Below are 106,559 nucleotides of genomic sequence, written 5' to 3'. Positions count from 1 at the left end.
TAAAACTAAATATATTCATCTTAAACAATTGACTATACGCAAATTTACTAAATTTAGGTGAAATTACGGATATTCAAAAAAGTAAATGTAGAATTTGAAAAGCTACTCCAACAATTGATTAAAATACAACCAAAATAAAGCCCCTTAATTGGGACTTTATTATTTAAAATTTTACAAAATAGTAGATAATATATAAGAAAAAAATCAAATAGATCATCAAATTATTGATGAAGTACTTAAAATCAAAAATAGTCTAAATACGATATTAAAATTAACAAATTATCAAGATCTTGAATTAAGAATTGGCTCAATTAAAGAAGAAGAAAATATGAATAAAAAGATTGAAAATATTTTTAATAAAGTATCTGAAATTATTACAAAAGATGATTAATTCCTTTTTCAAATAAGGAAACATAATATTCGTCTTCATTAATAAAATCCCTTATGTATTTCTTAAATAATAATGGTTTTTCTTTTTGTGCTTCTTTTGCTCTTTCATTTGTAATGTTCTCGGAACATTCATCATAAAACACATTAAAACTATCAAGCAACTCCTTTATGAGATTGTCTTTTTTGATTTTAATTAATTCAAGTAAATCATTTTTACTTAATGTTTCACTTTCCTTTTTTATTAAAGATATATAGTTATTAACAATTACATGATTCTTGAGTCTGTACTTTTCATAAGCCTCATGGAAAATAAAAAGAGGTTGTTCCATAGTTAATTTTTTTTCTAAATATACACATTTTCTCTATATTTGTAGAAGTTAAAATATAATAAAAGAACGCATTAGCTTTTATTCTGCCTGTAGGAATCTGGTAAATTCAAAATGAGGTGTAGAATAAGTAAGTTGAATGCTCATGCTCTATATGGGCATGGGTTTCGCTTATTTATACCTCATGGTTTACCAGAGCCTCTACAGATTAAATAAGACTACGAACCCATGCCTTTCTTAATTTAAAATCAAAACTTCTACTTAGGGTTCGGTAGGTTTATAAAAATCTATCTTATGAAAAAGACTTTATTAACAGTGGCTTTTACATGTATTTCCCTGTATGGTTATTCCCAATACAGACAACCTACACAGTACAGAGATCCGCAACAATTGGATATTTCAGGTTTAGGAAATGCAATGACAACTAAACAGAACAGATACAATAGTAATGTATCAAAGATTCAAAACGCTATAAATAAAATTGCAGACCATTTAAGGAACTTAGATATATCAGATGAAAGAAAACAAAATCTTTTTAATTCATTTGATGCAAAATGTATGAAACAAATGCCAGAGATAAATTATAGTTCAGATTTACAGTCAGACCAATTAGTTAAATTTTTATATGACTGTGTAAATAATCAGCTTAAAAACAACTAAATTTAAAGAGAGCAATCGCTGCTCTCTTTTTTATTGTGTAACATTGTATGTTAGTGCCATTATTTTCATGAAGATCATTTTCTTGTATTCAAAGAACATGAACGGAACAAACCAAATTCCTTATCTTTGCATTATGATACGTATTACAAAAATTTTTACATTCGAAACCGCTCACGTTTTATACAATTACGACGGGAAATGTAAAAATATGCACGGACATTCCTACAAGCTGTTTGTAACAGTGAAAGGAAAGCCTGTTAATGATTTGGAAAACCCTAAGAATGGGATGGTGGTGGATTTTGGTGATATTAAAAGTATCGTTAAGTCTGAAATTGTAGATGTTTGGGATCATGCCGTTCTCATCAACGGACTTTCGCCGCACAGAGAACTCGGGGAAGATCTTGAGGAAAAAGGGCATAAAGTGATCTATTGTACATTTCAGCCGACCTGCGAGAATATGTTGTATGCTATCGCAGCAAAAATAAAATCGAAACTTCCGGAAGGAATTTCCTTGGCTTATCTTAAACTTCATGAAACCGAAAACTCTTACGGAGAGTGGTTTGCGGAAGATAATCAGTAATTTTTTATTCAGAAAAACTCAGAACGGTGTTAAAAACAACCATTAATTTAGAACCCGGTAAAAAAGTATATTTCGCTTCAGACCAGCATTTTGGCGCACCGAATCCAAAGGAAAGTAAACTGCGCGAAGAGCGGTTTATCCGTTGGATGGACGAGATAAAGCATGATGCACAGGTTCTTTTTTTAATGGGAGATCTGTTTGATTTCTGGCATGAGTGGAAACACGTAATTCCGAAAGGATACGTTCGTGTTCTGGGAAAAATCGCCGAACTGAAAGACCGTGGAATCCACATTTACTTCTTTGTGGGAAACCATGACCTTTGGATGAAAGATTATCTTGAAGAAGAAATCGGATGCACGGTTTTCTATAAAAAGCAGTATTTTGAGATGGGCGGAAAGCAGTTTTTACTGGCTCATGGTGATGGATTAGGACCGGGAGATAAAGGATATAAAAGAATGAAAAAAGTCTTTACCAATCCTGTCGCGCAATGGTTCTTCAAATGGCTGCATCCCGATATTGCGATGAAGATTGCATTGTATATGTCTCAGAAAAATAAAATGATTTCAGGAGATGAGGATAAAGAATTTCTGGGAGAGGATAAGGAATTTCTGATCATTTATTCAAAAGAAAAACTTAAAACTCAGCCAATCGATTATTTTATTTACGGACACCGTCATCTTCCGATGATTCTGGATCTTGAAGGAAAAGCAAAATACATCAATCTGGGAGACTGGATCTCTTATTTTACCTATGGTGTTTTTGAGCATGATTTTGAATTGAAAACCTTTGGAGACAGTACAAAAAAAATTACCCCAAAAGCTGAGGTAATTTCCGAATGAACCGAAATTCATTCATGTTTTTAATCCATATTCCGCATTACTCATTGCAATAATCTGACCATTTTTTAATTTTAAGATTAAAAATGATTAAAAAATAATCTTTTTTATGATAAGTAATTGTAAATGAGGTTGAAAGAATAAAAATATTTTTAGAAGTGAAAAATATATTCGGCATACAGACAGAGCAGGATTTTTTGGCTGCATCACTGGAAACCTTCCGTTATCAGTATGAAAATATTGAAGTTTACAGACGTTTTGTAGATTATCTCAACATCAAGCCAGATCATGTAAATCAGCTTTCAAAAATTCCTTTTCTGCCCATTGAAATGTTTAAAAATCATCAGGTTTTAGATAAAAATACAGCCACTGACCTTTTTTTTCAGAGTTCTGGAACCACACAGATGAATTTATCAAAACATTTCATTGCCAATCCTCAACTGTACGAAGAAAGCATCTATAAAAGCTTTGAACAGTTTATCGGAAAACCGGAAGACTTCATTTTCCTCGGACTTCTGCCAAGTTATCTGGAGAGACAAAACTCTTCGCTGATTTACATGGTAGATTACCTGATGAAAAAATCCGGAAAACCTGAAAACGGATATTTCCTGTACAATCATGAAGATTTATTTACCCTTTTAAATGAATTACAAAATAAAAAAGTTATTCTGTTCGGTGTTTCTTTTGCTTTGCTGGATTTCTTAGACTTCTGTGACAGCAGCTCAAAAACGCTTCAGTTCTCCGATTCATTAACCGTAATTGAAACCGGAGGAATGAAAGGCAGAAAAGAGGAAATGACCAAAGATGAGCTGTTGAAAATTTTGCAGGAAGGTTTTAAAACCGATAAAATTTATTCAGAATATTCCATGACGGAGCTTCTTTCGCAGGCATATTCTTTGGGAAATAATGAATATGAATGTCCGAACTGGATGCGCATCATGATCAGAAATGCAGAAGATCCCTTTAATTATGAAAAAGAGGGAAGAACGGGAGCGATTAATATCATCGACTTGGCAAATTTACATTCCTGTGCATTCATCGCCACGCAGGATTTAGGAAAAATTGTCGGAGATAAATTTCAGGTTTTAGGCAGAATCGATCATTCAGATATTCGCGGATGCAGTCTGCTGGTAAGTTGATTGATTTTGTAGTTGAAGTGTTTTAACATTGTAGAATTTTCAGGCTCAAAATTTAAAATTCTGCTATCATTTGCTTAGTGAAAACGCCTTTGCGAGCGAAAATATACAGAACAAATACTAAATAAAATCTTTGCGATGCGATCTTCGCGTTGAAAACAAAAAATAAAAAAACAAAAGTGTTAAAAATAGAAGAATTGGTTCACGCATTTATTCATTCTCAATGCAATTTTGAGAAAGAAATTGTTTTGACCAATCATTTTCAGGCAGACTGGGAAGCCGATATTCTGATTGTTGATTCCGAAGGATTCAGTCATGAAATTGAAATCAAGCTCTCGAAAAGCGATTTTAAAAATGATTTTAAAAAATCTTACACCAACTCCAATACAGGCGAAAAATTTTTAAAACACGATAAAATTTCCTGCGGAGATTATGTCTGCAATGCGTTCAGTTTTCTGCTTCCGATGGGAATGGTAGATCATGAAATGATTCCCGAACATTGCGGAATTATCGAATTTTACCACAACGTAGACTCTTGGGAAACGGAATTTTATATTGTAAGAAAACCCAGAAAAGTACACGAAGATTCTTACTGGAAACTGAATGATAAAGATCTTTTCATCCGGAAAATGGCGCTGAGTCTTTTATATAAAAAAATGGAAATCAAAGGAAAACACGAAGAACTTATCTTCAAAAATCCGTTTGATCTTAAAAAATTAAAGTAGTCTTTCAAAATGTCAAACATAAAAAAATCCTGTCGGCTGACAGGATTTTGTTTTAACTATCTAATTCTTCCATGCCGTTTCGCTGCAATAGGAATCTGTAAATCAATCCTCCTGTAATTCCTCCCAAAATCGGAGCAGCCCAAAACAGCCAAAGCTGAGACATTGCGTTTCCGCCTACAAAAACTGCCTGAGAAAGTGATCTCGCAGGATTCACGGAAGTATTCGTAATCGGGATAGAAATCAAATGGATTAACGTTAATCCTAGACCAATCGCAATACCTGCAAATTTTCCGTTGGCAAACTTATCTGTTGCGCCAAGAATGATGATCAGGAAAAAAGCAGTCAGTAAAAATTCTGTTAAGAAAGCAGCACTCATCGAGTAGCTTTTTCCAAAATAGACCGCTTCACCGTAGAAATTGGTGGCAAAAGCTCCCGGTCCAGAAAAATCCGGAGTTCCGGAACCGCTCAGAATAGTAAACAATGCTCCTGCAGCTCCTATTGCTCCTAAACATTGTGCCACAACATATGGAACAAGATCTTTTGCAGAGAATCTTCCACCTGCCAGAAGTCCTACAGAAACAGCCGGGTTGAAATGACCTCCTGAAATATGTCCTACTGCATATGCCATGGTAAGAACAGTAAGCCCGAAAGCCAGCGAAACACCCAGAAGAAGAATCCCTAATTGTCCATTAGATGCCGCTGCAATCTGCGAGGCGAAGATTGCACTTCCGCAACCTCCGAAAACAAGCCAGAATGTGCCGAAAAATTCAGCAAAAAGTTTTTTTATCATATTGTTTATTTTTAAAAAGTATTTCAAATTTATCATTAATATATTGAATTAAAAAGTATAATTTTAAACTTATTGCAAATTAAATTTTGATTTTATTATTGATTTAATAATTTAAAATAAAAATAATAGTTAATTATTTTCATATATATGTTTATTAGAGTTTATATTTATTTCATAAATGATTATTTTAGTTTATAATTTTTAAAATTTCTTTCATGAAAAAGTTTTTGTGTGTGATCTTTGCTTCCTTTCTTCATGGCATATTTTCTTCACAGGCGGCTCAAAAAACATTACCATGCTATGATCTTACAGAAGTTTTAAGAGTAGAACCCACTTTTCTTTATAAGCCGCATCTGGATGCCTCAAAAAGTTTTGGGGTAAAGCTTCTAAAGGATTCAAAGACTGTTCAGAATTATATCAGCAAAGGAAAATTTCATAAAATAAAAAAATCGGGAACCGGATATCGGGTTCAGAAACTGGATTACAGCAGAGCGTACATGGTTTCTAAAGGGAAATCGATGCTCGAGAAAATAGGAGCGCGTTTCAGTAAGGAAACAAAAGGGAATGTTTTTACGGTTTCTTCCATTACCAGAACACTGGAAGACCAGTGCCGACTGAGAAGAGTAAATTCTAATGCGGCATTGGGAATCAGTTCTCATAACTACGGAAATTCTTTTGACATTTCGTATGTACGGTTTAATGGTGTTTTAAAGCATAATCCTAAGTTGGAAGCTGCTTTGGAGAAGGTTCTGAAGTATTATTATGATCTGGGAAGAATTTATTACATCAAAGAGAAACAACAGAGCTGTTATCACATTACAGTAAAGAATTATTAACTAATTTTCAATTATACGTGAGATACTTGCATAGATAATTTAGTTTCTATAATTTTATGCCTTAGAAAAACCGTGAAAATATGAATACATTCAACAGAGAACAATGCGAATTAGCATTTGCAGCGTGGGACAATTGCCGTGGAAATTACAATGCCATTAAAGATCTGATTCCTACCAATTATGTTTTTGATTTTGATGCAGAACAGATCAACTGGGTGAAGAACGAAAATACAGGAAGTGAGTTTTGTGCTCAGATCGGTATTTACGAGAATAAGATGGTTGCTGTTCTTTGCCCGATGGACGAAGGAGGACATAAAAAAGAAGTACAGGATTATCCTTACAGCTTTTTAGCTGAACTGAAGGAAGACCTTAATCTGGTGGAAACGGAAGAATATACGCTTGTGAAAAATGCGGTTCTTTCCAAAGATCTTAAAACAGTCGATAACAGTTCGGATATGTTCTGGCCGATTGCCAATAAGCCCATGATGGAGCAGGATAAAGCAATCGAAGCCATAGAATCCTGGAGAAACGAAGCAATGACGTGGTTCTACAGAGAATGCACAGAATTTCAGGGAGCAAGAATTTTCAGACAGTTTTACGTACCTGCAGAAAATCTTAATCCGCCGAAAGCAGGGCTTTCCCATATGGTTTGTTCCTTCGGACTGAAATTTTCTCAGGTGTATCAGAGAGTTTTGCCTACGCTTATTTTCATTTCTTTTTATACAAATCTGGAAGGCAGTGAAAACGGAGTAAGTGTTGAAAAAATCTCCAATACATACGATTGGTCAAATGCATGTCCGCCTATCTGCCAGTTTATGTAATTTTTAACTAAAATATATTGTGGATATTTACCAGGTAATACTTTATCTTAATAACAGTTTACTTGTTATTTGTGCTTTAATCGGAATTTTAAAGTACAAAACACTTAGAAACACAGAAAAATGGTATGTATATTATATCATTTTTCTTTTTTTGATAGAAGCGGCAGGAAGAGTTTCTATCAGTCTTTTTCATGTAAAAGGACTGGATTTTCTGTTTCCTTATTACGTAGCAGGAGAATTTCTCATCTTGGGAATTCTTTTCGTGAAAAAATTATCATTACCATGGTATTGCTACCTTCCGGTAGTAGTACTGGCGCTCTTCTTTTTGCTGGATACAGGAATGGTAACCAATGAAGTAAAGAAAGTAATTTCAAATATTATTGTGATCTGCTTTGCCGGTTATGCACTGCTTATGGAAATTAAAAACATCAAGGTAAATGACCGTTTCATGGCGGTAGACAGTCTTATTTTCCTGTATTATGGATTGTCGGTCTTTTTATTCTTCCTTCTTCGTCAGCTTGCAGATTTTGGAGTAAAACAGGCAGGAATGATATGGAGCATCAATAATGTGCTCTGCAGCTTTTTATATATATCAATCATCTATACCTTTTTAAGATTAAAGAAATAACCTTAAATATCACTTTTTTTGTCGCGTTGATTGCCGTTCTGGTAATCATCATGACATTTATTTTGCTGGCGTACAGAAGTTTCATCCAGAGAATCATTAAAGAGAAAAATGCACAGTACGAAGCAGAAGTACAGCATCAGAAAAATCTTGCTTTGGAAAATATTAAAGCGCAGGAATCCGAGCGGAAAAGAATTGCCGTTATGATCCACGACGACATCGGAAACCGTCTGAATATTCTTTCTTTATGGCTGAATAATTTAGATACCAAAGGCGATGAACTCATCAAAAAAAATATAACCACACAAATGTCTTCTCTCATAGATTCTGCCAGAAGCATTTCGCATTCATTATATCCTGTGAATCTGGAATCTGTGGGTCTTGTTCTTTATATTGAAGAGCTGATTGCCAATTTATCAGGAAGAATAAATATTTCACTGAACGTAAGTCCGAAATTTCAGAAAAAAGAAATCTTCGTGGAAGTTCAGTTGTACAGAATTATTCAGGAGTTTACCACCAATGTCCTTAAACACTCGGAAGCATCCAGAGTCTGGATCTATATTAAAGATAATAAAACAAATCTTGCAGTTATCATTTCCGATAACGGACAAAGCTTTGAGTATGATGAGGTAAAAAAGGGAATGGGTATTAAAAATATAGAATCCAGAATAAAATCTATGAACGCGGCGCACAAATGGAAAAATACCCTAGGTAAAGGCAGCCGACTAATTATAAAAATTCCATACAATGAACTCCCAGATCAAAATAGCATTAATTGATGACGAACAACTGATTCTCGAAGGCGTAAAAATGTTATTGTCTTCGGAACCCAATATCACGGTAGGATCTACCTCTACCAACGGACCGGATTTTTTAGAAACTTTAGAAGAAACCTCTGAAGAAGATTTTCCCGATATTGCCTTGGTAGACGTACAGATGCAGCCCATGAACGGCTTTGAGCTGGTAGAAATTTTAAAGGAAAAATATCCCCATCTTAAAATTATTATCCTCTCTTCCCATTACAAAACAACCATTCTGGGATACATGGTGAAGCTGGGTGTTTCAGCATTTCTGCCGAAGAACTCTAACCGAAATGCTTTTATCGAAGCCATTACCATGGTCTACAAAAACGGAATCTTCTTCACTCCGGAAGATCATCAGATGATTTTTTCGTACATGAACAGTCCGACCAAAAAAAGAACACTCTTTGAAATGGACGATGAACTTTCCGACCGCGAAAAAGATGTGGTAAGACTCATCTGTCAGGAATGCACCAATAACGAAATCGCAGAAAAATTATTCATCAGTCCCAGAACCGTAGAAAGCCACAGACAGCGAATCGTCGAAAAAATAGGAGCTAAAAATACAGTGGGAATTGTAATTTATGCCATTATCAACAATATTCATCCCTTAGAAAGAATCTGATTCCGTAGAAATACGGAATTTTTTATTTGGTACTTTCTACTCTATTATTCCGGTTTTTTTCATCGTTACTTTGGAGTGTTCATATAATAAGTACTTCATTTTTAGGAATGAAGAAAAGATAAAAACCACAAAGTGTAATGGAAAACAACATCATCTCTGTCGGAATTTTCTTCGATGGAACAGGAAACAACGGGATGAATGCCACTTCTCATAATAAACCACTTAGGAATAACGAAAGCTATTATGGTAATATTACCAATATCTATAAATTATTTAAGCTGTTTAAAAGTGATGAGAAAAAATATGTAGGAGGAATCGGAACGGTTGCAGGAAATGAAGACAGCGATTTTGCGATGGCTACGTGCAAAAATCCTGCGGGATATCACGGATATTCTTCAGATGATAAACTGGAAGAAGCTTTTTCCTTCATTAAAAATACAATTGAGGACGATACAAGAGAATACCATTTATACATCTATGGTTTCAGTCGTGGAGCCATGTTGGCAAGAACTTTTTGTAATAAAATAATACAGCATACCTCAGAATTTTCAGAAAAAAAAATTAAAATTAAATTTTTGGGAATTTTTGATACGGTAGAATCTGCTGCTTTCAACGATTACGATGTGGCGGTTTTACCCGAAACTGAAAGAGTTCTGCACATTTGTGGCGTAAACGAATGCCGTTATTTTTTTCCTCTTACAGGTATTTTCGAAGAATCAAAAGACAGAACAGACGCAAAATGGGAAAGCGGAAACTCGGTATGGAAAGAAATTTTCGTTCCGGGAGCCCATGCAGATGTAGGAGGAGGATATTTAGAAGGTTCCCAATCGGTTTACATTTCTCCGAATTTCATTAAAAATAGAGAACTCTATTACTATGTGGAAAACATTAGAGGAACGGCTTTAGATTCAGAAAAAAAGAAAATTTGGAATTCCGTTTTACAAGATTATAAAATAGATAAAGGCGATATTTTTTCTCAGGCTTACGTTACAAGAGATTTGGTGTACAGCGATCTTTCAAAAGTCTACGGAAAACTTATGCTGATGGAAACCAATTCTGAGCAGTCTGTTTTTGAGGAGGATTTTAATGAATCTACTTTTGAAATTCATCCCGAAACACATCCTTACCTTATAGAATTATCGGAGGCTCTTGAAAATTATATTAAAAACCTTTCGCCTGACCTTAAGCCGGATTACAATTATGAAAAACTGGCAGATTATACCCATATTTCGGCAAATTTCGGGTTGTATCATCCTGCTTTAATGATGGAATCCAAATCGGGAATTCCTACAGAAATCATCAATAACGGTCTGAATGTTCCGAGTAATTCGGACGATCAGTTCAATAAAAACCAATCCAGATTACAGTCGGAGATTCATCATATTGAAGATTCTGTCGTGGATTACGCCTACGGAACCAATATTCCCAATAATGATAATTGGAGCCGTACCATTTTGATCAAAGAAAATTTTTATAATAAATGTTAGTACATTTTCAGTTTTAAATTTAGGTGTTGAGCTGTCTTGGTTAGGCAGCTCAGTTTTTTTTACGTGAAACTACCTATTTTTAATTTGGTTATTTATACTGTAGTTTTTTCTTCTTATTCTTTGTTACTTTGGGTTGTTCTTACAGGAAGCTTCAATAGGAATGAAATTCACTTATAGTTAAACCTAAAGTCATTTACAAAGACTAAAAAACAGAACATAATCATGGAATACAGAGATAACGAAGTCTATTTCGATACGGCTTCCAATAATTTGGTAAAAGGATCTTTTACCGTAAACGAGTTTTCAATTACTGAAGGACAGGATCCTAAAGGACATATTTATGTAGGATTTACAGCAAGCTGCGGAAGCGATGGAAAGTTTATTTTTTCTATCGGAAGAAAAGGATCTTCAGCAGTAGCCAAATGGTTTTCTGCAAGAGTTCCCGCAAACAGAACAACTTTTAACCACGATCCGGGAGAACTTAATTTTGCTATGATCGGAACCCTGGTTCTCGAATTCAAAGGCGGAAAAACCTGTACCTTCTACAATGTTGCTTTGGCACAGGGACATAGCGGACTAAGCAATAACTGGTGGTTTGGAGGCAAACAGGGAATGTACAATGGAAGCGATACCGCGATCTATGGAGCGATAAGCAATAATATTGTAGAGTTGGCATCTTTCCTGAGAGGAGGAAACGCAGCAGATCATATCAAAGTTACTCCGAAAACATTTTAAAAAAAACAACTTAATATTAAATTTTACATCAGAAAACCACTCTTTTAAGGGTGGTTTTCTGCATATAATGCAGCATTCATTTCTTTTCCGTATTTTTGCACCCGAAAATTCATTATTCACTATTAATCATTATTTAACACATGCTTTCGGTTCAAGGTTTAGGATTACATCATTCAGGAACATATCTGTTTCAAAACGTGAATTTCACGATTAAAAAGGATGATAAAATTGGTTTGGTCGGTAAAAATGGAGCGGGGAAATCCACTTTATTGAAAATGCTTTCCGGAGAAATTAATTTCTACGAAGGAAACGTGGTTCCGGAAGGAAACATCACCATTGGTTTCTTAAAACAGGATCTCGATTTCGTAAAAGGAAGAACAGTATGGGCAGAAACCATGCAGGCTTTCGAACAGATCAACGCATGGAAAAATGAGCTTGAAGAGGTGAATCATCAGATGGCGACAAGAACCGACTATGAAAGCGATTCTTATACGGATCTGATTAATAAGATGACGGAGCTGAATGATCTTTTAATGAACCACGACGCTTACAATCTCGAAGGCGATATGGAAAAAGTATTGTTTGGTCTTGGTTTCAAAGCGGATGATTTCCAGAAAATTACCGATGAATTTTCCGGAGGCTGGAGAATGAGAATCGAGCTGGCAAAACTGTTGCTGCAAAAGAACGACATCATGCTTCTCGATGAGCCTACGAACCACCTGGATATGGAATCCATCATGTGGCTGGAAAACTTTTTGAAAGATTATCCCGGAGCAATTGTTCTGGTAAGCCACGATAAGCAGTTCATGACTGCGGTTTGTAACCGTACTTTCGATATCAACAACAAAAAAGTTGACGATTATAAAGCGAATTATTCCAAATATCTTGTGATGCGCGAAGACCGCCGCGAAAAACTGATTCAGGCTAAAAAGAATCAGGATGCGGAGATCAAGCAGATGGAAGATAACATCAATAAGTTCCGTGCAAGTGCTACAAAAGCATCTTTCGCACAGTCTTTGATTAAAAAATTAGACAAAATCGAACGTATTGAAGTAGATAATGAAGACGTTTCTAAATTCAATATACGTTTCGTACAGTCGCAGGTTCCGGGAAAAATTATCTTCGAAGCTGAAAATCTTGGAAAAGCTTACGGCGAAAAACAGATTTTTGATGATGTGGATTTTATCGTTCAGCGAGGAGACAGAATTGCGCTTCTTGGACAAAACGGACAGGGAAAAACAACGTTGGCGAAAATTCTTGCAGGAGATATCAAAGATTACTCAGGGACATGGAATCTTGGACATAATGTAAACATCGGGTATTTTGCTCAGAATCAGGAGGAAGTTTTAACCCCGAATAAAACCGTTCAGGAAGAAGCGGAAGACGCGGCAACCGAAGAAACAAGACCAAGAGTCCGTGATTTGTTAGGATCTTTCCTTTTTCAGGGTGAAGCGGTGAATAAAAAAACGAAAGTACTTTCCGGAGGGGAAAGAAACCGTTTGGCGCTTTGTAAATTGTTGCTTCGTCCTTTCAACACGCTGATTATGGACGAACCTACGAACCACTTGGATATCCAGTCTAAGGAAATCATCAAGCTGGCTCTTCAGAAATTTGAAGGAACGTTAATTGTGATTTCGCACGACAGGGAATTCTTGCAGGGACTTTGTGATAAGATCTACGAATTCCGTGATGGTAAAATGAAAGAATTCTTAGGAGACATCAACGAATATCTTGAATTCAGACAGAAAGAATCAATTCGAGAAATTTCTGCTGAAAAAGCAAAACTGCACGGAGAAGATACCAAGGTTGAGATAAAGGCAAAAAAAGAGGAAAAGCCTGCAACAGAAACTCAACAATCAACCATTGTAAGCAAAGAGCAGAAAAATATTCAGAATAAACTGAAAAAAGTAGAAGAAAAAATTACTGAGCTGGAAACAAAAGTTGAGGAATTTGAAGCTTCTTTCACCAAAGAAAATCCTTCTGAAGAAACACTGGAAAAATACAACAATACCAAAGAAGAACTGGATCTTGCTTTGCAGGAGTGGGAATATTTGGGGACACAGTTGGATTAATTTCTAAGAAATACATAAAATAAACCTTATAGGTTTTTAGAACCTATAAGGTTTGACTACAGTTTGTAACAAAATCTCATTTCTACTTACTTATCTATCAAAATATTTTAAGAAAACTTTAATCTCAATTTTTAAATTATTTTTATAATTTTGACGAATGATCTTTAAAGAAAACAGAAATCTAAAGAATTTTATTTCCAAATTATTGTTTGGGATCTATTTTCTTGCGCTGTTTTCCCAGAATTTCCACAGTCACAGTTCCGAAGATGTTTTTAAAAACTTCAGCTTCAAAAAATCGGACAATACAGTTACTAAAAATATAGCGAAGGAAAAATCAGCAGACTGTCTTGCCTGTCATTTCTTAGCTACCGGAAATACTTTAGTTCCTGAAGAATTCAGTTTTTCTTTTGCGCATTACACGCACGAAGTTAAAAGGATTATTACCGTTCAGGAAAAAATATGGTCTCAGACCAAATTTACCTTTCAGCTTCGCGGTCCGCCCGCAATTTCATAATTCATAGATTCTTTTCGGATTTTTGCTAAATAATTTTTAGATACATAATGTATTTAATTAAACTAATCTAATTTTTTTTTAACCATTAAGATGAATTTAGGAAGTAAGTTTTATTAAGAAAATCATATAGATTTTTTGTATCCCTTAAAAGAAAGGTTAAACTTAATTGCTATAAAATTTTTAAAACAAATCTTAACGGTTCAAAATAGAACATCGAGATTCGTTGTCTGAAGCTAAAAATCCAATTCAAATTTTAACGAAAAAGTACCCTGAAAAGTACACAATCAATCTATTTAACAATGAAATTGATCTATAGTTTTATGCTGATCCTTTGCGGATTTGCATTGACAAACGCACAGCAGACTTACACGGTAGAAGGAACAGTTCAGGATTTTCATGATAAAACGATGCTGGAAAATGCATCCGTGAAAATTGGAGATTTTTCTGCAAAAACCGACAAAAACGGTAAGTTTTCAATCAATAAAATTCCTGCGGGAAAATATATGCTCATTGCTAAACATCCTGATTGTAATGATTATACTGAAAATGTAGGAGTTACACAGGATTTGCATTTAACAATTACGCTTGAACATCATATTCAGGATATCGAGACGGTTACCATACACGGAAACCATAAAAACAACGGATCTCTTGTTATTAAAACACTTGATAAAGCCGAAATCGAAAAATATTCTTCTGAAAATCTGGGAAATTTATTGACGAAGATTTCGGGAGTCAGTGCTTTGAAAACAGGAAATAATATCTCAAAACCTATTATTCACGGGCTTTACGGAAGCAGAATCTCTATCTTAAACAATGGAGTGAGACTTGCCGAGCAGGAGTGGGGAGTAGAACATGCTCCGAATGTGGATATTAATAATTTCCAGCATATCGACGTTATCAAAGGAGCTTCAGCATTGAAGTACGGAAGTGATGCGATTGGCGGAGTCGTGGTGATGGAACCTGAAATTTTCCCTAAAAAGGATACTTTAAAAGGTTCAGTCGGTCTTACCGGAATATCAAACGGAAGAGGAATGGCTCTGGATGCGGATGTCGCGAAAATCTGGAAAAACGGATGGGCGGTAAAAACCGGAGGAAGCATCAAAAAACTTGGAGATCAGAACGCTCCGGATTATAACCTGATGAATACTGGAATGGATTTTTCTTCCTTTAATTTTACCGTTCAGAATAATACGTATGAAAGAGGAATTTCTTTCGATTATTATTTAACGAACCAGAATATCGGGATCTACAGAGGTTCTCATGTGGGAAACAATGAAGATTTTTACAACGCAACTACCACGAAAATTCCGATTTATACAGGAACTTTCAGTTATGATATTGATAATCCGAGACAGGTGATCGAGCATCATATCGCCAAAGTTTCGGCTTTCAAAAGATTTGAAAATATCGGAAAAGTTTCTGCAACGTACAGTTATCAATACAACCACAGACAGGAATATGACATCAGAAGAGGAGAGCTGAAAGATACGCCTTCTCTGGATCTGGAACTGATGACGCATCAGTTTAATCTTAATGATTTGCTGGAAAGAGGGAAGTTTTCTCTGGAAACAGGAATTGATGCGAGTTTTCAGAACAATTATTCGGATCCGGCGACAAAAGCGAGACGTCTGATTCCAAACTATGATAAATATGCGGCAGGTTTTTATTCCATTTTTAAATATAAAATCTCCGGCAATTTCAATGTGGAGGCAGGAGCGCGATACGATTTTACGCGTTATGATGTTACCAAATGGTACGATAAAAGCGATTGGGAGAAGAGATATGCAGATTCTTATCCTCAGTTTTATGTAAAAACAGACCAGAACAGGATTCTTACGCGTCCTCAACTGAATTATAACAATGTATCTTTCAATGCAGGTCTTGAATATCGCCCGAATTCATCTTTTGATCTGAAATTCAATTATGCAAAAGTGGGCAGAACACCGAATATTGCTGAATTGTTTTCAGACGGACTGCACCATTCTGCTTCTGTGATCGAAATCGGAGATATGGGACTAAAGAATGAACAGGGACATCAGTTTAATCTTACTGTGGATTCAAAATTCAATGTTTTAAAAGGATTGAATGTTTCTGTGAATCCGTACTTTTTTATCACCAAGAATTTCATCAACGAAGTTCCTACAGGAGTTCAGAATACGATCAGAGGAGTATTTCCGGTGTGGTCTTATCAGCAGATTGATGCCAAAATGTATGGGGTAGATCTGGATGTTAATCTTAAACTTACGGATCATCTTACTTATGTAGGAAAGGGAAGTTATGTTTACGGACAGGACGACACAAACAATGTTCCGTTGATTTTAATGATGCCTCCTAATTTTTCCAATGCATTACAGTTTAAAAAGGAAAACTGGAAGCAGTTTTATTTTACGGTAGAAAACCAGACTTTTCTTAAGCAGAACAGATTTCCGGTGTACAATGCGACCATACCAATATATATAGACGGAGATGAAGTGGAAAAAACGGTGGATCTGAGTACTCCGCCAAACGGTTATTCTCTCTGGAATATCCAGACAGGAATCAACATCAGCAAAAATCTTTCTGCGGGACTTATCGTGAACAATCTTTTCAATTTTACGTACAGAGATTATCTGAACAGGATGCGGTTTTTCTCGGATGAGGCAGGAAGAAACTTTATTCTCAACTTTAGATACAGATTCTAAAGATTTTTAAAACCATCAGACAAAATATACAACTTTAAAATTTTAAAAAAATGAAATTATTCAATACTAAAAATATCATCAAATTATTAGCAGTTTTATTCATCGCCATCACCGTAGTTTCTTGTCAGAGAGACGGATCTGCGGCAGAAGACGATCTTCCGCAGGAAGACCTTACCAACATTATTTTGAATGTGAAAGATGTTGCGGCGGGAACTACCCAAACGTATAATTATAGTATGGGAGCGGGAGGAGCTCAGGCGATTAAATTAACCGACGGAAAAACTTATCAGGTAACTGCACAGTTTAAAAACGGAAACGAAGATGCCACACAGGAAATTAAGGATGCAAAAGACGAGCATTTTTTAATATTTAATTTCCCGAATTCCGATATTACCTTAACGCGTACAGACGATGCTTCTTCTACAAGAGCAGACGGAAAACGTGTAGGATTAAAAACAGAATGGGTAGTAAACAAAGCCGTTAAAAACCCTTCTGCTACAAGCCAGCTTATCTTTACTTTATACCATGAACCGGCAAGTATAACGGAGGATTCCCAGACAACCACAAACGGAGTAATCTACGGAACGCAGGTAGGAGGAGAAACAGATGCGCAGGCAAACTATACCATTACGAATTAAAATAACCTTTTAATATCTTTAATCTTGTTAGCAAAAACCACCGTAATTTTTCCGGTGGTTTTTCTATTTAATAAGATTTGGCGTTTTAAGTTCATTTTAATTGATATTTTTTCATAAAAATTTTATATTTTTGCAACCTAAAATTTTAATCAATAATGAAGGTTACTGCAAAAAACCATGATGATGTAAGTGCATTGCTTACAGTGACATTGGAAAAATCTGACTATAAAGAAAAAGTTGATAAGCAATTGATTAATTATGCTAAAAATGCGCAAGTTCCTGGTTTCAGAAAAGGAAAAGTGCCTTTGAGTATGGTTAGAAAACAATATGAAGCAGGTATTGCTTTTGAAGAAATCAACAAGCAGGTTTCTGATGCTTTAAACAACTACGTAAACGAAAACAAACTAAGATTAGTTGGTCAGCCGGTTCCACAGCCAGTAAACGAATTCGATTACAATGCGGATCAGCTTGAAGTTGCTTTTGAAGTAGGATTTGAGCCTGAATTCACTATTGACCTGGCTAAATATGAAGCTCCACACTACAAAGTAGAGGCTTCTGAAAAAGAAATCAACAAGAGTATTGAGAACATGCAGAAGCGTTTTGCAGAGCAGGCTCCTCAAGAAAAAATCAATAAAGATTCTTACATCGCTTTAGAAATTTCTCAGGTTGTGGAAGAAGATGCAGAAGGAGAGCATCACCACCATCCAAAGAACATTACCATTACTGCTGAAAACAAAGAAGCTTTCAAACTGGTAAAATCTTTGAAAATGGACGGCTCTGTAAAAGTTTCTAAAGAAACTCTTGCTTCTGATGAAGAATTGGCTAAAGAATTAGGATTCTCTAAAGAAGAAGTTGAGCATTTACACCACAACGAAGTGGAAGTAAAAGTAAAAGATTTCTACGGTCTTAACTTGGCTGAACTTAATCAGGAATTATTCGATAAAGTGTACGGAGAAGGAAACATTAAGTCTGAAGAAGAACTTAAGGAAAAAGTAAAATCTGAATTAGACGAGTACTTCCAGCAAAATGCTGATGTTCACTTTGTGAATAAAGTATTGGAGCAGGTTTCAGAAAAAGAAGAAGTAAAGCTTCCTGAAACGTTCCTTGTAAAATGGTTAATGTTCTCTAACCAAAACATCCAGTCTGAAGAACAGGCAAAAGAAATTCTTGAATCTGAGAAAAACCAGTTGAAATATCAGATCATCGAAGGTAAATTAATGACGGATAACGACATTAAATTAGACTATGCTGATGTTTTAGGACAGGCTGAACAATTGGTAAGAAATCAATTGGCTATCTACGGAATCCACCATTTAGGAGACGAAGAGATCCAAAAATATGCTGTTGAAATGTTGAAAGACCAGGAGCAGGTAAGACAGATTTCTTCTGAAGTTGCAATGACGAAGCTGAAAGATGTAATCCTTGAAAAAGCAACGAAAAAAGAAACTGCAATTTCTCACGACGAGTTTTTGGAAGAGCTTAAAAAGTAATTTATTTTACTATAAATATTTGAAAACCACTGTTTTTGCAGTGGTTTTTTTATTGAGTAAACATCTGCATTTATTTGTTTAATATTCCTATATTTACGACACTAAACTTTATTTATGAAAAAGATCATCATTCCGTTTTTTTGCGTTGTGCTTTTTTCCACTTCGGTAGCAGCACAAAAAACTACTGCTGCTCCCGCTAAAACGGAAGCGGTAAAATCTAAACTTACTCCAAAAGAAGTTATCGATAAATATCTTACGGCACTTGGAGGAAAAGATAAACTTGAAGCGGTGAAATCCATTGTGATGGAAAATACAATTTCGGGGGCTGCGCTTCCGGGAGAAATCACGATGACGACCAAAAAAATGGGCAATAAATTCAAATCTGAACAGTTTTTTATGGGACAGAAAGCTGCTTCTCAGTATTTCGACGGCGAAAAAGGGTATATGGAGCAGATGGGCAACAAAAGCGAAATTCCGGCAGATAAACTGGGAGATTTAAAGAATGGAAAAATTATTGATGCGCTAGGATACGATTATACCAAATTCAAAGATGTTACCACAGAAAAAATCGACGGAAAAGATTATAATGTGTTAACTTCCGACAAAGGAAAATTTTATTTTGATGCTTCTACAGGTCTCTTGTATAAAGCAGATGCAAAAGAAGGAACAGCGTTTACAAAAGATTATTTAACGGTAGACGGAATTAAATTCCCTTCCTTAATTGAAGCGCAGGGTGGCGGACAGACCATGACTATTAAAACGACAAAAGTAACGATCAATTCAGGAGTTACGGATGCGGATTTTAAATAAAAAATTCGCTATTTAACATAATAAGGCCGGGCAATGCTCGGCTTTTTTGATGATACCACATTTTTAACTAAAGTTTAACTAAAAAAGAATATTCTTTAACAGTTGAATTTTTAATTTTGCCACATTATAACACAAAAACATACTGATGAGAAAAGATTACATTACTTTGGCTTGGGATTTTCCCTTTTAAAGCCGTTTTCTATCTTCTGAAATTCAATTTTTTTAGCTTAAAATTTTAACGATAATTAACTCGAATTTAACTTTAAATAATAATTTGAACATTTCCTCGTTAAGTGAATAAATCATATTTTTGAACCATAAAAATTAATAATCGAAACAACTATGAAAAAAATGTTTTCGTCGCTTGCAGTTGTCTTTCTGATGTCTGCCAATGCATTTGCACAGAATATTCCTATGGATCCTTCTGTAAAGACCGGTACACTTCCAAACGGGATGAAGTACTACATCAGAAAAAATACATTACCAGAAAAAAAAGTAGATTTCAGACTGGCAATTAATGCAGGATCTATCCTTGAGGATGAAAACCAGAGAGGTCTGGCTCACTTCATGGAGCATATGAACTTCAACGGAACAAAAAACTTTCCGGATAATAAACTTGTCGATTTTCTACAGTCAATCGGAGTAAAATTCGGACAGCACTTAAACGCTTACACCAGCTTTGACGAAACGGTTTATATGCTTCCTGTTCCTTTAGACAAGCCGGGAAATCTGGATGCAGGTCTTAAAGTGATGGAAGACTGGGCATTCAACGCTACCCTTTCTGATGAGCAGATCAATAAAGAGAGAGGAGTTGTTCTCGAAGAATTAAGACTTGGTTTGGGAGCAGACAAAAGAATGTCGGATAAATACCTTCCGAAATTACTGTATAACTCTCAGTACGCCAACAGACTTCCGATAGGGAAAAAAGACGTTTTGGAAAACTTCAAGCCGGATGTTATCAGACAGTTTCATAAAGACTGGTACAGACCGGATCTGATGGCAATTGTAGTGGTGGGAGACATTAATGTGGACGAAGTTGAAAAGAAAATTAAAGATAATTTCAGCAAATATAAAAATCCTTCAAAACCTAGAGATAGAAAGAATTTCGATCTTCCGAACCATAAGGAAACTTTGGTGGCTATCGAAACAGATCCGGATGCTACAAGATCTATGGTTCAGTTCATCATGAAAGATTCTGAATCTTACCAGCCCGATGTTACAGTAGAACAGTACAACCAGAGTCTTGTAGAACAGCTTGCTTCCACCATGTTGAATAACAGACTTGGAGAATTGGTAAATTCCAACAATCCTCCTTTCACATACGGTTACGTTTATCACGGCGGAACCTATGCGAGAAGCAAGGAAGCTTTTCAGGGAATGGCAATGGTGAAAGACGGAAACCAGCTTAATGCTTTAAAAGTTCTTCTGGAAGAAACGGAAAGAGCTAAAAGATTCGGGTTTACACAAACAGAGTTAGACAGGGCAAAATCTCAGGTAATGTCTAATATTGAAAGAACGTACAACAACAGAGATAAAACGGAAAGTGATATCCTTGTAGACGAATATGTAAGAAACTTCCTGGAGCAGGAACCAATGCCGGGAATTGCATGGGAATATGAAGACACCAAAAAATTCTTACCTTCTGTAACGCTGGCTCAGACCAATGAAGTGATTAAAAAACTGGTAAAAGACGACAGCAGGGTAGTGGTAATTACCGGTCCTAAAAAAGACAATGTTCAGATGCCGACGGAAGCGATGGTGCTGAATACTTTTGAAGGAGTGAAAATGGCAGATCTTAAGCCTTATGAAGAAAAAGCTACGATTAAAAATTTAGTGAAACCGTTTAAATCTGAAGGTACGATTGCTAAAACGGAAACCGATGTCAAATTAGGAACCACAACATGGACGCTGAGCAATGGCGCAAAAGTTACTTTCAAGAAAACAGACTTTAAAGACGATGAAATTGTTTTTGCAGCGAGAAGTTTAGGAGGAAGTTCTGTAATTAACGATGCCGATTTTATTAAAACCCAGTTTGCTTTTCCTGCGCTTTCTGAAGCCGGAGTTAATGGTTTCTCCAAAGCAGACCTTACCAATTATCTTGCAGGAAAGCAGGTTAATGTAAATACTTCAATCGGAAATGTAACGGAAGGAGTTTCCGGAAGAACTACCAGAAAAGATCTTGGAACAGCAATGGAATTAATGTATGCTTATTTTACAGGCTTAAATTACAATCCTGATGCATTTAATGCTTACAAAACAAAACAGTCTGCGATGATGGATAACCTGTTGTCCAATCCTCAGTTTTATTTCTCCAGTGAGCATGCGAAATTCATGAATCAGAAAAACCCGAGATTTGTAGGAATTATCCCGATGGAGAAAGACTGGGCAAATACAGATTATAAAAAAGCGTACGATATTTATAAAGAGAAATTCTCCAATGCCGGAAACTTCCAGTTTTATTTTGTAGGAAATATTGATGAGGCAACATTTAAAAATGAAGTGTTACAGTACATTGCAAGTCTTCCTTCAAGCGGAAAAACGTCTACTTTTAAAGATACAGGATATAGACAGATAACCGGAGATTATTCTAAGGTCTACAAAAAAGGAAAAGATCCTAAAAGTATGGTTACCATTGCGTACAGCGGAGAAGCGCCTTACAACGAAAAAGAAGCACTGGCTTTAGAGGCTCTTGGAGAAGTGGCAACCATTAAGGTGATTGAAAAACTGAGAGAAGATGAAAGCGGAATTTACGGTGGCGGAGCAAGAGGTGGAATGTACAAAGTTCCGTTCAGTAATTACAGTTTTAGCATCAATTTCCCTTGTGGACCGGAAAATGCTGAGAAATTAACGAAAAGTGCGATTGCAGAACTTCAGAAGTTAATAGATAAAGGGCCTGAGCAAAAGGATCTTGATAAATATAAGGAAGGAGAGTACAATGATGATAAAACCAATATGAAAGACAATATGTATTGGATGAATGCGCTTACTAAAAATCAGGTTGATGGAAGCGATAAATATGAAATCCTTAACTATCAGGAAAAAGTAAAAGCTTTAACGGTAAAAGATCTTCACGATGTAGCGAAGAAGTATCTTACAAAAGGCAGAATCGTGGCAACTCTGATGCCGGAAGACGGTTGGGAAAAAGCCAAAAAAGAAGAAGCCAAAGCTGAAACAGCAGTCATAAAAGCCGGAGCAGCAAAATAATTTTCGATATAAAGTTCAATTAAAAACCGTTCTGTAGATTTTACAGAACGGTTTTGCTTTATTACTGTTAAGGCTGAATGCAATTCATTTAAGTTAAAAAAATATTAAACACTAAAAACCTTACAACTCAACACCCTCAAACTCTCAAACCCTAAAAACCCGCTCACTCTCTAACCCAAAATTAAGATCCATACTCCTTCTTCCATTCATCCGCTACTTCGCTCAGAACGTCATAAAATTCTTCACCGTATTTTCGGATCAAAGGCGTTTTCAGGAATTTATACACAGGAACCTGCAATTCTTTTCCTAAAGTACAGGCATCGCTGCAAATCTTCCAGACATCATAGTTTAGTGCTTTGAAGGTAGAATATTCTTTAATACGGATCGGATAAAGATGACACGAGATCGGTTTCTGCCAGTCTACTGCGCCGTCTTCATATGCCTTTTCAATACCGCATTTCGTAATTCCTTTTTCATCAAAAGTTACGTATGCACATTCGCGGTTTTCCACCATTGGCGTTACATACATTCCGTCCATCGGATCTGTCGTCCAGGTTCCTGTTTTTTCGATGGATTTAATACCTTCTTCGGTAAGATAAGGCTTCACTTTCTCAAAAATAGAATCTAAAATTTCCAGTTCGTCCTTATCCAAAGGAGCACCTACATCTCCTTCCACACAACACGCACCTTTACATTTAGAAAGGTTACACACAAACTCTTCAGAAAAAATATCCTCAGAGATCAATTTATCGTCTATCTGAATCATAATCTTTAAAATAAGTTAAAATAAGTTCCGGCTTTAAAACCGATTAAACTGAAAATAAGCAGCCACAAACCGACTTCCTGCATCCAGTATTTCGGCAGAAACCTAAGCATTCTGCTGATAATAATAGTGGAAGGAAAGGCAAGAAGAAGTAAATATTCGTAGTTTTTATTCATGTAAAGAATAATCGTAATAAGCTGAGCCATCGAAAAAACAAGCAGAAAAGTATATTTATAGCGGCTTATCGGGCTTTTTTTGTTATAATTTCTGAAATGATCGTACACAGCGTAGATCAGCATGCCAATTACAGGGATCAAAGGCAGAAGCTCTGTGTAATCAGTCACAGGTTTCATCTTTCCGAAAGGAAAATAATCGATATTCCAGCTTTTAAAATCAATAAAAAACATTACCGAAAAATAACTGAAAACAATTAAAATAATTCCCAGTAAAAACCTGAAAATATTCAGACTTATTCTTTCGGAAGTAGCAATTACGTGAATAATCACAAAAACCGCCATTGGCCATGTTGTCGGAAGAAAAATAAAATTCAGCGCAACAATGGAGCCTACCAGAACATAAGATTTTTTTCGGATGTCCTCATTGGTACTTGTCAAAAGCAGCAAAAGAAAAGAATTGGTAAGCAGTGCGACAGCAATTCCGATGTCTAAATTTCCGGGATACAACCCGAAAACAAAAAATGTATATAAGAATAATGGGAGATGCGTCTGATAATTGAGTGCAATACTGTGAAAACAGAAATATCCCAAAGCAATTCCCAGAAAAGTAATCCCGGCAATAATCCCCTCATAAGTGTTGAAATTCAATAAATTAAAAGTTATTACTATTAAAAGAAGAAAACCAATATAAACAGGAATTGAAAAAATATTGCTTTCTTTTGAAAGTAATTTAAACATTTTTTATAAATTTGTACAAAGTTAATTTAAAAAAGGAAAATAATGACGTCTTTCTTTCTATTCTTAAGCAAAGTTTTCAAATGGTCTTTCGGTTTCTTTGATGCTTTCGGTAATGTTTTGAACTGGATTCTGTTTATCGTTTGTTGCGTACTGTTCACTTACTGGTGCTACGTTTTGGTAGTTACTCTTGGAGGTGATAAAGATAAAGACTACTATTCTCCAACGGAAGGTAAGAACCCTTACTACGATCCGAAAATCTACAAAAATGAAGGTTAATTAATTGGTTATATAGTAAAAAGCCGATCAAATTTTTATTTGGTCGGCTTTTTTATTAACGATTAAAATTTTCACTTTTTAGTCATGTATCGGAAGAACCAGAACAGGAACTTTAGAATCCTTCGTGATCCCTTTTGTTAAACTTCCTACAAAAACATCATAAATCCCGCTTCTTCCGTGAGATCCCATCACGATGAAATCGGCTTTTTTATCTTCTGCGTGTTCCAGAATAATATCTTTTGCAATTCCCTGTTTCAGAATATGTTCGCATTCTACCTCATGCGCCAGAATTCTCTGCTGAATTTTGTTCAGCTGAACAAGTTCTTCCCGGATCTCGTTTTCCTCTACTTCCGGAAAATACTGAAATCCCATATCTCCGATCGCAAAGCCGATATCCGAAGGCGCCACATGAATTAAATAAATCCTGCCGTTTATCTGCTTAGCGAATTTTACAGCTCCTTCCAGAAGCTGCTCTGTCTTGTCCCCAAAATCTACGGGTAATACAATATTTACCATAACCTTTAATTTTGTTTACTAAAGATAGGAAAATTATGCCAGAAATTATGTTAAATTACTTATAATATTCGGATGTCAAGAACTTTTTCTTCTTCCAGGTAAGCTTCCAGAATATCATTTTCTTCCACTTTTCCTACGCCTTTCGGGGTTCCTGTAAAGATAAGATCTCCCACTCTCAATGTAAAATACTGCGACACAAAAGCAATAATGTCATCAATGGTGAACATCATGTCCTTCGTATTTCCGTCCTGTACCTTTTCCTTGTTCTTCAGTAAAGAAAAATTCAGGGAATCCAGATTAAAATTATCTTTTTTAAAGAAATTTCCCACTACTGCAGAACCGTCAAAACCTTTCGCCAGTTCCCAGGGCAATCCTTTGGATTTTAATTCACTCTGAAGATCTCTTGCGGTAAAATCAATTCCCAGTCCGATTTCCTCATAATGTTTGTGTGCCGTTTCTTTCTGAATGTACTTTCCACCTTTCGAAATTTTCACAACAACTTCCAGTTCGTAATGCACATCATCTGAAAACTCAGGAATGTAAAAATCATTTCCTTTTAAAACCGCTGTATCCGGTTTCATAAAAATGACGGGTCTTTCCGGGATTTCGTTGCCCAGTTCTTTTGCGTGTTCGCTGTAATTTCTTCCTATACAGATTATTTTCATACTCTTCTATTTTGTCTTTGAGAGAATTGAATGCGAAGAAGCAATCTCAGTCTCACATTATTTAATAAATTTTTATTTTCAACGATCGTAAACTTCCATCCTCCATCTTCCTTTCTATTTTTTAGGAGCTTTTTCCCGCTTTCCGCTGTATCTTTTGTTCCGCTTCGCTTCACAAAAGGATGCCGCTGCAATCGGGGCTATGAGAAGTGAAACGGTTAATTTCTAAGAGTTAATCATGAATTTTCCAATGTATAATAATTATTTCAAAAAAAAAATTCATACCTCTTCGATTATAACGCATCACTTATCAGTCATCATTCATCACTTATCAATCATCTCTTATCAATCATAATTAAAACACCACCCCGTCAAAAATTCATTCGAATTTTTGGCACCCCTCCAGAGGAGGGGAATTGTTTTTTCAATATACTTTTTGTTATATAAATTAGGAATACAAATATACAGCTCATTTGCTGAGTAGAACGCCCTTGCGAACGGAAAATTTCCACAATACTTTCAAAAAGACATTGCGACCATTGTGTTAAAAAAATCAATTTCTAAAAGCATTAATGCGTAAACTCATTCCCGCAATAATAACAGACAAATTTATGGCTCGTTAAAATCGAAATTCCGAAAAAACTGGTTGCACTGTCGTCCCTGTAAATATGGTTAGAACCACATTTCGGACAAACGAAATCAAATTCAGGATCTGCAATGGTGTGTTCCACTTCCAGAGAAAATTCTTCGTTTTTCTTTGTAATCTTTCAATGCCTGATTGGCTTTTTCAAGATCCTCTTCAAAAACCTGAAGCTGAATTCCGCCAACTGCCTGAGAAAGCAGCCAATCCGACTGAATCAACTGTTCATTGGCGATAAAGCTATTGATGCCGCTTTCAGCCAGAATCTGTTTATCCCGGTTCGCCTGAAGCGCCGTTTCGTAAAATTTGAATTTAACAAGCTCACTCATCGTCTTTTTACTTTTTCCATGTTTTTTTATAAATATAGTTATTTTTATTTTTTTAAGTGAATGGACTTACGCAATGTAATGTAAGCGCAACAGATTCAAATTTATTTTCTTATAAAATTTTAAACAAATCATTGTAAACCAAACCATCCACCGTACGCTGAGCGGAGTCGAAGCTCACATCATTGCCATCCCATTTTAAACAGATCATTATAACACAAATCCGCCATCGGGTGCTGAGCGAAGCCGAAGCGCACATCATCGTAAATAATTATTCCTAAAGTTGTTTAAACCCGCCAAGGACGCAATATTTTTTAACACGCTCTATCTGTTTAAGGCGCAAAGATTTTATCTCCGATAAAATTTTAATGCAGATATTTTTACGCTTCGGCTCCGCTCAGCGTACTTTAGTGCGACTTAATTTTAAACAGATTATTGTAAGTCAAACCATCACCGTGCGCTGAGCGGAGCCGAAGCGCACGTTAAAATACACCCATAAAAAATATTTTTCATCATGATTTCCAACCTTTTTGAAAAAAATTGCATCCTTTAAAATAAAACGACATGTTTTGTCGTTAATGCTTTGTAATTTTGCAGAAAAGTAAAAGGGACGAGATTTTCTTTTTACCGTTCTGAACAAAAATTAATAAAGACAAGGCTGCTAAAAGCGATAAAAAAAGACTAAAAAAACCATGATTAAAACAAATAAATTTCGGACAGATTCTATTCAGAACAATTCTTTAAGAATGCGGGTTTCCTTATTTTTCTAAGCATTCCCTTTCTTAATTTCACCTTTACAATAACGTTAAAATTACACTAAGTATGAAAAAACTCGGCATGAGTATGCTCACTCTGTGCAGTATTCTGGGTGTTTCCGCCCAGGAAGTGGTCTGGCAGAAAGATATCCGGTCTTCTACGCAGGACTTTCTTTCACAGGTCACTACAACCATCGATCAGCAGTATTTAATTACCGGAAGCAGCATCCATTCTGACAACAATCAACCAGCATCTGACAACAAAAAGCAGAACAACGGTTACGATTTCCATTTGGTTAAGCTTAACCAGCAGGGCGAAGAAGTCTGGGAAAAATATTTCTCAGGAAAAAACCATGATTTTCTTTCGGCAACGGTTAACACTCAGGAAGGAGGGTTTCTTCTTGCCGGAACTTCCTACAGCGGAAAAGGACTGGATAAAAAAGAGGATTCTAGAGGCGGCAGCGATTTCTGGCTTATCAGAATCAACGAATTTGGCGATGAATTATGGCAGAAAACGATTGGCAGTACAGCGGACGAAGAAGCAAGGGCGGTGATCCAGACGACGGATATGGGGTTCTTTGTCGCGGGAAATACAACCCTTCCCTTCGGCTCCGCTCAGGGTAAACAAACTCAGGATCCGAAAATGAAGGGGTACGGTTCCAAAGATGTTTTGGTAGTACGACTGGATAAAAACGGGAAAGAACTATCCCAATTGATTTTAGGCGGGAAAGGTCTTGATGAAGTGGAAAAGATGATTCCCACCAAAGACGGTGGAGCTTTGTTAGGGATCTATTCCAGAAGCGCAGCTTTGGCAGGAAGCGGGAAGACGGAGGCCGGAAGTAGTAAAACCATCAACTATCAACCAAAAACAAGCAACAATTTTGGTGAAGGTGATTACTGGATCGTTAAGCTTTCGAAAGATGGAAAAGTAGAATGGGAAAAGAATTTCGGAGGAAAAGGCGACGATCATGTAAGAACACTGGCTCTTACTTCAACCGGCTACCTGATCGGTGGAGAATCCAGATCGGAAAGATCGGGAAATAAATCAGTCGGTATTGAAGAGGGTACCGATTTATGGTTGGTTGCTATTGATTTAAATGGAAATGAGCAGTGGCAAAAATCCTACAATTTCAAGAACCGGGATGTTCTGATGGGAATGAGCGTCATTGCCGGGAAGCAGGAAGATGGAAGCGGGAAGTCTAAAGGGATTCTCTTGGGCGGTTACACACAGGCGGAAGGCAGGATTGAAAATGATGACGAGACTTTCTGGATGCTGTATCTCGACCAGAACGGAAACGAGCAGTGGAGAAAGCACGTGAAGGGAGAATCCCGAAAAAAAGAAGAACGGTTATCTGATATTAAGCTGAACCGTGACGGATCGATTGTACTCGCAGGAACCAGCGCAGAAGAGTTAGGCAAAGAAAACTGGAAGATCGTGAAGCTGGGTGACAGACAGGTTGACCAACTGATCGAAAAACAGGATATCAGGATCTATCCGAACCCGGTAACGGATTATGTGTATGTGGAGCTTGGGTTTGAGGGCTTGAGAGAGGGAGCGTTTGAAGCTGAAATTGCAGTGTATGACATGGGTGGCAGAAAGCTTGAAACGGTAAAAACGAAAAATAAAATCACCAAAATCAACACCCAGCCTTTGATTCAGGGGGCGTATCTGGTGGTGGTGAAAACCAATGACAAAACGTCGAATGCCAAATTGATTAAGAAATAAGTAAAGAGAAGAAAAATATAGTATCTGTTATACCCGATCTCGCGGATTTGTAACCGTGAGTAACAAAAGAACCCACAACAATTAAGACTGTTACTAAAATGTTGGTCATTTTTTAAGAAGCAGTCCACAATAGTATAAATTAAATAAGTTTTGAAATATAAATATGGTTATAAATATTTTGACTATTAGGGAAATTTACCTTTAAGTTATTTTAATAATAAGATAAGCGTAGAAATTGCTTAAGAAAAAAATTATTATTCTTTTGGGATTAGATTATAAAGGGTATCATATTGTATCTGGAAATTCTCTTTATCAATATATGTAAAAGCCATGGCTTTTAAAAGGTAAGATATTTTTAATAGCAGTCTATTTACAACCGTCAAACAATTTTACTAACGATAAATTATAAAGAAATGATAAAAAAAAATTTGTGTATTGCTTTTGCTTTTTTTTATTTAGGAATTTTTGCTCAGAAAGTTTCTACCATTCCATCTCCAAATGTTGCATCATTATTGAAATATGCTGAAGTACCGGTTAATGTATATAATGGAACAACATCTTCAGAGATACCTCTCTGTAATATTGATGAGGGAGATTTAAAAATCCCTATTTCTGCAAGCTACTATACGACCGGATTAAAGGTTGAAGAAGAGGCAAGCAACATCGGATTAGGTTGGACATTAAATGCAGGAGGAGTAATACATTTAGTAGGACAAGATAATAGTGTGTATAGAAAAGACTACATTCCACTATCATCAGAACTTAATCAAACAGAAGACCCTTATGAATCAAATTTTGTTTTTAATTATGTTCGAAAGGGTTGTAACTTCATGACATCCACTGGAAATACTGAATCCAAACAGTTTCAAGTTGGTGCTGACTCCGATTTTTTAGTTTGTATTTATAATTTTAATGGATATACAGGCAAATTTATTGAGGATAAAGACCATAATTTTGTTTCCATTGACAAGAATAATATAAAATTAGAAAGAATTATAAATAGTGCAAATAATACTACAGGATTTAAAGCAATAACTACTGATGGATTGGTTTACTTTTTTGAATTAAAAGCTACGATTGATACTCATAGTTCTACTGATTGCCAAACTACACAGCATCAATATCGAGATAGTTATTATTTGACAAAAATAGTTAGTCCTCAAAATAAAATTGCAAACTTTACATACGTATCTACTCAGGTAGAATCTCTACCTCACTTGATTCAAAATTACACTAAAGAAGTTTTAGCATCAACCTCCAATCCTTTTAATGCTCCGTGGAGTAATTCCGGACCACCTTTTATGCCTTTTGAAGGATTGAATTTTGGGTATTCGGCAAGTCAGGGAATAGATTATACAATCAGTGAAATCAATACAAATAATTCAAAAATTGTTTTTCAGAATAGTAATAGAGAAGATATAAAAAACGGAAAAAAAATAGATAAAATATCTCTTTATTCTAAAAGTGATACAGAGCCCATAAAGACAATATTATTTGATTATGATTACTTTACAGGATCTCCGACTTTTGGTGATTATACAGTTGTCTCCACAGCAATGGGAACTTGCGGAGTAATGCCCAACAATATATTAGAAAGTTATAAAAGTAAGCGTCTTAAATTAAAAGCAATAAAATTTGGAGAAACGAATTCTAATGATATGATTTACAGGTTTGTTTATGATGCTACTACTTTGCCTTATAAGACATCTGCAGCTCAGGATTTGTGGGGATTTTTTAATGGTGCTACAAATTCAGGGCTTATTCCAAACGTAAATAATTTAGGATATAAAGATAATAATATACCCTTTCATTTTGTTTCAAACCCTCAACCAAATGACAGAAGTTTTAATGAAAAATTTCTTAAAGCAGGATTGCTGAAATTAATAATATATCCTACAGGAGGGCACGCATTAATGGATTATGAAAGTAACCAATTCGGATCACCAACTATTAATTCTACATTGGTGGAAACTACCCAAAGTATTTATGATTATAATAGCACAGTAGAACAATCTAAAACTTTCACTATTCCATCAATAATAAATCAATCTGTAAAACTATCAATTACTTTAACTTGTAGTTCAACTGGTCCTTGTGATTTAGGTACTTCTACTAATAACTTGTGTGCACCTTATAGTAATTCTGGTCTTGGTGTCAATTTAACAGTGCATCCAAACGATATCAGGCTGTATGGTCTACTGGAAAAGAATGTTAATGGAAATTGGCAGATTATTTCAGAGTATAGCAGAAATAATGCAGATTTAGTAAATTATGGAATCGCACATGGTGTATGTGGTGTGTATAATGTTGATATTACAAATCTTATAACACCAGGGGCCCAATATCGTATGAGAGTTAATTACCCTGACAATAAAACAGGTATTTTGGGGAGTGCATGGGTAGATATGAAAATATCATATTTTACAGAACAGGAAATTTTGTATCCTAATAAAGGTGCTGGTTTAAGAATTAAGAATGTTACATACTTTGATACAGATGGGAAAAAGGCTAGTGAAAAAAATTATTCCTACAAAAATGGTATACTTATGACTAAACCCGTTTTTTATAGAGTAAAAGACAGAACAGACAGTGATATGTTTGCTCCAATTAATAATGCCAATTGCCCTACTGTGTTTAATATGAGTGAAATTTTATGTAATGATTTACAAACAAATAGCAGCTTAATTCCTTATGTTTATTCAACTAGAACACTAATGTTAAATTCTGATCCTACTGTTCCATACAGTTATAATGCGCAAGGATCATTAGTAGGTTATTCAGAAGTAACTATTCAATATGGAAATAAAGATAATTCAAATGGGGAAGAGGTTTATACTTTTAACAATCTCTCTGATTATTCAACCTATTATGCTTCTCGACCTATAGGGTTGCCTGAAATAAGATATCTAAGAAATGGAACTCTTAAAGAAAAATCATTTTACAAAATAGCAGGTAATGGACCTTTTTCTACAAAAGAAATTGTCAAAAAAGAAATATATGACTTTATAGTAAAAGATCAAAGAAGATATTGGGCTTATATGGCAGAGTATATACCCATGAATTTTTATTGTCCTACCACTTTAAAATCTAGCTCTGTTTTGGATTATAATTCAAATTTCATGCATTTTTATCCCATTAAAACAGGTAAAATTTTGTTAAATAGTAAAAAGGAAATTAGTTATTTTAATGGAAAGGCAATTACAAGACAATATAATTATAATTATAATGATAAAAATCAATTGGCATCTGAGAAAATAACAGATGATGACGGAAAAATAACTGAAATAAAAAATTATTATCCCAATGATTTATTATTAGGAAATCAATCGTCTGAAATGCAAATGCTAATTAATTCTAACCGTATTGATATTCCTGTTAAATTTGAAAAATTTATTAATAATAAAAAAGTTTTTGAAAAGGCTATAAAGTATACTCAAGATGCATCTACCGGAAATATACTGCTACCAAAAGAAGAACACGATTTATTAATTAAAGATAATTCTCAATCATTAGACATTAACACTTTAGATAATATAAGAACAATATATGATAGATACGATTCATATGGAAATGTACTTCAGTATACCAATGATAAAAAGCCGGTAGTATTTATCTGGGGATACAATAAGATGTTACCAATTGCAAAAATAGAAGGGGGAGCAACATATCCGAATGGTATCAATTCTAACACGTCAGATATTCCACAAGATCTAATAAATTCTATTGTAGAAGCTTCAAATTTAGATGTTGATGCCGCTTCTGAAGCTGCTTTAGATAATAAATTAGATAATTTCAGAAAGGATGTTCGAATGAAAGGATATTTAATTACCACTTACACCTATGATCCGCTTATTGGTTTAAAAAATATAACGTATCCTTCAGGAATTAAAGAATTCTATTTTTATGATAATAAAAACAGACTGATTCTAATTAAAGACAATGAGAATAATATTGTGAAAAATTACAATTATCATTATATTAATTCATTAGCTTCCACAAATATATTTGTTAATGCAGAAATTAGTAAAACATTTTTAAAAAATGATTGTCCAACAGGTCAAGTAGGAACACCTGTGACATATACGATTCCTCAAGGATCTTATATATCCAATATAAGTCAGAATGATGCCGATTCTAAAGCTCAAAATAATCTCAATTCTAATGGACAAAATTACGCAAATACCTATGGGATATGCAGTCAAGGCTGCCCATTCACATTAGCATCAAATATAGACTCTACTAATAATATTAGTTCTGTAATGCAGGATGGTAATACTATCAGTATGTTTATTGAAATTTCAACAAATAATCAAAATGTAAATTTACCTTGGACACAAGGTGGGTATATAATAGGAACTGTGGGAGAAAATTGTAAACCAACTAGTACAAGGGCTGTAGATTACACGGATGAATATACAGGTATAAAATGGAAAATTATTGTTTTTCCAGTTACAGGTCAAGTACTCGCAATGGTGTTAAATGGTCAAGTTAGCATTAACAATCCTATTCAAATTAAAATTCAATATCAAAAATAGAATAAAATGAGCTAAATATTAGCGGATTTGTAATCTATGAGCCATAAAGGAACGTACAGCATTATACCATAAAGGACGGGATAGTAGCCATGATTATTGAGACTATAACCTGCTTCAGCTTATTGCTAAGATTATAGGTGTTCACTGTAAGTATTTCAAAGGCATTGATTATAGCATTGTGAATACTTCCAATACAGATATTTCCTCAGCTCCGGAGTATTATGAATCCAAATTTTAGCCCTGTTGGATATCTTCATAAAAGATCTTTCTATAGCAGGACATCAGGTAATGACTTATATATAATCATTTAATTGAGGTATGAGCTAAGAAGCATCATGCCTCCGTTGGGAATAACGTAAGTATAATCTACGATGCTGCCAACAGGCTGAAAGAAAACAGGGAGAAAAGCCAGACAGGAAATATCCTGAAAAAATTCAAATATAATTACAAAACTAACGCGTTATGAAAAAAATAATAATCCCTATAGGAACACTCTTTTTATCTGGACTGGCTTACGGCCAAAGTCAGACAAGTTCTTTAGAAAACTATATCTACAGTAAGACCTACTTGGAACCTGTAACGACAAGCAGCACTACTGCAAAGCAAATCGAAACCGTCCAGTATTTTGATGGTCTGGGAAGACCAAAGCAGGTGGTGAATGTAAAAGCCTCCCCGGGCGGAAAAGACGTGGTACAACATATCGAATATGACGGCTTCGGAAGACAGTTGAAAGATTACCTTCCCGTTCCCCAGCAGGGAACCCAGAACGGAGCGATCTATACTTCACCTTTGAGCAACGCTACCCAGCCTGCTCTTTACGGAGCTGAAAAAATCTATTCTGAAAAGATATTGGAAAACTCTCCTTTGGAACGTATTTTACAGCAGAAGCAGGTAGGTAATGCGTGGAATGATAAACCCGTTCAGTTCGGCTATGATGCCAATACCACTGCTGATGCTGTAAAAAAATACACTACGGTAACCACATGGGTAAACGGAGCTACAAGTTCTGTTTTAAGCCAGAGCAGCGAGTATGCAGCAGCACAACTGTATAAAAATACGGTAACCGATGAAGATGGGAACGTCAACATAGAGTTTAAAAATGGAGAAGGACAGGTTTTGCTGGTGAGAAAAATGAACGGGACACAAAGCGTGGATACGTATTATGTGTACAATGAATACAACCAGCTTGCGTATGTGATTCCGCCGCTGGCTTCCGTTTCAGGGGCTGTGGATGATGTTACCCTGGATAACCTTTGTTATCAGTACAAATACGATGGCAGAAACCGTCTCGTAGAAAAGAAACTCCCAGGCAAAGGATGGGAATTTATGGTATATGATAAACAGGATCGTCTGGTTCTTACCCAGGATGCCATTCTGAGAGCTCAGGGACGATGGCTGTACACAAAATATGATCAGTTTGGAAGAGTTCTTATGACAGGTCTGTCTGATGGTTCCACACGATTAACCGAACAATCCAATACAGATGCGAAAGGATCTAATAATGAAAAAAGGATGTCCGATTACTGGACAAACAGTGGAATGCCCGTTTATTACACCAATGGATTTGGATATCCAAACGGGAATATTTATAAGGTTCTGAGTATTAATTATTACGATACCTATCCTACAGGCACCCCTGCTATTCCTACCCAGATTTTGGGACAGGATGTTTTGTCTCAGGATGCTCAAAATTCATCCATAAGCACAAAAAGTCTTCCTGTTGCTTCTTATGTGAAAAATATTGAGGATGACAACTGGACAAAAAATTACACCTGGTATGATAAAAAAGGAAGAGCAATAGGAACCCACTCCATCAATCATTTGGGAGGATATACCAAAACGGAATCTTTACTCGACTTTGCAGGGACTGTACAGAAAAACAACATTTATCATCTCAGAAAGCAGGGAGAAACCGGGGTGTTTGTAACGGAAAGGTTTGTCTATGACGGACAAAACAGGCTGCTGCAGCATTATCACCAGGTAGATAACAAGCCCGAGGTTCTTTTGGCGGAAAACACCTACAATGAACTTTCCGAGCTTAGCAATAAAAAAGTAGGAAATAATCTGCAAAGCATAGATTACACCTACAATATCCGTGGATGGATGACGGACATCAACAAAAACCAAATGACGGTTCCTAATCTTGACGGAAAGCTGTTTGCCTATAAAATAAGATATAACGAAAGACTGGGGATCATAAATCCTGATCCTTCACTGTTTTCGGGAAAAGATGTAGAGGCAAAATATAATGGTAATATTGCAGAAGTGGACTGGAGAACTGTAGAAAACATTGGAAATAATCCATCTACAACTCCTAAAAGATATAGTTACGCCTACGATAAGCTCAACAGACTTACCGCAGGATATTACCAGAATCCGCAAAATCCGGGAAGTAAAGAAAATACAGAATCCATAGATTATGACCTGAACGGGAATATTACCAATCTTTACAGGACATCTGTAATAGAGTCTGGAAACACTCCTACCGTGATCGATAAGCTTGTATACACGTATGAAAATTCAAACAAAAGCAACAGGCTGGCAAAAATTATTGATGATGCACAAAATACAACAGGCTATGAAGGCGGAGGGCAAACCATCGGTTATGATGCAAACGGAAACATGACATTAATGCCGGATAAAGCCACGATTATCCAGTATAATTACCTGAACCTGCCTTCTACAGTGAATATGCTGGTGGATTTTCCATTTGATATGGAATATTTATACAGAGCAGACGGAGTAAAACTAAAGAAAAAAACCACCAATATAGTTACAGGATATTATACAACTACCATAACAATAAACAATTCTGATTATCTAGATGGATTCCAGTACAACAATAGAACTTCTACAACTCAAGGCGGCGGAGACCCCGCAGATCCTCCGATGGAAGACATGATGATGGCTCCCCAAAGCAGGGCCATGGAGATGCAGGCATTTAGTACTGATGAAGTCATAAATTTTGGACCTGTTGGTACACTTGACATCTTGAAAACTCCTGATCTGGAGTTTTTCCCAACCGCAGAAGGATTTTATGATTACAAAAAAGATCAGTATATTTACCAGTACAAAGATCATTTAGGAAATACTAGGGTAAGTTTCGGAAGAAACAGCGCAGGTGCTCTTGAAATTATAGATGTAAATGATTATTACCCTTTCGGAATGAACCACTTGAAGAGTGGAAATTCTTTCTTCGGAGCGAGTTCGTATAAAAATTACAAGTACAATGGAAAGGAGTTGCAGGAATCCGGTATGTATGATTACGGGGCAAGGTTTTATATGCCCGATATCGGAAGATGGGGAGTCGTTGATCCGCTCGCGGAAAAGATGAGACGTTGGTCGCCTTATACCTATGCATTTGATAATCCGATAAGGTTTATTGATCCGGATGGAAGACAAGGTAAAGACATAATTTATCTTATTCGTGATTCTAAAGGGAATGTTACAGAACAATGGAAGTATTCTAACGGAAGTTTTCGACGTTGGGAAAATGGAAAGTTAGGCGCTAAATATGATGGAAGGACACATACAGGTAGTCCAACTCTATTTAAATTAGCGGTTGCTTATCGAAAAATTGAAAATTCAGGAAATAAAGAACTTCAAGGAATGTTACATACTTTAGAAAATAGTGATAAAACACATTGGATCGAAAGTGGGAATAGTGGAAGTAAGGTACTTCCAGATGGTAATGGAGCTGTATTAGGTCATAGTATTGGAACCCATGCTCTTTATGACTTTAGTAAAGAAGCACAAGAACAGTTTAAAAAAGTAGAAGGTGTTCCTGATTCAGATTTGTCTGCTGTTGCTCATGAAATGAGACATCAATTTGACTATGATCAAAAAAATATGAAAGATAATCCGAGAAGTAATGATCCAAAATCGGGAACAGCAGATGATCCAACGGAGCAAAGAGCTGTTAAAGCAGAAAATGAAGCTAGAAAAATAGAGAAACTAATTATTAGAACAACTTATGGAGGAGAAAAAGTTAATCCTAATCCTCCTAACTATATACTTCCTCAATAATTTTTTATGAAAAAAAATATTAAATTTCTTTTTTTTGGTCTCTTTTTTATCATAATTTCATGTAATAAGAAAGTCGAGCTATCGGATGATTTTGTTCAAAATCTCTCAAATATTGATTCGAATATACCATCACCATATGCACAGTATAATCTTTACTTGAAAACAGCAGATAATAATATTTTTGAAACCAATGTTAAATTTTTAAATGATATATATATAAAATATTATAATAATGATTATAAAGACTTCTATGATTTTTTAAAAATCGCTTTAAAACAAGAGCTTAAAATAAAGAATTCAGTAGCTAATCATTACGAGTATGGAATTTTTAGCGAGAGTTCTAAAATTGAAAAATTATCTAATAAAGAAATAATCAAAAAATATTTTATTATAGATAAAGATGTGTTTTATTTTTATCCAAACAATATTTCAATAGAAGAAAAGAAAACGATTCTATACAAAATGTTTTTAGGAGGGTATTTAATAACATTTGATGACTATGCAGGAAAGTATATTATTAAAAAATATAATTTAAATAAATAACCTGATCTCGCGGATTTATAATCTGTGAGCAACAATAAATACCCCACCGCTTTGCGGTGGGTTTTGTGTTTTATAGCGTAGCTGCGTTTTTGGCAAAAAAATCTTTAAACTTTTTATGGGTAAGTATTTTTTCTACGAGCCGGAAAATGGTTTGCTTGTCTTCCTCTTCGAGTTGTTGTATTAATCTGATCTGTTAAGTTCCGTTTTATCTTCCAAAATTACTTCTTTAGGAATAGAACAGCCATTATTAGTTGCTCATTAAAGCATCTTTTTAACCAGTTCACGCATCATTTAAAACTTACTTGATAATTGGATTTTCGTGAAAACCTTCTTCGTGTACAATGGGAAATCAGCATTCTGAAGCCATCCGTAATAGCCCAGATCTTTCTGGAAAACAGACTTTACCGTTTGTCCCTTATATTTTCCGAAAGCAAAAATTTCCTGTCCGTTTTCGTTGAAATGAATCATTCCGGCAAGATCTGCGAATTTATTCTGAGACGAAAAATTGCTTAATTCTGCGATTTCGTTTGGTACATCATCATATTTTCCGACCTGCGCATCAAGCACTTCAAAAGTTGCCATAACATCGGCTTCCGCAGAATGGGCGTTTTCCAGTGTTTTTCCGCAATAAAACTGATAGGCAGCGCCTAAATTTCGGGGTTCTTTTTTAAAGAAAATGGTCTGTGCATCAACCAGTTTGAATTTATTCAAATCAAAATCAAACTCGGCACGAAGCAGCTCTTCCGCTAACAATGGAACATCGAATCTGTTGGAATTGAAACCTCCCAGATCCGCACCCGTAATCATTTCCATCACTTTTGGAGCAATTTCTTTAAAGGTTGGCGCATCTTTTACATCTTCATCATAAATACCGTGAATTTCGCTGCATTCTTTCGGGATCGGCATTTCAGGATTTACTCTCCATGTTTTGCTTTCTCTTGACGCATCAGGATTTACTTTTAGAATACAGATTTCAACAATACGGTTTTTGCCGATGTTGGTTCCTGTGGTTTCCAGATCAAAAATGCAGAGCGGTTTATGTAGTTTTAAATTCATTTTTTATAATTTGAAAATTTGAGAATGTGTTAATTTGAAAATGGATTTAAACGTCCATTATTCAACACATAAATTTATTTTAGTTGTTTTTGAAATATAATTGAGATTAAAATATAATAAATAATTACTAGCGGAATTCCGATAGTTTTAAAGATAGCTAAAATAATAACAGAACCGACAAGTAAAGCTATTTTCGGATAATTATCCTGTAGTTTCATCGATTTAAATTTCATCGCGATCATTTTTATCGGGGAGATTAAAAGCCATGAAGAAATAGCCGTCAGAATAAGAAGATAAATTTGATTTTCAAATAAAAATTCAAAAGTTCCCAGTTCTTTATTAGCATAAAATAATCCGAAAATTAAAATTGTGTTTGATGGGGTATTTAATCCTTTAAAATAATATTTTTGTTCTTCATCAAGATTAAAAATCGCCAGTCTAAGACAGGAAAATAAAGTGATTAAAAAACCAAGATAAGTTACCCATTGAGGTCTATTGTAGAGTAAATGTGTATAATTTATGGCTTCCAAGGGATTTCTATGATCTATTCCGAGTAATGATACAACAATCGTCAGTCCCGGAACCAGTCCGAAGCTCACCATATCTGCCAAAGAATCCAGTTGGGTTCCAAGATTGGAATTTGCCTTTAAAGCTCTTGCCGTAAAACCATCAAAGAAATCCAGAATCAGAGAAAGGACGATGCAAACCGCAGTCGTCTGATAATCTCCTGAAATTAGATGAATGGCGCCGATACATCCGGAAAGCAGGTTTCCTAACGTTATCGCGTTGGCAAGATTATTTTTAATAAAATTCATAGGCACAAAATTAATAAATTAAAGTAACAAAGCGTTAATTAAACGGTGCATCAATTATAGAAGATTGCTAAGCCGTTACAGGGAGATATTATTAAATTAATTCGAATTTAATGTAAATTTGCAGCATGAAATTGTTTAAAGAATTTAGAAAACAGGAAGTTCTGGTGCTTTTGTACAGAATTTTTTTAGCCTATTTTTTCTATCAGATCGCAAGATTTTTATTCTGGTATTTTAATAAAGACTTAATAAAAATCGATTCTGTTTCAGATTATTTCAGTCTGTCTTTCCATGGGATTGCGTTCGATACAACGGCGATTTTATATGTAAATGCCCTTTTTATTCTTCTGAGCATCATTCCTGTCATCATCAATACTAAAAAAAGTTATCAGAAATTTCTTTTCTGGCTGTATTTTATTACCAACGGAATTGCCTATGCAATGAATTTCGGAGATATGGTGTATTTCAGATTTTCGCAGATGAGACTTACTTCTGCCGCGTTGCAGGTTGCGCAGCACGAAAGCAATATTTTTAAGGTCTTTACGACTTCCGTTGCTCAGAATCCTTTTGTTCTGATCGGATTTATAGCTTTAATGATCCTTTGGATTTTTCTTTATAAAAAAGTAAAAGTTCAGGAAAACAAACCAGAAAAACTGCTTCCGTATTTTGTGTGGTCTGTGATAACGCTTTGCATAACGGCTGTTTTGGCTGTTGGCGGAATCCGTGGAGACTTTAAACACAGCACAAGACCGATCAATCTGGTGGATGCCAATCGTTTCGTAAAAATTCCGGCGCAGGGAAATGTGGTTTTGAACAGTACGTTTTCCTTTTTCCGAACTTTAAATACGAATAATTTTAAAGAAGTTCATTTTGTAGATGAAAAATTTATTGAACAGAACATTCATCCTTATAAAGAATATAACAGAGAAGTCGCAGAAAAACCAAATATCGTTATTTTTATTGTAGAATCCTTCGGAAGAGAATATTCAGGAGCATTCAATAAAGACAAAAATATCAAAGATTACGTTTCTTACACTCCATTTATCGACAGTTTGGCGGGACAGAGTCTTATTTTTCCGAACACTTTTGCCAACGGAAGACAGTCGATTCACGGGATGAGTTCCGTTCTTGCCGGAATTCCGAGTTTAACCGACGCTTTTACAAGTTCGCCCTATTCCAATCAGAAAATCCAGTCCATTGTTTCTGTCTGCAACGAAATGGGATACGATACTTCTTTCTATCACGGCGCTCCGAATGGTTCCATGGGATTTTTGGGCTTTGGAAACATCTTAGGCTTCAAACACTATTTTGGAAAGACAGAATACAATAACGATAAAGATTTCGACGGAATATGGGCAATCTGGGATGAACCTTTTTTACAGTATTTTGCGAAAAATGCAGGAAAAAAGCAGCCTTTCATGGCAACAGTCTTCACGGCATCTTCACATCATCCTTTTAAAATTCCTGAAAAATACAACGGGAAGTTTAAAAAAGGAAAAATTCAGATGCATGAACCAATTCAATATACGGATTTTGCCATTAAAAAGTATTTTGAAACGGCTAAAAAACAGCCCTGGTTCAATAATACCATCTTTGTTTTTACGGGAGATCATACCAACGAAATTTATTATCCCGAATACGATAAAACAATGAATCGTTTCGCAGTGCCTTTAATCTTTTATTCACCAAATCCTGCATACAATTTAAAAGGTGTAAATCCTGAACTGGCACAGCAGATTGATATTTATCCTACGCTTGCAGATTTAATAGGTTACCATAAAAAAATCAGAAGTTGGGGGAGAAGTCTGGTGAGCGAAAGACAGTATTCGCCGATTATTGCCAATTCAGACGGAACCGTGGAGCAGTTTATCATCGGAAATTACATCTACCGTTTTGATGGAAAAGAAATTGTGGGGATCTTTGATAAGTCTGATTTAGGATTGGAAAAAAATCTCATGGAGCAGTTGAGATCTGATCCGGAAGCGCAAAAAGGAAAACAAATAGCAAAAGCGTGGTATCAGGATTATATGGATCGGGTGATTAACAGAAAAATGAATTAAAATATAACCGTTTGATCTTCAGGATGAATTGAATGAAATTTTAATTGCTAAACTTATTAATTTATTACTGTTTCAGAAGAGTTTTTGGTATATCTCTTGTAATCTATGTGTAGGATAATAAATTTTTTTGTTGTTTTAAAATAAATTTATATTTTTAGCAATAATAGACAACGAAATTATTTTATTGAAATTAAAACTATAAGAAATATGAGAAAATTATTGTTGACCTTCGCACTTTCATTATTCGGAGTAATGTCTTTTGCACAGATTGAAGGAAAATGGAAAACCATAGACGATGAAACAAAACAGGCTAAATCTATTGTTGAGATCTATAAAAAAGGAGACCAGTACTTTGGCAAAATCTCACAGTTATTAATAAAGCCGGCTAATCCAAACTGTACAGCTTGTAAAGACGACAGAAAAAACAAGCCTATTTTGGGAATGGAAATCATCAGAGGGCTTAAAAAAGACGGTGATGAATTTACAGGAGGAACCATTACCGATCCTAAAACAGGAAAAACCTACAAATGTACGATTACAAGAAGCGGTGATAACCTGAATGTAAGAGGATATGTTGGTTTATCTTTCATCGGAAGATCACAGACTTGGCAGAAAGCTAATTAATCGGGATCAAATAAAAATTAATAAGCGGCATTTCATTAAATGAAATGTCGTTTTTGTTATGTAAATAATAAAAAAACACTACTTTTGTACTCTAAATTTTTCAAATAAATATGGCAGAATATACTTTTCGTGAGGTAATTGCACAGGCAATGAGCGAGGAAATGCGTAAAGACGAATCCATCTATTTAATGGGGGAGGAAGTTGCAGAATATAATGGTGCATATAAGGCTTCAAAAGGAATGCTGGATGAATTTGGTGCTAAAAGAGTAATCGATACACCAATTGCTGAGCTTGGTTTCGCAGGGATTTCTGTGGGAGCTGCAATGAATGGTAACAGACCGATTGTAGAATTTATGACCTTCAATTTCTCTTTGGTGGGGATTGATCAGATTATCAATAACGCTGCAAAAATCCGCCAGATGAGTGGAGGACAGTGGAACTGCCCAATCGTTTTCCGTGGTCCTACAGCTTCTGCAGGTCAGTTGGGAGCAACACACTCTCAGGCTTTCGAAAGCTGGTATGCCAACTGTCCGGGATTAAAAGTAGTCGTTCCTTCAAACCCTTACGATGCGAAAGGATTGTTGAAAACTGCGATTCAGGATAACGATCCGGTAATTTTCATGGAATCTGAGCAGATGTACGGAGACAAAATGGAAATTCCTGAAGAAGAATACTATTTACCAATCGGAAAAGCAGACATCAAAAGAGAAGGTTCTGATGTTACGCTGGTTTCTTTCGGAAAAATTATGAAGCTGGCTATTCAGGCTGCTGAAGATTTGGCTAAAGAAGGTATTTCTGTAGAAGTTATCGATCTTAGAACCGTTCGTCCTTTGGATTACGATACTGTTTTGGCGTCCGTTAAAAAGACCAACAGACTGGTTGTTTTAGAAGAAGCGTGGCCATTTGGTTCTGTGGCGTCCGAAATTACCTATATGGTTCAGCAGAAAGCATTCGATTATCTGGATGCTCCGATTAAGAGAATTACAACTCCTGATGCTCCTGCTCCTTACTCTGCGGCTTTATTTGCAGAGTGGTTCCCGAAACTTGAAAAAGTGAAAGAAGAGATTAAAAAAGCAATGTACGTTAAGTAATTATACGATTATAGAGAAAAACTTCCGAAAGGAAGTTTTTTCATTTATTATATTCATGAAGAAAAATTCATGGGGATGTAAATTTGGCTTAAATTTGCGCGTTTAAAAATTAAATTAGCTGGTATGGCAGAAGTTACAGAAGGCGGTCATCATTTTGACATAAAAAAGCTTTCTTTCATTGGAATTTTAGTGTCTCTCGGAATTGTTTTCGGAGATATCGGTACTTCACCGCTTTATGTAATGAAAGCGATTGTTAACGCAAGAGGAAAAGGAAGTACGATGCCTTTCAATGAGTACATCGAAGGGGCGTTGTCCTGTATTATCTGGACACTTACTCTTCAGACGACAATTAAATATGTAATCATTGCTCTTAGAGCAGACAACAAAGGAGAAGGGGGTATTTTAGCATTGTTTTCTCTGGTAAAAAATCTTAAAAAAGGCTGGCTGTATCTTATTGCTATTGTAGGAGCGGCTGCGCTTATTGCAGATGGGGTAATCACTCCTTCGCTTACGGTAATGTCCGCGATCGAAGGTCTTGAAATTTATAATCCGGATACTCCGGTTGTTCCTATCACGATCGCGATTCTGATTGTTATTTTCGTGGTTCAGCAGTTTGGTACGAGCTTTATCGGGAAGTTCTTCGGACCGGTAATGGTAATCTGGTTTCTTGTTTTGGGAGGTTTGGGATTGTCTCATTTAAGCGAGAATCTTGAAATTTTAAGATCTTTCAATCCTTACTATGCGTACAAGCTTATTGTCAATTCTCCGAGCGCAATTGTAATTTTAGGAGCGGTTTTCCTTTGTACCACAGGAGCGGAAGCGCTTTATTCCGACTTAGGACACTGCGGTGCCAAAAATATCCGGGTAAGCTGGGGATTCGTAAAAGTGATGTTAATCTTAAATTATTTGGGACAGGGAGCATGGCTTTTAACCAATTACGGTAAACCGGGCTTTTCGGTAGTAAACCCTTTCTTTGGTATCATGGAAGAATGGATGGTGGTTCCGGGCGTTATTTTGGCAACTGCGGCTGCAATTATTGCCAGTCAGGCTTTGATAACAGGATCATTTACCATTTTCTCTGAAGCAATGTCCTTAAATTTATGGCCTAACCAGAAAATTGATTATCCTTCCGGGGTAAAAGGACAAATGTACATCCCAAGAATTAACTGGGGGCTTTTATTGTTCTGTATTGTGGTGGTTCTTCACTTCAGAGAATCAGGAAAAATGGAAGCAGCTTACGGTTTATCCATTACGGTAACCATGTTGATGACCACGGTACTTTTGGTATACTGGCTGTTGAAACAAAGAGTCAATAAAGTTTTAATCCTTATTTTTGCATTTGTTTACATGGCAATCGAATTAGGTTTCTTTAGTGCAAACGTAATCAAATTCATGGAAGGAGGATGGATTACGGTCGTATTGGCTGGATCTATCGGAGTTTGTATGTATGCGTGGTATAACGGAAGATCTATTAAAACAAAATTCATCAAATTTATTAAGCTTGAGACCTATATCCCGATCATTAAAGATATGAAGCTTGATGAAACGATTCCTAAATATGCAACTAACTTGGCGTACTTAAGCCGTGCAAAAAGAAATGATGAGATCGAGTCGAAGATTATTTATTCAATCATCAAAAAACAGCCGAAAAGAGCCGATCATTATTTTATCTTAAGCATTACCAATCAGGAAGATCCGTATACCTTCAAATATGCGGTAGATGAAGTTCTTCCGGGAACGATCTATAAGATTAACTTCATGTTAGGATTTAAGATAGACCGAAGAATTAACGATTATTTCGATATGGTTCTCAGAGATTTAATGGCAGACGGAACAATTCCTTCAAGAAGCAGCCATCCGTCATTAAGAGCGCATAATATTCCGCCGGATCTGAAATACGTGATTATAGACAATACCTATATCAACGATATTCTTCTTACGGTTAAAGAGAAAATCATCCTTAACATCTACAATTTCGTTAAATATATCGGAAGCGACGACTTTAAAGCATGGGGAATCACTTCCCACAACGTTGTGGTAGAATCTGCGCCTATGACAGAAGACTGCGTTGGAAAATCCAAAATCGAGCAGTGCGAATTTATCCGCCACAAAGGTTAAATTCTTTAACACAGTATGACAATATTTATTTAAATAAAAATCAATAAATTTGTAGATAAATTTTTTGATGGATACGATACAAAAAGAAAAAAATATTGCGCTGATAAAGGATGTTTTAAGAAACTATTTATTGGAAAAAGGTTTCCGAAACACTCCTGAACGATATACAATACTCGAAGAAATATACGGTATGGATCATCACTTCAATGTGGATGATCTGTACCTTTTAATGTTGCAGAAAAAATACCATGTTTCCAAAGCAACAATTTACAATACAATTGAAATTTTCCTTGATGCAGGACTCATCCGTAAGCATCAGTTCGGAGAAAAAACGCTCACTTCTTCCTCTTACGAAAAATCTTATTTTGATAAACAGCACGATCATTTGGTGGTGTATAAAAAAGATTCAGATAAGGAAATCGAAGAGATCATTGAGTTTTGTGATCCGAGAATTCAAGGGATTAAAGAAGCAATTGAACAGGCATTTGGCGTAAAAATTGATTCCCATTCGCTGTATTTTTATGGCACAAAGAATGATTAATCAATTCATGAGACTATTTGCTTTAGTCCTAGTCTCTGTTTCAACGTTTTTATTTGCACAGAACCAGCCGAAAACTCTGCAAAAAGATCCTTATTTTACCAATACCACTCCCAAAAAGAATGCTCCGCCTGCTGAAAAGGTGAAGCACATCCATTCCGATGAATTAAGAAAGGACGAGAAATACGACGGGAATAATTATTTCGTGGGGAATGTACAGTTTTCGCATCAGGGTTCTTTGCTGAATGCGGATCTTGTGATTGTGTATGAAGAACAGAATTTCATTAAAGCAATCGGGAATGTAAAACTGCAGAACGCCGATGGTTCAGTAATTACAGCCGATGAAATGGAGTATGACGGAAATACACAAAAAGGAATTGCCCGAAAAAATGTAGTTCTTACCGATCCGAAAGGAACGGTGATAAAAACGGAAACCATGTATTATGATAGGCTTTCCAATCAGGCGTATTACAACACCGGAGGAACAATTAACGACGGAAAAAGTACAACGTATTCCAAAACAGCAACCTATTTTCTGACAACCAGAACGATTGACCTTTCCGGAAGAGTGAAAATAGAAGATGCTCAGTACATTCTGGAAGGAGATAATGTGGTTCAGAATCAGAATACAAACATCGTCAATATCAACGGACCGACGACAATTGTCAACAAGAAAAATCCTAAAAACCGAATCGTTACCGATAAAGGAAATTACAATACAAATACGAAAGAAGCTTTTTTATACAAAAACTCCAGAGTGTATTATAATGATAAGATTCTTACCGGAGACGAAATGTACTATAACCAGTTATCCGGATTCGGAAAGGCGACAGGAAATGTAACACTGGATGATCCGAACGAAAGAAGATTTATAAAAGGAGGTTACGGAGAAATTTATGAAAAGAAAGATTCTGCCATGATGACCAAAAACCCGTATGCAGTAAAAGCATTGGAAAAAGATTCGATGTATTTTGCGGCAGAAAAAATTATTTCTTTTCAAAAACCGGATCCTGAAGATATCAAGGTGAAGAAAAGTTTTCTAAGAGCATACAGAAAAGGACGTTTTTATAAATCCAATGCACAGGGAAGAGCAGATTCCATCGCTTTCAATGAAACGGATGGAGTTCTTCATATGTATACCAATCCAATCCTTTGGAGCAACGGAAAACAGGTAACCGGAGATAAAGTTGAAGCCTATTTCAATACCCAAAAAGAAAATATAGATTCTCTGAAGGTTCTCGGAAATGCTTTTGCCATCAGTAAAGTCGATTCTCTGAATATGAAAGATGAATTCAATCAGGTGAAAGGTAAACTCATGACGGTTTATTACGGAGAAGATAACAACATCAAAGAAGCAAAAGTAATCGGAAATGCACAGGCAATTACCTATTCCGACGATGTGAACGAGCAAACGAAGGAAAAGGAAAGAATCGGGATTTCTCTTACTTCCTGCGGTATTATTGATGCTATTTTTGAGGAAAAGATGTTGTATGTTGTTGCCTGTAATATCGGAGCGGCATCAGATACCTATCCTATGAGTATGATAGAACCCGAAAGGCGGAAATTTCCGGATTTCAACTGGAATACAAAAGACAGGATTCTGAAATGGCAGGATATTCTCGTGGATACGCCTAATTATGAAGAAGTAAAATACGAAGCCGACAATACACTTTATAATAAAGCACAGGAAGCAGTGGAAAAAGAAAAAGCCAAAGAAGAAGCCAAAAAGCCGAAACGTGTAAGGCGATAAATTCGCATTTTTTTAACAGAATTTTTTTTAATTATAAAATATTCACCATTTTCTAAATAGGAAATGGTGATTTATTTTTACAAAATCGCCCTGAAGATAGTGGCTGCCTGATAATTTTTTAATTTTTTTTCGAATTTTCAGGCGTGTTTTATTCAAAAATCTGTGAAGCGGAAACCCTTATCGTTATTCGGTTTTCTAATTGGTAAATTCTCATGGTTTGTTGAATTGATTTGCGATCTTGGTATTTAATGTAAATATTTTTTATTGAATATGTATTTTCATTAATTTTTTTCTATATATTTACCTAAGAATATATGAAACTATATTAATATTTTGTGATTTGGTGGTATTGCCCGCAGTTTTCTGCGGGCAATTTTTTTATTCTGTCCGTTTCATTTCGGAGTTTGCCGAATCTTTTATAGTTTTGCTAAAATTTTTGGAACAATGGAAATGCAAAAGGATTTTTTTATATATCAGGCTCAGACGACAAAGTTTGCCGCAGGTTTTGAAGTAGAGAAGGCGGAAGGAAGTTATATTTATGGTAAAGACGGAAGAAGATATCTGGATTTTGTAGCAGGAGTTTCTGCCAATACTTTAGGACATTCTCATCCAAAAGTGGTAGATGCAATAAAAGAGCAGGCAGAAAAATACCTTCACGTCATGGTTTATGGAGAATATGCCCAGGAAAAACCAGTCGCTTTATGTAAATTATTGGCGGAAGCTACTCCAGATCCGTTAGAAATTACTTATCTCGTAAACAGCGGCGCAGAAGCGATCGACGGAAGTCTGAAACTGGCAAAAAGATATACCGGAAGAGAAGAGATTGTCTCTTTTAAAAACTCTTACCACGGAAATACCCACGGTGCGTTAAGTGTATCTGGAAATGAGTTCCATAAAAGAGAATTTCGTCCGTTATTGCCAATGATTTCGTTCATAGAATTTAACAACGAAAAAGATTTTGATAAAATTACCGAGAAAACAGCTTGTGTAATTTTAGAAACCATTCAGGGAGCGGCAGGATTTTTAGTTCCTAATGACGATTATTTAATCAAATTAAAAAAGAGATGTGAAGAAGTCGGCGCATTATTAATTTTAGATGAAATTCAGCCGGGATTCGGAAGAACGGGAAAACTTTTTTCTTTTGAACATTTCGGCATTGTTCCGGATATTCTTGTGATGGGAAAAGGAATGGGAGGAGGAGTTCCTGTTGGTGCTTTTATGAGTTCACGGGAAATTATGGAAACACTGTCTCATTCTCCGAAATTAGGGCACATCACAACTTTCGGTGGAAATCCGCTTATTGCGGCTTCCAGTTATGCAACTTTGAAAGAAGTTCTGGAAAGCGGTCTGATGAATGAAGTGGAAGAAAAAGAGAAATTATACAGAAGTCTTCTGGTTCATCCCAAAATAAAGAACATTAACGGAAAAGGTCTCATGCTGGCTGTAAATCTCGGATCTCCCGAATATACTTTAGACGTAGCCAAAAGATGTATGGAAAAAGGACTGATTGTATTTTGGCAGCTTTACAGAAATGAATATCTGAGAATCTCTCCGCCACTTACGATTTCAAAGGAAGAAATAGAAGAAGGATGTAAAATTATCCTTGACGTATTAAATGAAAACCAATAAAAAAGCTCTTTTTCAGAGCTTTTTTTTGATACCACAAAACAAAAAGATTATGGTAAAATAATAATTAAACACCTATTTAAGAATCTCTGACAAATATCATGAAGATTATGCAAAAAAATAAATACATTTTTGTGTAATAAAAAAATTAATTTATATATTGCGGAACGATTAAAACAAAGATTATATGGCGAAACATAAAGTCCATTACGAATTCCCAATGCATTGTTTATCAGAGATTTTATATGAATATCTGGCAACAGCGGAAGGATTGTCTGAATGGTTTGCAGATGATGTGACAGAGAAAGGGGATGACTTCTTTTTCAGCTGGGGTGGAGGTCCTTCTGAGAAGGCTACTTTAATAAGATATAAGCCTGAAGGTTTCGTACGTTTCCGATGGGAAGAAGACGAAGGAACCAAGAACTTCTTTGAAATGACGATCGCAATAGACGACATTACAGAAGACCTGTCTCTTAATATTACAGATTTCTGTGAAGAAGGAGATGAGGAAGAAAACGCAATGTACTGGGAAAATCTTATCGAAAATCTTAGAATTAAATTAGGAGCAGCCTAAACGTAGGCAAGCTGAATTATAAAACTGATGAACGATTTATCGTTCATTATTTTTTTGTAAATAAATTAGATTACAGTGGAAAATCAATATTTTACATCAGACGAAATTAATGTAAAAAACAGAGCCTTTCTTTCGGGGGATGCCGTTAAAGTTTCTTTTTTCATCAGAAACGGAAAATTAATCATGGATGAAGAATGCTATTTCTTCCTAATGGCTTCCATGAGAAAAATGAGACTGAATATTCCGTTAACCTACACTCTGGAATTTTTTCAGTCATTATTTCAAAAAGAAATTATTAAAGGGAAAAATATTCAGAATGCAATCATAAATTTTCAGGTTTTCAGAAATTCAGACGGAATTACTTTGTCTAAATCCTCAGTTTCCTATTTTTATGAGATTACCGAGACTGAAGATGTACTATCGCTGCACGAAAGAAATCTTGAACTGGATCTGATTAAGGAAATAAACGTTAATAACAACCTTTTAAGCAACATAAGGGTTCACAGTCCGGAAAATATTTACGGAGGGATTTACGCACAGGAAAATGACCTTGATGACGTTATCCTTTTAAACCCGAATAAAAGAATTGCGCGTACAACTTTCGGGAATCTTTTGTTTTTGGAAGACGATGTGATCAAAATTCCGAAACAAACGGAAGGAGCTTACATTTCGCCGCTTATGGAAAATTTTGTAACGTTTTTGCATAAAAATAATCTTGCAGACATACAGGAACACGAGATCATCGCGTTTGAGTCTCAGAAAGCCGAAGAAATTTTACTGATTTCAGATGAAAAAGGGATATTTTCTGTGGGGAAAATAAGAAATAAAACTTTCGGAAATCACAAGTTTTCTGAACTGATTAAAAGCTGGAAAGAAAGTTTTTAATATGAAAATTGACAAACCCGGTAAACAACAAAGTTCCGAAAGTCCTTTACCGGGTTTTATTCTGAATGATTCAGAATTTGTATCTTTATTTAGTATTCTCTGAAAATTTCAGAAAATTTCTGAGCAATTTCTTTCTGACCTTTCTCGCTGGTCAGATATTCTCTGTCTTTTGTATTATTGATATATCCGAGTTCCATTAAAACGGTCGGAGCTTTAGATTCTCTTAAAATATGAAGATTTTTCTCTTCAATTTTTAACGTGTTGAATTTCTTTGAAATCCGGTCAGCAAGCTTTTTTGAACCCTCGGTATTCTGCGTGTAGAGTTCAGCTCCCTGTTCAGTAGATTCAGACTTCGGACTGCTGTTTACGTGAAGTGAAATAACCATTTCAGGATTCAGCTTATTGATAAGAGCTGTTCTGTCTGATAGCTGGCTGTAGGTATCATTACTTCTCGTTAAAATAACCTCGTATTGATCCTGAATATCATTGAATTTTTGAATCTCTTTTCCGATGTTCAGAACAATATTCTTTTCATAAATTCCGTTTCTGTTCGCTCCCATGTCTTCTCCGCCATGTCCTGCGTCAATAATGATGACTTTTTTATGAATTGGAGTGAAAGATAGAAATGCAGTGGAAAAAACGGAGAGAATAAATAGTTTTGTTCCTTTCATATCGTAAAGATTTTAGTTAAACAAATAACGTAAATTCTTTGCTTAAAATTGGTTAACACTTTCTTAAAGTTTGTTAAATATTAACGGAATGTTAATAATGGGATGTTTCTAATTCAGGGAAATATCTTCAGGAGAATTTGCCCATAAAAGATATTCTCCACCCAAATTCTGCATGATCGATTTCCAGAGTGTCTGATCATTGGGCAAAGTATAATCAAGGTTATAAACATCTACTACCGTCCAGAGTTTTCTCTGGATTTCCCCATCAAGCTGCAAAGCTGTCCATCCGGAATAGCCGGAAAATATTTTCACGTTATTGATGTCCAGTTCACCGTTCAGAACAGCACTGATGATGTTTTCAATGTCTTCCGTAAGATAAAATTCGGGGGTGATTTCTGTATAAATTTCGGTTACTTTTTTTCCTTTTACAATAAAGAAAACTTTGTCGTTTTCTACAGGACCGCCATCATAAACTTCAATCTTAAAATCAAAAAAATCTTTGAATTTACTGCTCATCTGGCTGTTTTTCTTATTTAATATTAAACCAAATGCACCGTTCTCATTATGTTCAATAATCAAAACAACAGATCTGGAAAAAATATCGCCGGAAATGTCGGGTGTGGAAATTAATATTTTACCTTTGTAAGAGTAATTCATACTCAAATTTAATAAAAAATATTTATGGAAAACCTGCACGACAAAAGAAAAGTGTACGAGAAATCCCAACTTATTGAAAGTGAGATAAAACAAAATCCTATCGAACAGTTTCGCGACTGGTTTCTGGAAGCCAGCGAAAATCCTAACATCTCGGAAGCCAATGCAATGGCTATTTCCACGGTAGAAGAAGATAGCTGTCCGCGTACAAGAATGGTGTTGTTAAAAGCGTATACACATGAAGGATTTATTTTTTATACGAATTATGACAGCAGAAAAGGAAAATCCATAGAAAAGACCCATAAAGCCTGTCTTCATTTCTTTTGGCCGAGTCTTGAAAAGCAGATCATTATTAAAGCAGATCTGGAACGCATCGCAGAAAATCTGAGTGACGGATATTTTCATTCCAGACCGAAAGGAAGTCAGTTAGGCGCAGTGGTTTCTCCTCAAAGTCAAGAAATTCCCAACCGTGAATTTTTAGAAAAAAAGCTTAAAGAGCTTGAAGAAAAGTATGAAAATGCAGAAGTTCCAAGACCTGAAAACTGGGGCGGTTATATTGCAAAACCTTACGAAATAGAATTCTGGCAGGGAAGACCTAACCGGCTTCACGATAGGATTGTATATAAATTAGTAGATGGAATTGATTGGAAAATAGCAAGATTGGCTCCTTAAATAGCTGATACATCAATAAGAAAACCTCATCGCACGATGAGGTTTTATTTTTTCTTTAATCCTGAAAGATTATTTTTTCTTTTTACTTGGAGCAGGAGCGTTTGCTGAAGCAACAGCAGCAGAAAGATCTGCACCCGCTTTGAATTTAGCAACAGTTTTAGCTTCGATGTTAATTGGCTTTTTAGTTGCAGGATTAATTCCCTGTCTTGCTGCTCTTTCAGCTACAGAGAAAGTTCCAAACCCTACTAAAGAAACTTTTCCGTCTTTTTTCTTTAGCGTAGTCATTACATTAGAAATAAATGATTCTAAAGCAGCTTTAGCTGCAACTTTAGTGATGCCGGCATCTTTTGCGATTGCGTCGATTAATTCAGACTTGTTCATAATTTTTAATATTAAAGTTAGTTCGTATTAATAGCAAATATAATACTATTTTCTATATGTGCAATTTTTTTGCAAAAAAATAAATAAATTTTTTGATTTTACGTGAAAACAGTTAAAATATGATAATTCAGCTTTTTACGAAAAATCTACGTTACACGTTACTAAAATCATGCCAAATGCTTATGTATATTGACTTTACTAAAAATGTAATATTATTTTTTACATTTATTAAATCCTGAATTTTGTAATAAGTATTGATCGTTTTTAGGATATGTTTGTAAATTCTGTAAATAAAATCTTCAAAAATTATGTTTAATTAAATTAAAGTACTGGCATTCTGTGAGTTTTAAATTCATTATAAAAGGCGGTTTTGTAAATTATTATTAATAAATTTGCACCATGTTAATAGAAGTTTTTAAGTCTAAGATTCACAGGGTGAGAGTTACGGCTTCTGACCTTAATTATATTGGAAGTATTACAATAGATGAAGACCTTATTGAAGCGGCTGGTTTGGTAGTGGGAGAAAGGGTTTATATTGTAAATGTGAATAACGGAGAGCGTTTCGACACTTACGTGATCAAAGGAAAAAGAAAATCGGGAGAAGTTTGTCTTAACGGTCCTGCAGCGAGAAAAGTACAGAGAGATGATATCATTATTATCATTGCTTATGCACAGATGACTCCGGAAGAAGCACAGACTTTCCAGCCAAAAATTGTTTTCCCGGACGAAAAAACAAACCTTTTGACGTAACCGGATGGAGAAAAAATCAAAAAATCCTCTGAAATCCATTCTTACAATAGTGATCTCGCTTGCTTTTGCAGGCTTTTTTTTATGGTTTGCCCTAAAAGGTTTAGATTTTAAAGTGATCCAAAAATCTTTAGCAAAGGCAAATTACTGGTGGGTTTTATTTGCTGCCTGTTTTGGTATTGCAGCATACTGGTTCAGAGCAATCCGCTGGAATCTGATGCTGGAGCCGATGGGACACCATATTTCAAACTCCAATTCTCTCTGGTCGATTTCTTTTGGATATCTTATGAACCTAACAATTCCAAGAAGTGGAGAAGTAGCAAGAGCAACTGCTTTGTACGGAGTGGAAAGAATTCCGGTAGACCAGTCTTTCGGGACCATTATTCTGGAAAGAGTAGTAGACTTAGTCTGTATGCTTTGCTTTTTAGGGTTGACTTTGATCTTTAAAGGAGATGTTATTTCATCTGTTTATGAAAGTTCGGGAGCCAATTTCAATCCGAATAAAATCTTTTTCATCATAGGAATTTTATTGCTGGGTGCGGTTTTATTTTTTATGTTCAAAAAAAGACTCGCCAATGTTCCTGTTTTAGATAAGATTATCAAATTTATAGACGGAATACTCGACGGTTTAACATCTGTATTCAAATTAAAGCAAAAAGGAAAATTCATTCTTTATACTTTAGGAATCTGGGTTTCCTATTATTTTGCCGCCTATTTGGTCTGTTTTGCGCTGCCGGAAACTTCAGACTTTACTTTTGATGACGGATTTCTAATTCTCGTAGTGGGAACCTTCGGGATGATTATCCCTGCAAGTGGAGGAATCGGAGCTTTTAATCTCGCAATGAAATACGGTTTTATGGCTTTATTTATATCCATGGGGAAAAGCGGTGAGCTTGGAGGAGAGGTTGGTTTAACGTATTCTTTCATTTCATTGCCTTTGCAGATCTGCATCATGTTGGTCATGGGATTAATCTCAATTCCTATGCTGGCAAAAGCAAGAAATAATATTGTTGCAGAAAAAGAATTTACAGAATAATTTATCTTTTAATTAAATCTTTTGAAAATATAAAATCCGGTCATGGCGATCGGATTTTTTCAGCTCTTAATTTTACTGAATTTCAAAATTTTATGTTTTGCAATTTACATAATTTTTTGTCACAAAATATTTTGGAAATTTCCTAAAACCGCCATAACTTCGATAAACAATACATAAAACACATAGCATTATTATGGCAATTAATTTACAGAAAGGGCAAAGAATTGATCTTGGATTTACAAAAATGACCATCGGTCTTGGATGGGATCCGAATGAAGGAATGGGATATGATTTTGACCTTGATGCCTCCGCAATTATGATCGATGCAGAACGAAAACTGGTGAGTGAAGAATATTTTGTTTTTTATAATAACCTGAGTTCGCCCGATGGCGCACTCACGCATACAGGTGATGATCCGAGCGGAAAAAACAGCGACGGAGATGATGATGAATCCATCATTATTGATCTTGAAAAAGTAGATGAAAGAGTTCAGGAAATTCTTTTTGTCGTTACCATCGAAGATTTTGAAAGGAGAAAGCAGAATTTCGGACAGGTGAGAAATTCGTACATCAGAATTGTAGACAATAACACGAATATGGAAATTGCCAAATATGAACTGGACGAAGATTTTTCCATCGAAACCGGAATAGAATTCGGAAGACTGTACAAACGTGGTGGAAGCTGGAAGTTTGAAGCTTCAGGAATCGGCTACAGAGCAGATCTGGGCTTTTTCCTTGAAAAATATTACAAAGGACAAATCATTAAATAGAAATGGCAATCAACTTACAAAAAGGTCAGACGATTAACCTCCGCAAAAATGAACATGGAGAAGATGCGTATGATCTTTCCTCAGTAACCATAGGTCTGGGTTGGGATGTTCGAAGATCCGGAAATTTTTTCAACCGTCTGTTCGGGGTCAGCGATGGTCCGGAATATGATCTTGATGCCATCGCTTTTCTTTTAGATAAAAACGGAAAAGTAGCAGATCTCGGAATGACGGTTCCCGGAAGAAACGGAAGAGAGATCGCTTTGTACAAAAGTGATGTTATCTACTTTAATGCGATGCGGCATCCGAGCGGAAAAATATGGCTCACCGGAGATAACAGAACCGGAGCCGGAGATGGCGACGACGAACAGATTATTGTGTTGCTGGATCAGTTGGATGAACGTTATCAGAAAATCGTTTTCGTGGTTTCAATTTATCAGGGATTGTTTAATAGGCAGCATTTCGGAATGATAGAAAATGCATTTATCCGCGCGGTAGATGCAAGAGGAAGAGAAATTACAAAATTCAGTCTTTCCGGCGATGCAGGTATGAACGGAATGTGTTCCATGGTTTTTGCGGAAGTTTACCGACACAACGGCGACTGGAAATTCCGCGCCATCGGAGAACCGCACCGGACGGATAATTTTATTGAGGTTCTTGTTCCTTACACCTATAAGTAAAAAAGTATGCTGAAAATGCATACTTTTTTATTTCAATCCGATTTTCAGTCCCATTTCCTTTTTCATATACAGTAAAACTTCTGCATTTCCTCGTGCATCATCAACCGGATGATGGGTGTGTTCTGTTTTTCGTAAATGTTTCCACTGGGCAAAAGTGTCTTTTTCCAGTCCGCAATACAGATCCGCAAGTCTTCTGGAGGAAAACCCTAAAGGATTTCTCCCGATGAAATGATGAAAATACCAACAGATAAACATCCAGTCGAAGCCGTTGTTATCACTAATGAAAACAGGTCTTCCTTTAGAATTTTCTTTAATCCATTCTTCAAATTTCAGCATCACTTCTTCGGGATCATCAAAATTCATTGTTTCCTCCCGCGTGAAACCGGAAACTGCCAATGCATCCGGATTGAATTTCTCTGAAATAGGTTTCAGTTTTCCGTAAAAGGTGGTTTCCAGATTTTCATCCACTAAAACGGCTCCAAAACAGATCATTGAAAAATCGCCCGGAATCGGTCCGTCTGATTCTATATCGACCATAATGTAGCTCATGCAATTGTATTTTAAATTTTAAAGAAACGAATATATAGAAAATTGCCTTCGGAAATTAAATATTTACAAAAGTTCAAAAAAACTTCTTTTGCCGATCTTAATTTTTATTCCTTTCTCTAATTTAATTTCTTCATTCGGATCAGTTATTTTTATATTGTTGATCTGAATTCCACCGTTTTCAATCAGTCTTCGGATGAAAGATTTGCTTTCGTTACTTTTCAGTTGATGACATAGTTCTGTTAAAGTCATTTTATACTGAATATGATGGAGCGAATCCATGAAGACCAGTTCAAAAACTTTTTCTTCAAAATTTTTACTCTGAAACTGATTCATAAAAAACAACTCTGCACTTTCAGCCGATTCTGCATCATGATATTGTGTGATGATATTTTTAGCGATCAGCTTTTTAATATTCATTGGATTTTCACCATCATTGATGTTTTGTTTTAAACGTTCTTTCTCTTCAGAAGAAAAATCCGTGGTAAGATCAATAAATTCGTCAATCAGAGAATCCGGAATGGACATCGTTTTCCCAAACATTTCATTCGGCTCGTCGGTTAATCCGATGATGTTGTTTAAAGATTTGCTCATTTTTTCTTTTCCGTCCAAACCTTTTAGCAAAGGCATGCACATCACGATCTGCGGAGATTTTCCGTGACTTTCCTGTAATTGTCGTCCCATCGTACAGTTGAAAAGCTGGTCGGTTCCGCCCATTTCAATGTCACAATTAATCTGTACAGAATCAAAACCCTGCAAAACAGGGTACACCAGTTCATGCATTGAAATAGGTGTATTTTCTGAAAACCTTTTATTGAAATCATTTCTGTGCATCAGTTGGGCAACCGTCACTTTCGACATCAGTTGGATCATTTCCGAAAAATTCAGCGCATCCAGCCATTCCGAATTAAAGACAATTTTTGTTTTTTCCATATCAATAACTTTTGAGAGCTGACTGATGTACGTTTCCGCATTATGATGAACTTCTTCAGCGGTTAAAGGTTTTCTCGCCTTGTTTTTTCCTGTTGGATCGCCGATTCTTGCGGTAAAACTTCCGACAATGATTACAATCTGATGTCCCAGATCCTGAAATTGTTTCAGTTTTTTCAAAACAACTGCGTGTCCAAGATGCAGATCCGGAGCAGTGGGATCAAAACCCAGTTTGATGATTAGCTTTCTGTTTTCTTTTTCGGCTTGCTGAATTTTCTCTTCCAGTCCGTTTTCCGGCAGAATGATTTCTACATTTTCTTTTAATTTTCTGATCATATTTTTAATTTTTAAGCATGAAAAAACCCGAACAAAACTGTCCGGGTTCTATGATATTTTTAGATTAAATTTCTACTGAATATGGTTATAGAAGTCTTCCCGAACGGTTATCCGGGTAATAATAATTGCTGAAAAAAGGAAGACGCAATATGTTGTTTAAGTGCTTCATGAATGCAAATATAGAATTTTATTAAAAGATCATTTGTTTTTTCTTCAGAAAATCTTCGACTTTTCTTTCAAAGTCATGGAAATTCTGTACAAGAAAGGCACCGCTTCTTTTTTCTGAAAATTCTTTATCATTAAGCAGTAAATAAGTCTTTTTCAGTTGAAGGTAACAAAGCAAAACAAATTGTTTTATTTTAACTTCGAACTGAGTTTCCAGTTTAAAATTCAACTGTCCTCCGTAAGATTCTTCAAAATAATATATAGAAATAATGGCTTTATGCTGTTTATCCTTTATTCGTTTTATTTCAAATTTACATCCTCCCGGTTCGTTGTACCAGATAAATTCAGTTTCCCATTTGTCTTGTATCAGATCCAGAACGGCATACATGATTTCTGAATAAGGATTGTTAAAAACATGAGTAATTACATAATTAAAACTTCTTCCATGAATGTAAAGCAGAAATTCACTCCATCCGGAAGGAAGAAGGATCAAAAGCATATCCAATTCATCCGATTGGATTATTTTTTGGTTATTTCTCATTTGAATTATTAATCGTTTTTAAAGTTTCATGATATAACCTTTATAAAACTTTGTACAGTCATACAGCTTTTCAAAATCAGGATAGTTTTTTTCATGGGAAAAATCGTTATTTTTTGCATGAAATTCCTGTTCTGCCAAAGAATACAGATCTTTATGATTTAATTGTAAATAATCCGACAGATAATTTTCATTTTTCTGATCTACTAATCCTGTAAAAAATATTCCGTAGATCAGAAAACGGTTGAAATCTTCCGCTTTGCATTTGTACCCTAAATGTTGCATTGAATATTTTTCATAATCTGAAAGAATTTGGTTAAAATTTTCAACTTGTAAAGAATCATTTATTTCATAAAAAATATCAAATCCGTGTACGAAAAGCTGGGTTTTCATTTCTTCAGGATCGGAAGTGTATTCTGATGCAAACCAATTGAAAATATCTTCCACTTCTTCTTTATTAAGATTTTCTGCATTCTCCTGAACTTTCTTTTTTATAAGCTCAAAACTTGTTTTCTGATCTTTTTTTAAAAACTGAAGCGCAGTTTCTTCTTCGCGGCAGAGTTTGTTGTACAGATTGATCTTTGCGGCAACAGGATTGTTTTTGATGAAATAAAGTTTTTCTGCCATAATCTTATGTATTGCCTTATTTTTCAGCAAATTTCATAACTAAGGTAGTGAAAAATTTCATATAAAAAAGCAGAGTGGTATTATTTCATACACTCTGCCGATGATTTTTAAATTTAATTTTATTATTTACTGAAAGCAGTCAGCCGTTTTAGTTCATCCTTTAAAATCACTTCTTCGATGGCTTTTTTAATCATGCTGCGAACTATGGAAAGCGGATGATGGGGAAAATCATTGTCATACTCCTCTGTTTCGGATTTATTCATAAGAGCACCCTCTTTAAAGGAAGGATCGTAGGGATCTTCAAACCAGTTTTTCAGTCCATTATCATCAAATGTAACTTCGCCGTTTTGGAGAAATCTGTTTAGTACCAGATTATCTCTCATCCCTGTTGTTCCGACTTCAACAGCTTGGGTTTTAATTACAAAACTGCAGTTTTCAAAAGGAATAGTAACGGATGCAAGATAGCTCATCCCTTGTTCAGGTTGAGGGATTTTAAAAATAGTCTTTACACTCGGAATATTATGAAGGTTAAATGTTGATACCTCAACAATGCCTCCACCGGAAGCAGAAACTGAGTGCCTGTGAAAGTTTCTTAATTCATCAATATTTTTAACAGTCGGTAAATCCGGCGGAATGTTGAAAAAGTACAGAGAAATCAATGCGCTTTGTTCAGGATTTACCCAGACGATCTGAGCGTCATTTTGTTCAACGATTTCCCAGCCGAAAGTTGGGATAGAAATAGAATTGATGGTAACTTCAGGCTTTTTTCTTTTAAGGAAAGTAAACATAGGTATCTTGTTTTTGTTTTTAAAGTTTCTGATGTGCCGTTTTAAGGAATTTTATCAGTTCGGCAAGTCCGTTTTTGGAAAACTGTATTTCATTCTGGCTGTAGAATGTAGCAGGCAATTTCAGATAATATTCCCATGTTTTTACATCTGCATGGTAGTTGCTTCCTGTTTCGATATTGCTTTTGGTGGTGTATTTGTATTTGGTGTCGTTTTCAGGTTTGGAAGATGAGTTCTGCTGAATTTTTTCAAGCGCATTGATGAGTTTTTCGACTTCATCTTTTTCCAGAGTAGTAGTCTTTCTGGAAATGTTGTCGAAAGTTTCGGAAAGCGTCATAATTCCCAAAACGCTCAGCGAAGAATCATCCGACAAATCTTTAAGAACAATTTTCTGAAAATGAAGGCCTTTAAAATCACCAAGCTTAATAATTTCTTTTTGAACAACCGCTTCTTTTTTTGAGCTGAAGTTTTGATAATTTTTCTCCAGACCTACAGTCGAAGGTTTTACAGTCGGAATCTGTGCTTTAAGAGCTGAAAAAATGATAATAAAAAATGCTGAAATAATTGTTTTCTTCATAGGAGATGGTTATTATTTATGTTTTTTAAAAATGCTGAAATTACAGAAAAATTGGGAATTGATTAGTAAACAGAATCTTTTTTTTATAAAATTCTCAACGCGACTCCGGATCAAAATGAGCTTTAAAAGTTAACGGATCTTCTGTTTTGTCTTCTGCAATTTCCAAAAATTCATGATATTCTTCAGGATGCTTTCCCATATAAGTCATCACAATTGCAAGATTGACGAACAGATTTTTATCCGCCGAACCCAGATTTAATGCCTTATGAAGATGTTTTAAAGCCTGCTCGTCTTCTCCCATATCAGAATAGATTGCAGCAATGTTGATTAAAGCGGAAGTATTTTCCGGTTCAAGCGCTAAAATTTCATCCAGTTCTTTGATTAAAAGATCGTTAATTGCATCCCAATGATCTTCATTTTCCCATCTTTTTGCCTGGAGTTTTTTTACGTTTTGGAGTCTTGTGTTTATATTATTCATGATTTTTATTTTTTTTCTAAAATTTCCGAACAAATGTTTTTGCCTTCATTGCACCGATAATCATAAATAATATAGTTTTTTCCTGTTTCTACCACTTCATATTCCGTTTTCTTACCAACATAAAATAAGCTGTCCGGCATTTTATATTTTGTTTTTATATTTTTTATTTCCGCTTTAAATTTACATTTACTCAGCATTTTTATATTACTTTCTATCGTAACGGTATTTTTCCCATAGATTTCTGTCATTTTATTGTCAGAAAATTTCACTTTAAACCGATTATCTTGGCTATATCTGGAAAAAGTTCCATTTTTAATCATGTCACAATTCGGGATTTTATCAGAATACGGAAAATCATTTCTTCTTTGGGATTGTAAAGCGAAAGAAAATAACAGGGCGACGAAAAGTGTAAATTTTATTTTCATTAAGAATACACTAAGGCGATTAAAATGTGTTCTTTAAAAAGATAGACCCTTTAAACACAGTAAAGGATTCATTGAATATAATTTTTGTTCTGATAACAGGGCTCGAACCTGTGTCCTCCCGGGTGAAGAGCCGGGTACTCTGCCGCTGAGCTATATCAGATACCAAGACAGATGTAGGGCTCGAACCTACGTCAATCCGGAAGAAGAGCCGGATATTCTACCACTGAATTAACCTGTCTTTATTTATTTTTTCCTGAGAAAAATTTGTTCTTTCTTAGAATCATTGCCATAAATGGATTTGAAACCGTTACACCGTGTACAAGTTCGGGTGTCGGTTTAAATTTCGCAACAGAATGTTCTCTTGGTGCGATCCATCCTGATTTTTCCGGATCTATTCCTGCTTCTCTGCAAATATCTGTAATTAATTTTTTATTGCAAAATGCTTTTTCCTGAAAAACTTCCCAAGGTAGAGGGATCTTATTCCAAACCTCTGTATTAGGATCAATCTTACTGCCTGTTGCATAATGCCACGCAACAACATCTGCAGCCATTAATCTCATGACTTTTCCAAAGCAAATGTCTTCAAGGATATAACCCATTCCCATTGCATAAATGATATTCATCCAATTGTCTCTCGCATTATTCCATGCTCCGGCGGTATTGTTCCAGGTTGTAGAATCATTTCCGCGTTTTACAGCCATTGTCTGGCGATTGATATCGTTATTATTCCATAGAACTTCTAAAAAACCGGAGATTTCCTGAATAATAGATGTCCATTTTCCCAAAAGTTTTCCTTTTTGTTCATCATTTAAATAATTTAAAGTTATATCGCTTGTGTAAATATGAGAAATTGCCCACCAATTTGTATTTTCAGGATTTTCTTTACATCTCCCGAATAAAACTTCGCAAATTTCATCAAATGGTCTTTCCTGACTTTGATTGGTAAATACACTTCTCATATTGCAGCGTGCATTATAATAGGCGATAAAACAGGCAGTATTTAGATCAGATTGAAAATCCTCAAAATTTATCGTGTGACTTAGTCCATGTTTTGAAATTTTTTGAAATTCAAGCTTTTTAGTTTCCTGAATTAGTGTTTTTAATTTCTTTTCGATTCTTTTTAGGAGACGCCATTTTTTATTGTAATTTCTTTTAGAAATATCCAGACCAATTTCTTTTCTTTGAATCTTGTTCAGTCTGTCTGTCTTAAAATTATTCTGACCAACAGATTTAAAAATGAGGGGAGAAGTCTTATTTAAAAAATCTTCAATATCTTCTGTCTTACTACCAAATTTGTCAGTTTTTTGAATTTCAATCTTAAAGACTTCTATGGCTTTATTAATTTGGACTTCTGCACCAACTGTAGTTCCAAAACTTTCCAACATTGAAGTATAGCCATACAGATTTCTATTCAGAGATCCTTTTGCTGTTTTTTCCAGAATTTGATTTTCATGAGTTGAAAGTTGATCTTTCATAAGTTCAACAATCATTTCCGCAACATCTTCCGGACGTCGTCGTTCTTCTAAGGTTTTGTAAAGATCTTTGATATTATACATTGTCACTTTTTATTTCAAATCTAATAATAAACTGTGAAAATTATTCATACTTCATTTTAAAATCAAGCCCATTCTCATACTCTGCAGGATTAAAAAAAGTAATAACTCCGATATCAGAATTCAGCCTTTGTTTCAAATCATTTAAATAAATTTCAGCTAAGGTAATGGTTCCGTCAATAGTTAAACTGAAGACAGTTTTATTATCATCAGTTATATTAACGCCAAACAAAATTCTATCAGGATTGTCAGTGTATTGATTCCAGTAAAAGGTCTGGTCAATATGATCTGTATTTACAAAATAATCGATCATTTCTTTATTGCTGCTAAAGCCTTCTTCACTATCCATTCTGGAAGTATAATCTAAATTCAACGGTTCGTATTTAGGCAGATAAAGATCTAAAAGTTCAAAAATTTTTTCGGTTGATTTGCCGTCAAAATAAACCTGACAGACAATGTCTTTAATTAATTCCATGGTTTTAATTTCGAATTGGTTTAAAGCGGATTCTCAAATATAAATTTTAATTCTATGCAAAGTAAAAACAATTTTTAAGATGAAAGAGAACAAGTATATTTCCGTTATGTGCGGATGATGAAACTTGCGCTTCATAGCAGATGAAATCTGCCTCACTTTGCTTTACTTAAATATTTAGCTCTGAATATAAAGCTTTGCGTTTCAGATTATAATTAAAGAATAGCTGAAAATTTCATCACGGATTTTTAAAATAAAACCATTAAGCTCAATAACTTAATGGTTTTATAAATGTTTTTATCCAAACGCCCTCTTCAGCAAACTTTCCACTTTCGGTTCGCTTCCTCTGAAATTCTTGTACAGTTCCATTGGATCTTTTGTACCGCCGGAAGAAAGAAGAACTTTATATTTTGCAGCAATTTCAGGATTGAAAATTCCGTTTTCTTTAAAATATTGGAAGGCGTCGGCATCCAGAACTTCCGCCCATTTATAAGAATAATATCCCGCAGAATATCCACCCTGAAAAATATGTGAAAAACTCGGACTCATCGCCGTTTCAGGATTCGCAGGGTATAACTGTGTTGCTTTTGTATATTCATCCTCAAACTCCTTCACACTCTTATTCTCCAACTCTCCGACTTTCGTATGGTAATTCATATCCAGTAATCCGAAACCAAGCTGTCTCAATGTCTGGTAACCCTCCATAAAGTTTTTCGACTGTGCTATTTTCTCAATTTTTTCATCCGGCAAAACTTCTCCTGTTTTGTAATGTTTTGCGAACGTTTTTAAGAATTCCGGTTCGTAGCAGAAATTTTCAAGGAATTGAGAAGGCAGCTCCACGAAATCCCATTTTACAGAAGTTCCCGAAAGAGTAGGGTATTGCGTATCGGCAAGCATTCCGTGAAGGGCGTGACCAAATTCGTGGAACAGAGTCGTCACTTCCTGAAACGTGAGTAAACTTGGAGTATCCTTCGTCGGCTTACTGAAATTACAAACGATAGAAATATGAGGACGGGAATTTTCGCCGTCTTTTTTGTACTGGTTTTTATAGCTCGTCATCCAGGCTCCCGCTCTTTTGCCTTTTCGAGGGAAATAATCTACATAAAGCAGCGCTTTGAAGTGGGTTGATGATTCTTGGTTGGAAGTCTGAGCGGAGTCGAAGACTTCTTTTACCTCATAAACCTTTACCTCTTCATGATATTTCGAAATATCGTTTCTTTCCTCAAAAGTTAATCCGAAAAGTTGTTCTGCCAATCCGAAAACCGCATCCTGAACCTGATTTAACGGAAAATAAGGCTTTAATTCTTCATCATTAAGATCATATTTTGCTTTGCGGAGTTTTTCTGCATAAAAAGCGTGGTCATAGCCTTGCATTTCTTCAATTCCGTCTGCTTTTGCCAAAGATTTCAACTCTTCAATTTCTTTATCGGCATAAGGTTTTGCTTTGGTTAAAAGTTCGTTCAGAAAATCGATAACTTTTGTCGGAGATTTTGCCATTCTTTCCTCCAGAACATAATCTGCGTAGTTTTTATAGCCTAACAATTCAGCTTTTTGCTGTTTTAAAGAAAGAAGCTCTTTAATTAAATTCTGATTATCAAATTCTCCGCCGTCGAAAGACTTTTTGCCGTTTGCCAAAGCAATTTCCTTTCTCAATTCGCGGTTTTCAGCATACGTCATGAACGGAATGTAACTTGGATATTGTAACGTTACCACCCATCCTTCCAGATTTCTTTCTTTGGCTTCTTCAGCATATTGTTCCAGAATAGCATCCGGAATTCCCGCAAGATCTTCTTTATTGGTGATATGTTTAAAATAATTATTCGTCGAAGCCAACACATTCTGCCCGAACTGAAGTGATTTTAAAGACAAATCCATGCTGATTTTCTTTAATTTCTCTTTGTCTTCTTCATTTAATAAAGCACCGCTTCTCACAAAACCTTTGTACGTTTCATTCAGAAGCATTTCCTGCTCTTCGTTGAGGTTGTATTTCTCTTTTTCATCGTACACTTTTTTAATTTTACTGAAAAGGGCTTCGTTTTGAGAAATTTTTGAAGAATATTCTGTTAAAATCGGAGAAACTTCCTGTGCGATCTTTTGGATTTCATCGCTGGTTTCTGCCGAATTTAAATTGAAAAATATATTGGAAACTACATCAAGCTGTTCGCCGGAATAAGCCAATGCTTCAATTACGTTTTCGAAAGTCGGGGCGTCCTGATTATCAACGATAGCGTTAATTTCTTCTTCAGATTTTTGAATTAATTCCTTAAAAGCAGGAATATAATTTTCATTTTTGATTTGATCGAAGGGCGCTGAATGATATGGTGTGGTAAATTTTTCTGTTAAAATATTCATATTCTGATTTTTAATTGTTGTAAATTTAATGATTCTCCGGAACCGACAGCGAAAAAGCTCAAAAATGATGCCTGAAAGGAAGTTGTGACAAAATTGATATTATTGTATAATCTTGTCATATGGAAAGTCAAGATGAAGCCGGATTGATTAATTTTGACAGCAAATTGAAGTGTCCTTATCATAAAAATTATAACCCTAAATTTTAATAACGATGAAAAAAATTTTAAAAGTTTTTGGTATCATTTTACTATTAATTGTTGTTTATGCTTTGATCGCAATGGTGGCATTTGGCAAAAACTATCATTACGAAAAATCGATGGTGATGAATGCTCCGAAAGAGAAAGTCTGGAAACAGATCAGTTCCATGAAAGCTTTTAATCAGTGGAATCCGTGGATGAAGCTGGATCCGAATATGAAAATTGTGTATTCCGGAAACGAAGGTCAGGTTGGAGATAAGTATTGCTGGGACAGCAAAAATGATGATGCAGGAGCAGGTTGTCAGGAAATGAAAGAGTTGGTTACAGACCAAAAGCAGAAAACAGAAATGATTTTTGAAAGACCGTTTGCAGGACAGGCAACCTCAGAAATCGCTTTGTCTCCAGAAGGAAACGGAACAAAAGTAACCTGGACGATGGATACAGAGCAGGATCCGATGATGAAAATAATGCGGCCGATGATGGATTACCAAATGGGAAAATCCTACGAAGAAGGACTTAATAATCTGAAGAAATTAGTAGAAAAATAAAAAGAAAGCCTTGTGAAATTACTCGCAAGGCTTATTTATTTAATATTCTTTTTGACCTATTTCATTAATTGAATTGTAATTTCCTTCACCTTTCGGGTTGGGACCATATTCATTCGGGCCATGGTCGCTGTTTCCAAATAACATCCAAAGGGAATAAAAGGGAATGATTTGGAACCATCCTGAATTTCCTCTGTCGTGACATCTTTTTGCTCCTTGTGCTAACATAAACCACACTAAAGGAATAAGCAATAGTAAAAAGATAATAAGAACAACTCCTGAAGGTTCTTCATTATTATTCATATTAAAATAAAGATTGAAGGGAACAGAAAATACTAAATAGATAAGATAGGATAGTCCATACTCTGTTCTTCTAATTCTTCCCTCGAAAGAAAATGGTGCTTTAAACATGGTATTTTTAGTTTTTATTCGTTAAAAAAACAAATGTAGAAATTATTTTAAAATTTCAGCACCATATTTGGAATTGTTATTTTATGTTAAGCCGAATAAGAATTATTGAAAAAATATTATCTTTATATAAAGATTTGATGTATGGAGAAGACCGTATTTGAGAAAAACAACATAAGAAATTATGTAAAAAACGTGATTGCCGAAAAGATCGAAAAATTAAAAAACTTCATAGAATTTACATTAGAAGCAAGTCGCGACATCAAAAAGACTCCGAAATATGACAGCATGAGAGAAGAGATGCAGGAAGAGATCTACCAGATGCAGCGTCAGTTGGGAGCGTTAAACGATTTAAAAAGAAATATGGCTAAAGTCCTGAATAATTCCACCGAAAAAGTTCAGTTGGGATCTTTGGTCATTACCAATAAAGCAAGATTTTATATTTCGGTTTCCTTGGGAGAATTCTTTTTTGAAGGCGACCGGTTCTATGCGATCTCTTCCGAAAGTCCGATGGCAAAGAAAATGATGGGCATGAAACCCGGAGATGAATTTACGCTCAATAAAATCCATCAGAAAATTGTTGAGGTACTTTAATATTTATAAATGATGAATGATGAATGATGAATGATGAATGATGAATGATGAATGATGAATTTTTCAAACTAAACACTTGCTGTCATTCTGAATAGAGCGCAGCGGAGTGAAGAATCTATTTAGTGATATTAACGTTGAATATTCGTCAGAACGACAAATAAACTTTTAAAATAAACGGATAATCTAAATTATCAATAACTAAAAACTATCAGCTATCAATAGCCAACCATCAACTTTTTCGTAATTTTGCGCTCATGAATAAAGCAGAAGTTTTAAAAGAAATCATAGAGCAAAGAAGAAGCATATTTCCGAAAGATTATTCGGATACAGAAATTTCACAGGAAATTCTTGACGAAATTTTACATTCGGCAACTTTAGCTCCCAATCATAAACGTACAAAACCTTGGCGTTTCAAAATATTCAGAGGGGAAGAAAAAGCAAAACTGGCTTTAGAAATGCAGTCGATTTACAAATCTACCCAACCCGAAACACTTTTTTTAGAAAAAAAATACAACGATATTGGTTTTAAAATCAATAAAGCAGATACCGTAGTTTCCATTGTTGTCAATTTCAGCGGAATGGTTCCGGAATGGGAAGAAATCGCAGCAGTTTCCATGGCGGTTCAGAATATGTATCTTACCTGTACTGCAAATAATATCGGATGTTACTGGAGTTCTCCGAAAATCGTGGATCATTTGAAAGAGTCTTTAACGATTGAGGAAAGCCAGAAGTGTTTAGGGTTTCTGTATATGGGTAATCTTGATTAGATCAAAAGATTTTTCTGAACTTTTTAGTTTCGGCGCGGCTCCGCCGCGCCGAAATCCAAGGAAAAAGCGATTAGTGAGAGCAGGTTCCCGGCTCCAAAAAATAGAGAATTTGCAAAACTTTTTATCCGAAGCTTTTTACTTTAAACTTTTTTATTATCTTTGCACTCTTAAATATTTAACTGGGACGAGTTCCCGTAAAATTCAAACATTATGTCAGTAAAAATCAGATTACAAAGACACGGATCTAAAGGAAGACCTTTTTTCCACATCGTGGTTGCAGATTCTAGAGCAAGAAGAGATGGTAAATTCATCGAGAAACTAGGAACATACAACCCAATTACAAACCCTGCAACTATCGATTTGAACGTTGATTCTGCTGTAAAGTGGTTAAACAACGGTGCTCAGCCAACTGATACTGCAAGAGCTATTCTTTCTTACAAAGGAGCGCTTTACAAAAAACACTTACAAGGTGGTGTTGCTAAAGGAGCTTTTGATGAGGCTGAAGCTGAAAAAAGATTCAATGCTTGGGTAGAAGCTAAAGAAGCTAAAGTACAAGGTAAAGTGGACGGTTTGGCTACTGCTAAATCTGATGCTAAAAAAGCTGCTTTAGAAGCTGAAGCTAAAGTAAACGAAGCTAGAGTTGCTGCTGCTGCACAGGCTGAAGCAGACGCTAAAGCTGCTGAAGAAGCTGCAAATGCACCTGCTGAAGAAACTACAGAAGGAGAAGCTGCTGCTGAATCTACAGAAGAAAATACTGAAGCTTAAGAAAAATCCGGTATGCGTAAAGAAGATTGCTATTTATTAGGAAAAATCACACGCAGACACGGACTTGCGGGAAACGTTATCCTTAAACTGGACACCGATCAGCCCGAGCTTTACAATAAACTGGAATCAATATTCGTTGAAATCAACGGATTATTGGTTCCTTTTTTTATTGAAAAATCATCCTGGAGTAAATTGGATGCTCTTAATATTGCCTTTAAAAATTCCTCGGAAGCTTTAGTGGATCAGTCATTGGGGAAAAACGTCTATCTTCCTCTCTCAAGCTTACCAAAACTTAGCGGAAAGCAATTTTATTACCATGAAATCATCGGGTACAATATCCATGATGAAAATGATAACGACTGTGGAGTGATCCGTTCCGTAAACGATCAGACAGCACAGGTTTACTTTATCACCAATCTCGACGGAAAAGAAGTGGTAATCCCTATCATCAAAGACTGGATCTTAGAAGTGAATAGAGATGAAAGATTCATCAAAATGCATCTTCCGGAAGGTCTTATTGATGTTTTCTTGGTTCCTTCCAAGAAAGACGAATAAATTTTACAAATAATTTTGCTGCTTACATTTTAGTATTCAGTTTCTTTTTCAAATCCTCAATCTGAGTATACATTCGGTTAAAAAATATTTTTCGGTCCCGGTTTCCCGAAGTATTCATCGATTTTGAATTTTTTATCTGATGCTCAAAATAATTCAAGGTTTCGGTACACGTCTTTTCATCGTTAATCAGAATATAACCAAACATATTGGTCGGAATAGCAAACAGTGACTGTTGAGGATGATGAAAAAAGATGTCATTGGAAAGATGCATCAGTTCATTTTCATATAATTGAAATTTAAGATTGTTTTCTGTTTTTTCCTCAATATACTGTATAAGTTCCGTTAATTCATTTAAAATAATCAGAGCCTCACTTTGTTTCAGGTGTCTCGTTTCAGAATAAAACAAAATTTGCTGTAGGATGCTCGAAATCGTACTATTATTCCATAACTCAATAACATTCTGTTCCTCATATTTCTTCCTGAGTTCTTTTGTGTCGAGTTTAAAATCGGGAGGCGAAAACTGCAGAAAAGGAATGAAAACCTGTTTGGAGTTAAGCAGATTCATCCATACATATACTTTAAAACGGGAAAGCATTGAATCTGAAAGCGTGTAGAAAAACGGAATGTCTTTCGCCGAATAATAGATCGTCATTCCTTTTGAAAGAGGAAGGTTTTCAAACACATTGAGATTGTTCTGGAAAAATGCTTTTAAATCTTCTGTTTCCGTAACAACACTTGTTTTTCTTACTATAATCTGCCGGTCAGAAGTCTGAAACTGATCCAGAGAAATCTGAAAATACTTTGCCAGTTCCAAAGCTTCCTCTAAACTGAATTTTGCTTTCAGGGAAGTTCTTCGGTGTGCCGCATCGTAGCTGATATTGAGAATGTTGGCAATTTCGTCATTCAGAGATTTTTCGCCAATCTTTTTTCGGATTTCTTTAAGCAAACGTTCCTGATACATAGTTTTGCGATTTTCACAAATGTAGAGATTTATTTTAATTTTTTTTCGCATTTATGAAACAGCTTTTCAAGTATAGTTTTGAGGTGTAATTTTTAAAATAAGCAATCATGAAAAATTTTGTATTAATCATTGCGCTGTCGTTTTCCAGTTTTGTAAACGCACAAATCGGCAACAAAAAAGACTGGGCAATTATAGGATCAATTATTTGCACTCGTCTCGAATTAACCATCATGAATGATAAATCTTTTCTTTCTTTCGGTCCGAAAATTCCTCTTAATGAAAATAATTATGTGAGTTTAAGAGGGCATTTCAATTGGTGGGATACACCTGAAAGAAAATTTATTGTTATTCCGGAACTGGATTATTTTTACAAAGTTGCAGATTTTAAAGAAAAAAGTATGATAACCAATTTGTATACCGGCGCTGGAATTACTCCATATGCGGTATCACCAAAATTTGGAATAGTTTTTTACCATTTTATTTCTGCTGAATCGGGTTATAATATTGAATATGAACCTTACAAGTATTTTTCTACTTCAGGTTTCAGATTTTCTTTGGGATTTAATTTAGTCTTTTAAATCTTAAAAAAACAATTGAAATGAAAACGATACCTTATTTATTAATTGCTATACGGTTTATTCTTGCTCCGATTATCCTTTTACTCGCTTACTTCAAAGGCACAGAATCCCGGTTTTTAATTTTATTCTTAATGTATTTTGGTTTATTAACGGATATTTTCGACGGAATCATCGCACGAAAAGTCGGTGTTTCTTCCGAAAAACTGCGACGTTTAGACAGTCAGACCGATTTGATATTCTGGCTATCTCTTGGATTTGCTTCTTACTTTTTAAATGCTGAATTAATAAAAAACGAATGGAAAGGAGTTGCTCTAATTTTCATAATGGAAGCACTTTGCTATATAATAAGCTGGCTAAAATTCGGGAAAGAGACCTGTACTCACGCTTTTTTATCAAAAATGTGGGGATTGAGTTTGCTGATCGCTTTTACCTGTTTAATTGGATTTCAACAAGCAGGATGGACTTTTTATCTTACCGTTATTTTAGGATTTGTTTCGCACATTGATGTAATTTTAATTATTTTAATCCTTCCCAAATGGCAATATGATGTTCCGAGTTCTTATCATGCATGGAAAATTAGGAAAGGAAAACAGAGAAAAAAATCGATTTTCTTTAATTGATTCTTATTTAAAGCATAATTTTTTGAGTAATTAATTGATAAATGAATGGAATTAAAACAGTGTAATCCTCAAATTGCGCTGTTTTTTTGTAACTTTGCAGACATTAATTTTTACAGAAAAATTTTAATCAACAAATGAAAAAGCAGACCATTAAGGAAATCCTACAGGATTACAAGAAAGTATTACATCATGACATTACGGTTTACGGTTGGGTAAGAACGTTCCGTGCGAATCGCTTCATTGCGCTTAATGATGGTTCTACGATTAATAATTTGCAGATTGTTGTTGATTTTGAAAATTTCGACGAAGAGATTATCAGCAAAATCAGTACGGCTTCTTCCCTTAAAATTGTTGGAGAAGTGGTGGAAAGTCAGGGAGCAGGACAGGCTGTTGAGATTTTGGCTAAAAAAATTACCATTTTAGGAGATAACTTCACGGAAGAAAGAGACAAAACCATTCTTCAGCCTAAAAAACACTCATTGGAAACTTTGAGAGATCAGGCGCATTTGAGATTCAGAACCAATTTATTCGGAGCCGTTTTCAGAGTGCGTCATGCGGTAAGTTTTGCGGTACATTCTTTCTTTAACCAAAACCAGTTTTTCTACATCAACACACCGGTTATTACAGGAGCTGATGCAGAAGGAGCCGGAGAAATGTTCGGAGTAACGAATTTTGATCTGAACAATATTCCGAGAGACGAGCAGGGAGACATCGATTTTGCTCAGGATTTTTTCGGAAGAAAAACAAATTTAACGGTTTCCGGACAGCTTGAAGGAGAAACTGCAGCGATGGGATTGGGAAGAATTTATACTTTCGGACCTACTTTCCGTGCAGAAAACTCAAATACAACCCGTCACTTGGCAGAATTCTGGATGATAGAGCCGGAAGTGGCTTTTAACAACCTTGAGGATAACATTGATCTTGCAGAAGATTTCTTAAAATATGTAATTAAATATGTATTGGATCACTGCAAAGACGATCTTGAGTTCTTAGACAAACGTTTTGAGGAAGAGCAAAAATCCAAGCCCGAAAAAGACAGAGCTAAAGAAGGTCTCATCGAAAAGCTTGAAAATGTAATTGCGAAACGTTTCAAGAGAGTTTCTTATACAGAAGCTATTGAGATCTTAATGAACTCAAAAGAAAATAAGAAAGGGAAATTCCAGTATCCGGTTGAAAACTGGGGAACCGATCTTCAGTCTGAACACGAGAGATATCTGGTAGAAAAACATTTTGAAAGTCCGGTAGTTCTATTTGATTATCCAAAAGAGATCAAAGCGTTCTACATGAAGCTGAATGAAGACGGTAAAACCGTAGCTGCCATGGACGTTCTTTTCCCCGGAATCGGAGAAATCATCGGTGGTTCTGAAAGAGAAGCAAGATTGGATGTTTTAAAACAGAAAATGGCAGAAATGCACGTTGATGAGCATGAATTATGGTGGTATTTAGATACAAGAAAATTTGGTTCTGTACCGCACGCAGGATTTGGTCTGGGATTGGAAAGACTGGTTCTTTTCGTAACAGGAATGACGAACATCAGAGATGTAATTCCTTTCCCGAGAACTCCGAAAAACGCTGAATTTTAATTTTTAATAAAAACATATAGAAATCCTTCTGAGAACATCGGAAGGATTTTTTTATTAACTTTACTTAAAATAATAATGATGAGTACAATTACTATACATACGGAAAACGAAAATCAGATCAATCTTCTGAAAGCCCTTCTGAAAGAGCTGAAAATTAATTTTGAAATTGATAAAGAAGAAAAACTTACGGATTGGCAGAAAAAGCAATTGCTAAAGGGTATAGATGAGGCTGATAAAGGAGATTTTGTTAGTAAAGAGGATGCTAAAGAAATTTTGGATCAATGTTTCAGATAAAATGGACTCGTATGGCATTATTATCCTTTGCTGATACCCTCAAATATTGGATTGCTCATAATTCTTCCCAAACTTATTCAAAAAAATTAAGAAAAGAAGTTGAGAAAAAAGAAAAACTTATCGCCGAAAATCCGAATATAGGTTCTCCCTCTGAATTTGATGATGTGAAATATGTTTTGATTGATAAAAATTTTTCAATGTATTATCGGGTCAACAAAGAGGTTATTGAAATTCTTGCCTTTTGGGATAACAGAAGAGATCCGGAAAATTTGAATATATAAAAATTAAAAAGCCCTGAAAATCATGCTTCAGGGCTTTTGTTGTTTATTTTAAATAGCTTATTATACTATATTGAGTACAAAAATCGTGCTAAAATTTAGTTTTCTCAAAAAAAAGTGTTAAATTCGTAAAATATGTTATGTTAAAACACCAACTAGTAATATGCTAAAACAACACTTACAACTCAAATTAGGACAAAAGCTGGCTCCCCAGCAAATCCAGTTAATGAAGTTGATCCAGCTTCATACATTGGAGTTTGAAGAGGAACTTGAAAGGGAGTTAGAAGAAAATCCGGCATTGGAGATCGCAAAAGAAGAATCTAAAGAGGACGATTATTCTTCTCTGGAAGATTCATATGAAACAGAAGGTACGGAAAGCATTGAAACAGATTTTGATGTAGACCAGTATCTTTACGATGATGAACCGAGCTATAAAACGTCTTCCAGTAACTATTCTTCCGATGATGAAGAATTTGATAATGAAAGCCTTTTAACGGAAGGACAGTCATTATACGATTATCTTTTGGAGCAGATTCATCTTGCCAACATCAATAAAGAAGATTTGAAGATCGCAGAATATCTTATCGGGAATCTCGATACAGACGGATATTTAAGAAGAGAAATCAAATCTATTGTGGATGATCTTGCCTTTTCTCAGGGGATTTATACCACCAAAGAAAATGTAGAAGATATCCTTGAAAATTATGTGCAGAAGCTGGATCCGCCCGGAGTAGGAGCGAGAGGTCTTCAGGAATGTCTTTTGCTTCAGATTGAGAAAAAAGTAAGTTCGGATAAAGCGGTTTCTCTGGCTGCTAATATTCTGAGACATCAGTTTGATGCTTTAACGAACAAGCATTACAACAAGATCATTCAGAAATACGATATTGAGGAAGAAGATCTGAAGGATGCTTTGGACGAAATTTCAAAATTATCTCCAAAAGTTGGCGGAAATTTCGATACTCAGACGATTACAATCAATCAGGAAATTATTCCGGATTTTGTGATTCAGGTGAAAGACGGACAGGTTATCCCGATGCTGAACAGTAAAAATGCACCTACTTTAAGAGTTTCAGAAGAATATAAAGATATTTTATCCACTTATTCTCACGATAAAAATTCTGCCGAACACAAACAGGCTGCTTTATTCATCAAACAAAAACTGGATGCAGCAAAATGGTATATTGATGCCATTAATCAGCGTCAGAATACATTATTGCAAACCATTACAGCCATTGTGAAGTTTCAGAAAGATTATTTCCTTACGGGAGATGAAAAATCTTTGAGACCAATGATTCTTAAGGATATTGCCGATATTACAGGCTTCGATATTTCAACAATTTCCAGAGTGGTAAAAAGCAAATATGCAGATACACCGAACGGAATTATTTACCTTAAAGATCTGTTTTCGGATAGTTTAACGAACGATGACGGAGAGGAAGTTTCTACAAAAGAAATTAAAACTCATCTTCAGGAAGTGATCAGCAAAGAAAATAAGAGAAAGCCTTTAACAGACGACGCTTTGGTGGTGATCTTAAAAGAGCAGGGATACAATATTGCGAGAAGAACAATTGCAAAATATCGGGAACAGCTTAATATTCCGGTAGCAAGATTAAGAAAAGAACTTTAAAAATAACAGAAAAGCATTTCAAACTGAAATGCTTTTTTTAATTATCCATAAAGTTGTATCTCATTCTGAAACAGCCTGAAAAGATTCGAACGAAGTTGAAAGAAACTCCATTCGTAAAAGTGGATTCTTCGCTACAAATGACAAGGTCTTTAAATCTTTGCCTTATCTAATCCCAATTCCTTTACAGAAATTTCACGCATTTCAACCTTTCGCACTTTTCCGGAGATCGTCATCGGGAATTCTTCTACAAACTTCCAGTATTTCGGAACTTTATAATGGGCGATCCTGCCTTTACAATACTCTAAGAGTTCTTCTTCGGTTACCTCGAATCCTTTTCTAACTTTCACCCACGCCATCACTTCTTCTCCGAATTTCTCGCTTGGAACTCCGATGATCTGAACATCAAGAATGTTGGGATAAGTGTATAAAAAATCTTCAATTTCTTTAGGCGAAATATTTTCACCGCCGCGAATAATCAGATCTTTTATCCTGCCCGAAATTGTAATGTAGCCTTCATCATCCATTACTGCCATATCTCCGGTATGCATCCATCTTCCTTCATCCAGAACCTTTTTGGTGTTTTCGGGATCGTTCCAGTATTTCAGCATTACAGAATAACCTCTTGTACACAGTTCCCCATGTTCGCCACGCGAGACAACTTTTCCGTTTTCGCCAATGATTTTTATTTCCAGGTGATCCTGAACGGTTCCTACCGTATTCACCTGCTTTTCAAATGGAGTTCCGATCAGGGTTTGCGTAGAAACAGGGGAGGTTTCCGTCATTCCGTAGCAGATGCTCATTTCCTTGATATTCATGAGGCTTTCTACTTTTTTCATAATTTCTGGCGGACAAACGGAACCAGCCATGACCCCCGTTCTTAAACTTGAAAAATCAAAAGTTTCGAAATTTTTTACCGCTAATTCAGCAATAAACATGGTCGGAACTCCGTAAAGGGAGGTGCATTTTTCATCGGAAACAACTTTTAAGGTAATTTCAGGATCAAAACTGTCATTCGGAATCACCATACAGGCTCCGTGAGAGGTACAGCAAATATTTCCGATCACCATTCCGAAACAGTGATAAAAGGGAACAGGAATGCAGACTCTGTCTTTTTCGGTATACTTTAATCGAATTCCGATAAAATATCCGTTGTTTAAAATATTATGATGAGAAAGAGTGACGCCTTTAGGAAAACCGGTCGTTCCTGAAGTGTACTGAATGTTGACCGGATCATCAAACTGTACATGTTCTTCAAAACTATGCAATGTGTCATCCGAAATTTCCTGTCCGTTATTTAAAAACTCTTCCCAATTGTCATCAAAGAAAATTTCAGATTTTAAAGTCGAGCAGAACTCTCTTGCATCGGCAATCATCTGTTTATAATCGCTGGATTTAAAAGCCAGAGATGAAAAAATATGGGACATTTCAGACTGATTGATTACAAAGATCAGCTCGCTGGTTCTGTAAGCGGGATTTATGTTCACCAAAATAACCCCGATTCTTGCGGTTGCATATTGTAAAAGAACCCATTCGTAGCGGTTTGTAGACCATATTCCGATGCGGTCTCCGGATTTCGCTCCCAGAAAGATCAGTGCTTTTGCAACGGCTGTTGTCTGATTATAAAATTCCTGATAAGTGGCGCGGTAATTTTGATGTACGCAGATTAAAGCTTCCTGATTGGGGAATTTTTCAACGGTATGTTTAAGATTGCTTCCGATGGTTTCACCTAATAATGGAATGTCGGAACTACCGTGAACATAAGATATTGGCATAGAATAAAAGATTTGGTTAAATAAAATTAACAATAATATCTTAAATTCCTGCTTTTTTTAGTTTAAATTTCCTGAGAATCGATTTCTTTTAACTGAATTAAATTCTTATCGAGTTTTTTAATGATAATTCCATAAACCACTCTGTAATACAGGCACACCATTATTACTGTAAAAACAGTGCTTATGATGATACCGGCTACAAATCCTATAAGGGTGGAGTTGGTAATCTCTACATTCTGAGTATTTAAAATGTAAAAAACAAAGATTGTGAAAATAGAGGTGAAAGTGATTAATAACGCAATATTAATTAAAATAAACGCGTTTACTGTCTTTTTAAATGTAATGATCTGAAGGATAAATTTTTTAAGATTTTCCTCAATTTTTATAACCTTGTAATTTTGATAAAATTTAAATACAAAATAAGCAGTAATGGCTAAGCTTAGAACTTTTAAGACCAGATAAATATTATCGAATGTATTTTCTAATTCCGAAGTTCTCTGTACACCGAGTTTCGTAAGAATATTAATGAAAGAGTTGGATTCCTTTCCCTGAATGATGTAGAATAATCCTATTAATGTAAAGAATAAAAATTCGAAAACACTGATCCAGAAAATATACTTCACATAATTGCGCGATTTTTTGTTGAGCATCTGAAGGATCTCATTATAATCATATTTTTCCTGAACAGGCTGTTCCTGCCATGTTTTCTTAAAGCTGTCTAAATCAAATTCAGGCATATTTTTCCATCTGTTCTTTAAGGGTTTTCTTTAATCTGTTCATTTTCACACGCGCATTTACTTCGGTTATCCCGAGGTTTTCTGCAATATCCTTATAAGGCAAATCATCCAGATACATCATCACGATTGCTCTTTCCACATTGGGAAGCGTCTTGATTACTGTATACAAAAGTGATACCTGTTGCTGTTTTTCATCATCATCTTCCACAAAATCTGCATGATTAATGTCTAATTCATTAGTCTGTAAACTTTTGCTTTTTTTTCTGAAAAGGGTGATAGCGGTATTTAAAGCAACACGGTACATCCACGTAGAAATCTTAGAATTTCCTTTAAATGAGTCATAACTTCTCCACAATTGTAACACAATTTCCTGAAAAAGATCTTCCTCATCCTCCAAAGAATTGGTATAAAGACGCGAAACCTTGATAATCAATCCCTGATTATCCTTAATAAGCTGCGCAAATTCCTTTTCCTTTGAAGCCAATTGGGATGTTTAATTTTGTAGCACGAAGATATGATATAATTTGAGAATTTGAAAATTAAGTAATTTGAAAATGAATGGATAGGGTAAACTCAATATAATAATTCTGTTTTTAAAATTGAAAATTTTCAAATTATCACATTGTCAAATTTTCAAATTATCTATCTTTGCAGCCACGAGAAAATCGGCTTGTTGATTTCCCGTTTCACGGGAGGTAGGAAAGTCCGGACACCGTAGAGCAGCAAAGCGGATAACATCCGTCACCCGCGAGGGTAGGACAAGTGCAACAGAAAGGATGTACAGTTCGGCTGTAGTGAAACCAGGTAAACTCTTTGTGGTGCAATGATAAGTATATCGGTTCTTTTCAGCAGTGAAAATAGGAGTTGCTCGCTCTGAAAGCCGAGGGGTAATCAGCTAAAGTTTTGCAGCAATGTAAGACGCAGATAAATAACAGGCACTTCTTCGGAAGAACAAAATCCGGCTTATAGATTTTCTCGTGGTTTTTTAAGAGTTGGAAGTTAGAGGCTTGAAGAAGGAAGTCTTTTAAACCTCCATCTTCAGGCTCCCATCTTCCATTCTTCCTTATTTCTCGCTTTCCAATTGTTTTTTTGCTTCTTCTAAATCTTTACGATCCTCTTCAGACAATTTAGGATACTGCAGATTCATTTTTTCCAAAGCATCAATAATAATCTGTATCGCGGCAACTCTTGCAAACCATTTGTTATCAGCCGGAAGAACATACCAAGGCGCGTAATCTTTTGAAGTCTCATTGATTGCCGTTTCGTAGCATTCCATATATTTTTCAAATAAAGCCCTCTCCGGAAGATCGGCGGCGGAAAATTTCCAGTTTTTCTCCTGTTCGTTAATTCTGTCGAGAAGTCTTTTCTTTTGTTCGTCTTTGGAAACATTCAGGAATATTTTTACAACGGTCGTTCCGTTTTGGGCAAGATGCTTTTCAAAATTTCTGATGCTTTCATAGCGGTTTTCCCAGAATTTATCGTCAAAATCTTTAACGGATTTCCATGTTTTTTCGCTTAAATTATATTCAGGATGAACTTTGCAGACCAGTACACTTTCGTAATGAGATCGGTTAAAAATTCCGATCATCCCTTTTTGGGGCAGTGCTAAATAATGTCTCCATAAAAAATCATGGGTGTATTCTTTCGAAGTGGGAGTTTTGAAGCTCGTCACGTTACAGCCTTGCGGATTCACTCCCCCGAAAACGTGCTCGATCATGCTGTCTTTTCCCGCGGCATCCATCGCCTGAAGTACCACCAAGAGAGACTGGCTTCCATCCGAATACAATTTTTCCTGAAGCTCACGAAGCTTTTCTTTTTCGTTTAATAATAATTGTTCCCCTTCTTCTTTGGTAAGTTTTCCTTTGTATTCTGTTGAAGCTTTTTTAATGGAAAATTTTCCTTTAATTAAAAAATCGTCTGAAAAGTTAGTGTCCATGTTTATTTTAAATTATTAAAAGATTAAAGATTAATTTTGGTCAGCAAAAAACCGTTAACCATCAACTAACCTAATATAAATGTAATAAAAAAACCGCCTCCATGAGACGGTTTCGTTTATTTTAGTAGAGATTTTACCATTATGCAGCAGTTTTAGCCGCTTTTTTTGCAGCCTTTTTCGCAGCTTTCGCAGCCGCTTTCTCTTCTTTAGCTTTAGCTTTCAATTCTTCAGGAGTCAATGGCTTTGGATCCGGAGCATTAGGATCTACGTTTCCTTTGATGTAGATTACACTTCTGCTGTTTACAGGGTCATTAGAAAATACTTCGATCATTTTGTTGAAACCACCGTTGATTGCAGTATTGTATCCTACCTTGATTTTAGCTGATTTTCCCGGCATAATAGGATCCTGGCTGAATTCCGGAGTGGTACATCCGCAAGATGCTTTTACATTCGATAAAATAAGAGGCTTATCTCCTGTATTGGTTACCGTAAAGAATCTGATACCGTCTGAACTTGGCTTTACATTTCCGTAATCGAAAGTAGTTTTGTCAAACGTAATCGTTTGTGCAGATGCAATAGCGAATGTTCCGAATAATGCAATTCCTGCGATTAATTTTTTCATATTCTTGAATATTAAATATGTTGTTAGATAAATTTTGAGAAACAAAGTTAAAAATTATTTTAATTCGTACTTAAAATATTTTTCTTTAGACTATTTTTGCAAATTGTAAATTAAAGTAAAAGAATTTATGCAGATTTCAGAAAAGTACAATCCACAGGAAACAGAACAAAAGTGGTACAATTACTGGTTGGAAAATAAATACTTCCATTCAGAACCCAATGACAAGCCGCCTTACACTGTTGTAATTCCTCCGCCAAACGTTACGGGGATTTTGCACATGGGGCATATGCTTAACAATACCATTCAGGATGTGCTGGTCCGTCGTGCAAGAATGCAGGGCTTTAATGCTTGCTGGGTTCCGGGAACAGATCATGCTTCCATTGCAACGGAAGCGAAAGTGGTTGCTAAACTGAAGTCTGAAGGAGTCAATAAATCTGATATTACAAGAGAAGAATTTTTAAAACACGCATGGGAATGGACCGATAAATACGGAGGAACAATTCTTGAGCAGCTTAAAAAATTAGGATGTTCATGCGATTGGGAAAGAACCCGTTTCACGATGGAACCCAAACTTTCTCAGCAGGTGATTAAATCTTTTGTTGATCTTTACAACAGAGGACTTATTTACCGTGGGTACAGAATGGTAAACTGGGATCCCGAAGCAAAAACCAATATTTCCGATGAAGAAGTAATCTTTAAGGAACAGAATGGGAAATTATATTTCCTGAAATATAAAATTGAATCTTCGACAGGCTCAGATACCGATGAATATTTGTCAGTGGCGACAACGCGTCCGGAAACTATTTTCGGGGATACTGCGGTTTGTATCAATCCTAATGATGAGAGATACGCTCATTTAAAAGGCAAAAAAGTAATCGTACCAATCGTTAACAGAGTAATTCCGATTATCGAGGACGAATATGTAGATATCGAATTCGGAACAGGTGCTTTGAAAATTACGCCTGCTCACGACATCAATGATTACGAAATCGGACAAAAACACAATCTTCAGATGATTGATGCTTTGGATGATGACGGAAATCTGAACGATCACGGGTTGCATTACGCCGGAAAAAACAGATTCGAAGTAAGAAAGCAGATTGCCAAAGAACTGGAAGAAAAAGAGCTTTTGCTGAAAGCAGAAGATTATGTAAATAAAGTAGGAACTTCAGAAAGAACAGGTGCGGTAATTGAACCTAAAGTTTCTGTACAGTGGTTCCTGAAAATGTCTGAAATTGCAAAACCAGCTTTGGATGTTGTGATGGATGATGAGGTTAAATTTTATCCTGAAAAGTTTAAAAATACCTACAAGCACTGGATGGAAAACATCCGTGACTGGAATATTTCCCGACAGCTTTGGTGGGGACAGCAAATTCCTGCGTTCTATTATGGTGACGGAGAAAATGATTTCGTTGTAGCCGAAAATATCGAAGAAGCATTAGAACTTGCGAAGCAAAAAACCAACAACGATCAACTGACAACTGAAAACTTAAAACAGGACGAAGATGCTCTTGATACATGGTTCTCTTCATGGTTGTGGCCAATGTCTGTTTTCGATGGACTGCTTGATCCTGAAAACAAAGACATCAATTATTATTACCCGACTTCAGATTTGGTTACAGGTCCGGATATTATTTTCTTCTGGGTAGCAAGAATGATTATGGCAGGGTTGGAATACAGAAAAGAAGTTCCGTTTAAAAATGTTTATTTCACAGGAATTGTAAGAGATAAGCAGAGAAGAAAGATGTCTAAATCTTTAGGAAATTCACCGGATCCGCTAGAATTAATGGATAAATACGGAGCAGATGGAGTTCGTGTAGGAATTTTATTAAGTTCTGCAGCAGGAAACGACCTTCTTTTTGATGAAGATCTAATGCTTCAGGGAAGAAACTTTATGACGAAAATCTGGAATGCTTTCCGATTGATCAATTTGTGGAATCATGAAGATAAGCCTGCAAACGAAACAGAAAATCAGACTATTAAATGGTTTGAAAATCAATTGAACAAAACTATTGCTGAAATCAATGATCAATTTGATAAGTTTAGAATTTCTGATGCATTACATCTAATTCAAAAATTGGTTAAGGATGATTTCTGCGGATGGTATCTGGAAGCAATTAAGCCAAATTATGGTGAAGGAATTTCTAAAGAAGTTTACCATAAAACAATTGAGCTATTTGAGGAATTAATGAAGTTGCTTCATCCTTTTATGCCTTTCTTGACAGAGGAGTTGTGGCAGTTAATTTCTGAAAGAACAGCAGAGGAAGCGTTGGTTATCGCGCAGCAGAAAAAAGCAGGTGAATTTGATGAAGAAATAATTCGAAATTTTGAATTTGCTTCAGAAATTATTTCCGGCGTTAGAAATTACCGTCAGACAAAAGGGATTTCTCCAAGAGAAGCTGCCGAAATTTATACAAATGCCTCAGAATTTCCTAACGAATCCGTGATTAAGAAGTTGGCGAATGTTTCAGAAATTCATTTCGGAACAAAAACGGATAAGCCGAGCTTTACATTTTTGGTAGGCGCAACAGAAATTTCAATTCCTCTAAGTGAAAATTTGGATTTGGGAGAAGAGAAAACGAAAACAGAAGAAGAATTAAAATACCTGAAAGGATTTTTGATCTCTGTAGATAAAAAGCTTTCCAACGAAAAATTTGTTGCCAACGCAAAACCGGAAATTGTTGAGGTTGAAAGGAAAAAACAAAAAGATGCGCTAGATAAAATAGCCATTCTTGAAGAGAAATTAAAAAGTTTATAATAAAAGGTTTAGGTTAAGGTTGAGCCTGGAGCTTAGCCTGAACCTTCATCTTAGTCTAAATATAACATGACACACATAGAAAACATCAAAAAACTGTTCTCCAAAAACTTCGTAGAAAGTCCATTACTGGAAAGCTTTGAAGTTGGGAAAATTTATCTTTCCAGCGGAAAACTTGTTGCCTGTGATCCTCTGATTACAAATGATATGAAGCCTTTCTCAATACCATTTCCAAAAGGAGATTTTGCAGTTCTTCTGCACAAGGAAAGAGAAAGCAATTGTGTGGCGTATGCTGAAATTATTTTCAGCCAGTCTGAAATTACAGACTGGAAACTGGCGACAACAGAAGGACAGAATATAAAAGATCTTATAGAGGGAGAGGTTTTCGGATATCCCGTAGAAAGCGGGATGGGCTGCTTTATGGATGTGGATACGCAGAATAGTCTTAACGATTTGGAACAGAGATTGTATCGTAATAAAGGTGTTGATTTTATGGGGATCTATGAAGAATTTTTTCATGAATATTTCTTTGATGAAAAAGGAGCAATCGATCAGTTCGCATTCCTAAAACCTTCAGAAAATCATCCGGGAACTATTTTTGCATTTGAAACAGGGTATGGTGAAGGTTTTTATGCAAGTTATATTGGATTTGATAAAAATAATAATCCTGTAAAAATCGTAACAGAATTTATTGAAATTAGTTGATTTTTCATTAATTTTTTTTGAAATTCAAATTTCAAGTCATAAATTTGTTAGAATCACGAAATATTAATTCTATAAGAAACACTAATGAATTTTTCCTCAGAACAGCCAAGAATTATCGTTGTAGGAAGCTCTTCGATAGATCTTGTTTTAGAAACCGAAAAAGTTCCCTGTGAGAACGAGACGGTTATTGCCCGAAAATCCGAAAGTTACTTTGGTGGAAAAGGAGCCAATCAGGCAGTTGGTGCAGCACGTTTGGGAGCAAGCGTCTACTTTGTAGGCTGTGTTGGAATGGATCCGCTTGGTCAGCAGATTATGAGGAACATGGTGAATGAGAACGTGAACGTAGGCTTCGTTTTTGAGACGGATCGTGAAGCCACCGGAACAGCTTATGTAACCACTTCAGGCGGAAATACCGCAATTGTGGTAGTTCCTGCAGCCAATAATTATCTTAGTGTAGAACACGTTGAGGCGGCAGATAAATACTTTCATACAGCAGATCTAGTACTTCTTCAGCTTGAAGTCTCCATGAAGGTAATTGAGTATACCATAAAAAAAGCCAAGAAATATGGTAAAAAAGTAGGATTGTATGCTTCACCTGCACAGCGTCTGAGCGATGAAATTTTAAATCATGTAGATTTTATTGTGGTAAAAAGCAATGAACTGCATATTGTTTTCGGAAAAGATCAGAGAGAAGACATTCTTAAAAAATACTTTAACAAAGTTTTTGTAAGAGATGACATTAATTCTACCATCTATTTTGATGGTACAGAAATGAAATACTGCAGGAACGATAAGGATAAAACTGCGTATAAAATGGGAATGGGCGATGCTTTTACGGTAGGATTTTCTATTGCCCTTTGTCATAGAAACTCTATAGAAGAGTGTGTGAAATTCGGGAATGAAGTTTCGGCAAGAGTTTCTGAATCAAAAGGTTCCCAATGTTGCCTTCCCAGACTTTCAGATTTTATTTCATAAGCTATTTGTTACATATCGAAAGTTTTAAACTTAACATAAAATATAAAGTAAAATTTCCACTTTTATAGTGGATTTTTTCTTTTTTACCCATGAAAGAGCTAAAGCTTACAGCATCTGATGACTTTTCAATAGTTGCCCATTTATTTTCGCCTGAAAAAAGCAATCGTAAACTATTGCTTATCAATTCTGCAACCGGAGTAAAACAGCAGATTTACTTTTCATTTGCAAAGTTTTTTTCCGAAAAAGGATTTACCGTTATTACCTACGATTATCGGGGAATCGGGCTTTCAAAACCTGAAAATATGAGAGGCTTTTATGCTTCGATGAGAATCTGGGGTTCCGAAGATTTTAAAGCTGTTACAGATTACATTCAGAAAAATTTTACAGATTATCAAAAGTACTGTTTAGGACATTCCGTGGGAGCTTTAATTTTAGGAATGAATAAAGATGCTGAAATGTTTGAAGAATTTTTCTTTGTAGGAACGCAGAATGCTTTTGTAGGACATTTGAAATTCAAAACAAAAATAGAAGCGTATTTAGGTTTTGGAATTGCCCAGCCTTTAACCACCGCATTACTGGGCTATTTTCCGGGAAATTGGTTCGGACTCGGAGAAAGTCTTCCGAAAAATTGCGCATATGACTGGAGAACCTTAATTTTAAACAGAAAATCGACCAACAGATTGCTGGAGAAAATTGAGGATTATTCTAAAAATTTAACACAGAAAGTATTTGTAATATATGCTGAAGATGATGCATGGCTCACTGAAAAAGGAGTAAAAAGTCTGATGAACGATACCTATCCGAATCTTAAGCCAACTTACAGACTGGTGAAAATTTCAGAATCGGAAAAAGGAGAGATCGGACACATCAATTTTTTCAGAAGTTACAATAAGAAACTGTGGAATATTATTTTAAATGAAATTTCCTGATAAAAGTTTTTTTTCTTTCCGACACTTTGGTCGCCCAATATTTAAAATGATTGATATAATGAAGAATCTGATCGAAAACACGGTAGAATTTGTAAAAGAAAAACTGGAAGGTGCAGAAGCGGGACACGACTGGTTTCACATTGAAAGAGTATGGAAATTATCCAAAAAAATTGCTGAAACAGAAAGCTGCAATCAGGAAGTTGTAGAACTGGCGGCTTTGCTTCACGATATTGCCGATCCCAAATTTCATAACGGCGATGAAACTCTTGCTTTAAAAGTCTCCCGCGATTTTCTGGAAAGCCAGAATGCCGAAGAAGAATTAATTGAGCAGGTTTTGTTCATTATTAAAAATATTTCCTTTAAAAACAGGGGAGAAGTTCCTCAGAATCTTCCTGTTGAACTGAAAATTGTGCAGGATGCAGACCGGATTGATGCCATCGGAGCCATCGGAATCGGAAGAACGTTCAACTTCGGAGGCTTTAAAAATAATCCGATGTATGATCCCAATGTAGAGCCCAAACTCAATATGTCTAAGGAAGAATATAAAAAATCCAACGGAACCACCATCAACCATTTCTACGAAAAACTTTTGCTGCTGAAAGATCTGATGAATACGGAAAAAGGAAAGGAAATTGCCGGAGAAAGACACGATTTTATGCTGAAATTCCTCGATCAGTTCTACAAAGAATGGAATGTTGAATAGGATTCTTTTAAAAGTCTTTAAATAAGTATCTTTGCACTATGGTATTTATTGTTCTGGTCATTTTCTGGGCTTCCGTTTTTTCTCTTTTGCTTTCTAAGCTGAAGAAAGGGAAAGGCGCAGAATGGGCAAAATTATTCCGTATTGTTACGATTATTTTTTCGTTTTCTATTTTCACGTATTGGTTTATCAAGAAAAGCACGATAGGCATTGTAGAAAATTCCGTTGCGCTTCAGGTTATCAATAAACTTCCGCAGCCTCTGGATTTTTATGTTCTTACGCTTAATGACACGGAAGTAGGGAAAGTTATCGACACAAAACATCTGGGAACCATCCGTCCGGAATATTACAGGATAGAATATCTGAAAATGGATAAGTCTGATGAATATTGGGTTGTGGGATATTTAGGAAAGAAAAATCTTGTGTACTTCTCCCAGAATTCTGTCCCGAATAAGAATATCGATCAGATGATAGAAGTTCAGAATTACATCATTCAGAGTTCAAAGCTTTCCGATATGGCTAAAAAACAGATTGAAGCCTATAATCATGAAAATGTAAAGCTCGGAATCTGGATCACTTTAGATTTTCTGCTGCTGTTTCTCAACATCATGCTGCTTCTCAGAAAAAGAAAATAAAAAAATCCCAATCTTTACTAAAGGTTGGGATTTTGTATTGCTTTTAAAAGATTAAGGATAATCAAGAATAATCATGATTCTTTCTTTATGCTCTTCAGGGCAGTTCTTAATCAGCTTATCTTTGTTGTGTTTACTGATTTGTTTTGGTTCCAGCCATTCCGTTACATCGGAACTCAAACTGTTGTTGTCGTACGTTCTTTTTATTTTTTCGTCTTCATAAAAAGTATACTCGTCACCGAGCCAGTTGCTCGTAATACTTATTGTACAAATTTCCTTTTCCATACTGTTATTGGTTTTTATTTGGCTGATTCATTAATGAATCTCTACTTCCCAATTTAGTAATTATAACAATATAAATGAAGGATTTACGGTAATTTTTTTTACAGGCAATAAAGTGAATTATTTATATTAAAAATGCACTTTTTGTTGTCATTATCCCACTTAATAGTGAATAAAATTAAAATTTATTAAATTCTAAAATAAATTTCCTGTACTTTCTTTTGCCATTTCGGGGATGTGAAGATCCTGTTTCCACTCTTCATTCACTTTTTTAATAAAATAAGCGGAAAGCAGCGGAGAAGCTTTTTCAATATTCTGATGTACAAAAAAATACAGATTCTGAAGTCCTTCCTTCTTCCATTTGCTGAGATGCTTCATCCAGTCATCCAGCCTTTCATAATCACTTTCTGCATTGGCTCCAACGTAACGGATAAACGCATTTGGTGTGGTGAGACGCATATGAAGCATATCTCTTCTTCCGGCAGTATCTACAATAATGTTGGTGATGTTGTTTTCTTCAAACAGATCGCAGGTTTTATTGAGAATCTCTTCATCGGTAAACCATTCTGTATTTCTCAGCTCGATCGCGAGAGGAACTTCTTTTGGCCAGTTTTTTACAAATTTTTCCAGTCTTTCATAATCTTTCGGCTTGAAATTATCGTGAAGCTGAAGGAATACCATTCCCAGTTTTTCATCAAAATTTAAAACCGCAGTTGCAAACTGCGTAACGACATCGTCTATATTTAAAAGCCTTCTGAAATGGGAAACTGTATTGGTGATTTTTGGAAAAAATTTAAAATCAGCGGGAGTTTTCTCTTTCCATGTCTGTACCTGTTCCGGAGTCGGCATACCGTAAAAGGTGGCATTCAGCTCAATAGAATTAAACTGCGTTGCATAATACGTGAGCTCATCTTTTGTACCTTTAGGATAAAAGCCTTTCAGGTCTGTCTTGTTCCATTTTGCGCATCCGATGGAGATATTTTCCAGTCCGTTTTTATTGCGGCTTAAAATTTCTTTCGTTCTTGGATGGTCTTTAGGTAATGTAAAATCTATCTTTGAAGGATCTTCAACTTGTCCGAATTTCATATCTGAATATTTTAGTGATTAACTCTTTTAACAAATATAAAACAAAAACCACAGAAAAATTCCATGGTCTTCTCTTAAAAAAAACTGTTTGCTGTTTGTGAATTACTGTTTAATAATCTTTTTGGATATCTCTGTTTTATTGGTTTTTATTGTTACAATATAATTTCCGGAAGGATGAGCGGAAAGGTCAATTTTCATCAGTTCATTATCGCAGTCCTGATTGTATATTACTCTTCCCAGCACATCAATTATTTTTACATTTTTAATAGGCTCTTCAGCTTTTATCATTACAAAATCTTTCACAGGATTCGGAACAATTTTTATTTCGTTTTTGCTGTTTTCGGAATCTTTTGTGTTTAAAAAACCTCCACAATTGGTAGTGAATGTAATGTCGGCATAAAGAGCTTGTAAATCATTTAATTGAGCGTTGTCTACACACATTACCAAATTTGGATTGTAATTTATAAAATCAAAACCATCTTCAATGGAGCCGTTTCTTACATTTACATAGGTAAGATTTGCCATGTTCCATAAAGTAAGATACTTGAAGCTTGGTGAACTTGAAAAGTTCAGTTGTGTAATTTGAGGGCAATTAATGAAATATCCGTTTTCCAGCTTATTATTGGCTGTTGTATTTACCTGTGAAATCAAAGGCATATTTTGAAGACCAAGATATTCTAATTTTATATTATTTAAAATATTAACGGAGGGTAAAAAATTATTATCAGACAGATCTAAAGAAGTTAAGGCTACACAATCTGATGTATTTAAATTATTTATTTTGGTAGATTGTATCGTAATTTCTTTCATACCTGTACATTGAAGGAGATTAACGGTATTTAATTCCGGAAAAATACCATCGCTTATCGGTGCATAATAACCGATAGATAATTTCTGTAGTCCGGAACAATTCTGGATATCCAATTCTTTAAGATTCTGATTATTTCTAAAAATAAAATTGGTTAGTGCTGTACAGTTTCTTGCTGTAATTTTCTGCAGATCATCATTTCCCTGTGTTCCCACCGTATTAGATCTGTCAGTTTTCAGAGCCTGAAGATTAGCAAGATTATTCACATTCACTGTGTTCATATAGCCGCATGAATTTGTAATATCAATATTCTGAAGCATTGTCGCTGTGCTGAAATTTACAGCATTAGTAATAGGCTGGTTGAATGCCTTTAAAATTTTAAGTTTTGGTAAACCTGTAAGATTTAATGAAACTACATTTCCAAAATATACTCCTGAAGTTGTATGATAAGCATATCTGTTGTAAAATGAACAATCAAGTTCTTCCAGGTTCATTAATCCCGCCGTTGCAAAATTAATAGAAGTGGCGTTTAATCCTTTAATTTTTTTAAGATTTGCAGAGCCATTTAAATTTGCTGAAGAAAAATAAGCTCCAACACTGTAGTAATGGTCAGTATCTGCTGCAATATCTTCAAGATTCGTGCAGTTGGTTGCTGTAAGATCTATATTTTGATTATAAACCTGACTCAATGAAGGTCCACTGTTCCCATTCACCAAAATATTAGTTAGTGAATTTAAATTTTGAAAATGTAATTTTTCAAGTTGATAACATGAAGTTGCTGTAATTGAAGTGATGTTATTGCAGTTTTCAAGATATAGCTGTTTGATTGTTTTTTCGTTTAAAACAATATTTCCTATAAGTTGCGGACAATTATTAAACCTTAATATAGAAGTTGTTCCGATGTAAGGATTAAGATTAGATAAAAATTGATTAATATCTTGAACAGACGAACAGCTATTAAAAGAAAAATCGACCAAAACATTTTGCGCAGTTCCCGTATTATCTGTGAAACCGCCCGTTCCCGTGTACAAAACTTTTTTGATCTTAGAATTATTGGTAAAACTGATAACTGCAGATTTACTATCATGTATATACAATTCTTCCATGTTGGGAAAAAGAAGAGCATCTGTAATTTGATCGGGAAGATTATTAAAAGCAGGAGTTCCGTTTAATTTTATATTTAAAACTTTAATTTCCTGTGCTTCCGAATCCTGAATTTCGCCATCATTATTTGCATCTATCGCAATATAATTTCCACTAAGGTTTTGTGCAATCTGATTGCCCGGATTTGAGCTTAAAAGTAAAGCTTTGAATTTCGAATCTGTAAAATTGAGATTTTGGGAGTAAGCTGTGGAAAAACAGCCTACACAAAGGGTGAATAATAATTTGTTCATGATTTGAGTTTTTATTACATCAATTTCTTTTTTTCATGTGTATTGAAATTTGATCTTGCAAAAGTACCTCTTTTTTGAATTGTCTCTTTTTTGGAATTTGTTTTAAATAATTTGATTATGAATGTATTTGGTCGTAATTATTATATTTTGTCTTGCTTTAAAATAAAATATAAATTAAAAAAATAAGAAATAGTTTAATCTCTATGAAGTGATTTGAATAATGGACTTAAAAAGACTTAAGTATAATTACAATAAAAGCAAGCTCAGGTGAATAGGTGATGTTATTATTGGATAATGTATACATGATAAGCTGTACAAAGAGATGTTTTTTGGTCAGTGATTTCTCATAATCATTCTTAGTAACAAAATGTGAAATCTCCCCAGAAAATGCTTTAATTTCTTATATAATATAGTTTTAAGCATAATAAGATTTATAAAAATATAAGTGATATTTTACATTTAAGACTAAACAAAAACCACAGAAAATTTCTGTGGTCTGTCTGGTTATATAATTTAGTTAAGGTTTACTTTATGCCCTGAGTTACCATTTTATTAGAAACTACCGAATAAACACAGCCTGTTGTCTTTAAATTAACTGTAATGGTTGCAGGAACCGATCTGTACGCTGTATCACCATACGGCTCAACAATATTACCGTTAGAATCTTTTAAAGTTTTTCCTTTCACGGTATACGTCATGGTTGCAGTTCCGGTGAAGCCGCTTGAAGGATAGAAAGTTACAATTCCTGTACTTTTATTATAGCTCCATGTTCCCTGCGGAGTTACTTTTCTGCGGTATAAAGTAAGATCAGTATCACTTGTCTTTGTAAAGCTGAATGTCGTTTTATCAATATTATTTTTACTTCCTGTAGGAGGAGTTGTTATACTGATGGGACCTTTGTAGGCAATATCGTTATCCAAAACCGGGATCGAAACCGGCTGAAGTTTACAGGTTGTTGCCACATCATCATTTGTAACAGCAGAATAGGGAAGTGTTAATTTCACATTTCGGATAATATGCTGTTGATACGCTGCTCCGGTGGATGCCGCAAAACCAAGTTTTAAAACCGAAGGTACTGCAGCATTTAAAGTCTGGTTTGTAGCCGCGCCCTCAGTATCGGAACTGTTAAAATCTGTTACCGCAGGATTGGCATTTTCACTGTACGGAAGCGATGTTTTGTAGTGATAATAATTAATAATATTAATTGGTGTTCCGTTTTGTGTGGTCTGAATATCCACTTTTATATCAAATCCGTCTGTAGTAGTTGCCGTTACAAAATGAGGAATCAGATCCAGATATACTTTTCTGAATTCTCCGTTTCCGTTTCTCAGATCAAAAGTTGAAGCCAGTGTATTGGTGGTTGCGGCGTACGATCTGTCTGCCTGTAATATTCTTCCTACCGTTCCTGTATTGCTTAATGTAGATCGGGTTACCAGAACCGGATATCCGGTGTAGCCATCTCCTAAACCATTGCTATTGATGGCGGCTCCTCTTGCTCCTCTTAAAGTAACGTGACTGGATCCCTGGCTCCATGTTACTCCGGCAATACCGTTAACTCTGGATTCTCCCTGAAAACGTTTGGATTTAAAATTTCCGAATTCATCCAGCGCAATCCCAAGATATGCTCCCGATAAACCGGGTTTTCTGAATGAAGCATAATCATTTTTTGCTCTGTTATAAGCATATCCCAAACCTGCACCGGAAGATCCGATTGTAGGATTGGCGACAGATCCGTCGTACAGGAAAAAAGATAAACCGTCACCATATGAACCGCTGAACGCAGAACCGGATTTCATATCGTATTCAAACTCTACGTGTAAACCATTTACCGAAGTAAAAGTTCTTCCGTTAATAAACAATCCTCCGAACTGACTTGAGCTTGCCGGCGTAAGCTGTACTCCTGTTGCAGTATGAGAAGCATTTCCTTGTATGGTAAGCTCGGATGCCGAAGAAGCATTCATTAAAGAACTTGAGTAAGAATAAAATCCGTAAATACTTGCAACTTCAGTACTGTCTGTCTGCGCGTACACGAGACTTGTAAGCAAAGTAAAGATAAGGCTCATCCATGACAGCCCCTTGAAATTCTTTTTCATGATGTTTTACTTATTTTACGACAAAAACAATGTTAATAAAAGAAGCAGGTGTAGCGTTTGCCAGTACATCATAGTTTAAAACTCCCGTACTGCTGATGCTGTTAATCCTGAATACAGTAGAATCGTATCCTGTTACATAATAATAAAGATCCGTTGCGTTAGGAAAAAAAGGAATGGTTGCCGGAGCCGAAGTACTTCTTGCATTGGACGGAATATTCGAAAACTGATTTTTATACAATGTGTATAAATCTTTCGTTTGTCCTGCTGCAATGGTAGTCGTATCAAAAACAACACTTGGCATGTAGAAAAATCTTGCCGAATACGGAGAAAGGCACACCCAGTCGGGAGCTGCCGGAGTTCCGACATTCTGGCTGATACATTTTTTATTGGTATCAAAAATAACCAATCCTGTTGCAGGATTAGTAACCAAAGAAAGATTACTGATTCTGGGAAGTAAAAGTCCCTTTGAATTACTTGAAATGTCTAAAGAAGAGCTCGGATCGGGTGAACTTGTGTTAATACCGACTTGTGCAGTAATGCCATAAGAGAGCATTACCAAAATTAGAGTGATAATTTTGTACATTTTAGAAATAATTTTTGTGTTCATACCATTGATAAGCTTTTACCAATAGCTATTATTTGATTAGGTTTTTTTATGTGTTTTTTTTATTTTGTAAACAGATTCAATGGGTCTATTTACAGCTATAACTTTTTATTTTGGTAATTAAATTATGAATAGAGTGTTGTGTTTTTTTTATTTAATAAAATAATATTTATCTTATTTGATTGTCCGTTTATTAACCTAAAGCTTCGACAGGCTCAGCTTGACATCGCTAAAAATCAAGCGTTTAGTATTAGAGGTGTCACACTGAGCTTGTCGAAGTACCTGTTATAAATAATTGATTTTCATATCAGTGCATAATAATAGGTTGTTTAACGGATATTCAAATTATCTTATGATTTAAAATAGAAGTTTACTCTCCGATGTTATATTTTTAATGATAGAAACTTTATGACAGATCATTAAAAATATTTGCAAATATACTAATATTTTATTTTAAAAAATAATCAAAGTACAGGGATACAGTAATTTGATTCACCAATTGGGGATTGAAAATGAATTATTTTCAATGTTTACAGATGATTACGATGGATACATATTTTACACTCGAATGTTAAAATTATATTAAAATTTTTACAAGTTTAAAAAGTTTATTTTACAGCTTATGCAAAAATAGATTTATTTCTTCTTTAGCCTTATTATTTTCTAAGCTAAAATGTTGCGTAATCTACTGTCCTAAATAAACAAAAATATAGGCAGATAAATATTTTGGCTGAAGATTAAGCGGTGTGCCGGATCCTCCTGTGAAAATCGAGAATGTATGGGTATGTGCTCCTGCCGATGAGGTGGTAGAAGTAGTAGAATCATTATCCACAACCGTTTTGGTGCTTCCTGCCTCAACACTGTTTACCGTTCCGCTGGCTCTGTCGTTATAAGTGTGGTTATGAGCTCCGGTACTTGAAGTTGTTGCATTATAAGTAACATTCGGAAGGTTTGCCTGTGTAAGTACAACTGAAGTGTTTCCACCCGCTGTTCCTAATGTCTCAGAAGCTGATTTTGCTTTCAGATATCTGTCTGCACTGTTGGGAAGTGATGATGAAAAACCTAAAGAGGATGCAGCAGATTGCGCAGAAACAGATAAGGTAGAAATTGCTCTTCCGTCCAGAAGATACCATCCGTCATGATCGGTTGCCACACTGCTGTATTTTATATCTCCTACAGTAGGAGTCTGTACTTCCATTTTATTCCATGACGTTCCGTCATTGTAATAAATTCCCGGGGTTACACTTGTAAGAGTGGTTGCCGTGGAAGTATTGGTGTTATAAACCGTCATTCCTGCAATATGACTCGGTAACGGATTCGGATTGTCTGTTGTTACCAGTGAAACTTTCGGCATCAAAAGGCCTTTATTGTTATTTTGAGAGTAAAGTTCAAGCTGTGCATTGGGATTCGGGGTTGGATTGCCGGAGGTTCCGTTGGTGATTAAAACCTGGGCGTCAGAAGAAGAAGCGACAGAAGTCAGTATGACAGCGAAAATTAATTTTTTCATTGTTTAAAATTATTTGTGTTATTTTCCAAGATAAATAAAATACTGTACAACCAAATGTTTTGGATATTGCGTGATCGCTGTATTCGTTCCACCACTCGCAACAGAAATAGTATGACTGTGATCTCCTGCGGCTGCGGTAGTCCTTGTTTCCGTATCAATTGTTCTTGTAGTATTGATGCTTCCCGCATTGTAGTTCCAGTAGTTGACTCCTCGATTGGTATAGTTGTGAGTATGCGCTCCTGAAGATGCCGTAGTTCCTGTAATATTTACATTGGGAAGATTAGCCTGTGCAATGGAATAAGAATTGCTTCCTCCCGTTGCGGCGATGGCTTCGGATGTATTTTTTCCTTTTAAAATTCGGTCATTTGAACTCGGGAGAGTGGTGCTGAAGCCTAAAGCGACCGCATTGGTCTGGCTTACTGCCGGTAAAGTAGAAACGGTACGTCCGTTCAGCAGATACCATCCGTCATGATCTGCAGTTGCCATGCTGGATTTTATATCTCCTACTTTAGGAAGATCATTGTTGATAGACATCAGTACCCACTTTGTTCCGTCGTTGTAATATAATCCGGGAATTACATTATTGGGAGCTGTTCCGGCAGTTGCTGTATTGTAAACCCACATTCCTTCTACATTGCTTCCAAAAGGAGTAGCAGAGGTTGTTGATGTTAAGGCTACGCTATTCATAAGAAGACCTTTATTGGTACTGCTCAGCTCTAAAACAGCAGAGCTGGAAGGATTATTTATTCCTATTCCAACTTGTGCTTTGTGGGCAGTAAAAAAAAATAATGCGATATAAGGGTATAAAATTTTAGCTTTCATATTAACTTCCTAAATAAATAAATACATTAGTAACGATGTTGTTTGGCTGTAAAGCTACAGGCTGGCTGCTTCCCAGCGTAAAACTTAATGTGTGGGTATGATTGCCATCTGTGGTCGTGGTATCATTTACACTGGAATTATCAGAAATCGGATTGTTGGTTCCTGATACGACACCGTTTGTTGTAGAATTTAAAGGATTGTCTGTATACGTATGCGTATGATTTCCTGTAGTATTGGTTACTCCTATGAAATTCACATTGGGTAAATTAGCCTGCGTTAAAGTAAAAGTATCGCTTCCGGATGCCGCTGCAAGATTGTCTGTTCCGCTTGTGTTTTTAAGAAAACGGTCCGTAGCATCAGGCAGATTGACAGTAAAGCCTAAAGCAGTTGCTCTTGCTCTGGGATTGGCAGATAAAGTACTTATCGCTCTGCCGTTAAGAAGATACCATCCCTTATGATCAGCGGTTTGAAATCCGTTTTTAATGTCTCCTACTTTGGGTCTTTTTGTGGATAATTTTACCCAGCCTGTTCCTGTATTGTAATATAATCCGGGAGTAACGTTGTTAGGAGAAGTTCCTGCCGTCGCGGTGTTGTACACAATCATTCCCGAAACATGAGCACTCATCGGAGCCGCTAATGTGGTGGACTGAAGAGCAATTCTGGTAAGCAGGAAACCTTTGTTGTTGGATGAATTTTCAAGTTGTAAAATACTTTCAGAATTAACTGTTCCGGAGGAATTTGAAATTTTTACCTGAGCATTAGACTGAAAAGAAGTGAATAGAATTAATACAATAATCCAATTCGCTTTAAAATATTTCCTCATAGCATTTGTTTGAAATAATTTTTGTGTTATTTTTTGCAAATGTATGAAAAAAATATATTTTACTGTCAATTGAAAATCAACGCTGTAATCAGGAATATTTATCTATAAAGAATAGTCTTTACATATTTCCTTTATTCATGGCAGATTATACAGCATATTTTATAACAGATCATGAATTTAATACAATATTAATTTTTTCTTAACATAAAAAAGCACGCTTAAAAAAGCGTGCCCGATTAAATATGTAATGTTTATTATTTGAGAATCTTATGCTTCACAAGCTGTGCAAGTAACAAAGTTTACCATCATTTCTTTAGAAACAGAAGAACTTCTTTGATAATAAAGGGTTTTTACGCCTTTTTTCCATGCTTCGATATAAAGATAGTTCACATCTTTTACCGGCATTGTAGAAGGGATCTGCAGATTCAGAGACTGTGCCTGATCAATGTATTGTTGTCTTTGGGCTGCCTGAGAAATAATCTCCATCGGAGAGATTTCCTTGAATGTTTTGAACACTGCTTTCTCTTCATCCGTTAACTCCTTCAAATGTTGTACCGAACCGTGATTCAACATGATCGTTCTCCACGTTTCTTCGTTATCAAGCCCTTTCTCCTCCAGTAATTTTGCAAGATATTTATTCTTACGCATGAAGTTTCCTTTCGCAAGACCAGCTTTATAATAATTCGAAGCAAACGGTTCGATTCCCGGAGAAGTCTGTCCTAAAATCGCCGAACTTGATGTTGTAGGCGCAATTGCCATGGTTGTCGTATTTCTTAATCCGTAACCTTTCAGCAATTCCGGCTCTCCGTAAATATTGGCAAGCTCTCTTGAAGCCTGTTCCGCCTGTTCTTTGATTCTTCTGAACGCTCTTGCATTGAATTGTGTAGCCTCAAAACTTTCAAAAGGAATCATATTTTTCTGAAGGTAAGAATGATATCCTAAAACTCCTAAACCAAGCGCTCTGTGACGCATTGCGAAGTTTCTTGCGCCCTGAAGATAATAATTTCCTTCCGTTTTGTCGATAAATTCAGATAAAACAGCATCTAAGAAGTAGATTGCTAATTTCACCGCGTCTGTATCTTTCCATTCATCATACAATTCTAAGTTCATGGAAGATAAACAGCAGATGAAAGACTCTTCTCTTGTAGAAGGAAGCATGATTTCAGAACAAAGGTTACTTGCATTAACAATAAGTCCTAAGTCTTTGTAAACCTGTGGTTTATTTCTGTTGACGTTATCGGTAAAGAAAATATAAGGAAGCCCTTTTTGCTGGCGGCTTTCCAATACTCTTGCCCAGACTTTACGTTTTTCCATATCGCCATCGATCATATCCTGCATCCAGTAATCCGGAACGCAAACTCCCGTAAATAAATTCTGGATCGGACTTCCGATGTCTTTGATGGATAAAAATTCTTCAATATCTCCATGGTCGATGTCTAAATAAGCTGCAAAAGCCCCTCTTCTTACGCCACCTTGAGAAACAACGTCCATTGCCGTATCAAAAAGCTTCATGAAAGAAACCGCTCCCGAAGATTTTCCGTTGTCGGTAACCGCAGTTCCTCTGTTACGAAGTTCCCCGAAATATCCTGAAGTTCCGCCCCCGATTTTGGTCTGCATGATGACTTCGCCCATTTTATGGGTAATTCCTTCAATGCTGTCCGGAATATGAACATTGAAACACGAAATAGGAAGACCTCTCTGTGTTCCCATATTTGCCCAAACCGGAGATGAGAAACTGATCCATCCTTTTGTGATCATTTCTTTGAAAGCAGGCTGAAGTTCCGGCTTATATAATCTTTTGGCAGCAGCAGTGGTAATCCTGTCGATGGCTCCGTCTACAGTTTCACCCTTCAGCAAATAGCCTCTGTTCAGCATTTGCTCAGACTCTTCATTGAGCCACCATATGTTGTTGTTTTGTTCTTCCATTGTTGTTGTATATTTTCGAATTCCCGAGCGGTTTGAAGGCTCAGGAATTTTGTTTACTTATATTGATTGTAATTTTTTGTCATTCTGAGGAACGAAGAATCTTTTTTCAGAATTTTTCTCTTCCGGTTTATTCTTAATTATTTTAAATTTTAACCATTAAGATTTTGGTTCAAAATTTAAGAATATTAAGTGAATTATTATTTTTTGATGCTTCGACAGGCTCAGCATGACACCGCTAATACTATCTGTTTCGACGCTCGCTTCGCTCGCGCTTTTAATCAACTTAAAATTTAAAACAAATCGTTCGCAGTAATACTCTTATCGTGCTTTGTATAATCTACCGGTCTTTTCGCAAAGAAATCGTCCATAGAATTCGCGAAAACTTCCTCTTCAAACCAAACCATTGGTCTGTACTGTTCCGGAGTTACGTTGTATCTTGTTTTCATGTTGATTTTCTTTAAACTGTCGTCTACACGGTATTTCATGAAGTTTAATAAATCTTCTTTAGAAACGTTGTCGATTTCACCCAGTTCAAAGATCCAGCTTAAAATATCACCTTCTCTTTCTATCGATTCATCAACCAAAGTATAAATATCCTCGATGTCGCTGTCTGTTAAAAGATTAGGCTGTTCTTCTCTGATTTTGTTGATTAGGAAAATTCCTGCGTTCGCGTGGATCTGCTCATCTACGGAAGTCCATGCGATGATGTTGGAAACATTTTTCATAAACCCTTTAAATCTTGTGAAAGAAAGGATAATGGCAAATTGTGAGAAAAGAGAAACGTTTTCTACCAGAATACTGAAAAGCAATAATGCAGAAACATATTCTTTTGGTGTTGCAGAATTCGCGTGTCTTAAGGCATTTCCTAAAAATTCAATTCTGCTTTTTACGGCAGGAATTTCCACTACGTTAAGGAACTCATCGTTATATCCCAAAACTTCCAATAATCGGGAATATGCTTCCGAGTGACGGAATTCGCATTCTGCAAAAGTCGCTCCCAAACCATTCAGCTCAGGCTTTGGAAGGTGAGTGTACAGATTTCCCCAGAATGTCTTTACAGACACCTCAATCTGTGCAATGGCTAAAAGTGCATTTTTTACAGCGTGTTTTTCGTGCGGCTCCAACTGCGAATGAAAATCCTGAACATCTGCAGTAAAGTCCACTTCGGAATGCACCCAGAACGATTTGTTGATTGCCTCTACAAATTGAAGAACCTCAGGGTATTCAAATGGCTTGTAACTTACTCTTTTATCAAAAATTCCCATATTAAAAATGTCTTAAAAAATTAAAATAAATAGATCAATGTGGATAACGTTCAAAAAATAATCAATATTCTGATTTGGTGCAACTTATGTGTGAAAGTTATTAACCATGGAAGCGATTTATTTTTTGATCTGTGCAAGCACAAAGTTCGAAAAAAAGAACTGTAATAAAAAGGGCGAAACACTAATTCGTTGAGTTTTAGCCTTAAAAGTTTTCCACATTTACATGAAAGCCCCTTAAATATTGACTTACAAAGTATTATGTTAACAAAAACGTGATTATAGGCAGGATTTAATTAAACAAAAAAATAAAAAGTGCTTTGAATAAAGAGTTTATCTGTTAAACAATTAATTAAATAAAGATTTTTTCAATATTCGTAACAAATTAAAAATTCTGTCTACTTATTGGGTATAAAAAACATACACCGCTTAATGTTAGTAATTCAGGATTTACATAAATCATACGATACCGGAAAAAGTAAGCTGCACGTTCTCAAGGGAATTAATCTTACGATTTCCGAAGGCGAATTTGTATCCATCATGGGAAGTTCGGGTTCAGGGAAATCCACACTTCTTAATATTATTGGTATTCTCGATGAAAAAGATTCCGGAACGTATGAGCTGGACGGAGTTCCTATTGAACATCTGTCTGAAGTAAAAGCTGCCGAGTACAGAAGTAAGTTTCTGGGATTTATTTTTCAGTCTTTCAATCTTATCGGCTACAAAACAGCTTTGGATAATGTCGCGCTTCCGTTGTATTATCAGAATGTTCCGCGAAAAGAGCGAAATCAGAAAGCCATGGAATATCTGGAAAAAGTAGGACTTGCTCAGTGGGCAAATCATTTACCGAACGAGCTTTCCGGAGGACAGAAACAGAGAGTTGCCATCGCAAGAGCTTTAATTACCGATCCGAAAGTGGTTCTTGCCGATGAACCGACCGGCGCACTGGATTCCAAAACCACGCATGACATCATGAAGCTGCTTCAGGATATCAACAGCGAAGGAAAAACCATCATTGTTGTTACCCACGAACCCGATGTGGCAGCGCAGACAAAAAGAAATGTTGTTCTCCGCGACGGAATTATTGAAAGTGATGAGTTTATTAAACAGTTGGTGCTGTGAGGCAGGAGGCTGGAAGAAAGAAGTTTAATTAATAGAATAAATCAGCGGAAAGGCAGGAGAACCTCAATCATCCCGCTTCCCGCTTCAAACCTAAGAATATGTTCGATTTAGATCGTTGGCAGGAAATATTCAGTTCTATTCGCAGTAATGTATTGCGAACGGTACTTTCCGGTTTTACTGTGGCTTTGGGATTATTTATTTTCATTGTTCTTTTCGGAATCGGAACTGGGCTGCAAAATGCTTTTACACAGGGCTTTGCGAGAGATGCTCAGAACCTTATTTCCATTGTAACAGGAAAAACAACGATTGCTTACAACGGTCTGCAATCCGATCGTCTCGTTACAATGAATAATGATGACTACGATTTTCTGGTGAATGTTGATAAAGAAAAAGTAGGAAGCTCAACACCGAGATATACCTCAAATTTGCTGGTAAAATATGGCAAAGAAAGCGGGAATTATCAGATTAACGGGGCAAAACCCGAAGAGCAGATCATCGAAAACCGAAAAATGCTGGAAGGTCGTTATCTTACCCCGACCGATCTGGAAAGAAAGCAGAACGTTGCCGTAATCGGAAGAATGGTGCAGCGTGACCTTATAAAAAACGGAAGCCCGGTTGGGAAAGAGCTAAATATCAACGGAACCATGTTTAAAGTGGTCGGAGTTTTCTCAGACGACGGCGGAGACTGGGACGAAAGACATATTACAGTTCCGATCACCACTTTGCAGCAAATGAAGAAAGGTTCGGATACTGTAAGCATCAATTATATTGCATACAACGACAAATTAACACCGGAACAGGCAATTAAATATGGTGATGAATTAAAATCACGATTAAAAGCTCGAAAAAATGTAGCTCCCGATGACGAAAACGGAATCAGAGTCTGGAACAACGCTCAGAATATGAACGACACTTTCGCTTTCATGGCTGTACTTACAGGAATTGTCGGTTTCATCGGATTGGGAACTTTGGCAGCAGGAATTATCGGGATCAGCAACATTATGGTGTACATCGTAAAAGAAAGAACCAAAGAGATCGGAGTCCGTAAAGCAATTGGTGCAAAGCCCAAAAGCATTGTTGCGCTTATCGTTCAGGAAAGTGTGGTGATTACCGTAATTTCAGGATTGATAGGAGTGGGACTCGGCGTTCTGGCTTTATATTTAATCGGAGATAATCTGGAAGAATACTTCATTAAAAATCCGAGTGTAGGATGGGGACACATCATAGCCGCATTCATTGCACTGGTGTTTTCAGGACTGATTGCAGGATTCGTTCCCGCGTACAGAGCCTCAAAAATTAAGCCTATTGAAGCATTGAGAACTGAATAGCGAAAAAAGTGAATAGTGAATTTTGTTTAGCAAGTGAATTTAGCTATTGACATTATTAAAGAAACAGACATTAACAAATGAACATTATATTTAAAAAAGATACTTGGCAGGAAATTTATTATTCCTTGAGAAATAATAAGCTTCGTACCTTTCTTACCATGATTGGAGTAGGTTGGGGTATGTTTTTGTATGTAAGTTTGCTGGGTGCTGCAAAAGGAATGGAAAATGGTTTCGATAAGCTGTTTTCAGGTTTTGCCACCAATTCTATTTTCCTTTGGGCGCAGAATACCTCCATTCCTTATGACGGTTTCCCGAAAGGAAGACAGATGCATCTTAAACTTTCGGATATCGATATTTTAAAAAGAAAAATCACCGACATTGATTATATATCGCCCCAGAACTCAAGAGGAAGCTTTACCGGAACCCCCGGAGAATTAATGTCCAGAAACGGAAAAAGCGGAACCTATTCTTTAACGGGAGATTATCCGGTAGGAAATAAAATTTCAGAAAAGAAACTGATCTTCGGAAGATATCTCAACGACGCCGATATTTCCGGAAATAAAAATGTAGCGGTAATAGGAGAAGAGATCTACAAAAACTTTTTCGATTCCAAAAAGAACGAAAATCCTTTAGGAAAATCCATTAATATAAAAGGAATTTTCTTTAATGTGATCGGAGTATTCAGAATCAAGAAAAACGGAGGTTTTGAAAACGATCAGTCGGTTTTTATTCCGCTTTCCACTTACACAAAAATGTATAACGCGGCGGATAATATTGATATGTTCGCGATTGTAAGCAAACCGAATGTAGATGTAAATTCAGTAGAAGAAAAAGTAAAACAGGAACTGAAAGCCAAAAATAAAGTTTCGCCTGATGATACCAATGCTTTCGGAAGTTTTAATTTAGGTAAAGAATTTAAAAAACTAACGGGGTTCTTATCCGGAATGCAGTTGTTAACCATTATTGTGGGAACTTTAACCATTCTTGCCGGAGTTATTGCAATTTCCAACATTCTTTTAATTACAGTAAAAGAAAGAACCAAAGAAATCGGGATCCGAAGAGCTTTAGGAGCAAAACCTTCAGAAGTAAGAAACCAGATTCTTCTGGAAAGCGTGGTTATTACACTCTCTTCCGGATTGCTCGGCTTTATTTTCGGGATTTTTGTTCTGATGATTCTCGATATAGCCACGAAAGGACAGGATTCCTTCCCGTTCTACAATCCTACAGTTAACTACGGAAACGTATTTGCTGCGATGGCAGTGATGGTGGTTTTAGGATTGATAATCGGGATGATTCCTGCACAGAGAGCCGTTAAAATCAGACCAATTGAAGCTTTAAGAACTGAATAAAAACAACTTAAATAAAAAAATAAACTATATATGAAAAAGAAATTCACTTGGAAAAAAGCCATTTATATCATTTTGGGGCTTTTGTTTGCAGTGGCGCTGTTCTCGGGGATCGGGTATCTTGTAAAGTCCAATTCTAAAGAGAGTGAGGCTTTCCTTACCAGAAAACCGTCTGTTCAGAATATGGAGGATAAAGTGATGGCAACAGGAAAAATCGTTCCCAAAGAAGAAATCGAAATCAAGCCGAATATTGCCGGAATTATAGATAAAATTTTGGTTGATGAAGGAGATAAAGTAGAAGTAGGGCAGTTGATTGCAACCGTAAGAATCGTTCCGAATCTTTCTGAGGTTAATAATGCACAGCAAAATGTTAATAATCAGCAACTTCAGATCAGTAATGCAAAACTGAATGTAGATAATATGCGCAAACAGTTTGAAATGCAGGAAAAACTTTACAAGCAGGGAGTCGCTTCCAAGCAGGAATTTCTGAATGCACAGCAACAGTTGTATTCTACACAACAGGCTTTGAGAAACGCACAACAGCAATTAGTGACCGCTCAGAAAGCCTTACAGATCGCAAAAACAGGATCTACTCCTGAATTGCAGGGCTTGGCAACAACCCAAATCCGTTCAAAAGCTTCAGGAACCGTTCTTGAAGTACCTGTAAAAGTGGGAAGTCAGGTTATTGAAGCCAACTCGTTCAACGCCGGAACTACTATCTGTTCCATTGCAGATCTGAATTCTTTGATCTTTCAGGGAGAAATTGATGAAGCCCAGGCTGGAAAATTAAAGCAGGGGATGGATATGAATATCGTTATCGGTGCGCTTCAGAACAAAACCTTTCCGGGAAGATTAACCATGATCGCTCCAAAAGGAAAAGATAATAACGGAACCATTAAATTTCCTGTTGAAGGAGATGTTTTCAATCCCAATAATGAATACATCAGAGCAGGATTTTCTGCCAACGGAGAAATTGTTCTGAACTCTCAGAAAAACGCTTTGCTTTTGGATGAATCTTTAGTACAGTACGAAAAGAAAAATGGAAAAGATCTTCCTTTCGTTGAGGTAAAGCAGAAAGACGGTAAATTTAAGAAAGTCTACGTGAAATTGGGAGCGAGTGATGGAATCAATGTTCAGATATTATCCGGAATTGATAAAAACGCAGACGTGAAAGTTTGGAATCCTTCCGATAAAGACAAAGAAGAGCTAAAAGAAAAAGCGAAAAAATAGTAAACTGACACTATAAATTTTTAAACTGTAGATCCCGGGAAACTTTCTTGGGATTTTTTTATTACACATAATATATAGTAGAATTAAATACGTAATTGCAGATTCTATTCGTACAATAAAGTCAATTTGTAAAAAGTATGACTATTTTATATTAAAGAAGATAGCTGCTATTTTTCCCTTCATTTAGTATTTTCAAATAAAACTCAAACGTTAGTTTAAATTTCTCAAAAATATTATTACAGTGTATCAGTATTTTACGTTTAAATATGAATTAAAAGTGAAATTAAAGTTAACAAAACTTGTTTTGCGTTACAATAAGTTGTTATCTTTGCCCCACTGAAAACGAGAGTTGATCAGTAAGCGCAGAAGAGCTTTTAGAGAAGCATATAATTTACGATTC

General features: G+C 35.7%; 99 protein-coding genes, 2 tRNA genes and 1 other RNA gene. 60 read left to right on the top strand and 42 right to left on the bottom strand.

Annotated features, from left to right (window positions below; all coding sequences use genetic code 11):
* Positions 1-374: 374 nt before the first annotated feature.
* Positions 375-719, bottom strand: a complete 345-nt coding sequence (locus tag B0E34_RS01115; protein WP_087706021.1) for a hypothetical protein — start codon at positions 717-719, stop codon at positions 375-377.
* Between the two features lie 291 nt (positions 720-1,010).
* Here B0E34_RS01115 and B0E34_RS01110 point away from each other — a divergent pair, with 291 nt between their 5' ends.
* The 5 genes from B0E34_RS01110 to B0E34_RS01090 all read left to right on the top strand — a co-directional run bounded on the left by B0E34_RS01110 (position 1,011) and on the right by B0E34_RS01090 (position 4,653).
* Positions 1,011-1,376 carry a hypothetical protein gene (locus B0E34_RS01110; RefSeq protein WP_087706020.1) on the top strand — a complete coding sequence of 122 codons (366 nt, stop codon included), beginning with the start codon at positions 1,011-1,013 and terminating at the stop codon, positions 1,374-1,376.
* Positions 1,377-1,509: 133 nt separating this feature from the next.
* The gene (locus B0E34_RS01105; protein WP_087706037.1) at positions 1,510-1,956 is read left to right on the top strand and encodes a 6-pyruvoyl trahydropterin synthase family protein; all 447 of its coding nucleotides are present in this window, start codon (positions 1,510-1,512) and stop codon (positions 1,954-1,956) included.
* Between the two features lie 26 nt (positions 1,957-1,982).
* Positions 1,983-2,795 carry a UDP-2,3-diacylglucosamine diphosphatase gene (locus tag B0E34_RS01100; RefSeq protein ID WP_076390961.1) on the top strand — a complete coding sequence of 271 codons (813 nt, stop codon included), beginning with the start codon at positions 1,983-1,985 and terminating at the stop codon, positions 2,793-2,795.
* Positions 2,796-2,950: 155 nt separating this feature from the next.
* Positions 2,951-3,931 (top strand): LuxE/PaaK family acyltransferase, encoded by a 981-nt coding sequence (locus tag B0E34_RS01095; protein ID WP_087706018.1) that lies wholly within the window; start codon positions 2,951-2,953, stop codon positions 3,929-3,931.
* 176 nt (positions 3,932-4,107) lie between these two features.
* Positions 4,108-4,653, top strand: coding sequence for a hypothetical protein (locus tag B0E34_RS01090; protein WP_087706035.1), 546 nt, complete (start codon positions 4,108-4,110; stop codon positions 4,651-4,653).
* Positions 4,654-4,705: 52 nt separating this feature from the next.
* Here the strand turns inward: B0E34_RS01090 and aqpZ are convergent, their stop codons facing one another.
* On the bottom strand, positions 4,706-5,440 hold the full coding sequence (aqpZ, locus tag B0E34_RS01085) for an aquaporin Z (protein WP_087706033.1): 735 nt from the start codon (positions 5,438-5,440) through the stop codon (positions 4,706-4,708).
* 218 nt (positions 5,441-5,658) lie between these two features.
* Here aqpZ and B0E34_RS01080 point away from each other — a divergent pair, with 218 nt between their 5' ends.
* From B0E34_RS01080 to B0E34_RS01015, 14 genes are all read left to right on the top strand, one after another.
* Entirely contained in the window at positions 5,659-6,279 is a 621-nt protein-coding gene (locus B0E34_RS01080; protein WP_087706016.1) for a DUF5715 family protein, read from the top strand.
* An 80-nt stretch (positions 6,280-6,359) separates the two neighbouring features.
* Complete coding sequence (locus B0E34_RS01075; RefSeq protein ID WP_087706014.1) at positions 6,360-7,100, top strand: hypothetical protein; 741 nt, start codon at positions 6,360-6,362, stop codon at positions 7,098-7,100.
* Positions 7,101-7,119: 19 nt separating this feature from the next.
* Positions 7,120-7,728, top strand: coding sequence for a hypothetical protein (locus B0E34_RS01070; protein WP_087706012.1), 609 nt, complete (start codon positions 7,120-7,122; stop codon positions 7,726-7,728).
* A gap of 50 nt (positions 7,729-7,778) precedes the next feature.
* The gene (locus B0E34_RS01065) at positions 7,779-8,504 is read left to right on the top strand and encodes a sensor histidine kinase (RefSeq protein WP_165762926.1); all 726 of its coding nucleotides are present in this window, start codon (positions 7,779-7,781) and stop codon (positions 8,502-8,504) included.
* Complete coding sequence (locus B0E34_RS01060; RefSeq protein WP_087706010.1) at positions 8,473-9,150, top strand: response regulator transcription factor; 678 nt, start codon at positions 8,473-8,475, stop codon at positions 9,148-9,150. Before B0E34_RS01065 ends, B0E34_RS01060 begins: the two co-directional genes overlap by 32 nt.
* Positions 9,151-9,287: 137 nt before the next feature.
* Positions 9,288-10,637 carry a T6SS phospholipase effector Tle1-like catalytic domain-containing protein gene (locus tag B0E34_RS01055; RefSeq protein WP_087706008.1) on the top strand — a complete coding sequence of 450 codons (1,350 nt, stop codon included), beginning with the start codon at positions 9,288-9,290 and terminating at the stop codon, positions 10,635-10,637.
* A gap of 222 nt (positions 10,638-10,859) precedes the next feature.
* Entirely contained in the window at positions 10,860-11,372 is a 513-nt protein-coding gene (locus tag B0E34_RS01050) for a hypothetical protein (protein ID WP_087706006.1), read from the top strand.
* Positions 11,373-11,512: 140 nt separating this feature from the next.
* On the top strand, positions 11,513-13,444 hold the full coding sequence (abc-f, locus tag B0E34_RS01045; protein WP_087706005.1) for a ribosomal protection-like ABC-F family protein: 1,932 nt from the start codon (positions 11,513-11,515) through the stop codon (positions 13,442-13,444).
* A 157-nt stretch (positions 13,445-13,601) separates the two neighbouring features.
* Entirely contained in the window at positions 13,602-13,958 is a 357-nt protein-coding gene (locus tag B0E34_RS01040; RefSeq protein WP_087706003.1) for a hypothetical protein, read from the top strand.
* Positions 13,959-14,257: 299 nt separating this feature from the next.
* The gene (locus B0E34_RS01035; protein ID WP_087706001.1) at positions 14,258-16,642 is read left to right on the top strand and encodes a TonB-dependent receptor; all 2,385 of its coding nucleotides are present in this window, start codon (positions 14,258-14,260) and stop codon (positions 16,640-16,642) included.
* Between the two features lie 50 nt (positions 16,643-16,692).
* The gene (locus B0E34_RS01030) at positions 16,693-17,280 is read left to right on the top strand and encodes a hypothetical protein (RefSeq protein ID WP_087705999.1); all 588 of its coding nucleotides are present in this window, start codon (positions 16,693-16,695) and stop codon (positions 17,278-17,280) included.
* Positions 17,281-17,435: 155 nt separating this feature from the next.
* Positions 17,436-18,770, top strand: a complete 1,335-nt coding sequence (locus B0E34_RS01025; RefSeq protein WP_087705997.1) for a trigger factor — start codon at positions 17,436-17,438, stop codon at positions 18,768-18,770.
* A gap of 114 nt (positions 18,771-18,884) precedes the next feature.
* The gene (locus tag B0E34_RS01020; protein ID WP_087705995.1) at positions 18,885-19,580 is read left to right on the top strand and encodes a hypothetical protein; all 696 of its coding nucleotides are present in this window, start codon (positions 18,885-18,887) and stop codon (positions 19,578-19,580) included.
* Positions 19,581-19,922: 342 nt separating this feature from the next.
* Entirely contained in the window at positions 19,923-22,784 is a 2,862-nt protein-coding gene (locus tag B0E34_RS01015; RefSeq protein ID WP_087705993.1) for a M16 family metallopeptidase, read from the top strand.
* Between the two features lie 181 nt (positions 22,785-22,965).
* Here B0E34_RS01015 and B0E34_RS01010 read toward each other — a convergent pair whose 3' ends face one another.
* Complete coding sequence (locus B0E34_RS01010; protein WP_087705991.1) at positions 22,966-23,550, bottom strand: DUF3109 family protein; 585 nt, start codon at positions 23,548-23,550, stop codon at positions 22,966-22,968.
* A gap of 5 nt (positions 23,551-23,555) precedes the next feature.
* Complete coding sequence (locus B0E34_RS01005; RefSeq protein ID WP_087705989.1) at positions 23,556-24,461, bottom strand: DUF6427 family protein; 906 nt, start codon at positions 24,459-24,461, stop codon at positions 23,556-23,558.
* Between the two features lie 42 nt (positions 24,462-24,503).
* On the opposite strand from B0E34_RS01005, the gene B0E34_RS01000 reads away from it, so the two are divergent.
* Positions 24,504-24,737: a DUF6341 family protein gene (locus B0E34_RS01000; protein ID WP_087705988.1), complete on the top strand. Its 234-nt coding sequence runs from the start codon at positions 24,504-24,506 to the stop codon at positions 24,735-24,737.
* A gap of 78 nt (positions 24,738-24,815) precedes the next feature.
* On the opposite strand, the gene B0E34_RS00995 is transcribed toward B0E34_RS01000, so the two are convergent.
* The 3 genes from B0E34_RS00995 to B0E34_RS00985 all read right to left on the bottom strand — a co-directional run bounded on the left by B0E34_RS00995 (position 24,816) and on the right by B0E34_RS00985 (position 26,884).
* A complete protein-coding gene (locus tag B0E34_RS00995) occupies positions 24,816-25,253 on the bottom strand; it encodes a universal stress protein (protein ID WP_087705986.1) in 438 nt (145 codons plus the stop codon).
* Between the two features lie 59 nt (positions 25,254-25,312).
* A complete protein-coding gene (locus B0E34_RS00990) occupies positions 25,313-25,918 on the bottom strand; it encodes a fumarylacetoacetate hydrolase family protein (protein ID WP_087705984.1) in 606 nt (201 codons plus the stop codon).
* A 702-nt stretch (positions 25,919-26,620) separates the two neighbouring features.
* The gene (locus B0E34_RS00985; RefSeq protein WP_228422988.1) at positions 26,621-26,884 is read right to left on the bottom strand and encodes a putative signal transducing protein; all 264 of its coding nucleotides are present in this window, start codon (positions 26,882-26,884) and stop codon (positions 26,621-26,623) included.
* Positions 26,885-27,703: 819 nt separating this feature from the next.
* Here B0E34_RS00985 and B0E34_RS00975 point away from each other — a divergent pair.
* The 4 genes from B0E34_RS00975 (at position 27,704) to B0E34_RS00960 (ending at position 38,466) form a co-directional block, all read left to right on the top strand.
* Positions 27,704-29,362 carry a T9SS type A sorting domain-containing protein gene (locus tag B0E34_RS00975; protein ID WP_087705980.1) on the top strand — a complete coding sequence of 553 codons (1,659 nt, stop codon included), beginning with the start codon at positions 27,704-27,706 and terminating at the stop codon, positions 29,360-29,362.
* Positions 29,363-29,775: 413 nt separating this feature from the next.
* A complete protein-coding gene (locus tag B0E34_RS00970; RefSeq protein ID WP_087705978.1) occupies positions 29,776-33,897 on the top strand; it encodes a DUF5977 domain-containing protein in 4,122 nt (1,373 codons plus the stop codon).
* 462 nt (positions 33,898-34,359) lie between these two features.
* Positions 34,360-37,923: a DUF6443 domain-containing protein gene (locus tag B0E34_RS00965; protein WP_087705976.1), complete on the top strand. Its 3,564-nt coding sequence runs from the start codon at positions 34,360-34,362 to the stop codon at positions 37,921-37,923.
* Positions 37,924-37,929: 6 nt separating this feature from the next.
* Positions 37,930-38,466: a hypothetical protein gene (locus B0E34_RS00960; protein WP_087705974.1), complete on the top strand. Its 537-nt coding sequence runs from the start codon at positions 37,930-37,932 to the stop codon at positions 38,464-38,466.
* 291 nt (positions 38,467-38,757) lie between these two features.
* On the opposite strand, the gene B0E34_RS00950 is transcribed toward B0E34_RS00960, so the two are convergent.
* Both B0E34_RS00950 and B0E34_RS00945 read right to left on the bottom strand, forming a co-directional pair.
* On the bottom strand, positions 38,758-39,522 hold the full coding sequence (locus tag B0E34_RS00950) for a 3'-5' exonuclease (RefSeq protein ID WP_087705972.1): 765 nt from the start codon (positions 39,520-39,522) through the stop codon (positions 38,758-38,760).
* A 74-nt stretch (positions 39,523-39,596) separates the two neighbouring features.
* The gene (locus B0E34_RS00945) at positions 39,597-40,337 is read right to left on the bottom strand and encodes a CDP-alcohol phosphatidyltransferase family protein (protein WP_087705970.1); all 741 of its coding nucleotides are present in this window, start codon (positions 40,335-40,337) and stop codon (positions 39,597-39,599) included.
* A 125-nt stretch (positions 40,338-40,462) separates the two neighbouring features.
* Here B0E34_RS00945 and B0E34_RS00940 point away from each other — a divergent pair, with 125 nt between their 5' ends.
* From B0E34_RS00940 to B0E34_RS00900, 9 genes are all read left to right on the top strand, one after another.
* Positions 40,463-42,394 carry an LTA synthase family protein gene (locus B0E34_RS00940; protein ID WP_087705968.1) on the top strand — a complete coding sequence of 644 codons (1,932 nt, stop codon included), beginning with the start codon at positions 40,463-40,465 and terminating at the stop codon, positions 42,392-42,394.
* Between the two features lie 207 nt (positions 42,395-42,601).
* Positions 42,602-43,018 (top strand): DUF2147 domain-containing protein, encoded by a 417-nt coding sequence (locus B0E34_RS00935; RefSeq protein WP_087705966.1) that lies wholly within the window; start codon positions 42,602-42,604, stop codon positions 43,016-43,018.
* Between the two features lie 110 nt (positions 43,019-43,128).
* A complete protein-coding gene (locus B0E34_RS00930; RefSeq protein ID WP_076396100.1) occupies positions 43,129-44,109 on the top strand; it encodes a pyruvate dehydrogenase complex E1 component subunit beta in 981 nt (326 codons plus the stop codon).
* A gap of 123 nt (positions 44,110-44,232) precedes the next feature.
* The gene (locus B0E34_RS00925; RefSeq protein ID WP_087705964.1) at positions 44,233-46,227 is read left to right on the top strand and encodes a KUP/HAK/KT family potassium transporter; all 1,995 of its coding nucleotides are present in this window, start codon (positions 44,233-44,235) and stop codon (positions 46,225-46,227) included.
* 67 nt (positions 46,228-46,294) lie between these two features.
* Positions 46,295-46,768 carry a Fur family transcriptional regulator gene (locus B0E34_RS00920; RefSeq protein WP_076396095.1) on the top strand — a complete coding sequence of 158 codons (474 nt, stop codon included), beginning with the start codon at positions 46,295-46,297 and terminating at the stop codon, positions 46,766-46,768.
* Positions 46,769-46,775: 7 nt separating this feature from the next.
* Complete coding sequence (locus tag B0E34_RS00915; RefSeq protein ID WP_087706031.1) at positions 46,776-48,515, top strand: OstA-like protein; 1,740 nt, start codon at positions 46,776-46,778, stop codon at positions 48,513-48,515.
* A gap of 450 nt (positions 48,516-48,965) precedes the next feature.
* The gene (locus B0E34_RS00910; RefSeq protein ID WP_087706029.1) at positions 48,966-50,144 is read left to right on the top strand and encodes an aspartate aminotransferase family protein; all 1,179 of its coding nucleotides are present in this window, start codon (positions 48,966-48,968) and stop codon (positions 50,142-50,144) included.
* Between the two features lie 184 nt (positions 50,145-50,328).
* Complete coding sequence (locus B0E34_RS00905) at positions 50,329-50,715, top strand: START-like domain-containing protein (protein ID WP_087705963.1); 387 nt, start codon at positions 50,329-50,331, stop codon at positions 50,713-50,715.
* A 75-nt stretch (positions 50,716-50,790) separates the two neighbouring features.
* Complete coding sequence (locus tag B0E34_RS00900) at positions 50,791-51,600, top strand: aminotransferase class IV (protein ID WP_087705961.1); 810 nt, start codon at positions 50,791-50,793, stop codon at positions 51,598-51,600.
* A gap of 89 nt (positions 51,601-51,689) precedes the next feature.
* Here B0E34_RS00900 and B0E34_RS00895 read toward each other — a convergent pair whose 3' ends face one another.
* A complete protein-coding gene (locus tag B0E34_RS00895) occupies positions 51,690-52,271 on the bottom strand; it encodes an N-acetylmuramoyl-L-alanine amidase family protein (protein WP_087705959.1) in 582 nt (193 codons plus the stop codon).
* A 108-nt stretch (positions 52,272-52,379) separates the two neighbouring features.
* The gene (locus B0E34_RS00890) at positions 52,380-52,928 is read right to left on the bottom strand and encodes a YqgE/AlgH family protein (RefSeq protein WP_087705957.1); all 549 of its coding nucleotides are present in this window, start codon (positions 52,926-52,928) and stop codon (positions 52,380-52,382) included.
* Between the two features lie 24 nt (positions 52,929-52,952).
* Here B0E34_RS00890 and pdxH point away from each other — a divergent pair, with 24 nt between their 5' ends.
* Positions 52,953-53,597 carry a pyridoxamine 5'-phosphate oxidase gene (pdxH, locus tag B0E34_RS00885; RefSeq protein WP_087705955.1) on the top strand — a complete coding sequence of 215 codons (645 nt, stop codon included), beginning with the start codon at positions 52,953-52,955 and terminating at the stop codon, positions 53,595-53,597.
* A gap of 69 nt (positions 53,598-53,666) precedes the next feature.
* Here the strand turns inward: pdxH and B0E34_RS00880 are convergent, their stop codons facing one another.
* Positions 53,667-53,978: an HU family DNA-binding protein gene (locus tag B0E34_RS00880; protein WP_087705953.1), complete on the bottom strand. Its 312-nt coding sequence runs from the start codon at positions 53,976-53,978 to the stop codon at positions 53,667-53,669.
* Between the two features lie 399 nt (positions 53,979-54,377).
* Between B0E34_RS00880 and panD the strand changes: the two genes are divergently transcribed.
* From panD to B0E34_RS00860, 4 genes are all read left to right on the top strand, one after another.
* Complete coding sequence (gene panD, locus B0E34_RS00875) at positions 54,378-54,728, top strand: aspartate 1-decarboxylase (RefSeq protein ID WP_055984500.1); 351 nt, start codon at positions 54,378-54,380, stop codon at positions 54,726-54,728.
* A gap of 4 nt (positions 54,729-54,732) precedes the next feature.
* Positions 54,733-55,761, top strand: coding sequence for a lysylphosphatidylglycerol synthase transmembrane domain-containing protein (locus B0E34_RS00870; RefSeq protein WP_087705951.1), 1,029 nt, complete (start codon positions 54,733-54,735; stop codon positions 55,759-55,761).
* Positions 55,762-55,954: 193 nt separating this feature from the next.
* Positions 55,955-56,530, top strand: a complete 576-nt coding sequence (locus B0E34_RS00865; protein ID WP_076396075.1) for a TerD family protein — start codon at positions 55,955-55,957, stop codon at positions 56,528-56,530.
* A gap of 2 nt (positions 56,531-56,532) precedes the next feature.
* Positions 56,533-57,207, top strand: coding sequence for a TerD family protein (locus B0E34_RS00860; protein WP_087705949.1), 675 nt, complete (start codon positions 56,533-56,535; stop codon positions 57,205-57,207).
* A 27-nt stretch (positions 57,208-57,234) separates the two neighbouring features.
* On the opposite strand, the gene B0E34_RS00855 is transcribed toward B0E34_RS00860, so the two are convergent.
* The 13 genes from B0E34_RS00855 to B0E34_RS00795 all read right to left on the bottom strand — a co-directional run bounded on the left by B0E34_RS00855 (position 57,235) and on the right by B0E34_RS00795 (position 66,991).
* Positions 57,235-57,756, bottom strand: coding sequence for a 3'-5' exonuclease (locus B0E34_RS00855; protein WP_087705947.1), 522 nt, complete (start codon positions 57,754-57,756; stop codon positions 57,235-57,237).
* 63 nt (positions 57,757-57,819) lie between these two features.
* Positions 57,820-59,019: a tyrosine--tRNA ligase gene (gene tyrS / locus B0E34_RS00850; protein ID WP_087705946.1), complete on the bottom strand. Its 1,200-nt coding sequence runs from the start codon at positions 59,017-59,019 to the stop codon at positions 57,820-57,822.
* Positions 59,020-59,209: 190 nt separating this feature from the next.
* The gene (locus B0E34_RS00845) at positions 59,210-59,725 is read right to left on the bottom strand and encodes a hypothetical protein (protein WP_087705944.1); all 516 of its coding nucleotides are present in this window, start codon (positions 59,723-59,725) and stop codon (positions 59,210-59,212) included.
* 18 nt (positions 59,726-59,743) lie between these two features.
* Entirely contained in the window at positions 59,744-60,349 is a 606-nt protein-coding gene (locus B0E34_RS00840; protein WP_087705942.1) for a hypothetical protein, read from the bottom strand.
* Positions 60,350-60,471: 122 nt separating this feature from the next.
* A complete protein-coding gene (locus B0E34_RS00835) occupies positions 60,472-61,137 on the bottom strand; it encodes a hypothetical protein (protein ID WP_087705941.1) in 666 nt (221 codons plus the stop codon).
* Between the two features lie 19 nt (positions 61,138-61,156).
* Positions 61,157-61,711, bottom strand: a complete 555-nt coding sequence (locus tag B0E34_RS00830) for a hypothetical protein (RefSeq protein WP_087705939.1) — start codon at positions 61,709-61,711, stop codon at positions 61,157-61,159.
* A gap of 94 nt (positions 61,712-61,805) precedes the next feature.
* On the bottom strand, positions 61,806-62,189 hold the full coding sequence (locus B0E34_RS00825; protein ID WP_123956491.1) for a tetratricopeptide repeat protein: 384 nt from the start codon (positions 62,187-62,189) through the stop codon (positions 61,806-61,808).
* Between the two features lie 5 nt (positions 62,190-62,194).
* A complete protein-coding gene (locus tag B0E34_RS00820; protein ID WP_123891941.1) occupies positions 62,195-62,509 on the bottom strand; it encodes a hypothetical protein in 315 nt (104 codons plus the stop codon).
* A gap of 192 nt (positions 62,510-62,701) precedes the next feature.
* Positions 62,702-62,774, bottom strand: a tRNA-Lys gene (locus B0E34_RS00815).
* A 5-nt stretch (positions 62,775-62,779) separates the two neighbouring features.
* Positions 62,780-62,852: transfer RNA gene (locus B0E34_RS00810), tRNA-OTHER, on the bottom strand.
* Position 62,853: 1 nt separating this feature from the next.
* Positions 62,854-64,170: a hypothetical protein gene (locus tag B0E34_RS00805; RefSeq protein WP_087705933.1), complete on the bottom strand. Its 1,317-nt coding sequence runs from the start codon at positions 64,168-64,170 to the stop codon at positions 62,854-62,856.
* Between the two features lie 40 nt (positions 64,171-64,210).
* A complete protein-coding gene (locus B0E34_RS00800; protein WP_087705931.1) occupies positions 64,211-64,642 on the bottom strand; it encodes a hypothetical protein in 432 nt (143 codons plus the stop codon).
* A gap of 294 nt (positions 64,643-64,936) precedes the next feature.
* Positions 64,937-66,991, bottom strand: coding sequence for a M3 family metallopeptidase (locus B0E34_RS00795; RefSeq protein ID WP_087705929.1), 2,055 nt, complete (start codon positions 66,989-66,991; stop codon positions 64,937-64,939).
* Between the two features lie 211 nt (positions 66,992-67,202).
* Between B0E34_RS00795 and B0E34_RS00790 the strand changes: the two genes are divergently transcribed.
* Entirely contained in the window at positions 67,203-67,736 is a 534-nt protein-coding gene (locus tag B0E34_RS00790; RefSeq protein ID WP_228422987.1) for an SRPBCC family protein, read from the top strand.
* Between the two features lie 39 nt (positions 67,737-67,775).
* On the opposite strand, the gene B0E34_RS00785 is transcribed toward B0E34_RS00790, so the two are convergent.
* Positions 67,776-68,144, bottom strand: a complete 369-nt coding sequence (locus B0E34_RS00785) for a DUF805 domain-containing protein (protein WP_185117433.1) — start codon at positions 68,142-68,144, stop codon at positions 67,776-67,778.
* A 141-nt stretch (positions 68,145-68,285) separates the two neighbouring features.
* Between B0E34_RS00785 and B0E34_RS00780 the strand changes: the two genes are divergently transcribed.
* The 4 genes from B0E34_RS00780 to rimM all read left to right on the top strand — a co-directional run bounded on the left by B0E34_RS00780 (position 68,286) and on the right by rimM (position 70,822).
* Positions 68,286-68,735, top strand: coding sequence for a GreA/GreB family elongation factor (locus B0E34_RS00780; RefSeq protein ID WP_087705925.1), 450 nt, complete (start codon positions 68,286-68,288; stop codon positions 68,733-68,735).
* Positions 68,736-68,989: 254 nt separating this feature from the next.
* Positions 68,990-69,502, top strand: a complete 513-nt coding sequence (locus tag B0E34_RS00775) for a nitroreductase family protein (protein WP_087705924.1) — start codon at positions 68,990-68,992, stop codon at positions 69,500-69,502.
* A gap of 210 nt (positions 69,503-69,712) precedes the next feature.
* Positions 69,713-70,267, top strand: a complete 555-nt coding sequence (locus tag B0E34_RS00770) for a 30S ribosomal protein S16 (RefSeq protein WP_087705922.1) — start codon at positions 69,713-69,715, stop codon at positions 70,265-70,267.
* Positions 70,268-70,279: 12 nt separating this feature from the next.
* Positions 70,280-70,822: a ribosome maturation factor RimM gene (rimM, locus tag B0E34_RS00765; protein ID WP_087705920.1), complete on the top strand. Its 543-nt coding sequence runs from the start codon at positions 70,280-70,282 to the stop codon at positions 70,820-70,822.
* 22 nt (positions 70,823-70,844) lie between these two features.
* Here rimM and B0E34_RS00760 read toward each other — a convergent pair whose 3' ends face one another.
* Positions 70,845-71,783, bottom strand: coding sequence for a helix-turn-helix domain-containing protein (locus tag B0E34_RS00760; RefSeq protein WP_087705918.1), 939 nt, complete (start codon positions 71,781-71,783; stop codon positions 70,845-70,847).
* A gap of 107 nt (positions 71,784-71,890) precedes the next feature.
* Here B0E34_RS00760 and B0E34_RS00755 point away from each other — a divergent pair, with 107 nt between their 5' ends.
* The 6 genes from B0E34_RS00755 to rpoN all read left to right on the top strand — a co-directional run bounded on the left by B0E34_RS00755 (position 71,891) and on the right by rpoN (position 76,763).
* Complete coding sequence (locus B0E34_RS00755; RefSeq protein WP_087705916.1) at positions 71,891-72,361, top strand: hypothetical protein; 471 nt, start codon at positions 71,891-71,893, stop codon at positions 72,359-72,361.
* 20 nt (positions 72,362-72,381) lie between these two features.
* Positions 72,382-72,981, top strand: coding sequence for a CDP-alcohol phosphatidyltransferase family protein (locus B0E34_RS00750; RefSeq protein WP_087705914.1), 600 nt, complete (start codon positions 72,382-72,384; stop codon positions 72,979-72,981).
* Positions 72,982-73,115: 134 nt separating this feature from the next.
* The gene (asnS, locus tag B0E34_RS00745) at positions 73,116-74,564 is read left to right on the top strand and encodes an asparagine--tRNA ligase (protein WP_076396013.1); all 1,449 of its coding nucleotides are present in this window, start codon (positions 73,116-73,118) and stop codon (positions 74,562-74,564) included.
* Positions 74,565-74,642: 78 nt separating this feature from the next.
* The gene (locus B0E34_RS00740) at positions 74,643-74,858 is read left to right on the top strand and encodes a DUF2683 family protein (protein WP_087705912.1); all 216 of its coding nucleotides are present in this window, start codon (positions 74,643-74,645) and stop codon (positions 74,856-74,858) included.
* Complete coding sequence (locus tag B0E34_RS00735) at positions 74,846-75,139, top strand: type II toxin-antitoxin system RelE/ParE family toxin (RefSeq protein WP_087705910.1); 294 nt, start codon at positions 74,846-74,848, stop codon at positions 75,137-75,139. The genes B0E34_RS00740 and B0E34_RS00735 overlap by 13 nt, the downstream gene beginning before the upstream one ends.
* A gap of 160 nt (positions 75,140-75,299) precedes the next feature.
* Positions 75,300-76,763, top strand: a complete 1,464-nt coding sequence (gene rpoN / locus B0E34_RS00730) for an RNA polymerase factor sigma-54 (protein ID WP_087705908.1) — start codon at positions 75,300-75,302, stop codon at positions 76,761-76,763.
* A 149-nt stretch (positions 76,764-76,912) separates the two neighbouring features.
* Here rpoN and B0E34_RS00725 read toward each other — a convergent pair whose 3' ends face one another.
* The 3 genes from B0E34_RS00725 to B0E34_RS00715 all read right to left on the bottom strand — a co-directional run bounded on the left by B0E34_RS00725 (position 76,913) and on the right by B0E34_RS00715 (position 79,756).
* A complete protein-coding gene (locus tag B0E34_RS00725; protein ID WP_087705906.1) occupies positions 76,913-78,535 on the bottom strand; it encodes an AMP-binding protein in 1,623 nt (540 codons plus the stop codon).
* A 62-nt stretch (positions 78,536-78,597) separates the two neighbouring features.
* Positions 78,598-79,272 carry a DUF8845 family protein gene (locus B0E34_RS00720; RefSeq protein WP_087705904.1) on the bottom strand — a complete coding sequence of 225 codons (675 nt, stop codon included), beginning with the start codon at positions 79,270-79,272 and terminating at the stop codon, positions 78,598-78,600.
* Positions 79,265-79,756, bottom strand: coding sequence for an RNA polymerase sigma factor (locus B0E34_RS00715; RefSeq protein ID WP_076396001.1), 492 nt, complete (start codon positions 79,754-79,756; stop codon positions 79,265-79,267). The genes B0E34_RS00720 and B0E34_RS00715 overlap by 8 nt, the downstream gene beginning before the upstream one ends.
* 173 nt (positions 79,757-79,929) lie before the next feature.
* Between B0E34_RS00715 and rnpB the strand changes: the two genes are divergently transcribed.
* Positions 79,930-80,254: RNase P RNA component class A (gene rnpB, locus B0E34_RS00710), an RNA gene on the top strand.
* A gap of 81 nt (positions 80,255-80,335) precedes the next feature.
* Here the strand turns inward: rnpB and B0E34_RS00705 are convergent.
* Both B0E34_RS00705 and B0E34_RS00700 read right to left on the bottom strand, forming a co-directional pair.
* On the bottom strand, positions 80,336-81,208 hold the full coding sequence (locus B0E34_RS00705) for a polyphosphate kinase 2 family protein (RefSeq protein ID WP_087705902.1): 873 nt from the start codon (positions 81,206-81,208) through the stop codon (positions 80,336-80,338).
* Between the two features lie 139 nt (positions 81,209-81,347).
* Positions 81,348-81,830 carry a DUF1573 domain-containing protein gene (locus B0E34_RS00700; RefSeq protein WP_087705900.1) on the bottom strand — a complete coding sequence of 161 codons (483 nt, stop codon included), beginning with the start codon at positions 81,828-81,830 and terminating at the stop codon, positions 81,348-81,350.
* Between the two features lie 127 nt (positions 81,831-81,957).
* Here B0E34_RS00700 and B0E34_RS00695 point away from each other — a divergent pair, with 127 nt between their 5' ends.
* From B0E34_RS00695 to B0E34_RS00670, 6 genes are all read left to right on the top strand, one after another.
* On the top strand, positions 81,958-84,588 hold the full coding sequence (locus B0E34_RS00695) for a valine--tRNA ligase (RefSeq protein ID WP_087705898.1): 2,631 nt from the start codon (positions 81,958-81,960) through the stop codon (positions 84,586-84,588).
* 66 nt (positions 84,589-84,654) lie between these two features.
* Positions 84,655-85,290 carry a DUF4241 domain-containing protein gene (locus tag B0E34_RS00690; protein WP_087705896.1) on the top strand — a complete coding sequence of 212 codons (636 nt, stop codon included), beginning with the start codon at positions 84,655-84,657 and terminating at the stop codon, positions 85,288-85,290.
* A gap of 84 nt (positions 85,291-85,374) precedes the next feature.
* Positions 85,375-86,265: a PfkB family carbohydrate kinase gene (locus B0E34_RS00685; RefSeq protein WP_087705894.1), complete on the top strand. Its 891-nt coding sequence runs from the start codon at positions 85,375-85,377 to the stop codon at positions 86,263-86,265.
* 89 nt (positions 86,266-86,354) lie between these two features.
* A complete protein-coding gene (locus B0E34_RS00680) occupies positions 86,355-87,194 on the top strand; it encodes an alpha/beta hydrolase family protein (RefSeq protein WP_087705892.1) in 840 nt (279 codons plus the stop codon).
* 58 nt (positions 87,195-87,252) lie between these two features.
* Positions 87,253-87,897, top strand: a complete 645-nt coding sequence (locus B0E34_RS00675; protein WP_087706025.1) for an HD domain-containing protein — start codon at positions 87,253-87,255, stop codon at positions 87,895-87,897.
* 38 nt (positions 87,898-87,935) lie between these two features.
* Complete coding sequence (locus tag B0E34_RS00670; RefSeq protein ID WP_087705891.1) at positions 87,936-88,529, top strand: hypothetical protein; 594 nt, start codon at positions 87,936-87,938, stop codon at positions 88,527-88,529.
* Between the two features lie 51 nt (positions 88,530-88,580).
* Here the strand turns inward: B0E34_RS00670 and B0E34_RS00665 are convergent, their stop codons facing one another.
* The 10 genes from B0E34_RS00665 to B0E34_RS00620 all read right to left on the bottom strand — a co-directional run bounded on the left by B0E34_RS00665 (position 88,581) and on the right by B0E34_RS00620 (position 101,136).
* On the bottom strand, positions 88,581-88,811 hold the full coding sequence (locus B0E34_RS00665) for a hypothetical protein (RefSeq protein WP_087705889.1): 231 nt from the start codon (positions 88,809-88,811) through the stop codon (positions 88,581-88,583).
* 192 nt (positions 88,812-89,003) lie between these two features.
* Positions 89,004-89,894 carry a DUF72 domain-containing protein gene (locus B0E34_RS00660; protein ID WP_087705887.1) on the bottom strand — a complete coding sequence of 297 codons (891 nt, stop codon included), beginning with the start codon at positions 89,892-89,894 and terminating at the stop codon, positions 89,004-89,006.
* Between the two features lie 102 nt (positions 89,895-89,996).
* Positions 89,997-92,096, bottom strand: coding sequence for a T9SS type A sorting domain-containing protein (locus tag B0E34_RS00655; protein WP_087705885.1), 2,100 nt, complete (start codon positions 92,094-92,096; stop codon positions 89,997-89,999).
* A 524-nt stretch (positions 92,097-92,620) separates the two neighbouring features.
* Positions 92,621-94,189, bottom strand: coding sequence for a hypothetical protein (locus tag B0E34_RS00650; RefSeq protein WP_087705883.1), 1,569 nt, complete (start codon positions 94,187-94,189; stop codon positions 92,621-92,623).
* 10 nt (positions 94,190-94,199) lie between these two features.
* Complete coding sequence (locus B0E34_RS00645) at positions 94,200-94,796, bottom strand: phage tail-like protein (RefSeq protein ID WP_228422986.1); 597 nt, start codon at positions 94,794-94,796, stop codon at positions 94,200-94,202.
* Between the two features lie 682 nt (positions 94,797-95,478).
* Complete coding sequence (locus B0E34_RS00640; protein ID WP_087705881.1) at positions 95,479-96,300, bottom strand: phage tail-like protein; 822 nt, start codon at positions 96,298-96,300, stop codon at positions 95,479-95,481.
* Positions 96,301-96,318: 18 nt separating this feature from the next.
* Complete coding sequence (locus B0E34_RS00635; RefSeq protein WP_087705879.1) at positions 96,319-97,122, bottom strand: phage tail-like protein; 804 nt, start codon at positions 97,120-97,122, stop codon at positions 96,319-96,321.
* A 1-nt stretch (position 97,123) separates the two neighbouring features.
* Positions 97,124-97,945, bottom strand: coding sequence for a phage tail-like protein (locus B0E34_RS00630; protein WP_087705877.1), 822 nt, complete (start codon positions 97,943-97,945; stop codon positions 97,124-97,126).
* Positions 97,946-98,212: 267 nt separating this feature from the next.
* Entirely contained in the window at positions 98,213-99,892 is a 1,680-nt protein-coding gene (locus B0E34_RS00625) for a ribonucleoside-diphosphate reductase subunit alpha (protein ID WP_262484712.1), read from the bottom strand.
* A gap of 269 nt (positions 99,893-100,161) precedes the next feature.
* Positions 100,162-101,136, bottom strand: a complete 975-nt coding sequence (locus B0E34_RS00620; protein WP_087705873.1) for a ribonucleotide-diphosphate reductase subunit beta — start codon at positions 101,134-101,136, stop codon at positions 100,162-100,164.
* A 429-nt stretch (positions 101,137-101,565) separates the two neighbouring features.
* Here B0E34_RS00620 and B0E34_RS00615 point away from each other — a divergent pair, with 429 nt between their 5' ends.
* From B0E34_RS00615 to B0E34_RS00600, 4 genes are all read left to right on the top strand, one after another.
* Positions 101,566-102,255, top strand: coding sequence for an ABC transporter ATP-binding protein (locus tag B0E34_RS00615; protein ID WP_076395968.1), 690 nt, complete (start codon positions 101,566-101,568; stop codon positions 102,253-102,255).
* A gap of 98 nt (positions 102,256-102,353) precedes the next feature.
* Positions 102,354-103,583, top strand: a complete 1,230-nt coding sequence (locus tag B0E34_RS00610) for an ABC transporter permease (RefSeq protein WP_087705871.1) — start codon at positions 102,354-102,356, stop codon at positions 103,581-103,583.
* Positions 103,584-103,660: 77 nt separating this feature from the next.
* Positions 103,661-104,932, top strand: coding sequence for an ABC transporter permease (locus tag B0E34_RS00605; protein WP_087705869.1), 1,272 nt, complete (start codon positions 103,661-103,663; stop codon positions 104,930-104,932).
* A gap of 30 nt (positions 104,933-104,962) precedes the next feature.
* A complete protein-coding gene (locus tag B0E34_RS00600; protein ID WP_087705867.1) occupies positions 104,963-106,159 on the top strand; it encodes an efflux RND transporter periplasmic adaptor subunit in 1,197 nt (398 codons plus the stop codon).
* Positions 106,160-106,559 lie beyond the last annotated feature (400 nt).

Source organism: Chryseobacterium mucoviscidosis (assembly GCF_002177115.1).
GTDB classification, from domain to species: Bacteria; Bacteroidota; Bacteroidia; order Flavobacteriales; family Weeksellaceae; genus Chryseobacterium; species Chryseobacterium mucoviscidosis.
Note: the sequence above shows the minus strand (reverse complement) of the source record. Positions and strands in the feature narration are given on the sequence as shown.

What these genes read in the sequence shown, in the direction of transcription:
- B0E34_RS01055 (WP_087706008.1), top strand. Translation starts at nt 9,288, where the DNA reads ATGGAAAACAACATCATCTCTGTCGGAATTTTCTTCGATGGAACAGGA.
- B0E34_RS00655 (WP_087705885.1), bottom strand. Translation starts at nt 92,096, where the DNA reads ATGAACAAATTATTATTCACCCTTTGTGTAGGCTGTTTTTCCACAGCT.
- B0E34_RS00860 (WP_087705949.1), top strand. Translation starts at nt 56,533, where the DNA reads ATGGCAATCAACTTACAAAAAGGTCAGACGATTAACCTCCGCAAAAAT.
- B0E34_RS00865 (WP_076396075.1), top strand. Translation starts at nt 55,955, where the DNA reads ATGGCAATTAATTTACAGAAAGGGCAAAGAATTGATCTTGGATTTACA.
- B0E34_RS00820 (WP_123891941.1), bottom strand. Translation starts at nt 62,509, where the DNA reads ATGATTAAAAATGGAACTTTTTCCAGATATAGCCAAGATAATCGGTTT.
- B0E34_RS00725 (WP_087705906.1), bottom strand. Translation starts at nt 78,535, where the DNA reads ATGCCAATATCTTATGTTCACGGTAGTTCCGACATTCCATTATTAGGT.
- B0E34_RS00770 (WP_087705922.1), top strand. Translation starts at nt 69,713, where the DNA reads ATGTCAGTAAAAATCAGATTACAAAGACACGGATCTAAAGGAAGACCT.
- B0E34_RS01030 (WP_087705999.1), top strand. Translation starts at nt 16,693, where the DNA reads ATGAAATTATTCAATACTAAAAATATCATCAAATTATTAGCAGTTTTA.
- B0E34_RS00925 (WP_087705964.1), top strand. Translation starts at nt 44,233, where the DNA reads ATGGCAGAAGTTACAGAAGGCGGTCATCATTTTGACATAAAAAAGCTT.
- B0E34_RS00720 (WP_087705904.1), bottom strand. Translation starts at nt 79,272, where the DNA reads ATGCCTGAATTTGATTTAGACAGCTTTAAGAAAACATGGCAGGAACAG.
- B0E34_RS01010 (WP_087705991.1), bottom strand. Translation starts at nt 23,550, where the DNA reads ATGATTCAGATAGACGATAAATTGATCTCTGAGGATATTTTTTCTGAA.
- B0E34_RS00675 (WP_087706025.1), top strand. Translation starts at nt 87,253, where the DNA reads ATGAAGAATCTGATCGAAAACACGGTAGAATTTGTAAAAGAAAAACTG.
- B0E34_RS01035 (WP_087706001.1), top strand. Translation starts at nt 14,258, where the DNA reads ATGAAATTGATCTATAGTTTTATGCTGATCCTTTGCGGATTTGCATTG.
- B0E34_RS00780 (WP_087705925.1), top strand. Translation starts at nt 68,286, where the DNA reads ATGGAGAAGACCGTATTTGAGAAAAACAACATAAGAAATTATGTAAAA.
- B0E34_RS01050 (WP_087706006.1), top strand. Translation starts at nt 10,860, where the DNA reads ATGGAATACAGAGATAACGAAGTCTATTTCGATACGGCTTCCAATAAT.
- B0E34_RS00695 (WP_087705898.1), top strand. Translation starts at nt 81,958, where the DNA reads ATGCAGATTTCAGAAAAGTACAATCCACAGGAAACAGAACAAAAGTGG.
- B0E34_RS00645 (WP_228422986.1), bottom strand. Translation starts at nt 94,796, where the DNA reads ATGAACACAAAAATTATTTCTAAAATGTACAAAATTATCACTCTAATT.
- B0E34_RS00610 (WP_087705871.1), top strand. Translation starts at nt 102,354, where the DNA reads ATGTTCGATTTAGATCGTTGGCAGGAAATATTCAGTTCTATTCGCAGT.
- B0E34_RS01115 (WP_087706021.1), bottom strand. Translation starts at nt 719, where the DNA reads ATGGAACAACCTCTTTTTATTTTCCATGAGGCTTATGAAAAGTACAGA.
- B0E34_RS00775 (WP_087705924.1), top strand. Translation starts at nt 68,990, where the DNA reads ATGAATAAAGCAGAAGTTTTAAAAGAAATCATAGAGCAAAGAAGAAGC.
- B0E34_RS00660 (WP_087705887.1), bottom strand. Translation starts at nt 89,894, where the DNA reads ATGAAATTCGGACAAGTTGAAGATCCTTCAAAGATAGATTTTACATTA.
- B0E34_RS00600 (WP_087705867.1), top strand. Translation starts at nt 104,963, where the DNA reads ATGAAAAAGAAATTCACTTGGAAAAAAGCCATTTATATCATTTTGGGG.
- B0E34_RS00630 (WP_087705877.1), bottom strand. Translation starts at nt 97,945, where the DNA reads ATGAGGAAATATTTTAAAGCGAATTGGATTATTGTATTAATTCTATTC.
- B0E34_RS00840 (WP_087705942.1), bottom strand. Translation starts at nt 60,349, where the DNA reads ATGGCAGAAAAACTTTATTTCATCAAAAACAATCCTGTTGCCGCAAAG.
- B0E34_RS01060 (WP_087706010.1), top strand. Translation starts at nt 8,473, where the DNA reads ATGAACTCCCAGATCAAAATAGCATTAATTGATGACGAACAACTGATT.
- B0E34_RS01075 (WP_087706014.1), top strand. Translation starts at nt 6,360, where the DNA reads ATGAATACATTCAACAGAGAACAATGCGAATTAGCATTTGCAGCGTGG.
- B0E34_RS00960 (WP_087705974.1), top strand. Translation starts at nt 37,930, where the DNA reads ATGAAAAAAAATATTAAATTTCTTTTTTTTGGTCTCTTTTTTATCATA.
- B0E34_RS00975 (WP_087705980.1), top strand. Translation starts at nt 27,704, where the DNA reads ATGAAAAAACTCGGCATGAGTATGCTCACTCTGTGCAGTATTCTGGGT.
- B0E34_RS00990 (WP_087705984.1), bottom strand. Translation starts at nt 25,918, where the DNA reads ATGAAAATAATCTGTATAGGAAGAAATTACAGCGAACACGCAAAAGAA.
- B0E34_RS00790 (WP_228422987.1), top strand. Translation starts at nt 67,203, where the DNA reads ATGAAAAAAATTTTAAAAGTTTTTGGTATCATTTTACTATTAATTGTT.
- B0E34_RS00670 (WP_087705891.1), top strand. Translation starts at nt 87,936, where the DNA reads ATGGTATTTATTGTTCTGGTCATTTTCTGGGCTTCCGTTTTTTCTCTT.
- tyrS (WP_087705946.1), bottom strand. Translation starts at nt 59,019, where the DNA reads ATGATCAGAAAATTAAAAGAAAATGTAGAAATCATTCTGCCGGAAAAC.
- B0E34_RS00800 (WP_087705931.1), bottom strand. Translation starts at nt 64,642, where the DNA reads ATGGAATTAATTAAAGACATTGTCTGTCAGGTTTATTTTGACGGCAAA.
- B0E34_RS00760 (WP_087705918.1), bottom strand. Translation starts at nt 71,783, where the DNA reads ATGTATCAGGAACGTTTGCTTAAAGAAATCCGAAAAAAGATTGGCGAA.
- B0E34_RS00985 (WP_228422988.1), bottom strand. Translation starts at nt 26,884, where the DNA reads ATGAGTGAGCTTGTTAAATTCAAATTTTACGAAACGGCGCTTCAGGCG.
- B0E34_RS00755 (WP_087705916.1), top strand. Translation starts at nt 71,891, where the DNA reads ATGAAAAATTTTGTATTAATCATTGCGCTGTCGTTTTCCAGTTTTGTA.
- rimM (WP_087705920.1), top strand. Translation starts at nt 70,280, where the DNA reads ATGCGTAAAGAAGATTGCTATTTATTAGGAAAAATCACACGCAGACAC.
- B0E34_RS00940 (WP_087705968.1), top strand. Translation starts at nt 40,463, where the DNA reads ATGAAATTGTTTAAAGAATTTAGAAAACAGGAAGTTCTGGTGCTTTTG.
- B0E34_RS00855 (WP_087705947.1), bottom strand. Translation starts at nt 57,756, where the DNA reads ATGAGCTACATTATGGTCGATATAGAATCAGACGGACCGATTCCGGGC.
- B0E34_RS00930 (WP_076396100.1), top strand. Translation starts at nt 43,129, where the DNA reads ATGGCAGAATATACTTTTCGTGAGGTAATTGCACAGGCAATGAGCGAG.
- B0E34_RS00895 (WP_087705959.1), bottom strand. Translation starts at nt 52,271, where the DNA reads ATGAAAGGAACAAAACTATTTATTCTCTCCGTTTTTTCCACTGCATTT.
- B0E34_RS00665 (WP_087705889.1), bottom strand. Translation starts at nt 88,811, where the DNA reads ATGGAAAAGGAAATTTGTACAATAAGTATTACGAGCAACTGGCTCGGT.
- pdxH (WP_087705955.1), top strand. Translation starts at nt 52,953, where the DNA reads ATGGAAAACCTGCACGACAAAAGAAAAGTGTACGAGAAATCCCAACTT.
- B0E34_RS00700 (WP_087705900.1), bottom strand. Translation starts at nt 81,830, where the DNA reads ATGAAAAAATTAATCGCAGGAATTGCATTATTCGGAACATTCGCTATT.
- rpoN (WP_087705908.1), top strand. Translation starts at nt 75,300, where the DNA reads ATGCTAAAACAACACTTACAACTCAAATTAGGACAAAAGCTGGCTCCC.
- B0E34_RS00740 (WP_087705912.1), top strand. Translation starts at nt 74,643, where the DNA reads ATGAGTACAATTACTATACATACGGAAAACGAAAATCAGATCAATCTT.
- B0E34_RS00640 (WP_087705881.1), bottom strand. Translation starts at nt 96,300, where the DNA reads ATGAAAAAATTAATTTTCGCTGTCATACTGACTTCTGTCGCTTCTTCT.
- B0E34_RS00880 (WP_087705953.1), bottom strand. Translation starts at nt 53,978, where the DNA reads ATGAACAAGTCTGAATTAATCGACGCAATCGCAAAAGATGCCGGCATC.
- B0E34_RS01020 (WP_087705995.1), top strand. Translation starts at nt 18,885, where the DNA reads ATGAAAAAGATCATCATTCCGTTTTTTTGCGTTGTGCTTTTTTCCACT.
- B0E34_RS00945 (WP_087705970.1), bottom strand. Translation starts at nt 40,337, where the DNA reads ATGAATTTTATTAAAAATAATCTTGCCAACGCGATAACGTTAGGAAAC.
- B0E34_RS00650 (WP_087705883.1), bottom strand. Translation starts at nt 94,189, where the DNA reads ATGAAAAAGAATTTCAAGGGGCTGTCATGGATGAGCCTTATCTTTACT.
- B0E34_RS01015 (WP_087705993.1), top strand. Translation starts at nt 19,923, where the DNA reads ATGAAAAAAATGTTTTCGTCGCTTGCAGTTGTCTTTCTGATGTCTGCC.
- panD (WP_055984500.1), top strand. Translation starts at nt 54,378, where the DNA reads ATGTTAATAGAAGTTTTTAAGTCTAAGATTCACAGGGTGAGAGTTACG.
- B0E34_RS00805 (WP_087705933.1), bottom strand. Translation starts at nt 64,170, where the DNA reads ATGTATAATATCAAAGATCTTTACAAAACCTTAGAAGAACGACGACGT.
- B0E34_RS01105 (WP_087706037.1), top strand. Translation starts at nt 1,510, where the DNA reads ATGATACGTATTACAAAAATTTTTACATTCGAAACCGCTCACGTTTTA.
- B0E34_RS00615 (WP_076395968.1), top strand. Translation starts at nt 101,566, where the DNA reads ATGTTAGTAATTCAGGATTTACATAAATCATACGATACCGGAAAAAGT.
- B0E34_RS00970 (WP_087705978.1), top strand. Translation starts at nt 29,776, where the DNA reads ATGATAAAAAAAAATTTGTGTATTGCTTTTGCTTTTTTTTATTTAGGA.
- B0E34_RS00910 (WP_087706029.1), top strand. Translation starts at nt 48,966, where the DNA reads ATGCAAAAGGATTTTTTTATATATCAGGCTCAGACGACAAAGTTTGCC.
- B0E34_RS00905 (WP_087705963.1), top strand. Translation starts at nt 50,329, where the DNA reads ATGGCGAAACATAAAGTCCATTACGAATTCCCAATGCATTGTTTATCA.
- B0E34_RS00830 (WP_087705939.1), bottom strand. Translation starts at nt 61,711, where the DNA reads ATGAAGAAAACAATTATTTCAGCATTTTTTATTATCATTTTTTCAGCT.
- asnS (WP_076396013.1), top strand. Translation starts at nt 73,116, where the DNA reads ATGAAAAAGCAGACCATTAAGGAAATCCTACAGGATTACAAGAAAGTA.
- B0E34_RS00635 (WP_087705879.1), bottom strand. Translation starts at nt 97,122, where the DNA reads ATGAAAGCTAAAATTTTATACCCTTATATCGCATTATTTTTTTTTACT.
- B0E34_RS00890 (WP_087705957.1), bottom strand. Translation starts at nt 52,928, where the DNA reads ATGAATTACTCTTACAAAGGTAAAATATTAATTTCCACACCCGACATT.
- B0E34_RS00915 (WP_087706031.1), top strand. Translation starts at nt 46,776, where the DNA reads ATGAGACTATTTGCTTTAGTCCTAGTCTCTGTTTCAACGTTTTTATTT.
- B0E34_RS00685 (WP_087705894.1), top strand. Translation starts at nt 85,375, where the DNA reads ATGAATTTTTCCTCAGAACAGCCAAGAATTATCGTTGTAGGAAGCTCT.
- B0E34_RS01065 (WP_165762926.1), top strand. Translation starts at nt 7,779, where the DNA reads ATGACATTTATTTTGCTGGCGTACAGAAGTTTCATCCAGAGAATCATT.
- B0E34_RS00965 (WP_087705976.1), top strand. Translation starts at nt 34,360, where the DNA reads ATGAAAAAAATAATAATCCCTATAGGAACACTCTTTTTATCTGGACTG.
- B0E34_RS01025 (WP_087705997.1), top strand. Translation starts at nt 17,436, where the DNA reads ATGAAGGTTACTGCAAAAAACCATGATGATGTAAGTGCATTGCTTACA.
- B0E34_RS00825 (WP_123956491.1), bottom strand. Translation starts at nt 62,189, where the DNA reads ATGAATAATATAAACACAAGACTCCAAAACGTAAAAAAACTCCAGGCA.
- B0E34_RS00920 (WP_076396095.1), top strand. Translation starts at nt 46,295, where the DNA reads ATGGATACGATACAAAAAGAAAAAAATATTGCGCTGATAAAGGATGTT.
- B0E34_RS00680 (WP_087705892.1), top strand. Translation starts at nt 86,355, where the DNA reads ATGAAAGAGCTAAAGCTTACAGCATCTGATGACTTTTCAATAGTTGCC.
- B0E34_RS01080 (WP_087706016.1), top strand. Translation starts at nt 5,659, where the DNA reads ATGAAAAAGTTTTTGTGTGTGATCTTTGCTTCCTTTCTTCATGGCATA.
- B0E34_RS00750 (WP_087705914.1), top strand. Translation starts at nt 72,382, where the DNA reads ATGAAAACGATACCTTATTTATTAATTGCTATACGGTTTATTCTTGCT.
- B0E34_RS00835 (WP_087705941.1), bottom strand. Translation starts at nt 61,137, where the DNA reads ATGTTTACTTTCCTTAAAAGAAAAAAGCCTGAAGTTACCATCAATTCT.
- B0E34_RS00870 (WP_087705951.1), top strand. Translation starts at nt 54,733, where the DNA reads ATGGAGAAAAAATCAAAAAATCCTCTGAAATCCATTCTTACAATAGTG.
- B0E34_RS00705 (WP_087705902.1), bottom strand. Translation starts at nt 81,208, where the DNA reads ATGGACACTAACTTTTCAGACGATTTTTTAATTAAAGGAAAATTTTCC.
- B0E34_RS00950 (WP_087705972.1), bottom strand. Translation starts at nt 39,522, where the DNA reads ATGAATTTAAAACTACATAAACCGCTCTGCATTTTTGATCTGGAAACC.
- B0E34_RS00845 (WP_087705944.1), bottom strand. Translation starts at nt 59,725, where the DNA reads ATGAGAAATAACCAAAAAATAATCCAATCGGATGAATTGGATATGCTT.
- B0E34_RS00735 (WP_087705910.1), top strand. Translation starts at nt 74,846, where the DNA reads ATGTTTCAGATAAAATGGACTCGTATGGCATTATTATCCTTTGCTGAT.
- B0E34_RS01005 (WP_087705989.1), bottom strand. Translation starts at nt 24,461, where the DNA reads ATGTTTAAATTACTTTCAAAAGAAAGCAATATTTTTTCAATTCCTGTT.
- B0E34_RS00690 (WP_087705896.1), top strand. Translation starts at nt 84,655, where the DNA reads ATGACACACATAGAAAACATCAAAAAACTGTTCTCCAAAAACTTCGTA.
- B0E34_RS00795 (WP_087705929.1), bottom strand. Translation starts at nt 66,991, where the DNA reads ATGAATATTTTAACAGAAAAATTTACCACACCATATCATTCAGCGCCC.
- B0E34_RS01110 (WP_087706020.1), top strand. Translation starts at nt 1,011, where the DNA reads ATGAAAAAGACTTTATTAACAGTGGCTTTTACATGTATTTCCCTGTAT.
- B0E34_RS00995 (WP_087705986.1), bottom strand. Translation starts at nt 25,253, where the DNA reads ATGGTAAATATTGTATTACCCGTAGATTTTGGGGACAAGACAGAGCAG.
- B0E34_RS00605 (WP_087705869.1), top strand. Translation starts at nt 103,661, where the DNA reads ATGAACATTATATTTAAAAAAGATACTTGGCAGGAAATTTATTATTCC.
- B0E34_RS01000 (WP_087705988.1), top strand. Translation starts at nt 24,504, where the DNA reads ATGACGTCTTTCTTTCTATTCTTAAGCAAAGTTTTCAAATGGTCTTTC.
- B0E34_RS01040 (WP_087706003.1), top strand. Translation starts at nt 13,602, where the DNA reads ATGATCTTTAAAGAAAACAGAAATCTAAAGAATTTTATTTCCAAATTA.
- abc-f (WP_087706005.1), top strand. Translation starts at nt 11,513, where the DNA reads ATGCTTTCGGTTCAAGGTTTAGGATTACATCATTCAGGAACATATCTG.
- B0E34_RS00620 (WP_087705873.1), bottom strand. Translation starts at nt 101,136, where the DNA reads ATGGGAATTTTTGATAAAAGAGTAAGTTACAAGCCATTTGAATACCCT.
- B0E34_RS00785 (WP_185117433.1), bottom strand. Translation starts at nt 68,144, where the DNA reads ATGTTTAAAGCACCATTTTCTTTCGAGGGAAGAATTAGAAGAACAGAG.
- B0E34_RS00935 (WP_087705966.1), top strand. Translation starts at nt 42,602, where the DNA reads ATGAGAAAATTATTGTTGACCTTCGCACTTTCATTATTCGGAGTAATG.